This is a genomic window from Blastococcus sp. SYSU D01042, from assembly GCF_054050515.1.
In genome coordinates this window covers 337337-446948 of sequence record NZ_JBJGZM010000001.1, presented here as the reverse complement: position 1 = coordinate 446948, position 109612 = coordinate 337337, and the positions used below count along the sequence as shown (strand labels likewise).

117 protein-coding genes, 2 tRNA genes, 3 pseudogenes and 1 riboswitch (1 of these 123 only partly in view) are annotated in these 109612 nt (G+C 75.2%); of the genes and pseudogenes, 70 read left to right on the top strand and 52 right to left on the bottom strand.

The annotated features are described in order from the left end of the window. Window positions 1–151: 151 nt before the first annotated feature. The 7 genes from ACI79H_RS02275 (at window position 152) to ACI79H_RS02245 (ending at window position 5044) form a co-directional block, all read left to right on the top strand. Window positions 152–634: a CarD family transcriptional regulator gene (locus tag ACI79H_RS02275; protein ID WP_091767428.1), complete on the top strand. Its 483-nt coding sequence runs from the start codon at window positions 152–154 to the stop codon at window positions 632–634. A 50-nt stretch (window positions 635–684) separates the two neighbouring features. Beyond that, window positions 685–1374: a 2-C-methyl-D-erythritol 4-phosphate cytidylyltransferase gene (ispD, locus tag ACI79H_RS02270; RefSeq protein ID WP_456552745.1), complete on the top strand. Its 690-nt coding sequence runs from the start codon at window positions 685–687 to the stop codon at window positions 1372–1374. Next, window positions 1371–1892: a 2-C-methyl-D-erythritol 2,4-cyclodiphosphate synthase gene (gene ispF / locus ACI79H_RS02265; protein WP_456552744.1), complete on the top strand. Its 522-nt coding sequence runs from the start codon at window positions 1371–1373 to the stop codon at window positions 1890–1892. The genes ispD and ispF overlap by 4 nt, the downstream gene beginning before the upstream one ends. 10 nt (window positions 1893–1902) lie before the next feature. Continuing rightward, complete coding sequence (gene cysS, locus ACI79H_RS02260) at window positions 1903–3303, top strand: cysteine--tRNA ligase (protein ID WP_456552743.1); 1401 nt, start codon at window positions 1903–1905, stop codon at window positions 3301–3303. Further along, window positions 3285–4271, top strand: a complete 987-nt coding sequence (gene rlmB, locus ACI79H_RS02255) for a 23S rRNA (guanosine(2251)-2'-O)-methyltransferase RlmB (RefSeq protein WP_456552742.1) — start codon at window positions 3285–3287, stop codon at window positions 4269–4271. Before cysS ends, rlmB begins: the two co-directional genes overlap by 19 nt. Window positions 4272–4330: 59 nt before the next feature. Then, window positions 4331–4540, top strand: coding sequence for a dodecin (locus ACI79H_RS02250; RefSeq protein WP_456552741.1), 210 nt, complete (start codon window positions 4331–4333; stop codon window positions 4538–4540). Between the two features lie 75 nt (window positions 4541–4615). Next, complete coding sequence (locus ACI79H_RS02245; protein WP_456552740.1) at window positions 4616–5044, top strand: CBS domain-containing protein; 429 nt, start codon at window positions 4616–4618, stop codon at window positions 5042–5044. Window positions 5045–5056: 12 nt separating this feature from the next. Here ACI79H_RS02245 and ACI79H_RS02240 read toward each other — a convergent pair whose 3' ends face one another. From ACI79H_RS02240 to ACI79H_RS02230, 3 genes are all read right to left on the bottom strand, one after another. Next, window positions 5057–6337, bottom strand: a complete 1281-nt coding sequence (locus ACI79H_RS02240; RefSeq protein WP_456552739.1) for a DUF445 domain-containing protein — start codon at window positions 6335–6337, stop codon at window positions 5057–5059. A 44-nt stretch (window positions 6338–6381) separates the two neighbouring features. Continuing rightward, window positions 6382–7848: a trypsin-like peptidase domain-containing protein gene (locus ACI79H_RS02235; RefSeq protein ID WP_456552738.1), complete on the bottom strand. Its 1467-nt coding sequence runs from the start codon at window positions 7846–7848 to the stop codon at window positions 6382–6384. Between the two features lie 106 nt (window positions 7849–7954). After that, window positions 7955–8731, bottom strand: a complete 777-nt coding sequence (locus tag ACI79H_RS02230; protein ID WP_456552737.1) for an ABC transporter permease — start codon at window positions 8729–8731, stop codon at window positions 7955–7957. Between the two features lie 79 nt (window positions 8732–8810). Between ACI79H_RS02230 and ACI79H_RS02225 the strand changes: the two genes are divergently transcribed. Further along, the gene (locus ACI79H_RS02225) at window positions 8811–9488 is read left to right on the top strand and encodes a hypothetical protein (RefSeq protein WP_456552736.1); all 678 of its coding nucleotides are present in this window, start codon (window positions 8811–8813) and stop codon (window positions 9486–9488) included. 40 nt (window positions 9489–9528) lie between these two features. Beyond that, window positions 9529–10008 (top strand): N-acetyltransferase family protein, encoded by a 480-nt coding sequence (locus ACI79H_RS02220; RefSeq protein ID WP_456552735.1) that lies wholly within the window; start codon window positions 9529–9531, stop codon window positions 10006–10008. A gap of 3 nt (window positions 10009–10011) precedes the next feature. On the opposite strand, the gene ACI79H_RS02215 is transcribed toward ACI79H_RS02220, so the two are convergent. Next, window positions 10012–10644, bottom strand: a complete 633-nt coding sequence (locus ACI79H_RS02215; RefSeq protein WP_456552734.1) for a LysE/ArgO family amino acid transporter — start codon at window positions 10642–10644, stop codon at window positions 10012–10014. Between the two features lie 71 nt (window positions 10645–10715). Here ACI79H_RS02215 and ACI79H_RS02210 point away from each other — a divergent pair, with 71 nt between their 5' ends. Together ACI79H_RS02210 and ACI79H_RS02205 are read left to right on the top strand one after the other, a co-directional pair. Next, window positions 10716–11606 carry a LysR family transcriptional regulator ArgP gene (locus tag ACI79H_RS02210; RefSeq protein ID WP_456552733.1) on the top strand — a complete coding sequence of 297 codons (891 nt, stop codon included), beginning with the start codon at window positions 10716–10718 and terminating at the stop codon, window positions 11604–11606. Window positions 11607–11655: 49 nt separating this feature from the next. Continuing rightward, window positions 11656–11731, top strand: a tRNA-Thr gene (locus tag ACI79H_RS02205). Between the two features lie 12 nt (window positions 11732–11743). Here ACI79H_RS02205 and ACI79H_RS02200 read toward each other — a convergent pair. Further along, complete coding sequence (locus ACI79H_RS02200; protein ID WP_456552732.1) at window positions 11744–12142, bottom strand: DUF5313 family protein; 399 nt, start codon at window positions 12140–12142, stop codon at window positions 11744–11746. A gap of 42 nt (window positions 12143–12184) precedes the next feature. On the opposite strand from ACI79H_RS02200, the gene rarD reads away from it, so the two are divergent. The 6 genes from rarD to ACI79H_RS02170 all read left to right on the top strand — a co-directional run bounded on the left by rarD (window position 12185) and on the right by ACI79H_RS02170 (window position 18832). Next, window positions 12185–13102 (top strand): EamA family transporter RarD, encoded by a 918-nt coding sequence (rarD, locus tag ACI79H_RS02195; protein WP_456552731.1) that lies wholly within the window; start codon window positions 12185–12187, stop codon window positions 13100–13102. A gap of 112 nt (window positions 13103–13214) precedes the next feature. Continuing rightward, a complete protein-coding gene (locus tag ACI79H_RS02190; RefSeq protein ID WP_456552730.1) occupies window positions 13215–13547 on the top strand; it encodes a DUF3263 domain-containing protein in 333 nt (110 codons plus the stop codon). Window positions 13548–13658: 111 nt separating this feature from the next. After that, window positions 13659–14876: a LytR C-terminal domain-containing protein gene (locus ACI79H_RS02185; protein WP_456552729.1), complete on the top strand. Its 1218-nt coding sequence runs from the start codon at window positions 13659–13661 to the stop codon at window positions 14874–14876. Window positions 14877–14953: 77 nt separating this feature from the next. After that, the gene (locus ACI79H_RS02180) at window positions 14954–17764 is read left to right on the top strand and encodes an alpha/beta fold hydrolase (RefSeq protein ID WP_456552728.1); all 2811 of its coding nucleotides are present in this window, start codon (window positions 14954–14956) and stop codon (window positions 17762–17764) included. Next, the gene (locus tag ACI79H_RS02175) at window positions 17761–18624 is read left to right on the top strand and encodes an ABC transporter permease (RefSeq protein ID WP_456552727.1); all 864 of its coding nucleotides are present in this window, start codon (window positions 17761–17763) and stop codon (window positions 18622–18624) included. The genes ACI79H_RS02180 and ACI79H_RS02175 overlap by 4 nt, the downstream gene beginning before the upstream one ends. A 70-nt stretch (window positions 18625–18694) precedes the next feature. After that, on the top strand, window positions 18695–18832 hold the full coding sequence (locus tag ACI79H_RS02170) for a hypothetical protein (RefSeq protein ID WP_456552726.1): 138 nt from the start codon (window positions 18695–18697) through the stop codon (window positions 18830–18832). 4 nt (window positions 18833–18836) lie between these two features. Here ACI79H_RS02170 and ACI79H_RS02165 read toward each other — a convergent pair whose 3' ends face one another. Then, window positions 18837–19667 (bottom strand): HAD family hydrolase, encoded by an 831-nt coding sequence (locus tag ACI79H_RS02165; RefSeq protein WP_456552725.1) that lies wholly within the window; start codon window positions 19665–19667, stop codon window positions 18837–18839. Between the two features lie 49 nt (window positions 19668–19716). Beyond that, window positions 19717–19843: riboswitch (SAM riboswitch) on the top strand. A gap of 12 nt (window positions 19844–19855) precedes the next feature. Here ACI79H_RS02165 and thrC point away from each other — a divergent pair. From thrC to groL, 3 genes are all read left to right on the top strand, one after another. Further along, the gene (gene thrC / locus ACI79H_RS02160) at window positions 19856–21157 is read left to right on the top strand and encodes a threonine synthase (RefSeq protein ID WP_456552724.1); all 1302 of its coding nucleotides are present in this window, start codon (window positions 19856–19858) and stop codon (window positions 21155–21157) included. A gap of 189 nt (window positions 21158–21346) precedes the next feature. Continuing rightward, window positions 21347–21547 carry a cold-shock protein gene (locus tag ACI79H_RS02155; RefSeq protein WP_040337424.1) on the top strand — a complete coding sequence of 67 codons (201 nt, stop codon included), beginning with the start codon at window positions 21347–21349 and terminating at the stop codon, window positions 21545–21547. A 249-nt stretch (window positions 21548–21796) separates the two neighbouring features. After that, entirely contained in the window at window positions 21797–23425 is a 1629-nt protein-coding gene (groL, locus tag ACI79H_RS02150; RefSeq protein ID WP_456552723.1) for a chaperonin GroEL, read from the top strand. 184 nt (window positions 23426–23609) lie between these two features. On the opposite strand, the gene ACI79H_RS02145 is transcribed toward groL, so the two are convergent. Then, complete coding sequence (locus ACI79H_RS02145; RefSeq protein ID WP_456552722.1) at window positions 23610–23996, bottom strand: VOC family protein; 387 nt, start codon at window positions 23994–23996, stop codon at window positions 23610–23612. Here ACI79H_RS02145 and ACI79H_RS02140 point away from each other — a divergent pair. Further along, window positions 23995–24816, top strand: coding sequence for a DUF72 domain-containing protein (locus ACI79H_RS02140; protein ID WP_456552721.1), 822 nt, complete (start codon window positions 23995–23997; stop codon window positions 24814–24816). The genes ACI79H_RS02145 and ACI79H_RS02140 overlap by 2 nt on opposite strands. Before the next feature lie 4 nt (window positions 24817–24820). Here the strand turns inward: ACI79H_RS02140 and ACI79H_RS02135 are convergent, their stop codons facing one another. After that, the gene (locus ACI79H_RS02135; protein WP_456552720.1) at window positions 24821–25366 is read right to left on the bottom strand and encodes a hypothetical protein; all 546 of its coding nucleotides are present in this window, start codon (window positions 25364–25366) and stop codon (window positions 24821–24823) included. Window positions 25367–25468: 102 nt separating this feature from the next. Further along, window positions 25469–26464, bottom strand: coding sequence for a Gfo/Idh/MocA family protein (locus ACI79H_RS02130; RefSeq protein WP_456552719.1), 996 nt, complete (start codon window positions 26462–26464; stop codon window positions 25469–25471). Between the two features lie 36 nt (window positions 26465–26500). Here ACI79H_RS02130 and ACI79H_RS02125 point away from each other — a divergent pair, with 36 nt between their 5' ends. Next, window positions 26501–26800 carry a DUF4031 domain-containing protein gene (locus tag ACI79H_RS02125; RefSeq protein WP_456552718.1) on the top strand — a complete coding sequence of 100 codons (300 nt, stop codon included), beginning with the start codon at window positions 26501–26503 and terminating at the stop codon, window positions 26798–26800. On the opposite strand, the gene ACI79H_RS02120 is transcribed toward ACI79H_RS02125, so the two are convergent. Then, window positions 26718–27395, bottom strand: a complete 678-nt coding sequence (locus ACI79H_RS02120) for an HD domain-containing protein (RefSeq protein WP_456552717.1) — start codon at window positions 27393–27395, stop codon at window positions 26718–26720. The genes ACI79H_RS02125 and ACI79H_RS02120 overlap by 83 nt on opposite strands. After that, entirely contained in the window at window positions 27392–28663 is a 1272-nt protein-coding gene (locus tag ACI79H_RS02115) for an ArgE/DapE family deacylase (RefSeq protein WP_456552716.1), read from the bottom strand. The genes ACI79H_RS02120 and ACI79H_RS02115 overlap by 4 nt, the downstream gene beginning before the upstream one ends. Window positions 28664–28714: 51 nt before the next feature. Between ACI79H_RS02115 and ACI79H_RS02110 the strand changes: the two genes are divergently transcribed. Beyond that, complete coding sequence (locus ACI79H_RS02110; RefSeq protein ID WP_456552715.1) at window positions 28715–29470, top strand: phospholipid scramblase-related protein; 756 nt, start codon at window positions 28715–28717, stop codon at window positions 29468–29470. Window positions 29471–29724: 254 nt separating this feature from the next. On the opposite strand, the gene ACI79H_RS02105 is transcribed toward ACI79H_RS02110, so the two are convergent. After that, entirely contained in the window at window positions 29725–29970 is a 246-nt protein-coding gene (locus ACI79H_RS02105) for a DUF6458 family protein (RefSeq protein ID WP_456552714.1), read from the bottom strand. A gap of 237 nt (window positions 29971–30207) precedes the next feature. On the opposite strand from ACI79H_RS02105, the gene ACI79H_RS02100 reads away from it, so the two are divergent. After that, window positions 30208–30336: a hypothetical protein gene (locus ACI79H_RS02100; RefSeq protein WP_456552713.1), complete on the top strand. Its 129-nt coding sequence runs from the start codon at window positions 30208–30210 to the stop codon at window positions 30334–30336. A 56-nt stretch (window positions 30337–30392) separates the two neighbouring features. After that, window positions 30393–33401: a helix-turn-helix transcriptional regulator gene (locus ACI79H_RS02095; RefSeq protein WP_456552712.1), complete on the top strand. Its 3009-nt coding sequence runs from the start codon at window positions 30393–30395 to the stop codon at window positions 33399–33401. A gap of 6 nt (window positions 33402–33407) precedes the next feature. On the opposite strand, the gene ACI79H_RS02090 is transcribed toward ACI79H_RS02095, so the two are convergent. Continuing rightward, on the bottom strand, window positions 33408–35195 hold the full coding sequence (locus ACI79H_RS02090; protein ID WP_456552711.1) for a DEAD/DEAH box helicase: 1788 nt from the start codon (window positions 35193–35195) through the stop codon (window positions 33408–33410). 246 nt (window positions 35196–35441) lie between these two features. Between ACI79H_RS02090 and ACI79H_RS02085 the strand changes: the two genes are divergently transcribed. Continuing rightward, on the top strand, window positions 35442–37310 hold the full coding sequence (locus ACI79H_RS02085) for a DUF222 domain-containing protein (protein WP_456552710.1): 1869 nt from the start codon (window positions 35442–35444) through the stop codon (window positions 37308–37310). Window positions 37311–37341: 31 nt separating this feature from the next. Here ACI79H_RS02085 and ACI79H_RS02080 read toward each other — a convergent pair whose 3' ends face one another. From ACI79H_RS02080 to ACI79H_RS02070, 3 genes are all read right to left on the bottom strand, one after another. Next, entirely contained in the window at window positions 37342–37746 is a 405-nt protein-coding gene (locus ACI79H_RS02080; protein ID WP_456552709.1) for a nuclear transport factor 2 family protein, read from the bottom strand. A 75-nt stretch (window positions 37747–37821) separates the two neighbouring features. Beyond that, the gene (locus ACI79H_RS02075) at window positions 37822–38952 is read right to left on the bottom strand and encodes a DUF3592 domain-containing protein (RefSeq protein ID WP_456552708.1); all 1131 of its coding nucleotides are present in this window, start codon (window positions 38950–38952) and stop codon (window positions 37822–37824) included. Between the two features lie 177 nt (window positions 38953–39129). Next, on the bottom strand, window positions 39130–40815 hold the full coding sequence (locus ACI79H_RS02070; protein ID WP_456552707.1) for a DNA repair helicase XPB: 1686 nt from the start codon (window positions 40813–40815) through the stop codon (window positions 39130–39132). A 118-nt stretch (window positions 40816–40933) separates the two neighbouring features. Here ACI79H_RS02070 and ACI79H_RS02065 point away from each other — a divergent pair, with 118 nt between their 5' ends. Beyond that, the gene (locus ACI79H_RS02065) at window positions 40934–41680 is read left to right on the top strand and encodes a class I SAM-dependent methyltransferase (RefSeq protein ID WP_456552706.1); all 747 of its coding nucleotides are present in this window, start codon (window positions 40934–40936) and stop codon (window positions 41678–41680) included. Here the strand turns inward: ACI79H_RS02065 and ACI79H_RS02060 are convergent. The 3 genes from ACI79H_RS02060 to ACI79H_RS02050 are packed head-to-tail and all read right to left on the bottom strand — an operon-like array spanning window position 41677 to window position 44422. Next, complete coding sequence (locus ACI79H_RS02060; protein WP_456552705.1) at window positions 41677–42150, bottom strand: PaaI family thioesterase; 474 nt, start codon at window positions 42148–42150, stop codon at window positions 41677–41679. The genes ACI79H_RS02065 and ACI79H_RS02060 overlap by 4 nt on opposite strands. Window positions 42151–42162: 12 nt before the next feature. Next, entirely contained in the window at window positions 42163–43179 is a 1017-nt protein-coding gene (locus ACI79H_RS02055) for a helicase C-terminal domain-containing protein (protein WP_456552704.1), read from the bottom strand. Next, on the bottom strand, window positions 43097–44422 hold the full coding sequence (locus ACI79H_RS02050; protein ID WP_456552703.1) for a hypothetical protein: 1326 nt from the start codon (window positions 44420–44422) through the stop codon (window positions 43097–43099). Before ACI79H_RS02050 ends, ACI79H_RS02055 begins: the two co-directional genes overlap by 83 nt. Window positions 44423–44519: 97 nt before the next feature. Here ACI79H_RS02050 and ACI79H_RS02045 point away from each other — a divergent pair, with 97 nt between their 5' ends. Next, complete coding sequence (locus ACI79H_RS02045) at window positions 44520–44741, top strand: hypothetical protein (RefSeq protein ID WP_456552702.1); 222 nt, start codon at window positions 44520–44522, stop codon at window positions 44739–44741. Window positions 44742–44758: 17 nt separating this feature from the next. Here the strand turns inward: ACI79H_RS02045 and ACI79H_RS02040 are convergent, their stop codons facing one another. Beyond that, on the bottom strand, window positions 44759–45079 hold the full coding sequence (locus tag ACI79H_RS02040; RefSeq protein WP_456552701.1) for a hypothetical protein: 321 nt from the start codon (window positions 45077–45079) through the stop codon (window positions 44759–44761). Window positions 45080–45089: 10 nt separating this feature from the next. Beyond that, on the bottom strand, window positions 45090–45866 hold the full coding sequence (locus tag ACI79H_RS02035; protein ID WP_456552700.1) for an endonuclease/exonuclease/phosphatase family protein: 777 nt from the start codon (window positions 45864–45866) through the stop codon (window positions 45090–45092). A 71-nt stretch (window positions 45867–45937) separates the two neighbouring features. Here ACI79H_RS02035 and ACI79H_RS02030 point away from each other — a divergent pair, with 71 nt between their 5' ends. Beyond that, window positions 45938–46501, top strand: coding sequence for a nucleotidyltransferase family protein (locus tag ACI79H_RS02030; protein WP_456552699.1), 564 nt, complete (start codon window positions 45938–45940; stop codon window positions 46499–46501). A 51-nt stretch (window positions 46502–46552) separates the two neighbouring features. Beyond that, window positions 46553–46948: a cold-shock protein gene (locus ACI79H_RS02025; protein ID WP_456552698.1), complete on the top strand. Its 396-nt coding sequence runs from the start codon at window positions 46553–46555 to the stop codon at window positions 46946–46948. Here ACI79H_RS02025 and ACI79H_RS02020 read toward each other — a convergent pair. Together ACI79H_RS02020 and ACI79H_RS02015 are read right to left on the bottom strand one after the other, a co-directional pair. Continuing rightward, window positions 46945–47430, bottom strand: a complete 486-nt coding sequence (locus ACI79H_RS02020) for a DUF2771 family protein (RefSeq protein WP_456552697.1) — start codon at window positions 47428–47430, stop codon at window positions 46945–46947. The two genes, ACI79H_RS02025 and ACI79H_RS02020, sit on opposite strands and share 4 nt — an antisense overlap. Continuing rightward, window positions 47427–48875, bottom strand: a complete 1449-nt coding sequence (locus tag ACI79H_RS02015; RefSeq protein ID WP_456552696.1) for an MFS transporter — start codon at window positions 48873–48875, stop codon at window positions 47427–47429. The genes ACI79H_RS02020 and ACI79H_RS02015 overlap by 4 nt, the downstream gene beginning before the upstream one ends. A gap of 87 nt (window positions 48876–48962) precedes the next feature. On the opposite strand from ACI79H_RS02015, the gene ACI79H_RS02010 reads away from it, so the two are divergent. Next, window positions 48963–49799, top strand: coding sequence for a DUF3027 domain-containing protein (locus ACI79H_RS02010; protein WP_456552695.1), 837 nt, complete (start codon window positions 48963–48965; stop codon window positions 49797–49799). Here ACI79H_RS02010 and ACI79H_RS02005 read toward each other — a convergent pair. Further along, window positions 49796–50017 (bottom strand): DUF2530 domain-containing protein, encoded by a 222-nt coding sequence (locus tag ACI79H_RS02005; protein WP_456552694.1) that lies wholly within the window; start codon window positions 50015–50017, stop codon window positions 49796–49798. The genes ACI79H_RS02010 and ACI79H_RS02005 overlap by 4 nt on opposite strands. Before the next feature lie 70 nt (window positions 50018–50087). Here ACI79H_RS02005 and ACI79H_RS02000 point away from each other — a divergent pair, with 70 nt between their 5' ends. The 5 genes from ACI79H_RS02000 (at window position 50088) to thpR (ending at window position 54445) form a co-directional block, all read left to right on the top strand. After that, the gene (locus ACI79H_RS02000) at window positions 50088–51596 is read left to right on the top strand and encodes an NCS2 family permease (RefSeq protein ID WP_456552693.1); all 1509 of its coding nucleotides are present in this window, start codon (window positions 50088–50090) and stop codon (window positions 51594–51596) included. Between the two features lie 92 nt (window positions 51597–51688). Beyond that, complete coding sequence (locus ACI79H_RS01995; RefSeq protein WP_456552692.1) at window positions 51689–52123, top strand: MarR family winged helix-turn-helix transcriptional regulator; 435 nt, start codon at window positions 51689–51691, stop codon at window positions 52121–52123. After that, window positions 52116–53441: an MFS transporter gene (locus tag ACI79H_RS01990; RefSeq protein ID WP_456552691.1), complete on the top strand. Its 1326-nt coding sequence runs from the start codon at window positions 52116–52118 to the stop codon at window positions 53439–53441. The genes ACI79H_RS01995 and ACI79H_RS01990 overlap by 8 nt, the downstream gene beginning before the upstream one ends. Before the next feature lie 45 nt (window positions 53442–53486). Beyond that, complete coding sequence (locus ACI79H_RS01985) at window positions 53487–53873, top strand: hypothetical protein (protein WP_456553112.1); 387 nt, start codon at window positions 53487–53489, stop codon at window positions 53871–53873. Further along, window positions 53870–54445: an RNA 2',3'-cyclic phosphodiesterase gene (gene thpR / locus ACI79H_RS01980; protein WP_456553103.1), complete on the top strand. Its 576-nt coding sequence runs from the start codon at window positions 53870–53872 to the stop codon at window positions 54443–54445. The genes ACI79H_RS01985 and thpR overlap by 4 nt, the downstream gene beginning before the upstream one ends. On the opposite strand, the gene ACI79H_RS01975 is transcribed toward thpR, so the two are convergent. Then, on the bottom strand, window positions 54412–55380 hold the full coding sequence (locus ACI79H_RS01975) for an aldo/keto reductase (protein WP_456552690.1): 969 nt from the start codon (window positions 55378–55380) through the stop codon (window positions 54412–54414). The genes thpR and ACI79H_RS01975 overlap by 34 nt on opposite strands. Window positions 55381–55407: 27 nt before the next feature. On the opposite strand from ACI79H_RS01975, the gene ACI79H_RS01970 reads away from it, so the two are divergent. Beyond that, window positions 55408–56244, top strand: coding sequence for a thioesterase family protein (locus ACI79H_RS01970; RefSeq protein WP_456552689.1), 837 nt, complete (start codon window positions 55408–55410; stop codon window positions 56242–56244). 3 nt (window positions 56245–56247) lie between these two features. Here ACI79H_RS01970 and ACI79H_RS01965 read toward each other — a convergent pair whose 3' ends face one another. From ACI79H_RS01965 to ACI79H_RS01950, 4 genes are all read right to left on the bottom strand, one after another. After that, window positions 56248–56799 carry a TetR/AcrR family transcriptional regulator gene (locus ACI79H_RS01965; RefSeq protein ID WP_456552688.1) on the bottom strand — a complete coding sequence of 184 codons (552 nt, stop codon included), beginning with the start codon at window positions 56797–56799 and terminating at the stop codon, window positions 56248–56250. A 56-nt stretch (window positions 56800–56855) separates the two neighbouring features. Beyond that, window positions 56856–57605 (bottom strand): ABC transporter permease, encoded by a 750-nt coding sequence (locus ACI79H_RS01960; RefSeq protein WP_456552687.1) that lies wholly within the window; start codon window positions 57603–57605, stop codon window positions 56856–56858. Further along, a complete protein-coding gene (locus tag ACI79H_RS01955; RefSeq protein WP_456552686.1) occupies window positions 57602–58321 on the bottom strand; it encodes an ABC transporter ATP-binding protein in 720 nt (239 codons plus the stop codon). Before ACI79H_RS01955 ends, ACI79H_RS01960 begins: the two co-directional genes overlap by 4 nt. A gap of 61 nt (window positions 58322–58382) precedes the next feature. Next, the gene (locus ACI79H_RS01950) at window positions 58383–59339 is read right to left on the bottom strand and encodes an NAD(P)/FAD-dependent oxidoreductase (protein WP_456552685.1); all 957 of its coding nucleotides are present in this window, start codon (window positions 59337–59339) and stop codon (window positions 58383–58385) included. A 53-nt stretch (window positions 59340–59392) separates the two neighbouring features. Here ACI79H_RS01950 and ACI79H_RS01945 point away from each other — a divergent pair, with 53 nt between their 5' ends. Beyond that, complete coding sequence (locus tag ACI79H_RS01945; RefSeq protein WP_456552684.1) at window positions 59393–60202, top strand: TrmH family RNA methyltransferase; 810 nt, start codon at window positions 59393–59395, stop codon at window positions 60200–60202. Here ACI79H_RS01945 and ACI79H_RS01940 read toward each other — a convergent pair. Beyond that, the gene (locus tag ACI79H_RS01940) at window positions 60199–60672 is read right to left on the bottom strand and encodes a general stress protein (protein WP_456552683.1); all 474 of its coding nucleotides are present in this window, start codon (window positions 60670–60672) and stop codon (window positions 60199–60201) included. The two genes, ACI79H_RS01945 and ACI79H_RS01940, sit on opposite strands and share 4 nt — an antisense overlap. 77 nt (window positions 60673–60749) lie before the next feature. Here ACI79H_RS01940 and ACI79H_RS01935 point away from each other — a divergent pair, with 77 nt between their 5' ends. After that, window positions 60750–61433 carry a haloacid dehalogenase-like hydrolase gene (locus ACI79H_RS01935; protein ID WP_456552682.1) on the top strand — a complete coding sequence of 228 codons (684 nt, stop codon included), beginning with the start codon at window positions 60750–60752 and terminating at the stop codon, window positions 61431–61433. A 7-nt stretch (window positions 61434–61440) separates the two neighbouring features. Here ACI79H_RS01935 and ACI79H_RS01930 read toward each other — a convergent pair whose 3' ends face one another. Genes ACI79H_RS01930 through sepH form a run of 3 tightly spaced genes read right to left on the bottom strand, consistent with a single transcriptional unit; the run spans window position 61441 to window position 65963 of the window. Next, entirely contained in the window at window positions 61441–63252 is a 1812-nt protein-coding gene (locus ACI79H_RS01930) for an ABC transporter ATP-binding protein (RefSeq protein ID WP_456552681.1), read from the bottom strand. After that, entirely contained in the window at window positions 63249–65024 is a 1776-nt protein-coding gene (locus tag ACI79H_RS01925; RefSeq protein WP_456552680.1) for an ABC transporter ATP-binding protein, read from the bottom strand. Before ACI79H_RS01925 ends, ACI79H_RS01930 begins: the two co-directional genes overlap by 4 nt. 54 nt (window positions 65025–65078) lie before the next feature. Beyond that, the gene (gene sepH, locus ACI79H_RS01920) at window positions 65079–65963 is read right to left on the bottom strand and encodes a septation protein SepH (RefSeq protein WP_456552679.1); all 885 of its coding nucleotides are present in this window, start codon (window positions 65961–65963) and stop codon (window positions 65079–65081) included. 311 nt (window positions 65964–66274) lie between these two features. Between sepH and ACI79H_RS01915 the strand changes: the two genes are divergently transcribed. Continuing rightward, entirely contained in the window at window positions 66275–68134 is a 1860-nt protein-coding gene (locus ACI79H_RS01915) for a S9 family peptidase (RefSeq protein WP_456552678.1), read from the top strand. Next, entirely contained in the window at window positions 68131–69582 is a 1452-nt protein-coding gene (locus tag ACI79H_RS01910) for a circularly permuted type 2 ATP-grasp protein (protein ID WP_456552677.1), read from the top strand. Before ACI79H_RS01915 ends, ACI79H_RS01910 begins: the two co-directional genes overlap by 4 nt. Window positions 69583–69594: 12 nt before the next feature. On the opposite strand, the pseudogene ACI79H_RS01905 reads toward ACI79H_RS01910, so the two are convergent. The 5 genes and pseudogenes from ACI79H_RS01905 to ACI79H_RS01885 form a co-directional block, all read right to left on the bottom strand. Next, window positions 69595–69933 (bottom strand): annotated as a pseudogene (locus tag ACI79H_RS01905) (ATP-binding protein); the annotation flags it as partial. Between the two features lie 174 nt (window positions 69934–70107). Continuing rightward, window positions 70108–70446 (bottom strand): annotated as a pseudogene (locus ACI79H_RS01900) (response regulator transcription factor); the annotation flags it as partial. Between the two features lie 162 nt (window positions 70447–70608). After that, window positions 70609–71682: pseudogene (locus ACI79H_RS01895) on the bottom strand (sensor histidine kinase); the annotation flags it as partial. A gap of 575 nt (window positions 71683–72257) precedes the next feature. Further along, window positions 72258–73370, bottom strand: coding sequence for a phosphoserine transaminase (gene serC / locus ACI79H_RS01890; protein ID WP_456552676.1), 1113 nt, complete (start codon window positions 73368–73370; stop codon window positions 72258–72260). 76 nt (window positions 73371–73446) lie between these two features. Next, entirely contained in the window at window positions 73447–74577 is a 1131-nt protein-coding gene (locus tag ACI79H_RS01885) for a citrate synthase 2 (RefSeq protein WP_456552675.1), read from the bottom strand. Between the two features lie 112 nt (window positions 74578–74689). On the opposite strand from ACI79H_RS01885, the gene pdxH reads away from it, so the two are divergent. Both pdxH and ACI79H_RS01875 read left to right on the top strand, forming a co-directional pair. Next, window positions 74690–75337, top strand: coding sequence for a pyridoxamine 5'-phosphate oxidase (gene pdxH, locus ACI79H_RS01880; protein ID WP_456552674.1), 648 nt, complete (start codon window positions 74690–74692; stop codon window positions 75335–75337). Continuing rightward, the gene (locus tag ACI79H_RS01875; protein ID WP_456552673.1) at window positions 75334–76659 is read left to right on the top strand and encodes an MFS transporter; all 1326 of its coding nucleotides are present in this window, start codon (window positions 75334–75336) and stop codon (window positions 76657–76659) included. The genes pdxH and ACI79H_RS01875 overlap by 4 nt, the downstream gene beginning before the upstream one ends. Window positions 76660–76666: 7 nt before the next feature. On the opposite strand, the gene ACI79H_RS01870 is transcribed toward ACI79H_RS01875, so the two are convergent. Next, window positions 76667–77089, bottom strand: coding sequence for a uracil-DNA glycosylase family protein (locus ACI79H_RS01870; protein ID WP_456553102.1), 423 nt, complete (start codon window positions 77087–77089; stop codon window positions 76667–76669). 69 nt (window positions 77090–77158) lie between these two features. Between ACI79H_RS01870 and ACI79H_RS01865 the strand changes: the two genes are divergently transcribed. Beyond that, complete coding sequence (locus ACI79H_RS01865; RefSeq protein ID WP_456552672.1) at window positions 77159–78151, top strand: RelA/SpoT domain-containing protein; 993 nt, start codon at window positions 77159–77161, stop codon at window positions 78149–78151. A gap of 7 nt (window positions 78152–78158) precedes the next feature. On the opposite strand, the gene ACI79H_RS01860 is transcribed toward ACI79H_RS01865, so the two are convergent. Next, on the bottom strand, window positions 78159–78851 hold the full coding sequence (locus ACI79H_RS01860; RefSeq protein ID WP_456552671.1) for a UdgX family uracil-DNA binding protein: 693 nt from the start codon (window positions 78849–78851) through the stop codon (window positions 78159–78161). Window positions 78852–78959: 108 nt separating this feature from the next. Here ACI79H_RS01860 and ACI79H_RS01855 point away from each other — a divergent pair, with 108 nt between their 5' ends. The 7 genes from ACI79H_RS01855 (at window position 78960) to ppc (ending at window position 88320) form a co-directional block, all read left to right on the top strand. Further along, entirely contained in the window at window positions 78960–79562 is a 603-nt protein-coding gene (locus ACI79H_RS01855) for an LmrA/YxaF family transcription factor (RefSeq protein WP_456552670.1), read from the top strand. Further along, entirely contained in the window at window positions 79559–81340 is a 1782-nt protein-coding gene (locus tag ACI79H_RS01850; protein WP_456552669.1) for an alpha/beta fold hydrolase, read from the top strand. The genes ACI79H_RS01855 and ACI79H_RS01850 overlap by 4 nt, the downstream gene beginning before the upstream one ends. 47 nt (window positions 81341–81387) lie before the next feature. Next, complete coding sequence (locus ACI79H_RS01845) at window positions 81388–82302, top strand: ABC transporter ATP-binding protein (protein WP_456552668.1); 915 nt, start codon at window positions 81388–81390, stop codon at window positions 82300–82302. Further along, complete coding sequence (locus ACI79H_RS01840) at window positions 82299–83489, top strand: ABC transporter permease (RefSeq protein WP_456552667.1); 1191 nt, start codon at window positions 82299–82301, stop codon at window positions 83487–83489. The genes ACI79H_RS01845 and ACI79H_RS01840 overlap by 4 nt, the downstream gene beginning before the upstream one ends. A 52-nt stretch (window positions 83490–83541) precedes the next feature. After that, on the top strand, window positions 83542–84522 hold the full coding sequence (locus ACI79H_RS01835; protein WP_456552666.1) for a TIGR03557 family F420-dependent LLM class oxidoreductase: 981 nt from the start codon (window positions 83542–83544) through the stop codon (window positions 84520–84522). 80 nt (window positions 84523–84602) lie between these two features. Further along, entirely contained in the window at window positions 84603–85463 is an 861-nt protein-coding gene (locus tag ACI79H_RS01830) for a tetratricopeptide repeat protein (protein ID WP_456552665.1), read from the top strand. 43 nt (window positions 85464–85506) lie between these two features. Continuing rightward, window positions 85507–88320 (top strand): phosphoenolpyruvate carboxylase, encoded by a 2814-nt coding sequence (ppc, locus tag ACI79H_RS01825; RefSeq protein WP_456552664.1) that lies wholly within the window; start codon window positions 85507–85509, stop codon window positions 88318–88320. Here the strand turns inward: ppc and ACI79H_RS01820 are convergent. Next, entirely contained in the window at window positions 88317–89720 is a 1404-nt protein-coding gene (locus ACI79H_RS01820) for an FAD-dependent oxidoreductase (protein ID WP_456552663.1), read from the bottom strand. The genes ppc and ACI79H_RS01820 overlap by 4 nt on opposite strands. A gap of 84 nt (window positions 89721–89804) precedes the next feature. Between ACI79H_RS01820 and ACI79H_RS01815 the strand changes: the two genes are divergently transcribed. Further along, the gene (locus tag ACI79H_RS01815; RefSeq protein WP_456552662.1) at window positions 89805–90113 is read left to right on the top strand and encodes a putative quinol monooxygenase; all 309 of its coding nucleotides are present in this window, start codon (window positions 89805–89807) and stop codon (window positions 90111–90113) included. 24 nt (window positions 90114–90137) lie between these two features. Here the strand turns inward: ACI79H_RS01815 and ACI79H_RS01810 are convergent, their stop codons facing one another. Genes ACI79H_RS01810 through ACI79H_RS01800 form a run of 3 tightly spaced genes read right to left on the bottom strand, consistent with a single transcriptional unit; the run spans window position 90138 to window position 92201 of the window. Beyond that, window positions 90138–90989 (bottom strand): hypothetical protein, encoded by an 852-nt coding sequence (locus tag ACI79H_RS01810; protein ID WP_456552661.1) that lies wholly within the window; start codon window positions 90987–90989, stop codon window positions 90138–90140. Window positions 90990–91037: 48 nt separating this feature from the next. After that, complete coding sequence (locus ACI79H_RS01805; RefSeq protein WP_456552660.1) at window positions 91038–91847, bottom strand: Fpg/Nei family DNA glycosylase; 810 nt, start codon at window positions 91845–91847, stop codon at window positions 91038–91040. Between the two features lie 33 nt (window positions 91848–91880). Continuing rightward, window positions 91881–92201 carry a GNAT family N-acetyltransferase gene (locus ACI79H_RS01800; RefSeq protein ID WP_456552659.1) on the bottom strand — a complete coding sequence of 107 codons (321 nt, stop codon included), beginning with the start codon at window positions 92199–92201 and terminating at the stop codon, window positions 91881–91883. 178 nt (window positions 92202–92379) lie between these two features. On the opposite strand from ACI79H_RS01800, the gene ACI79H_RS01795 reads away from it, so the two are divergent. The 4 genes from ACI79H_RS01795 to ACI79H_RS01780 all read left to right on the top strand — a co-directional run bounded on the left by ACI79H_RS01795 (window position 92380) and on the right by ACI79H_RS01780 (window position 95133). Further along, window positions 92380–92455 (top strand) — tRNA-Arg (locus ACI79H_RS01795). Window positions 92456–92679: 224 nt separating this feature from the next. Beyond that, the gene (locus ACI79H_RS01790; RefSeq protein WP_456552658.1) at window positions 92680–93414 is read left to right on the top strand and encodes a DUF4386 domain-containing protein; all 735 of its coding nucleotides are present in this window, start codon (window positions 92680–92682) and stop codon (window positions 93412–93414) included. A gap of 68 nt (window positions 93415–93482) precedes the next feature. Further along, a complete protein-coding gene (locus ACI79H_RS01785; protein WP_456552657.1) occupies window positions 93483–93848 on the top strand; it encodes a YciI family protein in 366 nt (121 codons plus the stop codon). An 82-nt stretch (window positions 93849–93930) separates the two neighbouring features. After that, entirely contained in the window at window positions 93931–95133 is a 1203-nt protein-coding gene (locus ACI79H_RS01780) for a serine hydrolase domain-containing protein (RefSeq protein WP_456552656.1), read from the top strand. A 7-nt stretch (window positions 95134–95140) separates the two neighbouring features. Here the strand turns inward: ACI79H_RS01780 and ACI79H_RS01775 are convergent, their stop codons facing one another. Beyond that, on the bottom strand, window positions 95141–96112 hold the full coding sequence (locus ACI79H_RS01775) for a helix-turn-helix transcriptional regulator (protein ID WP_456552655.1): 972 nt from the start codon (window positions 96110–96112) through the stop codon (window positions 95141–95143). 163 nt (window positions 96113–96275) lie between these two features. Between ACI79H_RS01775 and ACI79H_RS01770 the strand changes: the two genes are divergently transcribed. The 8 genes from ACI79H_RS01770 to ACI79H_RS01735 all read left to right on the top strand — a co-directional run bounded on the left by ACI79H_RS01770 (window position 96276) and on the right by ACI79H_RS01735 (window position 102252). Continuing rightward, window positions 96276–96560 carry a hypothetical protein gene (locus ACI79H_RS01770; RefSeq protein ID WP_456552654.1) on the top strand — a complete coding sequence of 95 codons (285 nt, stop codon included), beginning with the start codon at window positions 96276–96278 and terminating at the stop codon, window positions 96558–96560. A gap of 45 nt (window positions 96561–96605) precedes the next feature. Then, entirely contained in the window at window positions 96606–97097 is a 492-nt protein-coding gene (locus ACI79H_RS01765) for a DUF4396 domain-containing protein (protein ID WP_456552653.1), read from the top strand. 149 nt (window positions 97098–97246) lie between these two features. Next, entirely contained in the window at window positions 97247–98626 is a 1380-nt protein-coding gene (locus tag ACI79H_RS01760) for a hemolysin family protein (protein WP_456553101.1), read from the top strand. Further along, on the top strand, window positions 98623–99642 hold the full coding sequence (locus tag ACI79H_RS01755; RefSeq protein WP_456552652.1) for a hemolysin family protein: 1020 nt from the start codon (window positions 98623–98625) through the stop codon (window positions 99640–99642). The genes ACI79H_RS01760 and ACI79H_RS01755 overlap by 4 nt, the downstream gene beginning before the upstream one ends. 34 nt (window positions 99643–99676) lie before the next feature. Further along, window positions 99677–100123 carry an SRPBCC family protein gene (locus ACI79H_RS01750; protein WP_456552651.1) on the top strand — a complete coding sequence of 149 codons (447 nt, stop codon included), beginning with the start codon at window positions 99677–99679 and terminating at the stop codon, window positions 100121–100123. Between the two features lie 38 nt (window positions 100124–100161). Continuing rightward, a complete protein-coding gene (locus tag ACI79H_RS01745; protein WP_456552650.1) occupies window positions 100162–101016 on the top strand; it encodes an NAD-dependent protein deacetylase in 855 nt (284 codons plus the stop codon). Next, window positions 101013–101318 carry a biopolymer transporter Tol gene (locus tag ACI79H_RS01740; RefSeq protein ID WP_456552649.1) on the top strand — a complete coding sequence of 102 codons (306 nt, stop codon included), beginning with the start codon at window positions 101013–101015 and terminating at the stop codon, window positions 101316–101318. The genes ACI79H_RS01745 and ACI79H_RS01740 overlap by 4 nt, the downstream gene beginning before the upstream one ends. A gap of 31 nt (window positions 101319–101349) precedes the next feature. Beyond that, the gene (locus ACI79H_RS01735) at window positions 101350–102252 is read left to right on the top strand and encodes an MSMEG_6728 family protein (RefSeq protein ID WP_456552648.1); all 903 of its coding nucleotides are present in this window, start codon (window positions 101350–101352) and stop codon (window positions 102250–102252) included. On the opposite strand, the gene ACI79H_RS01730 is transcribed toward ACI79H_RS01735, so the two are convergent. Both ACI79H_RS01730 and ACI79H_RS01725 read right to left on the bottom strand, forming a co-directional pair. Continuing rightward, entirely contained in the window at window positions 102249–102656 is a 408-nt protein-coding gene (locus ACI79H_RS01730) for a PaaI family thioesterase (RefSeq protein WP_456552647.1), read from the bottom strand. The genes ACI79H_RS01735 and ACI79H_RS01730 overlap by 4 nt on opposite strands. Next, window positions 102653–103009, bottom strand: coding sequence for a VOC family protein (locus ACI79H_RS01725; protein WP_456552646.1), 357 nt, complete (start codon window positions 103007–103009; stop codon window positions 102653–102655). The genes ACI79H_RS01730 and ACI79H_RS01725 overlap by 4 nt, the downstream gene beginning before the upstream one ends. A gap of 119 nt (window positions 103010–103128) precedes the next feature. Here ACI79H_RS01725 and ACI79H_RS01720 point away from each other — a divergent pair, with 119 nt between their 5' ends. Beyond that, on the top strand, window positions 103129–103827 hold the full coding sequence (locus ACI79H_RS01720; protein ID WP_456552645.1) for a YbaK/EbsC family protein: 699 nt from the start codon (window positions 103129–103131) through the stop codon (window positions 103825–103827). Here the strand turns inward: ACI79H_RS01720 and ACI79H_RS01715 are convergent. From ACI79H_RS01715 to ACI79H_RS01700, 4 genes are all read right to left on the bottom strand, one after another. Continuing rightward, complete coding sequence (locus ACI79H_RS01715; protein ID WP_456552644.1) at window positions 103824–104447, bottom strand: maleylpyruvate isomerase family mycothiol-dependent enzyme; 624 nt, start codon at window positions 104445–104447, stop codon at window positions 103824–103826. The two genes, ACI79H_RS01720 and ACI79H_RS01715, sit on opposite strands and share 4 nt — an antisense overlap. A 74-nt stretch (window positions 104448–104521) precedes the next feature. Beyond that, a complete protein-coding gene (gene mscL / locus ACI79H_RS01710; RefSeq protein ID WP_456552643.1) occupies window positions 104522–104959 on the bottom strand; it encodes a large conductance mechanosensitive channel protein MscL in 438 nt (145 codons plus the stop codon). A gap of 40 nt (window positions 104960–104999) precedes the next feature. Further along, entirely contained in the window at window positions 105000–105614 is a 615-nt protein-coding gene (cpaB, locus tag ACI79H_RS01705) for a Flp pilus assembly protein CpaB (protein ID WP_456552642.1), read from the bottom strand. An 85-nt stretch (window positions 105615–105699) separates the two neighbouring features. Next, window positions 105700–106017 (bottom strand): FmdB family zinc ribbon protein, encoded by a 318-nt coding sequence (locus ACI79H_RS01700; protein WP_456552641.1) that lies wholly within the window; start codon window positions 106015–106017, stop codon window positions 105700–105702. A gap of 154 nt (window positions 106018–106171) precedes the next feature. Here ACI79H_RS01700 and ACI79H_RS01695 point away from each other — a divergent pair, with 154 nt between their 5' ends. Genes ACI79H_RS01695 through ACI79H_RS01675 form a run of 5 tightly spaced genes read left to right on the top strand, consistent with a single transcriptional unit; the run spans window position 106172 to window position 109391 of the window. Next, a complete protein-coding gene (locus tag ACI79H_RS01695; RefSeq protein ID WP_456552640.1) occupies window positions 106172–106669 on the top strand; it encodes a Chromate resistance protein ChrB in 498 nt (165 codons plus the stop codon). Further along, a complete protein-coding gene (locus tag ACI79H_RS01690) occupies window positions 106666–107097 on the top strand; it encodes a chromate resistance protein ChrB domain-containing protein (protein WP_456552639.1) in 432 nt (143 codons plus the stop codon). The genes ACI79H_RS01695 and ACI79H_RS01690 overlap by 4 nt, the downstream gene beginning before the upstream one ends. A gap of 52 nt (window positions 107098–107149) precedes the next feature. Further along, complete coding sequence (gene chrA, locus ACI79H_RS01685) at window positions 107150–108538, top strand: chromate efflux transporter (protein ID WP_456552638.1); 1389 nt, start codon at window positions 107150–107152, stop codon at window positions 108536–108538. Window positions 108539–108569: 31 nt separating this feature from the next. Continuing rightward, window positions 108570–108866: a hypothetical protein gene (locus ACI79H_RS01680; RefSeq protein WP_456552637.1), complete on the top strand. Its 297-nt coding sequence runs from the start codon at window positions 108570–108572 to the stop codon at window positions 108864–108866. A gap of 36 nt (window positions 108867–108902) precedes the next feature. After that, the gene (locus tag ACI79H_RS01675) at window positions 108903–109391 is read left to right on the top strand and encodes a MarR family winged helix-turn-helix transcriptional regulator (protein WP_456552636.1); all 489 of its coding nucleotides are present in this window, start codon (window positions 108903–108905) and stop codon (window positions 109389–109391) included. A 13-nt stretch (window positions 109392–109404) separates the two neighbouring features. Here ACI79H_RS01675 and ACI79H_RS01670 read toward each other — a convergent pair whose 3' ends face one another. After that, window positions 109405–109612, bottom strand: partial view of a carboxyl transferase domain-containing protein gene (locus tag ACI79H_RS01670; protein WP_456552635.1) — the 3' end only. Its footprint extends 1331 nt past the window's final position; 208 of the gene's 1539 nt are visible here — the last part of the coding sequence; its start codon lies beyond the right edge, outside the window — the gene reads right to left on this strand; its stop codon occupies window positions 109405–109407.

The window sequence follows — 109612 nt, the reverse complement described above, 5'->3', positions numbered from 1 at the left end:
GCGAGCCCGGTGCACGCACATCAGCCATGCCTCTGTCAACCCCTCGCCCGAGGCGGACCAGCCCTCTGACCTGCACCTTTGCAACATGACTCGGGTCCGTCGGGTCAGTCTGCCGTGGTAGCCTTGGGACAGCGAAAGGGGTCACATTCACATGGGCTTCACTGTCGGCGAGACCGTCGTCTATCCGCATCACGGTGCCGCACTGATCGAGGCGATCGAGCAGCGGACCATCAAGGGCGTCGAGAAGGCATACCTCGTGCTGAAGGTCGCCCAGGGCGACCTGACCGTGCGCGTCCCGGCTGACAACGCTGAGATCGTCGGTGTCCGCGACGTCGTGGGCCAGGAAGGCCTCAACAAGGTGTTCGAGGTGCTCCGCGCCCCGCACACCGAGGAGCCGACCAACTGGTCGCGCCGGTACAAGGCCAACCTCGAGAAGCTGGCCTCCGGTGACGTGAACAAGGTCGCCGAGGTCGTCCGCGACCTGTGGCGTCGCGACAAGGACCGCGGCCTGTCGGCCGGGGAGAAGCGCATGCTCTCCAAGGCCCGCCAGATCCTGGTCAGCGAGCTCGCGCTCGCCGAGGGCACCAACGAGGACAAGGCCGAGATCCTGCTCGACGAGGTCCTCGCCAGCTGAGCTCGGCCCACCCGAGCACCCAGCTCCAGAACGACGTCCGGACCACTCCCGTGCACGCTGTCGCGATCGTGGCAGCGGCCGGGAGTGGTTCGCGTCTGGGGGCCGGTACGCCGAAGGCGCTGGTCCCGCTCGCCGGCCGTCCGCTGGTCCGCCACGCGGTCGACGGCCTGCGCGCCGGCGGCGTCGCCGAGGTGGTGGTCGTCGTCCCCGCCGCGCAGCGCGCGCAGTTCGAGGCCGTGCTGCCGCCCGGGGTCGCCGTCGTCGCCGGGGGCGCCTCCCGCACCGCGTCGGTCCGGGCCGGGCTGGCCGCCGCAGGGTCGGCCGCCACGGCGGTGCTGGTGCACGACGCCGCCCGCCCGCTCACCCCGCCGGCGGTGATCGCCCGCGTCCTCGAGGCACTGGCCGCGGGGACGCCGGCCGTCGTGCCGGTGCTCCCCGTCGTGGACACGACCGTCCTGGTCGACGACGCCGGCCGGGTCGCCGACGCCCCGCCGCGCGCGCTCCTGCGCCGGGTGCAGACGCCGCAGGGCTTCGACCGCGCCGTCCTCGAGGCCGCCTACGCCGCGCTCGAGGCCGACGCCGACCTCACCGACGACGCCGCCGTCGTCCGCCGGGCCGGGACCGCGGTGGCGACCGTGGCCGGCGATGAACGGTCCGCCAAGATCACCGTCGCGCACGACCTGGCGCTCGCCGAGCTCGCGCTGGCCGCCGGACCGACCCCGCAGGAGACCGCCCCGTGACCGCACTGCCCCGGGTCGGCATCGGCACCGACGTGCACCCGATCGAGGCCGGCCGCGCGTGCTGGCTCGCCGGCCTGGAGTGGCCCGGCGTCGACGGCTGCGCCGGGCACTCCGACGGCGACGTCGTGGCCCACGCGCTGACCGACGCCGTCCTCTCCGCGGCCGGGCTGGGCGACATCGGCGGGCTGCTGGGCACCGACGACCCGCGCTGGGCCGGTGCCCGCGGCGCCGACGTCCTGGCCCACGTGCGCGAGGTGCTCGCCGCGGCCGGCTGGCAGGTGGGCAACGCCTCGGTGCAGCTCGTCGGCGGCAGCCCCAAGGTGGGGCCGCGCCGGGCCGAGGCCGAGGCGGTGCTGTCGGCCGCGCTCGGCGCCCCGGTGAGCGTCGCCGCGACCACCACCGACGGGCTGGGCCTGACCGGCCGGGGGGAGGGGCGGGCCGCGGTGGCCACCGCGCTGGTGGTCCGCACGGGGGAGGCGGCCTCTCCGCAGGCAGAGGGCACCGCGGCGACTCCGTAGACTCGGCGCAGTGAGCCTCCGCCTGTACGACACGGCCGCCCGCGCGGTCCGCGACTTCACGCCCCTGCGTGCCGGTCGGGCGTCGCTCTACGTCTGCGGACTGACCGTGCAGGGCCCCCCGCACGTCGGGCACATCCGCGCCGCCGTCTCCTTCGACGTGCTGCGCCGCTGGCTCGAGGCGAGCGGCCTGGAGGTCACCTACGTCCGCAACGTCACCGACATCGACGACAAGATCCTCGCGAAGGCCGCCGAGCGGGACATCGCCTGGTGGGCCTGGGCGTACCTGAACGAGCGCGCCTGCACCCGCGCCTACGACGTCCTCGGGGTGCTGCCGCCGACCTACGAGCCGCGCGCCACCGGGCACATCCCCGAGATGGTCGAGCTGATGCAGCGGCTGATCGACCGCGGGCACGCCTACGCCGTCGACGGCGACGTGTACTTCGACGTCCGGTCGTTCCCCTCCTACGGGTCGCTCACCGGCCAGAAGCTGGAGAACCTCGAGCCCGCCGCGGACACCGACACCGACGAGCGCAAGCGCGACCCCCGCGACTTCGCGCTGTGGAAGGGCACCAAGCCCGGCGAGCCGGCGACCGCGTCCTGGGACACCCCCTGGGGCCGCGGCCGGCCCGGCTGGCACCTGGAGTGCTCGGCGATGGCCGGCAAGTACCTGGGCGAGGCTTTCGACATCCACGGTGGCGGGCTGGACCTGCGGTTCCCGCACCACGAGAACGAGCTGGCGCAGTCCTGCGCGGCCGGTGAGCGGTTCGCCCAGTACTGGATGCACAACGGCTGGGTCACCCTCGGCGGCGAGAAGATGAGCAAGTCGCTGGGCAACACCGCGCAGGTCGACGAGGTCGTCCGGCGGGTCCGCCCCGTGGAGCTGCGGTACTACCTGGTCGCGCCGCACTACCGGTCGACGATCGAGTTCACCGACGCCGCCCTCGACGAGGCGGCCGCCGGCTACCGGCGGATCGAGTCGTTCGTGAAGCGCGCCGCGGAGCGGGTGGGGGCCGCCGTGCCCGACGCGGAGCTGCCCGAGGCGTTCCGCGCCGCCCTGGACGACGACCTGGGCACCCCCGCCGCGGTCGCCGTCGTCCACGAGACCGTCCGCGAGGGCAACACCGCCCTGGCCGACGGGGACGACGCGGCGACCCGAGCCGCCCTCGGCAGCGTGCGGGCGATGCTCGGCGTCCTCGGCCTGGACCCCCTCGACGAGCAGTGGGCGGCCGGCTCCGACGACCGCCTCGCGCAGGCCACCGACGGCCTCGTGGCGCTCGCGCTCGAGCAGCGCCAGGCCGCGCGTGCCCGCAAGGACTTCACCGCCGCAGACGCGATCCGCGACCAGCTCACCGCCCTCGGCGTCTCCGTCGAGGACACCCCGCACGGACCCCGATGGGAGCTGACCCGCTGATGGCCGGCAACAGCCAGCGACGCGGCCGCACGACAGGCGCAGGCAAGAAGACCGCCACCGCCGGCACCGGCGGCAAGAACCGCCGCGCTCTCGCCGGGCGCGGGGCGACCCCACCCGCCGCCGAGCGCTACGGCCACCCCGCGCAGCGCAGGGCGCAGGCCGCGGAGCGGCAGCGGGCCGAGCGCACCCGGGCGCGGCAGCGGGCCGAGGAGGCGCCCGAGCTGCTGCTCGGCCGCAACCCGGTGGTGGAGGCGCTGCGTGCCCGCATCCCGGCGACCGCGCTGTACGTCGTCACCGGCGACACCGCCCGCGCCACCGACGAGCGCATCACCGAGGCCCTGGCGCTGGCCGCCGACCGCGGGCTGCCGCTGCTCGAGGTGGGCAAGGCCGAGTTCGACCGGATGTCCCAGGGCGCGCTGCACCAGGGCATCGGCCTGCAGGTGCCGCCCTACGACTACGTGCACCCCGACGACCTGCTCGACGTGGCGCGGGACTCCGGCCGCCCGCCGCTGCTCGTCGCGCTCGACGGCGTCACCGACCCGCGCAACCTCGGCGCGGTCGTGCGTTCCGCCGCCGCCTTCGACGCGCACGGCGTCGTCGTCCCGCAGCGCCGCGCCGTCGGCATGACGGCGTCGGCGTGGCGGACCAGCGCCGGCGCGGCCGCCCGCATCCCCGTCGCCCGCGCGGTCAACCTGGCCCGCACCCTGGGGGCGTACCAGGACGCCGGCCTGCAGACCGTGGGCCTGGCCGGTGACGGCGACGTCGACCTGCACGAGTACGACGGGTTCGCCGACCCGGTGGCCCTCGTCGTCGGCGCCGAGGGGACCGGCCTGTCCCGGCTCGTGCGGGAGAAGTGCGACGTCGTCGTCCGCATCCCGATCGACCGCGACACCGAGTCGCTGAACGTCAGCGTGGCCGCGGGGATCGCGTTGTTCGCCGCGGCGGCGGCACGCCGCTCCGCGGACTAGCGGCCCGAGGGCCGCCCTGCCACAGTCGGGTTCCCGTCCGACGACGTCAGGAGCCCACGGTGAGCGACCACGTGTACCGGCTGAGCGAGATCGTGGGCAGCAGCCCGGTCAGCGTCGACGAGGCGGTCCGCAACGCCATCGCCAAGGCCGGGCAGACGGTCCGCAACATCGAGTGGTTCGAGGTCCAGGAGATCCGCGGCCAGGTCGTGGACAACGGGGTCGCGTACTTCCAGGTCAGCGTGAAGATCGGCTTCCGCGTCGAGGACTGAGCGGCCGCACCCGGCACCGTTGCCCACGGGCTCCGCACAGGTGCACACTCCCGGCACCGCTCCCGAGGAGGCACCGTGCAGATCAGCCAGTTGCTCCGCCACAAGGGCCGCGAGGTCACGACCGTCGACGGGTCCGAGAGCGTCCGGACCGCGCTGGCGCTGCTGGCCGACAAGGGCATCGGCGCGCTCGTCGTCTCCTCCGACGGCCGCCGGGTCGAGGGCATCGTCTCCGAGCGGGACGTCGCCCGGGGGCTGCACGACCGGGGCGCCGGCCTGCTCGCCGACCCGGTGTCCAGCGTGATGACCACCGAGGTGCACGTCTGCCCGCCCGACGCCAGCGTCGACGGCCTCGCCCGGACGATGACCGACCACCGCGTCCGGCACGTCCCCGTCGTCGCCGACGGCGAGCTGGTCGGCATCGTCTCGATCGGCGACGTCGTCAAGGCGCGGCTGGACGAGCTCGAGGAGGAGCGCCGGCAGCTCGTGGACTACATCCAGACCTGACCCCGCCCGGGCTCAGCCGATGAGCTGGGCGACGGTGTAGATCACCAGCCCGGCGAGTCCTCCGACGACGGTGCCGTTGACGCGGATCCACTGCAGGTCGCGGCCCACCTGCAGCTCGATCCGCCGGCTGGTCTCGTCGGTGTCCCAGCGGGCCACGGTGCTGCTCACCAGGTCGGCCAGGTCGCCGGAGAACCGCTCGACCAGGTACCCGGCGACGCTGCCCGCGTGCCGCTGGACCAGCTCGCGCACGGTGGGGTCGGTCCGCAGCAGCCCGGCGCCGTGCAGCACCAGCCCGGTGACCCGCGCCCGCAGCTCGGAATCCGGGTCGGCCGCCGCCGCCAGCACGGAGGTCTTCGCGTTGGTCCACAGCGACCCCGACCAGGTCCGCACCGCCGGGTGCTCGAGCAGCTCCTTCTTGAGCGCCTCGACGCGGGCCGCCGTCACCGGGTCGGTGCGCAGCGCCTCCACGTAGGCCCGCAGCCGGACGTCGTAGGAGTGGCGCAGCGGGTGCCGCGGGTCGGCGCCGACCTCGTCGAAGAAGCCCTGCAGGCCCGCGAAGATGCGGTCGAACACCCGGTCGTCCACCCAGTCGGGGACCCAGGCGGGGGAGGCGTCGCCGAGCTGGGCGCGGAAGACCAGCCGGTTGTCCTCCAGGAAGCGGGACAGCAGTCGCAGCGCCGCGGACAGCACCTCCTGGTGGCGGTCGCCGTCGACCACCAGCTCCAGCACCCGGGCCAGCGCGGGGGCGGCCGGCGTCTCGTGCAGCTTGCGCTCCACCAGCGCGGCGACGGCGGGCTCGAGGTCCTCGTCGCGGAGCAGCTCGGTCAGCGCGCTGAGCGCGGCGGCGGCGTCGCCGGAGAGGCGTTCGGCCCGGCCGGGGGAGGCCAGGAAGGCACCGAGCCGGCCGGGGACGTCGATGGTGCCGAGCTTCTCCTCGACCACGGCGCGGGTCAGAAAGTTCTCCTGCACGAAGGTGCCCAGGCTCTCGCCGATCTGGTCCTTCTTGCGCGGGATGATCGCGGTGTGCGGGATCGGCAGCCGCAGCGGGTGCCGGAACAGCGCGGTGACGGCGAACCAGTCGGCGAGCGCGCCGACCATGGAGGCCTCGGCGGTGGCGCGCACGTAGCCGACCCAGGCGCCGTGCTCCTCGCCGAGCAGGACGCAGCCGAGGAAGACGGCGGCGGCCAGCACGAACAGGCCCGTGGCCAGCCGCTTCATGCGGGCCAGGTCGCGGGCCCGCTCCGGGTCGTCGAGGGAGCCGGCCAGGGCGAGGGGCGGTCGGGGTTCCGGCACGAGCCGAGCCTAGGGACCCCGACCGCCCACCCGCTCCCGAGACGTCAGCCGGTGGTGCCGAGGGTGACCTCGACGGTGCGCTCGCTGCTGCCGCGGCGGACGGTGAGCTCCACCGTGGCGCCCGGCGCCTCGCTGCGGACCGCCGCGGTCAGCTCGGTGGAGCTGGTGATCGGGCGGTCGCCGATGGCCGTGATGACGTCGCCGACCTCGATGCCGGCGTCGCCCGCGGCGCTGTCGGGCTCCAGGCTGACCACCTCGGCGCCGGTGCCCACCTCGGTGTTCCGCCCGGCGGCGGCGGTGGTGGCGCTCACCCCGAGGAAGGCCCGGGTGGCCTTGCCGGTCTCGCGGATCTCGTCGGCGATCCGCTTCGCGGCGTTGCTCGGGATGGCGAAGCCGACGCCGATGTTGCCGCTCTGCGCGTCGCCGCCGACCCCACCGGAGGCGACGGTGGCGATCGCGGTGTTGATGCCGATCACCTCACCGGCGCCGTTGACCAGGGCCCCACCGGAGTTGCCCGGGTTGATCGCCGCGTCGGTCTGGATGGCGTCGATGACCGTGGCCTCGCTCGGGGTGGACCCGGTCTGCACCGCGCGGTCGGTCGCGCTGATGATGCCGTCGGTCACCGTGTTGGACAGGCCCAGCGGCGCGCCGATGGCCACCGCCACGTCGCCCACCTGGACGTCGTCGGAGTCGGCGAAGGTGGCGGGGGTGAGCCCCTCGGCGCCCTCGAGCCGGAGGACGGCGATGTCCGCGGACGGGTCGGTGCCCACCACCTCCGCGTCGTAGAGCGTGCCGTCGGAGGTGCGCACCTGCACGGTGCCGCCCTCGCTCTCGACCACGTGGTTGTTGGTGAGCACGTAGCCGTCATCGGTGAGGACGACGCCCGAGCCGCTGCCCGCGCTGGACCGGCTGGTCACGTAGACGGTGACCACGCTGGGCGCGGCCTTGGCGGCTGCGGCGGTGGCGGTGGTCGCCGACTCCGGGTTCTCGATGACGACGTTCTGCGCCGCGGCCGTCGACCCGCCCGCACGGCCGTCGTCGTCCCCGAGCGTGACGACGCCGGCGCCGGCGGCGCCACCGATGAGCGCGCCGGCCAACAGTCCGGCCAGGCCCATCCGCATCCGGCCGGGGCGGGGGGCGGGCGGGACCGGCTGGGCGGTGGCGCCCGGCTCGGCGGGGCCGGAGCCCGGGGGGACGCTGCCGAAGGCGGCCGGGACGGGGGTCGTCGGCATGCGCGGCGGACCCCAGTAGGAAGGGTTCGTCGCCGGCGGCCGGGCACCCCCGGGCGGCGGGTAGGCGCCGTACGACGGCTGCCCGTAAGACGGCTGCCCGTACGGCTGACCGTAGGGCGGCGAGCCGTACTGCCCGCCGTAGGGCTGCTGCGCGGAGCCGGCCTGGCCCAGCTGCGGCTGCGGAGCGGTCGGCTGGCGGTCCGGTCCCTGCGGCTGCGCGCCGGTGCCGTCGCCGGGCCCGGCCGGGCCGGTGGAGCCCGTCGATCCGTGTTCGCTCACTGGTCGTCTCCTCCCTCCGCGCGGCCATCCGGCCGGCGCGACGGTCCCACTGTCCGGCTCCGCACTGTCGCGGGGCTGGAGGCTGCCTGTGAGCTGCCTGGACGACTCAACGCGGCACGTCGTCCAGCAATGCCCCGCGCCCGACCAGTTCAGTGACGGCCCAGACGGCCAGCACCTCGGCGGCGAGCAGGCCGACGAGCACGAGCAGCTGGGCGGCGCCCGCCTCGAGCGGGGTGCCCCCGCCGAGCAGCACGCCGACGAAGGCGCCGGGCAGGGTCACCAGTCCGACGGTGCGGGTCTGGTCCAGCGGCGGGATCAGGGCCGAGGCCGCGGCGGGCCGGATCACGAACAGCACGGCGTCGCGGCTGAGCAGCCCCAGCGAGAGGGCCGCCTCCACCTCGCCGCGCCGCTGCACCAGCTCCTCGCGCAGCCGGCGGCCGGCCAGGGAGGTCGCCGTCATGGCGCCGCCGATCAGGATGCCGGCGATCGGGATGACCGACTCGCCGCGGAAGGGCACCGTGCCGCTGGCCAGCACCAGCAGCACGACCGGCGCGGCGCCGCCCACGATCGGCAGCGCGGTGGCGAGCAGCCTGCGGCGCACGCCCGGGGGGCGCAGCGGCAGGCCAGTCACCCGTCCCGCGGCGGTGGTGGTCGCGATGACCGCCATGAGGACGACGAAGGCGGCCGACAGCGCCAAGGACCGGACCACCGCGAGCAGCGCGGCGGAGACGACCGCCAGCTGGACCGTGGCGCGGACGACGGCGACCAGGACCGGCCGCTGCTCGCCCAGGCCGGAGAACCGGCCGGCCGCCGCGGCGAGGGCGGTGAGGGCGACGAGGACGACGGCCAGGCGGAGATCCGGGTCGACGACGGAGGAGCCCACGGGCGTGGATACTGCCGGGTGGAGCGGGTGGCCAGGCGGCCGGCCGTCGACGTCGCACGACCCGAGCAGGAGGACGCCCGTGCACGGTCTCCCCGGACGGCCCGCGCTGGTCCTCGCTGCACCGTTCGCGGCCGCCCTGGCGGTCGCCGGCGCGCTCGTGCTGGACGGCTCGGCGGTCCTGGGCCTGGCGGTCCTGACCGCCCTCGTGGGCGCCGGCTGGGCGGGCGCGGCGTGGGAGGAGTTCCGGGAGCGCGAGGCGGCCCTGGCCGCGGGGGCGCGGGCGGCGGCACGGACCGCCGGCGGGCTGCTGGTGCTGTGCGGGGCCGCCCTGCTCGTCGGGACGGCGGTGACCCTGGTTGCCGCTGCGCTGCTCGCCGTCGCCGCGTTCGTGCTGCGCCGGCCCGACCCGGGCCGTGCCGCAGCGGCCGGAGCGCCGCTCCCGGCCGAGCCGGAGGGGCCGGTCGTCCTGTCCCCGCTGCACCCACCGGCGCCGAGCTTCCGCATCGGCTCGGCCGGCAGCGCGCGGGCGGTCCTCCCGCCGGTCCGCAGCCTCAGCGCCGAGGCGCTGGGGGAGGAGTGGCAGCGCACGACGGCGGTGCTGGACGCGGTGCCGGACCCCGGCACCCGCGAGGCGGTCGCGGCGCGGCGGCAGGCGGTGCTCGACGAGCTGGAGCGGCGCGATCCCGCGGGGTTCGCGCGCTGGCTGGCGCCCGGGACCGACCGGGCCAGCAACCCGGCGGAGTTCGTGCGCGAATAACGGGTCGAGCGGCGGGTCCAGGGGCTGGCAGCCTGACCGCGTGACGCCCGAGCCCGTGGTGCTGCGTTCGTTCGTGCTGCGCCCCGCCCAGCCCGACGACGGTCCGGCGGTCGCCGACGTCTGGCTGCGCTCCTTCGACGCCGCCCTGCCGACGGTGCGCCGGGTGCATCCCGACGACGAGGTCCGCCGGTGGATCCAGGACGTCGTCGTCCCCTCGGAGGGCACCTGGGTGGCGGAGACGGTGGATGCGCTGGTCGGCGTGTGCGCGCTGTCCCCGGGCTGGATCGACCAGCTCTACCTCGCCCCGGAGTTCCGCGGGCGGGGGATCGGCGAGCGGTTCCTCGCCCTGGCCCGGCGGCGCTCGCCCGGCGGTCTGCAGCTGTGGACCTTCCAGGTCAACCGGCCGGCGCAGCGCTTCTACGAGCGGCACGGGTTCGTGGCGGTGGAGCGGACCGACGGTTCGGGCAACGAGGAGCGGGAGCCCGACGTGCGCTACCGCTGGGAGCCGGCGTCCCGCTGACGCTCAGAGCTCGTGCACCCCGCGGAGCACCAGGGAGACGGCCAGCCCGGTCATCACGGCGGCGATGGCGCCGTCCAGGACCCGCCAGGCCGCGGGCCGGGCGAACACCGGCCGCAGCAGGCGGGCGCCGTACCCCAGCGCGGTGAACCAGACGACGCTGCCGATCCCGGCGCCGAGGGCGAAGGGCCACCGGTGCTCGCCGTAGGTCGCGGCGGTCGAGCCGAGCAGCACCACGGTGTCCAGGTACACGTGCGGGTTGAGCCAGGTGAGCGCCAGGCACGTGCCGACGGCCGCCGCGAGCCCGGTGCGGACGCCGCCCGTCTCGGTCAGCAGCACGCCGGGGCGGAGGGCCCGGCGGCCGGCCAGGACGGCGTAGCCGAGGAGGAAGGCCGCGCCGGCGAAGCAGACCGCCGGGACGAGGGCGGGCGCCCGGGAGATCGCCGCGCCGGCGCCGAGGACGCCCGCGGCGATCAGGGCGACGTCGGACAGCGCGCACACCGCGACGACTGCGGCGACGTGCTCGAGCCGCAGGCCCTGGCGCAGCACGAAGGCGTTCTGGGCCCCGATGGCCACGATGAGCCCCAGGCCCAGCACCAGCCCGGACCCGAGGGCGACGAGGGCCGGGGTCGTGGACACGGAGGCCGACGGTAGGAACCACGAGCCGCCCGGTCCAGCTCATCATTTCTCACCGCCGTTAGCGTTGCTTCATGGACCTCGACCCCGGTCAGCTGCGCGCTCTCGACGTGACGGTGCGCGAGGGGACGCTCGAGGCCGCGGCCAGGGCGCTGCACGTGACCCCGTCGGCCGTCAGCCAGCGGCTGCGGGCCCTGGAGGTGGCGACCGGCCGGATCCTGCTCGTGCGCAGCAAGCCGGTGCAGGTGACCGACTCGGGACGGGCGGTGCTGCGGCTGGCGCGGCAGGTCGACCTGCTCGCCGCCGACCTGGCCCGCGAGCTGGGCGGGGACGTCGCGCCGGACGGGGTCCCCGCGCTCCCCATCGCCGTGAACGCCGACTCGATGGCCACCTGGGTGCTGCCCGCCCTGGCGCCGCTGGCGGGCGAGGTCTGCGTCGACCTGCACCGCGAGGACCAGGAGCACACCAGCGCCCTGCTGCGCTCGGGCACGGTGATGGCGGCGGTGACCGCGGAGGCCGACCCGGTGCCGGGCTGCACGGCGACGCTGCTCGGCGCCATGCGCTACCGGCCGATGGCCGCCCCCGGCTTCGTGCGGCGCTGGCTCCCCGACGGCCCGACCGCCGAGGCGCTGGGTCGCGCCCCGGTGGTCGTCTTCGACCGCAAGGACGAGCTCCAGCACCGCTACCTGCACGCCCGGGCGGGGGAGGGCGTCGCCCCGCCGGCCCACCACGTACCGGCGTCGGCGGACTTCGTGCACGCCGTCGCCCTGGGCCTGGGCTGGGGGATGGTGCCGGACCTGCAGGTGCGGCCGGGCCTGGTCGAGCTCGACCCGCGGGGCGCGGTGGACGTCGTCCTGCACTGGCAGCAGTGGCGGCTGCGCTCCGCGACGCTCGACCGGGTGCGGGAAGCGGTGCTCGCCGCTGCGGGCCGGGAGCTGCGCCGGGTGGGGCCGGCCCACCGCTGAGGCGGCGCCGCTGTCCCTATCCTGGGCCCGCGGGATCCGTCCCGCGCCCGCCGACGTGGCGCAACTGGTAGCGCACCCGACTTGTAATCGGGCGGTTAGGGGTTCAAGTCCCCTCGTCGGCTCCACTCCCGACCGGCTCAGTCGAAGCTGCCCGCGCCGTCCCGGCGGTAGGGCGCCCGCCGCTCGACGCGCTCGCGCTCGGCGCGCTCCTCGCGGAGCCGCGCCGCCGTCCCGGGCGGGAAGCCCGCCTTGACCACCCGGTGCTCGGTCGTCTCGGTCATGAACGCCATCGAGAACAGCAGCCCGATCAGCAGGCCGCCGAACGCGGCGGAGAGCCGGTAGGAGAACGCCACCGGCGGCACGGCCAGGCACAGCACGACCAGCGGCAGCATCTGCACCAGCGCCCGGGCGAAGTGCCGCCAGATCCACGTGCGGCCGGTCGTGTCGGCCAGCACCCACGGGGACAGCCGCCGGGGGAGCCCGCCGCCGAGCGCGTACCAGACCCACTGCACCGGGTTCGGTCGGTCCTCGTGCACGCCACCGAAGGTAGGCCGCGCACGGGCGTACGGTGGCGCCCCGTGGACGAGCGTCGCCTGGGGGTCGCCTCCGGGCTGGCCGCCTACAGCATGTGGGGGCTGTTCCCCCTGTACTTCCCGCTCCTGGAGCCCGCCGGCGGCCTGGAGATCGTGGCCCACCGCGTCGTCTGGTCGGTCGTCTTCGTCGCCCTGCTGCTGACCGTCGTCCGCCGGTGGGGGCACGTGCGGGCGGCCCTCACCGACCGGCGCACCCTGCTCGTCCTGACCGGCGCCGCGCTGCTGATCGCCGCGAACTGGCTGATCTTCGTGTACGGCGTGAACTCCGGGCACGTGGTGGAGACCTCGCTCGGGTACTTCGTGAACCCGCTGGTCAGCGTGCTGCTGGGCGTCGTCGTGTTCGGCGAGCGGCTGCGCCGGCTGCAGTGGGTCGCCGTCGGCATCGCGGCGGTCGCGGTGGCCGTGCTGACCGTCGACTACGGCCGCCCGCCGTGGATCGCGCTGAGCCTGGCGGTCTCCTTCGGGCTGTACGGCCTGATGAAGAAGCTGGTCCGCGTCGAGGCCGCGCCCGGGCTGTTCGTCGAGACGCTGCTGGTGACGGTCCCGGCGATCGCCGTGCTGGCCGTCCTGCACGCCGACGGGAGCGGCACGTTCGGCAACGCCGGCGCCGGCCACGCGGTGCTGCTCGCGGTCTCCGGCGTCGCCACCGCGGTCCCGCTGCTGCTCTTCGCCGCGGCGGCCCGCCGCATCCCGCTGTCCACCATCGGGCTGCTGCAGTACGTGACCCCGCTGATGCAGCTGTCGGTCGGCGTCTTCGTCTACGACGAGCCGATGCCGCCGGCCCGGCTGGCCGGTTTCGCCATCGTCTGGCTCGCCCTCGCCGTGTTCACCGCGGACACCCTGCGACACGCCAGAGCAGGGACACGCCGGTCGCTTCCGGAGGTCGTGCCGGCCGGATTGTGACGTCCGCCGCGGTCCCGGGCGGCCGTCCGGAACTGTCGGAGGTGCGGTCTAGCGTCCCTCCCGAGCCGCCCGGACCACGGGCCGGCCGGACGGACCGCAGGGGGACCCGAGCATGAGCACCGACCTGTCGGCGGCGGTCGCACCGGTGGAGGGCGACGGGGTCGCCGTCCCCTCACCGGGGGCATCCGTGCAGGTCGCGCCGCTGGGGTTGTCCGACCGCGACCTGGCGATGCTCGCCTTCGAGCGGCAGTGGTGGCGCGCGGCCGGCGCCAAGGAGACGGCGATCCGCGACCGCTTCGCGCTCAGCCCGACCCGCTACTACCAGGTGCTCAACGCCCTGGTCGACCAGCCGGCCGCGCTGGCCGCCGACCCGTTGCTCGTCGGGCGGCTGCGCCGCGTGCGGGCACGGCGGCGGACGCGTCCGTCTCGGGGTCCTGGGCAATGAGAGTTACACCGGTTAGATTTCGTGACCGTGGGCAGGCACGCGGGATCAGGCAGTGACGGACCGAGCTCTCCCGTCGTCGGCGGCCGCCGACGGACGGACGCTCCGGACGCCTTGTGGCGCGGGGTCCCCGACGCCGGCCTGAGCGACCACCCGACCGCTCCCGGGCGCGAGCGCGCCCGCCTGGAGGCCGCCCCGTCGCGCCGTCCCACCGCCGCCGCCGTGGCCAACCGCCCAGCCGAGCCCGCCGCCCAGCGGTCGCGGCTCCCGCTGCCCCCCGTCCCGGCCCCGAGCCGGTCGGCCGCCCCGGCGCCCGCCACCCCGGCACCGGCCGCGCCCTCGCTGCCCACCGCCGGCGCGCTCGCCGAGAGCCTCCGCGCCGCCGAGGCGGCCGCCGCCCGCCGCAAGCGCGCCTGGCCCGGGAACGACGCCGACCTGCTGGGCACCGGCCCGACCGGGATCCGCACCGACGAGCCCGCTCCGCGCCTGCCGCGCCAGTCCGCCGGTGCCTCCGACGCGCGCTACGGCGACTGGACCAAGCCCTCGCGCTCCGAGCTGCCCTCGGAAGAGGAGATGCGCGCGGCGCTCGCGCCCGCGTCACCGTCCACCACGCTCATCCCCGAGCGGACCGTCACCCGCCGCGGCGAGGACCTCCCCGACATCGAGGAGCTCGTCGACGACGTCGCCGAGCCGCGCCCCGCGCGCTCCACCGGCCCGGTGGGTGGCCGCGCCGCGATGCGCGCCGAGCGGCAGGCGGCCGACCAGGCCCGCCGCAAGGCGGCCAAGGACAGCGGCGTCGCGCTGCTGGACGAGGAGCCCCGCCGGGCCCCGCGCCGCGTCGCCACCGGCCTGGTGGCCATGGCCGTCGTGGCCGCCGGCGTCCTCGGCGTCTACCAGTTCACCTCGCCGAAGACCGACGAGGCCGCGGCGACCACGCAGACCGCCCCCACCACGGCTCCCGTCGTCCCCGTCGCACCGCTGCCGGAGCTCGCGCCCGAGACCATCCCGATCGAGCCGGTCGTGACCGCCCCCGTCCGCGTGCCCGTGGTCGTGCTCAACGCCACCAGCACCACCGGCCTGGCCGCCAAGATCTCCGGCGCCGTCGTCAGCGGCGGCTGGGAGTCCCCCGGCGTGGGTGCCTACGAGGGCGACGACGTCCCGGCCACCACCGTCTTCTTCACCGAGGGCGACGAGACGCAGCGCCAGGCCGCCGTGCAGCTCGTGGACCAGTTCCCGCAGCTGCAGGGCCCGGCGCCGCGCTTCTTCGAGCTGCCCGCCGAGATCACGACCCCGAGCCTGGTCATCGTGGCCGCGGGGGACTGGACGCCCTGATCCGCATCCGCTGACGGCGGGCGGAACACCCGCTGCGCGCCGTCCGTTGGCGCTGCGTGCGTCGCTCCCGCGGGCCCGTGCGTCCGCGCTCCGGCGCCCGGCGCGCGCTCGCCGTCCTGCTGCCCCTGCTCGTCTCCGGCACCGTCCTCGCGCCGGCCCCCGCGGCCGCGGCCGAGGGCGTCCGGACCGAGGAGGCGCGCGTCCCCGCCGGCTCCGGCACGGACGCCGTCGAGCTCGACACGACGCTGTACCTGCCGGACGGCGACGGCCCGGCGCCCGCCGTCGTCCTCGCGCACGGGTTCGGCGGCAGCAAGGAGTCGGTGGACGGCGACGCCCGCGCCCTGGCCGACCGCGGCTACGTCGTGCTCGCCTTCTCCGCCCGCGGGTTCGGCGCCAGCACCGGGCAGATCGGGCTGGACGACCCAGAGCGCGAGGTCGCCGACCTCTCCGCGCTGGTCGACGTGCTGGCCGACCGGGACGACGTCGTCCAGGACGGCGACGGGGATCCCCGGGTCGGCGTGGCCGGGGCCTCCTACGGCGGCGCGCTGGCGCTCCTGGGCGCGGCCTACGACGACCGCATCGACGCCATCGCCCCGCAGATCACCTGGCACTCGCTGACCTCCGCGCTGTTCCCCTCGCAGACCGGTGAGCCGCCCGCCGGCACGCCGGCCGCGACCGCCCGGACCGAGGGGGACGGCGTCTACAAGCGGCTGTGGTCCGGGATCTTCTTCGGCCTGGGCGCCGCGCCCTCGGGGGACCTGCGGGACCTCCTCGGCGGGAACAGCCCGGGGGACGACGCCCGGCCGGCGGACGTCGACGTCGACGGGATCACGCAGGCGCTCACCTGCGGACGGTTCAGCCCCGACGTCTGCGCCGCCTACGAGGCCGCCGCCTCGACCGGCGAGCTGACCCCGGAGATCGCCGCCGTCCTCGACCGGGCCAGCCCGGCCGGCGTGCTGGACCGGATCACGGCACCCACGCTGCTGGTCCAGGGCACGCAGGACTCGCTGTTCGGACTGGGCGAGGCCGACGCGAACGCCCGCGGCATCGCGGCCAACGGCACCGAGGTCTCGGTGCTCTGGTACGCGGGCGGCCACGACGCCCCGGCGTCGGACCGGGTCACCGGCGAGCTGAGGCAGCGGGTCGGCGACTGGTTCGACCGGCACCTGCGGGAGGACGGCGACGTCGCGGTGCCGGGCTTCCAGTTCCCCGCCCCGACCGGGCTGGGCACCGCCGGCACGGTCGGCCGCGTCCAGGGCGGCAGCCGGACGGTGACCGCCGAGCGCTATCCCGGCCTGGACGACGGCCCCGCGGTCGAGCGGACGGAGCTCGGGCTCGACGGTCCCGTGCAGCCGGTCGTCAACCCCGCCGGCGGCACGCCCGCGGCGCTCACCACGGTGCCGGGCCTGGGCGCGCTCACCGCCGCGCTGGGCGGCTCGACCCTGGAGATCCCCGGCCAGTCCGCGCGCTTCGACAGCGCACCGCTGGACGAGGCCGTGGAGGCGGTGGGCGCCTCGACCGTGGAGCTCGACGTCTCCGCGGCCGGCGGCTCGGCCACCCTCTTCGCCAAGTTGTACGACGTCGCCCCCGGCGGTGCCACGACGCTGCCCGGCGGCTTGGTCGCACCCCTGGCCCTCACCGGCCTGTCGGCCGACCCGGCCGCGCCGACCCGGGTGAGCGTGACGCTGCCCGCGATCGTGCACCGCTTCGAGGCCGGTCACACCGTGCGGCTGGTGGTCTCCTCCACCGACCAGGGGTTCGCCCTGCCGGTCGAGCCGGCCGTCTACTCGGTGGCCCTCGCCGGCGACGGGGCGGGCGTCCTGGTGCCGTCGGTCGAGGGCACGGCGGAGGCGGCCGGCGGCTCGTCCCGCTGGTGGCTGCTGCTGGCCGGCCTGGCCGCCCTCGGGCTGCTCGGCTGGGCCGCCGCCCGGGTGGTGGGCCGGCGCCGCGACCGACAGGTCAGCGCCGTGGAGCCCGACGGCGAGGACGTGCCGCTGCGCTTCGAGGGCGTGACCAAGGCCTACAAGGACGGGTTCGTCGCCGTCCGCGACCTGTCCTTCGAGGTGCGTCGCGGGCAGGTGCTGGGCCTGCTCGGGCCGAACGGCGCGGGCAAGACGACGTCGCTGCGCATGCTCATGGGGCTGATCCGGCCCACCGAGGGGCGGATCAGCATCTTCGGCCACGCCGCGCGCCCGGGCGCCCCGGTGCTCTCGCGGCTCGGCTCGTTCGTCGAGGGCACCGGCCTGCTGCCGCACCTGTCCGGCCGGGAGAACCTGCGGCTGTACTGGGCCGCGACCGGCCGCCCGGCGGAGGACGCGCACCTGGACGAGGCGATCGAGGTCGCCGGCCTCGGGGCCGCCCTGGACCGGCCGGTGCGCCGCTACAGCCAGGGCATGCGGCAGCGCGTCGCGATCGCGCAGGCGATGCTCGGTCTGCCCGACCTGCTGGTGCTCGACGAGCCGACCAACGGGCTGGACCCGCCGCAGATCCACGCGATGCGCGAGGTGCTGCGCTCCTACGCCGCGACCGGCCGCACCGTGGTCGTGTCCAGCCACCTGCTCAGCGAGATCGAGCAGACCTGCAGCCACGTCGTCGTGATGGCCAAGGGCCAGAAGATCGCGCAGGGCACGGTCGAGGAGATCGTCGGCGCCGGCGGTGCCGTCACGCTGGGGGTGGCCGAGGCCGACGAGGGCCGCGCGATCGCGGTCCTGGAGGAGCTGCCGGGCGTGCGCGCGCAGCGCACGGACGACGGGGTGGTCGCCGAGCTCGGCGGCGTGCCGAGGGCCGAGGCGCTGCGCGCGCTGGTCGAGGCCGGGATCGACGTGGACCGGTTCACGCCGCGGCGCCGGCTCGAGGACGCGTTCCTGGCGCTGGTGGGGGAGTCGTGAGCGGGGTGCAGGCGAGCGGTGCGGCGGCGGGCTACCGGCCGGAGCGGACGCTGCGGCTGGCGGTGGAGCTGCGCCGGCAGTTCGCCCGGCGCCGGACGCTCGGCGTCCTCGCGCTCATGGTGGCGCTGCCGCTGGTGCTCATCGCCGCCCTCCAGCTGGGGGCCGGCGAGGACGCGGGGGAGAACGACCGGATCAACCTCGTCGACGTCGCCACCGCCAGCGGGCTGAACTTCACCCTCTTCGTGCTCTTCGCGACCACCGGGTTCTTCCTGGTGGTCGTGTACGCGCTGTTCTTCGGCGACACCGTGGCCAGCGAGGCGCAGTGGGGAGCGCTGCGCTACACCCTGGCCACCCCCGTGCCGCGGATGCGGCTGCTCCGCCAGAAATGGCTGGCGGCCCTGGTGCTCTCGGTGGGTGCGCTGCTGACGCTGGCCGCCGTCTCGGTGGTGGCCGGCTCGATCGCCTTCGGCGCCGGACCCGTGGAGACCCCGGTCGGCGTGACGCTGGCGCAGGGGGAGGGGTTCGTGCGGCTGGCCGGGATGCTCGGCTACCTCGCCGTCCACCTGCTGGTCGTGGGCACGCTGGCCTTCTGGTTCTCGACCGCGACCGACGCGCCCCTGGCCGCCGTCGGCGGCGCGGTGTTCACCATGTTCGTCTTCGCGATACTCGACCAGGTCGAGCAGCTCGGCTCGCTGCGCGACTGGTTCCCGACCGCCGGCGAGTTCGCCTGGGTGGACCTGCTGCAGACCCCGGTCGAGGACGGCGACCTGTTCCGCGGCGTCGTCCAGTCGCTGGTCTACGCCGCCGTCTTCACCGCGCTGGGCTTCCGGCACTTCGCCCGCCGGGACGTGACCAGCTAGCCCTCCCGCTCGACGCGCACGGGCGGTCCGTTGCCACACTGTTCGCCCGACGCCCGAGGGAGGCACGCGGATGAGCTCGCCCGACGCCGTGCTCGCGCGCCTGACCTGCTGGTGGCGCGGGCACCGCTTCGGCCCGCTGCGCCCCGACGGGACCGCGGCCTGCCGCCGGTGCCGCCGCGTCGTGCGGCCGGTCGACCGGCGGAACTGAGCGGTCAGAGCCCGGCGCGGACCGCCTGCGCCCATCCCTGGCCCATGGCCGCGGCGGTCACCGCCGCGTTCGGGACGGCGGCGATGCGGTCGGCCATCCCGTCGACGGCGGCCCCGTTCGCGGTGATCCACAGCCGGCCGACCGCGGGCGCCATCTCCAGGTCGCTGGTGCTGTCGCCGATCGCGACGGCGTCGGCGGGGTCGATGCCGCGGCGCTCGAGGTCCCAGGCGATCGCCGCGCCCTTGGAGATCCCGCGCGGCATGAGGTGGTAGACCCGCGGCGGCGCGGGATCGCCGTCCAGCGTCATCCGCGACGTCGGCTGGATCGCGCCGTTGTCGTTCAGCGTCAGCCAGCCGGCGCCCCGGTCGGCGAGCCAGGCGTCCACCGCGACCGGGTCCACCCGGCCGCGCAGCAGGGCGTCGGTGTCGTGGGTGGCGTGCCAGGGCGCGTGCCACTCCAGCCGGCCGGGGTGCTCGGCGATGAGCTCCTCCACGATGCCGAGCGCGGCCATGACCTCCATCGGCGTCCGCCCGGCGTGCTCGGCGGGCAGCTCGCCGGTGAGCTCCCGGCGCTCGCGGCCGCCGTCCCAGCTGACCACCGCACCCAGCTCGGCGATCGCGCCGTCGGCGGCGAAGATGCGGGCCGCCTCCACCACCTGGCCCAGCGTCCGGCCGCTGACCAGCACCAACGGGATGCCGGCCCGGTGCAGCTCCAGCAGCGCGGTGGCCGGCTCGGCGGTCAGGTCGCGGTCGGCCGTGTGCCAGAACGACCCCCGCGGGCCCACCATCGTGCCGTCGAGGTCGGTGTAGACGATCCGCGCTGCCACGCGCTCCATCCTGTCCGCCGCCCGGCCGGCCGCGGCGGGTGGGTAGAGTGCGGACGTTCACTCATCCAGAGGGGCAGAGGGACACGGCCCGATGAAGCCCCGGCAACCGCCGACTGCGCTCGCGCAGCGGGAGGTGCCAATTCCGTCCTGCGCGGCTCGACGGCCCGGTGCAGGGAAGATGAGGAGGTAGTCGTCGCATGACCCTGACCGCTCCCGGATCGCTCCAGGCCGACTCGAGCGCCGGCGGCCCCGTGCCGCCGTGCCCCGCTCGCGGGCTGGTCTGCCGCAACTGCGGCGCGACGTTCGGCCTGATAGCCGAGCACGCCTGCGCCGAGTGCTTCGGCCCGCTGGAGGTCGACTACGACCCCGAGCTGATGAAGGCCGTCACCCGCGAGCAGATCGAGGCCGGCCCCCAGAACATCTGGCGCTACGTCGCGCTGCTGCCGGTGGGGCAGGACCCCGCCTCCCGCGTCTCGCTCGACCCGGGCATGACGCCGCTGGTCCGCGCCGACCGCCTCGCCGAGGAGCTGGGCCTGACCGGCGGGCTGTGGGTGAAGGACGACTCGGCCAACCCGACGCACTCGTTCAAGGACCGCGTGGTCAGCCTGGCCGCCACCGCCGCCAAGGGCCTGGGTTACACCAAGATCGCCGCCGCCTCTACCGGGAACCTGGCCAACTCGGTGGCCGCGCACGCCGCCCGGGTGGGCCTGCCCTCGTTCGTCTTCGTCCCCTCCGACCTGGAGCCGGGCAAGATCGTGCAGTCGGCGGTGTACGGGCAGACGCTGGTCGCCGTCGACGGCTCGTACGACGACGTCAACCGGCTGACCAGCGAGCTGGCCGAGACCGACGAGTTCGAGGACACCGCCTTCGTCAACCAGAACGTGCGGCCGTACTACGCCGAGGGTTCCAAGACGATGGGCTACGAGCTCGCCGAGCAGCTGGGCTGGCGGATCCCGGCGCAGGTCGTCATCCCCATGGCCTCGGGCTCGCTGCTTACCAAGGTGGACAAGGCGTTCCGCGAGCTGACCGCTGCGGGCATCGTCGAGGCCACGGGGTGGACGATCTTCGGCGCGCAGTCGGCCGGCTGCGACCCGATCGCCACCGCCTTCGACAACGGCTGGGACGTCGTCAAGCCGGTCAAGCCGACCGGGATCGCCAAGTCGCTGAACATCGGCAACCCGGCCGACGGCCCCTACGCGCTCGACGCGATCCGCCGCACCGGTGGCGCCGTCGGCCGCGTGGGGGACGACGAGATCGTGCAGGGCATCCGCGACCTCGCCCGCACCACCGGCGTCTTCGCGGAGACCGCCGGCGGGGTGACCGTCGCCGTGCTGCGGCAGCTGGTGGAGAACGGGCGGCTGGACCCCACCAAGGAGACCGTCGTCCTCAACACCGGCGAGGGGCTCAAGACCCTCGACCCGCTGGAGCCGGTCGTCGGCCCGACCCACCGCGTCGACCCGTCGGTGAAGTCGGCGCGGCAGGCGGGCCTCATCGCCTGAGCGCCCCGCGTTCACCGGATCGGGTGACCATTCGGTAACGAGTCGTGCCGGGGACGTGTGTAACCAAGGTCACCTTGTTGTACGTTTCCGCGCGGTTCGACTCCATGCCCGTGTCCGCGAGCGGAAGAGCGACACCTCGTCCCCTCACCAACGAGGGGCCGACCGCACGCACGAAACGTGGGAGCACACGTGGCACAGGGCACCGTGAAGTGGTTCAACGCCGAGAAGGGCTTCGGCTTCATCGCCGTCGACGGCGGCCAGGACGTCTTCGTCCACTACTCGGCCATCCAGATGGACGGGTACAAGTCCCTCGACGAGGGCCAGCGCGTCGAGTTCGAGGTCGTCCAGGGCGCCAAGGGCCCCCAGGCCGACGCCGTGCGCAGCGCCTGATCCGCCCCGTCGGACGAGGCCCGGTCCCCTTCGGGGGGCCGGGCCTCCGTCGCGTCCGGGCCCCCGTTCTTGCACTCGCCAAGGTCGAGTGCCAGACTCGTTTCTGGCACTCGGGGCTCCCGAGTGCCAATCAGGTCGGAACGGTGAGGCACCGGTCCGTGGGCCGACGGAGCGCCCACGTCGCTGGTGTCGTCCGTCGCGGGCACCAACCCGGCCGTGCAGCGATCAATGCATGGAGGACATCACCACATGGCCAAGATGATCGCCTTCGAGGAAGAGGCGCGCCGCGGCCTCGAGCGGGGCATGAACACCCTCGCCGACGCCGTCAAGGTGACCCTCGGTCCCAAGGGCCGGAACGTCGTGCTGGAGAAGAAGTGGGGCGCCCCCACGATCACCAACGACGGTGTGAGCATCGCCAAGGAGATCGAGCTCGAGGACCCGTGGGAGAAGATCGGGGCCGAGCTGGTCAAGGAGGTCGCGAAGAAGACCGACGACGTCGCGGGTGACGGCACCACCACCGCCACCGTGCTGGCCCAGGCGCTCGTGCGCGAGGGTCTGCGCAACGTCGCCGCCGGCGCGAACCCGATGGCCCTGAAGAAGGGCATCGAGAAGGCCGTCGCCTCCGTCTCGGAGTACCTGCTCTCGACCGCCAAGGACGTCGAGACCAAGGAGCAGATCGCGGCCACCGCCTCGATCTCCGCCGCTGACCCCGCCATCGGCGAGCTCATCGCCGAGGCGATGGACAAGGTCGGCAAGGAAGGTGTCATCACCGTCGAGGAGAGCAACACCTTCGGCCTCGAGCTCGAGCTCACCGAGGGCATGCGCTTCGACAAGGGCTACATCTCGCCCTACTTCGTGACCGACACCGAGCGCATGGAGGCCGTCCTCGACGACCCGTACGTGCTCGTCGTCAACTCGAAGATCAGCACCGTCAAGGACCTGCTCCCGCTGCTGGAGAAGGTCATGCAGTCGGGCAAGCCCCTGGCCATCATCGCCGAGGACGTCGAGGGCGAGGCCCTCGCGACCCTGGTCGTGAACAAGATCCGCGGCACCTTCAAGTCCGTCGCCGTCAAGGCCCCGGGCTTCGGTGACCGCCGCAAGGCCATGCTGACCGACATCGCCATCCTCACCGGCGGCCAGGTCATCAGCGAGGAGGTCGGCCTCAAGCTCGACAACGCCGACCTCGAGCTGCTCGGCCGCGCCCGCAAGGTCGTCGTCACCAAGGACGAGACGACCATCGTCGAGGGCTCGGGCGACACCGACCAGATCGCCGGCCGGGTGAACCAGATCCGCGCCGAGATCGACAAGTCGGACAGCGACTACGACCGCGAGAAGCTGCAGGAGCGCCTGGCCAAGCTGGCCGGTGGCGTCGCCGTCATCAAGGCCGGCGCCGCGACCGAGGTCGAGCTCAAGGAGCGCAAGCACCGCATCGAGGACGCGGTGCGCAACGCCAAGGCCGCCGTCGAGGAGGGCATCGTCGCCGGTGGTGGCGTCGCTCTCGCGCAGGCGACGACCGTCGCGTTCGAGAAGCTCGAGCTCGAGGGTGACGAGGCGACCGGTGCCAACATCGTGCGCGTCGCGCTCGAGGCGCCGCTGAAGCAGATCGCCGTCAACGCCGGCCTCGAGGGCGGCGTCGTGGCGGAGAAGGTCCGCAACTCCGACACCGGCTGGGGCCTCAACGCCGCCACCGGCGAGTACGTGGACCTGGTCGCCAGCGGGATCATCGACCCCGCCAAGGTGACCCGCTCGGCGCTGCAGAACGCCGCCTCCATCGCGGCGCTCTTCCTCACCACCGAGGCCGTCATCGCCGACAAGCCGGAGAAGAACGCCCCGGCCATGCCGGGCGCCGACGGCGGCATGGGCGGCATGGACTTCTGAGTCCCGCCCACCCGTAGCACCAGCACTGCCCGGCAGGGGCGGTCCGCTCAGGCGGGCCGCCCCTGTCGGCGTTCTGCGGGTCAGGGGCATGCCGTCACGGGTTGATCACCGCCCGTCCAGCGCCCTCTCGGAGGTGCCGAGAGGGCGCCGGGCGGGCTCTCGCGCGCGCCCGGGCCCCGGTGTCTCAGTCCTCGGGGGCGAAGACGCAGAACTCGTTGCCCTCGGGGTCGGCGAGGACGCTCCACTCGATCTCGTCGTCCTGTTCGCGGACCATCGTGGCGCCCGCGCCCAGCAGGGGCCCGGTCTCGCCGACGACGTCGAAGTGCATGCGGTTCTTGACCGTCTTCGGCTCGGGCACGGGGACGATCCACATGAGCGGTCCCTGGCCGGCCGGGTCGACGATCGGGACGGGCCACTCGTGCGGGCGCGGCTCGTCGTCCCCAGGCGTCGCGGCGTCCTCCAGCGAGTCGCGCCGCACGTAGCCGATGGCGGCGCACCACCAGTCGGCGAGGGCGTGGTGGTCCCGCGCGTCGAGGCAGAGGTCCTTGAATCGCGCCGGTGCGTCAGCCATGGACGTGCAGGGTAGGCGGCTGCGCGTGACGGTGATCATCGGGACGTCGGGGTGGCAGTACCGCGACTGGCGCGGCGCCTTCTACCCGCCGAAGCTCGCCCAGCGGCTGTGGCTCGAGCACTACGTCGAGCACTTCGCCACCGTCGAGAGCAACAACGCCTTCTACCGGCTGCCCGAGCGCGAGACGTTCGAGAAGTGGCGGGCGCGCACCCCGCCGGACTTCCGCTGGGCGGTCAAGGCCAGCCGGTTCCTCACCCACATCAAGCGGCTGCGCGAGCCCGAGGAGCCGGTGGGCCGGCTGGTGGAGCGGGCCGCCGGCCTGGGCCCGAAGCTCGACACGATCCTGCTGCAGCTGCCGCCCACGCTGCGGGCCGACGCCGAGCTGCTGCGCGAGTGCCTCGCGCAGTTCCCCGCGGGCACCCGCGTGGCCGTCGAGCCGCGGCACGAGTCGTGGTGGACCGACGAGATCCGTGCGCTGCTCGAACGCTACGGCGCCGCGCTGTGCTGGGCCGACCGGGACGAGCAGCCGGTCGCCCCGCTGTGGCGCACGGCCGACTGGGGTTACCTGCGCTTCCACCACGGGTTCGAGGGGTGGGGCTACCGCGCGCAGACCCTGGAGCTGTGGGCTGAGCGCGTCGTCGCCACCTACGGCGATGCCGACGTGCTCGTGTACTTCAACAACGACCCGGGCTGCAACGCCGTCATCGACGCGGTGCGCTTCGCGGACGCCGTCCGCCGGGCCGGGGGGACGACGACCCGCGTGCCCACCGCCGACCAGGCGGTGGGCGCGGCGTGGGCGTCCGCGGAGCCGGCCGGCTGAGCCGTCAGTCGCCCCGGCCGTGGGCCTGCCCCTTGCCGGAGCCCTCCCGAGCGGCCTTCTCCTCCGCACGCTGCTCGTGGCGGGCCAGGTTCTCCTGCAGCGCCGGCTGCGCGTGCTCGTCCGCGTGCTCGATGGCGTTCGCGAGCCCGCGCGGGCGGTCCTCCTGCGGAGCAGCCTCCGGCGCCGGCGGCACCTCGACCTCGGGTGCCTCGGCCTCGGGGACGTCGACCTCGGGCACCTCGACGTCGGGGACGTCGACCTCGGGGACGTCGACGTCGGGGACGTCGGCCTCGGGCACCTCCGCCTCGGGGAGCGGTGCCTCCGGGACCTCGACCGACGGGCCGTCGTCCCCGGAGGTGGGCAGCTCGAACGGGGTGACCGTCCCGACCGCCGACGCCACGGTGTCCTGCACCGGGGTCGGCAGCACGCCGGCCGTTCCCGCACCGGTCACCGCCGCGGCGGCGATGCCCAGGCCGGCGGCCGCCTTCGCCGTGGTGCCGGCCGCGGTCAGGTGGGCGATGGCGGTGGCGAGTCCTCCGAGCAGTGCCATGGACGGGTACCTCCTGCTGCACGGCCGCCCGGTGCGGCTCTCCCTCCTCTCATCGGCCGCAAGGCTCCGGGGCTGGAGCGGATGCACCCGGACGGGCGAACGTCAGACCGCGGCGGGGTCCTCGACGTGCCGCACGCCGAGCTGGTCGGCGGCCTGCCCGAGCACGTCCTGCACGGCGAGGGTGTCGGCCAGCGGCATGACCGCGCTCTCGGTCCGCCCTGCGCGCAGGCACTCGGTGACCTCGACCAGCTCGTGCGCGTACCCGCTGCCGGTGTGCTCCCGGGTGATGGTCTCCGGCTCGGCGCCGGCGCGGTGCAGGACGATGGTGTCCGGGTGGTGGAAGCGGGGGAGGACGTCGATCCAGCCCTCCGTGCCGAAGACGCGCGCCTGGCCCGGCAGCGAGTTGCGCAGCGAGGTGAGCAGCGTGGCCGACCGGCCGTCGTCGTAGCCGAGCAGGACCGCGGCCTCGGCGTCGACACCGCTCGGGAACCGCGAGCCGGCGGCCGTCACGGTGTCGGGCGCGCCCAGCAGCATCTGCGCGAAGGAGATCACGTAGACGCCGAGGTCGAGCAGCGCGCCGCCGCCGAGCTCGAGGGCGAAGAGCCGGTCGGTGGGCTCGTACGTGCGGGCGACGCCCAGGTCCGCCTGGACCGATCGCACCTCGCCGATGGCACCGTCGGCCACGAGCTCGCGCAGCGCGACCACCGCCGGCTGGAAGCGCGTCCACATCGCCTCCATGGTGAAGACGCCGGTCTGCCGGGCCAGCGCGACGACCTCGGCCGCGCCGGCCGTCGTGGCGGTGAACGACTTCTCCACCAGCAGCGCCTTCCCGGCGCGCAGGGCAGCCAGCGCGAAAGCGGCGTGCTGCGCGTGCGGGGTCGCGACGTAGAGGACGTCGACGTCCGGGTCCTCGAGGATCGCTGCGTAGGAGCCGTGCGCCCGGTCGAGGCCGTGCCGGGCGGCGAAGGCGTCGGCACGGTCCTGCGACCGCGACGCCACCGCCACCGGACGGGCGTGCGGCACGTGTGCGAAGTCCGGCAGCACGCTCTCGGCGATGCGGCCCGGCCCGACGATGCCCCAGCGGATGTCTTCGTTCACCCGTCGCACGCTAGTCCGGCCGGGCAGACTGCTCGCGTGGCCGTGCTGATCGACACCCCCGTCTGGCCGTGGCGGGGACGCAGGTGGTCGCACCTGGTCAGCGACGTCTCCTACGACGAGCTGCACGCCTTCGTGGCCGACGAGCTGGGCATCCCGCGGCGGGCGTTCCAGGGCGACCACTACGACGTCCCGGAGGACCTCTACGACGTCGCGGTGGCGGCCGGGGCGCAGCCGGTCGGTGCGCGGGAGCTGCTCAGCCGGCTGCTGGCGGCGGGGCTCCGCTCTCGGAAGCCCCGCCACCCGGAGCCCCGCCCGCCCGGTCGCGCAGCAGGCTGAGCTCGGCGGCCACGTTCGCCCGGGCGCGCGGCTCCCAGGTGCCGGCCACCGCGGGCAGCCGGTAGAGCCGGGGGAGCGCCAGCAGCTGCTCCAGGACGGCGATCCGGCCCGCGGTGAACAGCTCGTCGGGCACGTGGGCGTACTCCTCGCGGACCGCCGACGCGTAGGCGGCGTACGCCTCCGGCGGCGAGGCCAGGACGGCGAGGTCGGCGTCGCAGAGGACCGCGCCGTTCGCGTCACCGGGCTCGACCGCGTGGCCGGCGGTGAGCAGCACCAGCCGCTCGACCTCCGCGATCCGCTCGTCGGGGACCAGCCCGCGCAGCCCCGCCTTCGCGCGGCCGGCGCTCACCGCCTCGTTGTCGCTGCGCCGCGGGTCGTAGACGACGTCGTGGTACCAGGCGGCCAGCCGCACGGCGTCGGGATCGGCGGCGTCGTCGGCGAGCCGGTCGACGATGCCGAGCACCGCCGCCAGGTGCGCGAGGTCGTGGTACCGGCGGTGCGGCTCGCCCCACGCGCGGACGACCGCGGCCCACTCGGTGCGGGAGGTGGGGGAGCCGCCGGCCAGCGCTGCCCAGGCCTCGAAGGCGACGCTCACCGGGACCCGCAGGTGCGCAGGGCCAGCAGGGCAAAGGCGCGCGCGGCGGTGACGACCTCGGCCACGGGGACCCGCTCCTCCGGGCCGTGGGCGAGGTTCAGGTCGCCCGGGCCGAAGTGCAGCGTCGGGATGCCCGCGGCGGCGTACAGCCGCAGGTCGGTGCCGGCGGCCAGCGCCCGCTCGGGCGGCACCCCGCCCCCGGCGTCCTCGACCGCCGCGCGGACCGCGGGCAGCAGCGGCGAGCCCGGGGGCAGCGCGCCGCTGGCGAACTCGCCGCCGGTCCAGCTCAGCCGCACCGGGTGGTCGGCCAGCCACGGGTCGGCGGCGCACAGCTCGGTCAGGCGCTCGGCGAGCGCGGCCCGGGCCACCTCGACCGGCTCGCCGATGCGGACGCCGTAGCGGCCCTCGGCGACCAGCCGGTCGGGCACCGAGCTGGCCCAGTCCCCGGCCTGCACCCGGCCGATGGACAGGCCGTAGGGGAAGCGGGCGTCGCCGAAGCGGGGGTCGGCGCCGCGCTGCCGCTCGGCCTCGAAGGCGCGCAGCCCGGCGTGCACGGTGGCGAAGAGCTCGACCGCGCTCACGCCCCGGTCCCGCATCGCCGCGTGCGCCGCTCGGCCGGTGACCTCGAGCCGGAAGGTCAGCGCGCCGGCATGAGCGGTGACGACCGCCCCGGCCGTCGGTTCCGGGATGACGCACAGGTCCCCGCCGTGCCCCCGGCGCAGCGCGGCCCAGGCGCCGAGGCCGCCGTCCTCCTCGCCCACGACGCCGTGCAGCGCGAGCGGCCGGCGCAGCCGCACCCCCGCCGTCCGCAGGGCGGCCACCGCCGCGAGCGAGGCGACCACGCCGCCCTTCATGTCGCAGGCGCCGCGGCCGTGCAGCTCACCGCCGGCCAGCCGGGGCGTGAACGGGTCGCCCGGCCAGCGGGCGAGGTCGCCGGGCGGGACGACGTCGGTGTGCCCGGCGAGCACCAGCGCCGGCGTGCCGTCCTCCGCGCCGGGCACGGTACCGACGACGCCCCACGCCTCGGTGCGCTCGACCTCTTGGCCCGGTGCGCCGGGCGCCGTCGCGGCCTCGGCGAGGTCGATCGGCCACAGGTCGACGGCGCAGTCCAGCTCGGTCAGCCACCCGGCGAGCAGGTGCTGCACGTCGCTCTCGGCGGGCGTGCCGCCGACCGACGGGACGGCGACCAGGGCCGCCAGCCGCTCGACCACCCACCGCTCGTCCACGGCCGCCAGCACGCGCTCCTCGACGGCGGTGAGCGGCGGCACGCGGCGAGTCTGGCACGCGGGTCGGACGGCGCCGGCCGATACGGTGCGGCCGTGACGCAGCCGCCGCCCCCTCCGGGCTGGTACCCCGACCCCGCCGGCACGCCCGGCACCCGCTGGTGGGACGGCCAGGGCTGGACCGAGCACGTCCAGCAGCCGACCGCCCCGCCCCCGCCGCCGGTGCAGCCCCCGCCCGTGCCGCAGGGCGGGGGGCCGTCGCTCTACGAGCAGCCGGTCCTGCTGGTGAACCAGAAGACCAAGCTGATCGAGCTGACCAACGAGTACGCGGTGCTCGACGGCCAGGGGCAGCAGATCGGCGCCGTCGTGCAGGTCGGGCAGAGCGCGGTGAAGAAGGCGGTCCGGCTGTTCAGCCAGCTCGACCAGTTCCTCACCCACACCCTCGAGGTGCGCGACTCCCGGGGGCCGGTGCTCGTGCTCACCCGGCCGGCGAAGGTCGTGCGGTCGCGGGTCCTCGTGGCGCGGCCCGACGGCACCCCGGTCGGGGAGATCGTGCAGGCCAACGTGTTCGGGCGGATCCGCTTCGACCTGGTCGCGGGTGGCCAGGTGGTCGGGGCGATCCAGGCGGAGAACTGGCGGGCCTGGGACTTCGCCATCACCGACGCCGCCGGCACCGAGGTCGCCCGCATCACGAAGAAGTGGGAGGGGCTGGCGCGGACGATGTTCACCACGGCCGACCGCTACGTCGTCCTGGTGCACGTCCGGCTGCCGGAGCCGCTGGCCAGCCTGGTGATCGCCTCCGCGCTCACCGTCGACACGGCGCTCAAGCAGGACGACCGGGGCTTCAACTAGCGACGCACGGCACCCCGCCCGCCCCGGCGCCGTCGCCGTTCCGGGGGTAGCGTCGGAGGCGTCCGGGCCGGGTGCCACGTGCCCCCGGGTGCCATTTGGTTACGCCTTCACGGACTACCGCCCCGACCTCGGTCGGGGGCCTGGAGCCGTGTTGTGCATCTCGCCGCGAGGCGGCCGTCACCCGGTCCGGACCTCGTCGCACGAGAGGCCCCGTCCTTCCGGACGGGGCCTCTCGCGTGGGTGGGCGGGATCGCTCAGTAGGTCTCCTCGGTGGTGCTGCGGCGGACCGGCGCACCGGGTGCCGGCGGCGCCTCGCCGGTGTGCGTCACCCGGCGCTGGCGGGGACCCCAGACGGCGAGCTCCAGGACGATGCCCAGGGCACCGGCCGCCATGAGGATCCAGCCGACCACCTGGAGGTCGACGCCGCTGACGTCCACCTCGAGGGCGAACGTGAGGATCGCGCCGAGCGCGAGCAGCACGATGGCAGTACCGAGCCGCATGCCGAACTCCCTTCTCGCTGTCCCGTCACGGGACCGGCGGCGGGTGCCGCGGGCCAGCGGGTTCCCGTCGGCCGCCGGCCGAACCGCCTCAGGACGCCGGATCCCCCGATCGGGGTGGTCTGAGGCCCACCTCAGACCGTGTGCGGCCGCAGGAGTGCGCGACCTCCCCATGCCCGGGGCCGGGCCTCAGCACGAACGTCGTCGTCATCCGAACCAGGGACGACGGAAGGCACGACGATGACGCTCCACTACAGCAGCCCGGCGCTGGAGGCCGAGCTCGCGTACCGCCGCGAGGTCCTGACGGCGGCCGGCCACGGCACCCGGACCCGGCCCAACCCGTGGTTCCGCCGCCGGCGTCGGCGCTGACCACCATCCGGGGAACCGGCTCGGCTCTGTCGGAGGCCCGTGCCACCATCGACGCCGTGCCACGCTGGGACGACGCGCCGCTGGTGGGACGGGCCGCCGAGCTGGGCTCGCTGCTGGCGGGCGTCGACCGCGCCGCCGGTGGCCGGGCCACCACCGTGCTGCTGTCCGGCGACGCCGGCGTGGGCAAGACCCGGTTGCTCGACGAGCTGACCGCCCGGGCCGCAGCCCGTGGGGTCCGGGTCCTCACCGGGCACTGCGTCGACCTCGGCGACGTCGGTCTGCCCTACCTGCCCTTCGTCGACCTGCTGCGCCCCGTGGCCTCCGACCCCGCGCTCGCGCCGGCGTCGTCGGCGGACCGGGTGCTCGCCCCGCTGCTCGCCGGCCGGCCCGCGCCGTCGCCGGGTGAGCTGTCGCCGCCGACCGAGCCGGTGCCGCCGACCGAGGGCCGCGATCTCGCCCGTCCGCTGCCGCACCGCGCCGCACCACCGCCGGTGGACGACGGCCGGCTGCGGTTGTTCGAGTCGGTGGCCGGGCTGATCTGCGAGCTGGCGAGCGCCGGGCCGCTGCTCCTCGTGCTGGAGGACGTGCACTGGGCCGACCGGTCCAGCCGCGACCTGCTGCGCTACCTGCTCGCCCGGCTCTCCGACGAGCCGGTGGCCGTGGTGGCCTCCTACCGGGCCGACGACCTGCACCGCCGCCACCCGCTGCGTCCCCTGCTGGCCGAGCTGGTGCGGCTGCCGGGCGTCGAGCGCCTCGAGCTCGGCCCGCTGCCGGACGCGGAGGTCGGCGACCTCGTGCGCCGGCTCACGGCCGGGTCGGGTCCGCTGCCCGAGTCGGTCGTCGACGACGTCGTCACCCGGGCCGAGGGCAACGCGTTCTACGCCGAGGAGCTGCTCGCCGCCGGGCTGCACGGGGAGGCGCTGCCGCTGGCGCTGACCGACGTGCTGCTCGCCCGCGTCGAGCAGCGGTCGCCGGCGGCGCAGCAGGTGCTGCGCGTGGCCGCCGTCGCCGGGCGCCGGGTGCGGCACGAGCTGGTGGCCGCGGTCAGCGGGCTGGCCGACGGCGACCTGGAGGCGGCGCTCGCCGAGACGGTGCACCACTACCTGCTGGTGGTCTCCGGCGACGGGCGCTTCCGGTTCCGGCACGCGCTGCTGCGCGAGGCGGTCCTGGCCGACCTGCTGCCCGGCGAGCGGGTGCGGCTGCACGCGGCGATCGCGGCCCACCTGGCGCAGGTCCCGGGCGCCGGGACCGCGGCCGAGCAGGCCCACCACGCCCGCGAGAGCAACGACCTGCCCGGAGCCTTCACCGCCTCGCTGGCCGCGGCGGCCGCGGCCGGTGGCGTCGGCGCCCCGGCGGAGCAGCTGCAGCACCTGGAGACGGCGCTCGCGCTGTGGTCGGCGGTGCCGGACGCCGCGGAGCGGGCCGGTCGCGACCAGGCGGCGCTGCTGCTGGAGACCGCCGCCGCGGCCCGCACGGTGGGGGAGCCCGCCCGGGCGGTGGCCCTGCTGCGCTCCGCCCTGGAGGTGCTGCCGCCCGACGCCGGGCCGGAGGTCCGCGCGCGGGTGCACTACACGCTGGCCCAGGCGATGGTGCGGGTCGAGGACGACGCCGGCGCCTACCGCGAGAGCGCCGCGGCGATGGAGCTCGTGCCCGCCGAACCGCCGTCCAAGGTGCGTACCTGGGCGGCCGCGACGCACGCGCGGATGAGCTACTCGATGGGCCGGATCGAGGAGGCGGAGGCAGCGGCCGAGGAGGCGCTGGCCGCCGCGGACGCGCTCGGCTACGACGGCGCCTGGGCCGACATCGCCGTCACCCAGGTGCGCGCGCGGCCGGGGACCGAGCTCCCGGTGGTGCTCGCCCGGCTCGACGAGGCCCTCGCGCGCGCCCGCCGATCGGGCAACGTCGAGGTCGAGATGCGGGTGCTGTTCAACCTGGCGACGGTGACCTTCGAGGACGGTCGCATCGCCGAGGCGCTGGAGTGGACGCGGCACGGCACTCGGCGGGCCCGCGAGCTCGGCATCGAGTGGTCGCACTACCCCGCGGAGCTGCGGCACCTGCACGTCACGGCGCTGTACATGGCCGGCGACTGGGACGGCAGCCTGGCCGAGGCGGACGCGCTGGGCCGGGTCCCGGAGATGTCGGCGCACGTGCGGGCCGACGGGCTGCTCGTGCTGGTAGGCCGCGGCGACCCCTCCGCGCGTGCGCGGGTCGACTGGGCGCGGGGGCTGGTACCGCGGCTGAGCGCGCACGTCCTGCTGGCCCTCGTCACCGCTGCCTCGCAGATCGACCTCGCCGCCTGGGAGGGCCGGCCGCAGGAGGCGGTGGACGTGGCGCTGGCGACCTACGCGCGGCTGCGGCAGGAGTGGGACGACGACCACCTCGGCGTGCTGCGGCTGGCCGGGACGGCGCTGGCGCCCGTGGCGGACGCGGCGGCCATGGCCCGCCGGGACGGCGACGCCGAGGAGGAGGCGCGCTGGCTGCAGGCGGTCGAGCAGCTCGTCGCGGCGGCGCAGGCGGCGGTGGACACCTACCGGGCGACCTACGGCGACACGATGGGCGTCGAGGCGGAAGCGTGGCTCGCGCGGATCGAGGCGGAGGCGGCCCGGGGCCGCGGCGGAGCGGTGCCGGAGCCGTGGCGTGCCGCCGTCGACGCGTTCGGGTTCGGGCACGTGTACGAGGAGGCGCGGTCCCGGTGGCGGCTGGCCGAGGCGCTGCTCGCCGCCGGGGACCGGGCGGCCGCGGCCGAGCAGGTCGCGCTCGCGCACGGGGTCGCGGTGCGGCTCGGGGCGGCTCCGCTGCGGGACGCGCTCGAGGCGCTGGCCCGCCGCGGCCGGCTCGACGTGGCCGGCGTGCGTCCGGTGGAGGTCTCCGACGTCCTCACGCCGCGGGAGGCGGAGGTGCTGCGGCTGCTGGCCCAGGGCCGCACCAACCGGCAGATCGGCGCCGAGCTCTACATCAGCGAGAAGACCGCGAGCGTGCACGTCAGCAACATCCTGGCCAAGTTCGGCGCCGGCGGCCGCACGGAGGCCGTCGCGATCGCCGCCGCGCGGGGGCTGCTGTCCTAGCCCGGCTCAGAGCATCGTGCGCAGGCGCTCCCGCCGGGCGCGCAGCACGTCGACCGACGCCGACGCCGACGGCGGGCCGGGCACCGACTGACGCAGCTGCGTGTGCACCACGGCCTGGGGCTGGGCGGTGCGGGCCGCGACCCGGTTGACCAGCTTGTTGATCTCGCGGCGCAGCTCGGCGGCGTCCCGCCACGACCGGCCGGCGTCGTCCTCGTCGGGGTGGTCCTCGACGAGCATGAAGTCCTCGGCGTGCTCCCGGTGGCTCTGCGCGATGCGCAGCCGCAGCTCGTCGTCCCGCTTCGACAGCAGCTCCGCCGTCTGCGCGGGGGTGAGCAGCCCGGGGATGCCGAGGAACTCCTCGTCCTCCTCGCCGACCACCACCGTCGCACCGGATCCCTCGCCGGTGTGCGCCGTCCCGCTGTGCAGCACGTGGGCGAAGCGCGCGTCGGCCTCCAGCGCCTCCCACTGCTTCATCTCGCCCTCGCGCGGCTCGCGGGGCGGCAGGTCCAGCGCCTCGAGCTCCTCGTCGGGCTGGGTGCGGGGCGGCGGCATGACGTGGTTGCGCTGCTCCTCCATCGCCGCGGCCAGCGACAGCAGCGGACGCACGGCGGGGAGGAAGACCGTCGCCGACTCGTGCGGCGCCCGGGAGCGGACGACGCGGCCGACGGCCTGCGCGAAGAACAGCGGCGTCCGGTACGAGGTCATCCACGCCAGGACGGCGGCGCGAGGGACGTCGACGCCCTCGGAGATCATCCGCACGCAGACGGCGATGCGTGCCGACCCGGTCGCGAAGCGCTCGATCTTCTTCGACGCCTTGGGGTCGTCGGAGAGGATGAGCTCGGCGGCCTTGCCGGTCACCCGCCGCACGATCTTGGCGTAGGCGCGGGCATCGTCCTGGTCGCTGGCGAGGATCAGCCCCGCGGCGTCGGGCATGCCGCTCTCGCGCAGGTGGGTGATCCGGTCGTCCATCGCCGCGATGACGTGCGGCACCCACTGGCCCTTGGGGTCCAGCGCGGTGCGCCAGGCCTGCATCTCCACCGACCGGGTGCCGGCCTCCGAGAGCGAGGCGGCGACCACCTCACCGGCGGAGTTCCGCCAACGCGAGGTGCCCGTGTAGGCCGCGAAGACGACCGGGCGGACGACGTTGTCGGCCAGCGCCTCCTTGTACCCGTAGGTGTAGTCGGCGCGGCTGACCAGGCCGATGCCTCCCTCGCCGTCGTCGCCCTCGAAGCTGTCCTCCTCGTAGCGGACGAAGGGGATGCGCTCGTCGGGCTTGGTGCGGAACGGCGTCCCGGTCAGGCACAGCCGGCGCGCGGCCATGCCGAACGCCTCCTCGGACGCCTCGCCCCAGGAGAGCCCGTCGCCGGCGTGGTGCACCTCGTCGAGGATGACCAGCGTCTTGACCGAGGTGCAGCGGGCGGCGTGCAGCATCGGCTTGCCCGCCACCTGGGCGTAGGTGGTCACGTAGCCCTGGGTGCCGGCGCGGACCGGGCCGACGGCGTTGGTCAGGCCGGGGTCGAGCACGATGCCCATCGCGTCGGCGGCGTCGGCCCACTGCATGCGCAGGTGGTCGGTGGGGCAGACGACGACGACCCGGGCGACCTCGCGTCGGCTCAGCAGCCGCGAGGCCAGCGTCAGCGCGAAGGTGGTCTTCCCGGCGCCGGGCGTCGCGGTGACGAGGAAGTCCTTCGGCGAGGCCTCCTCGTACTGCTGCAGGGCGGCCTGCTGCCACGCCCGGAGCGGCCGGCGGTTCGTCTGCGGGATCGACGTCTCCGCGCGTGCTGCACTCCCCATGTCGGGGTCCATCTTGGCGGTCGCGGCGGCAACACGCCCAACCCGGGGCCTGCCGCGTGCCCTGCCCCCGGCGACGTATAGGGCCGGGCTGCAGGCCTCTGACCTGGGGGATGCGATCCGGGCGGCGGGTCGTGTGGTGATCGCCATGCTGTGAGGGACGGATACGTCACGCCCCGCCGGTCACGGCGTCCCCAGACGTCCGCGCGAGCCCCAGAACTGTCAGTGGTCGAACATACGATCGATCACATGGCGGACGGCGCAGCGGAGGGCGGGCCCACGGCGGGGTGGGCCTCCGGCGCGCTCCGGGCGGTCCAGGAAGCCGAGCGCGAGATCGCCCGGCAGACCGCGGTGCGGGCCCGTGCGGTCGCCGCCTTCGCCGTGACGCGTCCTGCCTCCGCGGACCGTCCGGCCGGCACGCCCGGTGCCATGGGCGAGGGGCGGCGGGCGGCGCGACCGGCGGTGCTGGCGGAGGTGAGCGAATGGGCGGGCCAGGAGCTGGCGCTCGCGCTGGAGATCAGCAGCGAGGCCGCGCACACGCTGCTCGAGCGCTCGCTCGTGCTCGTGCACCGGCTTCCCCGCACGCTCGCGGCGCTGGAGTCCGGCGCGCTGCACGTCGGGCACCTGTTCCCGATGCTCGAGCGGGTCGGCCCCATCGCCGAAGACGTGAAGCGGGCCGAGGTCGAGGCGGGTCTGCTGCGCTGGGCGGCCGGCCGGGTGACGACGCCGGCGCAGCTCGCGGCCAGGGCCCGTCGGCTGGGGCTGCTCGTCGACGCGCGCGACTCCGCGCGGCGGCTGGCCGAGGCGGTGCGCCGGCGGGGCGTGTTCGCCCGGCCCGACCAGGAGGACGGCATGGCGCAGCTGGTCGCGCTGCTGACCGTGCCCGAGGCGGCCGCGCTGGTCGACGCCCTCGGCCGGTACGCGGACGCCCTCGACGAGCCCGGTGACCAGCGCACCCGAGGCGAGAAGATGGCCGACTGCCTGGTGGACCTGGTGCTGCGACCGGGGGAGAACGGCCTGGCGCCGGTGCAGGCGCACCTCACCGTGGTCGCAGCGGTGTCGACGCTGCTGGGCGGGGACCAGCCCGGGGAGATCGCCGGGCACGTCGTCCCCGCCGAGCTGGTGCGCGCGCTGGCGCGGGCACTCGGCTTGCTGCCCGACGACGACGCCTCTCCCGGTGCCGATCCGGCCGAGGACCATCCATCGGGCGTGCCCCTGTCGAACCTCGACACCCGACGCCGGACCCTCGCCGGCCTCGACGTCGGCGACCCGGGTGTCTCGCCCCTGGAACGCGAGCTGGGGACGTGGTGGCGGGAGGTCGAGGGCCGCGTCGTGCGCGAGCAGCAGGCCGACGCCGAGGGGCCGGTGTGGGAGTACGTGCCGAGGCACCACCCCGGCCGGGGTCAGCGGCACGAGCCATCGATGACGGCCGCTCCTCCTGCGCCGCAGCCCGACTCGCCGAGCACAGCAGCGGACGAGGCGGTCGCCGCCGCGGGCAGGGCGCTGCTCGAGTTCGACCGAGCCGTCGGCCGGGCTCGGGGCGCGGTGCGCCGCGCGCAGGTCGCCGCGGCCGCGGACGAGGCGGCGTGGCGGGACTCGACCAACGGTCGGGTGTCGGCAGCCGCCGACTCCCTCGAGGCGCTGGCAGAGGCCGGTGGCGGGCAGCGTGCCGCGCTGGCCCGTCTCCTCGACGCCACGGCCGGCGGCGCGCTGGCCGAGCGGCCGCGCGTCGCGGTGGTCGATGCGCTGACTGGCGCCCTGCTGGCGCTGACCGACAGCCGGGAGCTGCGCCGCACCGCGGGTCGCGGGCTGGGGTCGCCGTCCGCGTCACCCGGCTACCGCCCGGGCGCCGCGCTCGACCGCTTCCTCCGCGCGCGGGACCGCCGCTGCCGCTTCCCCGGCTGCCGGCGGCCGGTGCCGCGGGGTGGGCAGCTCGACCACGACCGGCCCTGGCCGGACGGGCCGACCAGCGCGACCAACCTCGTCGGCTACTGCACCCCGCACCACCGGGGCAAGCACCAGGCACCCGGGTGGCGGCACGAGCTCGCCGCCGACGCCACGCTGACCGTGACCACGCCGTCGGGGCTGCGGGCCGTCAGCACCCCGCCGCCGTTCTGACCGCCGTGGTCGGCCGGCGGCGGGGACCGGATCAGGCCTTCGCGGGACGGTCCTCGAGGATCCGCTCGGCGAAGCGCCAGCCGGCGTCGGTCTTCACGTAGCGGTCCACGTAGCGCGGGGCCCCGGCGATGACCCACGATCCCTCGACCGCGGCGAGCAGGACCATGTCCGCGGCGCCGTGCGCCTCGGTCGCCGAGTCGAGGGTGACGGTGACGCCGCCCATGATGTGCCGCAGCTTCAGGCTGGAGGTCACGCCGGTGATCCACTCGGTCAGCGCGGCCCTGCCCTCCAGGGGCTGGCCGCCGGCCTCCATGCGCGCGTCCTCGACGAAGAGGGCCGTCCACTCCTCGAGGCGGGTGTCGTCGGTGTGCTGCGCGTACTGCGCCACCAGGTTGCGGATCTCGTTCTCGGCGACCAACTGCTGGATCTCGTCCACGGTTTCTGCCTCTCGGGGGATCGGACCGTTGTCGATCAAGCTACGGTCCACCCTTCCGAACGAGTGACGCGGGTCTCACCAGTCCAGAAGCCCCGTCGTCCAGTCCGCGCCGGAGTCCTTCCGCCTCGGCACCGTGCCGGTCCGCGCGAACTGGCGACGCGCGCGGCCGACCCGGACCAGGCGAGAGATCCCGAACGGCGTCATCAGCGCCAGCAGCAGCGCGGGGAGCAGCGCCCATCCGGTCCAGTCCGGCCCGTACAACGCGTCGTCGATGATGAAGCGCTCTGGTGCGGCCGGGTCGTACACGACGTCGACCACGTCGCCCGCGGCGTAGTCGTCCGCGTAGCCGCCGAGGATCACCTCACGTGCCCGGGTCACCCCGTCGGCGCTGAACCGGACCGAGGCCGCCCCGGCATCCCACCATTCATCCGGCTTCACTGCCATGACCGTGCCCACCGTCGTGATGCCGACCGCGCGCAGTTCCTCGTCGGCCGTGATCTCGATGGCGGCAACCGCCAGGACGAGGACGATCCCGACGGCTCCCAGGCCCACGAGCAGCCAGGCCCAGCGTCGTTCCCTGGTCATCGCCCGGAACGTCTCCGGAGCGGCCGGCACGACGGAGTGTCCATCCGACGCGGGCACGGCCTCCCTTGCCATGCGGTGGAGTGCGGCGTTGGTCCGGCGCCTGCGCGCCACCACGAGCAGCCGGATCGCGCCGACCGCGAGGAGCGGTGCAGCTCCGACCGCTCCGACGAGCAGCGTGGTGGAACGGGTCGTCACCAGCCCTTGGAAGTCGCCGTACGGCACCAGGATGTCGATGGAACTGCCGACCGGTTCGCCGAAGCAGTCGGAGTCGTCCTGCTGCCTCACGCCGTTCAGGTCCCGCCACGTGACGGTGCAGGTCCACCCGCCGTCGCTCCGCAGGACGTCCGCGGTGGCGGTGTAGCCGTCGAGAGCGATGGCCGTCCAGAGGCCCACCCAGAGCGTCGCCACGACCAGGCAGGCGGCCGCCCACCAGACCCGCCCGGGATCGCGGGCGCGCCACGGATCCAGGCCGGGCGCGTCTCGGCCGGTCAACGCCCTTGCCGTCGCAGCTCCTTCGGCCTCGGCGGCCCTCAGCCGGACCGCTGTCCCGTCGTCCGACCGGAGCAGCAGCTCCGCGTCGCCCTGCTCCCTGCGGTGCTGCAGCAGTACGGCGGAGAGCACCGCGGCTCCGGTGAGGTCGAGACGGCGGCCGCCCCAGCTGGACCTCCACGTGACCCGGCCGCCCGACACCCGCACTCGGCCACGGCGCGATCGCCCCTCCGCGATCGTGAGCCGTGCCGGGAACGTCACCACCCCGGAGGGATCGGCAACCGCTCAGCCCGCCGACACCCGAAAGCGTCAGTCGGCGGACTCGTCCACCCAGTCCGGGCCGTTGACCTCGCCCGGGCCGGCCAGGTCGGCGGCGTCGACGATCGTGTACGCGTACCCCTGCTCGGCGAGGAAGCGCTGCCGGTGCGCGGCGTACTCGCTGTCCAGGGTGTCCCGGCTGACGACGCTGTAGAAGTGGGCCTGCCGGCCGTCGGCCTTGGGCCGCAGCAGCCGGCCCAGCCGCTGCGCCTCCTCCTGGCGCGACCCGAACGTCCCCGACACCTGCACCGCGACCGCGGCCTCGGGCAGGTCGATGGAGAAGTTCGCGACCTTCGAGACCACCAGCGTGCGGATCTCGCCGGCGCGGAAGGCGTCGAAGAGCTTCTCTCGCTCCCGGTTGGTCGTCGACCCCTGGATCACCGGCGCATCGAGCGCCGCACCGAGCTCCTCGAGCTGGTCGAGGTAGGCCCCGATGACCAGCGACGGCTCGTCGGGGTGCCGCTCGAGCACCCGCCGGATCACCGGCAGCTTCGACTGCGCCGTCGCCGCGATCCGGTACCGCTCCTCGGGCTCGGCGACGGCGTAGGTCATCCGCTCCTCGTCGTCGAGCGCGACCCGCACCTCGATGCACTCGGCCGGCGCGATGTAGCCCTGCGCCTCGATGTCGCGCCACGGGGCGTCGTACCGCTTCGGCCCGATGAGGGAGAACACGTCGTCCTCCCGGCCGTCCTCGCGCACCAGCGTCGCGGTCAGCCCGAGCCGCCGGCGGGACTGCAGGTCGGCGGTCAGCCGGAAGATCGGCGCGGGCAGCAGGTGCACCTCGTCGTAGACGATCAGGCCCCAGTCCTGCGCGTCGAACAGGTCCAGGTGCCGGTACTCGCCCTTCCGGCGCGTGGTGATCACCTGGTACGTCGCGATCGTGACCGGCCGGATCTCCTTGCGCTCGCCGGAGTACTCGCCGATCTCGTCCTCGGTCAGCGACGTGCGGGCGATCAGCTCGCGCTTCCACTGCCGCCCCGCGACGGTGTTGGTCACCAGGATCAGCGTCGTCGCCTTCGCCTCGGCCATCGCCGCCGCGCCGACCAGCGTCTTGCCCGCACCGCACGGCAGGACGACGACGCCCGAGCCGCCCGCCCAGAACCCGTCGACGGCGTCCTGCTGGTAGTCGCGCAGGTGCCAGCCGGACTGGTCGAGCTCGATCGGGTGCGCCGCGCCGTCGACGTAGCCGGCCAGGTCCTCGGCCGGCCAGCCCACCTTGAGCAGCGCCTGCTTCAGCCGCCCGCGCTCGGCGGCGTGCACGACGACGGTGTCCTCGTCGATGCGGGCGCCCAGCATCGGGGCGACCTTCTTCGACCGGATGACCTCCTCGAGAACCGCCCGGTCGGTCGAGGTGAGAACCAGCCCGTGCACCGGGTTGTTGGCCAGGGTGAGCCGGCCGAAGCGGTCCATCGTGTCGGCGACGTCGACCAGCAGCGCGTGCGGCACCGGGTAGCGCGAGTACCGCACCAGCGCGTCGACGACCTGCTCGGCGTCGTGGCCGGCGGCGCGCGCATTCCACAGCGCCAGCGGCGTGACCCGGTAGGTGTGCACGTGCTCGGGGGAGCGCTCCAGCTCCGCGAACGGCGCGATGGCCGCGCGGCACTCCTTGGACAACGGGTGGTCGACCTCGAGCAGCAGCGTCTTGTCGGACTGGACGATCAGGGGGCCGTCGGACACGCGTCAACGTCCTTCGTTCGGGGGTTGCGGCGCGGACCAGCGCGCCGGACTGCCCAAGATAACGCCGGGAGGGTTCACTCCCTTCCGCCCGCGACGCTCCAGGGAGCAGCCTGCACCGGTGCACCCCGCGGACTTCTACACCGGCATCGTCGCCGAGCTCTACGCGCCGCTGAGGTCGACCCCGACCGCCCCTGCGCTGTGGGCCGCGGTCGTCCGGCGGTACGGCGAGCCGGCGCTGGAGCTGGGCTGCGGCGACGGCGACCCGCTGCTGGCGCTGCGCCGGGAGGGCCTGGACGTCGAGGGCGTCGACTCCTCCGCGGACATGCTCGCCCGCTGCCGCGCCGCCGCGGCCCGCACGGGGGTCGAGGTCACCCTGCACCACCAGCGCATGGAGGCCCTCGACCTCCCGGGCCGCTACCGCACGGTCTTCCTGGCCGGTCCCACCTGGAACCTGCTGCCCGACGACGCGACCGCGTCCGCCGCGCTGCGCGCCGTCCGCCGGCACCTGACCGACGACGGCACCGCCGTCGTCCCGCTGTTCGTCCCGGCACCTGCTACCGACGCCGAGCTCGGGCGCACCCGCGAGGCACAGGGCCTCGACGGCGCCCTGCTGCGGTTCTCCGTCCGCTCGCAGGAGCACGACGAGCGGACCCGCACGCAGCGCTCCGTGCTGCGCTACGAGCGGCACGAGGACGGCGGCAGCACGGTGGAGGACCGCACCTGGACGCTGCACTGGTACACCCGGGCCGGCTTCCGCGCGCTCGCGGACGCGGCCGGCCTGCGGACCGCGGCCGTGCTGGACCCTGCAGGGAGGCCCGCCGCGGCCGACTCCACGGCGGCGACCTTCGTGCTGCGGCCCGGCTAGGCCCGCGGCCGCCAGCGCTTCCACAGCGCGACCGCGGTGGCCCGCGGCTTGCCGTCCCACACCAGCTGCACGTCGACGCTCATCTGCGCCTCGTCGGCCGCGGTCACCACCGCGAGCAACCGCACGGGCTCGGTGAGCGGCGCCGGCCGCAGGTAGCGGACGTCCAGCCCGGCGGTCACGTAGGGCAGCGCCGCTCCCGGCAGGGCACCCCATCCCCGGACGTCGGCCTCGTGCAGCACCGCCGCCGCGCTGTGGCAGTCGAGCAGCGTCGAGATGATGCCGCCGTTGAGGTGACCGAGCCCGTTGTCGTGCTCCGGCCACGGCTCGAACGCCGCCTCGACGCCCTCGGCGCCGGGGAAGCTGCGCAGCCGCAGCCCGCGCGCGTTGGCCGGGCCGCAGCCGAAGCAGGTCAGCTCCGGGACGAGGCGCTCCTGGATGCTGGTCGTCCGGGTGCTGGGCGAGGCGTCCACCTCCGCAGCATGTCAGCCCGGGACGGGGGCGTCGTCCTCCTCGACCAGCGCGACCGAGGTGATCCGGTGCACGGCGAACGTCCGGCTCTCGCCCCGCCGCTCGTCGAAGCCCTGCAGGAACCCTCCGACCAGCGACACCGGCTGCACCACCCGCTGGCTGCCGCTGCCCTGGGCGTCCACGTACCCGAGCCACACCGGCGTCCCCTCGCGGACCGCCCGGCTCAGCAGCTCCAGCGTCGACGCCGTCGTCACCCCGGGCACCTGGCGCACCGCCTCGCCGCGGCGGGCCGCGACCGCGGCGTCCCCGGCTCGGATCTCCCGCACCGTGGCGGCGAGCTCGTCGGGGGTCAGCGGCCGGGGTGTGGTCGGTCCCTCCGTGCCGGTCCGGCGGCCCGCCGCCCGGGGCCGGCCCGGCGGCCGGGTGAGGACGGCGCCACCCGGGTTCTCCCCGGCCGGCGCGTACCCCGCCTCGCGCAGCACGCCCAGCACCTCGTCGGCGCCCAGACCGCTGACCAGCACGCCGGGCGCCAGCCGACGCAGCTCCGCCGCCGCGGTCCGCCGGTCGCCGAGCACCTGGGAGAGCAGCCCGTGGTCGTCGGAGCGCACGTAGCTCTCGATCGCCCCGACGCGCAGCCGGCCGTGCTGCCGGGCGACGTCGTCGACCAGGTAGTCCAGCGCCTGCGGCACCGGCGTCCGCGAGGCGCGGGTGAAGAAGTCGTGCAGGTCCGACGCCGACCACCCGGCGTCCAGCGCCCGGCGCACGCTGGACTCCGAGACCCGGAACACCGTCGCGCCACCGGAGGACTCCACGTCGGCGACCACCGCGAGGGTGTCGGCCAGCTCGGCGACCAGCGGCCCCGGCGCGATCAGCGAGAGGTCGGGCTGGGCGAGCACGTGGTCGACCGGGTCGGGCAGCAGGCCGCGCATCCCGTCGGCGGCGCCGTCCTCACCACCGGCGAGCAGGCCGCGGCCACCCGAGGACAGCGCCCCGCCGACGACGACGCCCAGCCGGGCGGCCTCGGTGAGCATCCCGGGCACCGGCGCCAGCCGGTCGGCGCGCCGCGGGGTGCGCCAGCGCAGCAGCGCCACCAGGTCGTCGGTCGGCAGCCCGGCGCCCGGGGGGTAGCCGGCCAGCGCACCGAGCGCCGACCGGCGGATGGCCGGCGCGGTTGTGCCGCACCAGGTCGGGGGAGAGCGCGTTGGCGGCCTTGCCCGCGACGTCGCGCTGGCCCACGAGGGCGGGCAGCCGGATGCCGGACAGCCAGCCCGAGGCGAGCACCGCCCACCGGTCGGCCAGGTCCTGCTCCCGCCACACGTCGTACATCCGCGTGGGCAGCCACTCGTCGCGGTGCGGGCCGCCGACGTCCAGCAGCCCGGCGGCCAGCGCCAGCTCCAGGAGCCAGGCCGCCTCGAGCTCGGGCACGTGCAGCTCCCGCGCCAGCCGCTTCTGGTCCCGCACGGCGACCCCGCCGCTGCGCAGCAGGCCGGCCGGCTCCTCCTCGAGCAGCGCGAGCAGCTCCCCGATGCGACCCACCTGCTCCAGCGCGGCGCCGGCCGCCTGCCGGTCGACCGTCGCGGGATCGCGGTGGACGACCTCCGGCTCGGGGCGCAGCCGCGGCGGGCCGTAGGGCCGGTCACCGCGCAGCAGCAGGCCGATCTCCCGCGGCAGCTCCACGTTGAGCGCGTCGATCCGCGCCAGCAGCCCGCGCTGCAGCAGCCTGCGGGCGGGGGAGTCCGCGCCCCCGGAGCTCTCCGGCAGGTGGCCCACCGGCCGGTCGCCGGCCAGCCGTTCCAGCACCCCGCGCTCCTCGTCGGACAGCGCGCCCAGCGCCGCCGGCAGGTCGGCGGGCAGCTGCACCCGCAGGTCGGCCGCCCGCCGGCCCAGTCCGGCGGGGTGCCGCACCGCGCGCCGGACCGGATCGGGCGCGCGCAGGACGTCGTCGCCCCACAGCAGCGCGCGCTCGGTCAGCGCCGTCAGCCGCGCCTCCAGCACCTCGTCGGGGACCTCCGGCAGCGCGGCGATCAGCTCGTCGGGCGGCAGGCCGTCGCCGGGCGCGAGCAGCACCACGTCCAGCACCTGCAGCGTCCCGGCGTCGAGCTCGTCGAGGGCGCGGTCCACCGACACCGGCACCGCCAGCCGGCTCGCGAGCGCCACGACGTCCGACGGCGCCGGGCGGGCGACGTCGGGGCGGGCGGCCAGCAGGTCGCCCAGCTGGTCGTCGTCGCGCGTGCGCAGCCAGGCGGACAGCGTCGGCGGGGGGTCGGCGGGCATCCGGTCCACGTTACGTCGTGGCCGGTGGGGCGTGCCCGGCACGCCACCGGGGGACGGTGCCGTGCGGACCGGGCGCCCGGTCGGCGAAGATGGACCCATGTCGAAGCGCAGCACCAAGAACGCCCACCTGGTGGAGCCCACGTGGGGCGAGTCCGAGGACGGCGGCCCGCCGCTGACCGAGCTCTCGGCGTCCGTGGCCGGCGGTCTGTCGCCCTTCGGCCAGGACCACGGCTTCCCGATCCCGGCCGACCTGGTCCGCTACGCGCACCCCACGGACAAGCCCAACCGCGCCGGCGTGCAGCTCCCCGAGAACCGCTGAGCCGCCTGGCGCCCGCCTCAGGCCCTCGCGCCGGCGGTGGGCGCCAGCCGGACGACCAGCTTCGAGACCAGGTTGCCGGCGACCACCCAGATGAGCGCGGCCAGCGCGTCGTTGATCGTCTCGCCGACCTTCGGGTCCGAGGGCTGGAACAGGTCCTTCGTGAACCAGCCGAACGTGTCGCGGATGCCGGCGGTGAACTCGACCAGCGGGTTGGTGGGGTTGGCCTCGAAGAACACGAACACCGCGTGGGCCACGATCAGCGCGCCGATCACCGACGCCACGACGCGGACGACGGTGGCCAGCAGGCTGATGATGCGCGTCGCGCCGGTGCGTGCCATGGCGACATGATCACCCAGGTCGGTCCTGCGCGCACGGGACGACCAGGGCCCGGTGGTCCGACAGCGGCAGCCGCACCGCCTCCGCCGGCCCGGTCGCGCGCAGGGGTCCGCGCACCAGCACGTGGTCCAGCTGCCGCGTCGGCCGCCCCGCCGGGAACGTGGCCGCCGCGGCGAGCGGCGTCATCCCGGTGTTCCGGGCCGCCGGTCCGCGCTGCATGTTCAGGTCACCCATGAGGACCAGGGGCTCCGGCGTCCCCTCGAGCGAGCGCACCAGCCGGCGCAGCTGCACCCCGTTCCAGCCCGGGATGAACGACAGGTGGGTGTTGCAGACGGTGAACTGCCCGGACGGCCCGTCGAGGACGGCGGCCACCGCCACGCGGGGCTCGTCGCGCGCCAGGAACGGGCGGTTGGTCTGCTCGGACCACAGCGGCACGCTGGCCCGCAGCGGCGGCAGTCGCACCACCCGCCAGGAGACCACCGGGTAGCGCGACAGCAGCGCGATCCCGTAGCTGGCCGAGCCGGGCTGTTCCTCGCCGGTCGCGGCCATCCAGGTGCCGCCCGGTGTCCCCGACAGCGCCGCCACGAACTGCGAGTCGACCGCCCCCATCGCGTCGGCGGCCACCGCGGTGAGGTCGGCGCCCAGCGAGCGTGGCTGGTCGCGGTCGACCTCCTGGAGGCCGAGCACGTCGGCGTCCAGGCTCTTCACCGCCGCGGCCAGCCGGTCGACGTCGACCCGCCCGTCGTCGAGGGAGCGGCCGTGCAGGAGGTTGAAGGTGGCGATGCGCACGGGGGTGCAGTGCCCCGGCCCCGGTGCGATCTACCGTGCGTATCCCGGCGGGAGCGGGTAGCAGCAGCTCCGTGCCGAGCCTCCAGGTCGATGACCTCCGCGAGAACCTCCGCGACCTCCTCAAGCGCACCGCGGTGGCGCTGAAGGAGGGCGGGGTGCCCTTCGCCCTGTGCGGCGGCTACGCCGCCTACGTGCGCGGCGCTCCCGAGCCCGACCACGACGCCGACTTCCTCGTGCCCGCGGCCGAGGCCGAGCGCGCGGCCAAGGTGCTCGCCGACGCCGGCCTGCAGGTCGTCGACCCGGCGGAGGACTGGCTGCTGAAGGTGGTGCGCGACGAGGTCTTCGTCGACGTGCTGTGGCGGACCTGCGGCGCCCCCGTCGAGACCGACCTCATCGACCGCGCCGACGAGCTGCCCGTGCTGTCGGTGCACATGCCGGTGCTCGCGGCCACCGACATCGTCGTCACCAAGCTGATGGCCCTCGACGAGCACTACTGCGACTTCACGAAGATGCTGCCGGTGGCCCGGGCGCTGCGCGAGCAGGTGGACTGGGAGCACGTCGCGCGGGCGGTGGACGGCAACGACTTCGCGGTGGTCTTCCTGCAGCTGCTCGGGCGGCTCGGCGTGGTGCCCTAGCCTGGGAGGCGCGCACCGCGCACCTGACGGCGACGAACTGAGGGATCTGACGTGCCCACCGGGAAAGTGAAGTGGTTCAACGCGGAGAAAGGCTTCGGCTTCCTCGCCCGCGAGGACGGACCGGACGTCTTCGTGCACAAGGACGCCCTCCCCGCCGGCACGTCGGAGCTCAAGCCGGGTCAGCGGGTGGAGTTCGGCATCGTCGCCGGCCGGCGCGGTGACCAGGCGCTGCAGGTGCGCATCCTCGACCCCCTCCCGTCGGTCGCCGCCACCGCCGCCGCGAAGAGCCGCAAGAAGCCCGACGAGCTGGTGCCGATCATCGAGGACCTGATCAAGCTGCTCGACGACGTCGGCGAGGGGCTCCGGCACGGCCGGCACCCCGACCGCGCCGAGTCGCGCAAGGTCGGGTCGGTGCTGCGCGCGGTGGCCGCGGACCTCGAGGCCTAGGGGGCCCAGGGGGCCTCGGGCGCCTCGAGGTCCCCGCCGGCGCGGATGAACCCGACCGGCCACGCCCGGGACCAGACGCCGCAGTCGCCGCCCTTGTCCTCCACGACGAGCAGGTAGAAGGCCGGGGGGACGACGTCGGAGCTGTTGATGCCGGCGAACCGGTCCTCCCCGGCGGGGACGTCGACGGTGCCGATCACGTTCTCGAGCCGCTCGTCGAACACCTGCACGCCCCAGCCGCGCTCGGCCACCGAGGCGGGCACGGTGAGGGTGATGTCGGCGTCCGGCGAGACCTCGACGACCGGCGGCGTGGTGTCGTACCGGACCTCCTCGCCGTCGTCGCAGCCCTGCACGGCCTGGGCGGTCACGTCCTGCGCGCCGACCTCCACGCGCACCGTGCCCGGCCCCTGCTCCTCGCCCGCGCAGCCGGTGAGCAGCAGCACCGCGGGCAGCACGACGCCGGCGGTGGCCCGTCCCGGCCTCACGGGGTGCGCACCGGCCTCGTCGGGGCGTCGGGGGAGACCGGCGCCGGGGCGGGGCGGCTGCCCACCAGGCTCCACACGACCAGCCCCACGGCGACCGCGAGCAGCGCCGCGGCGACGGTGAAGCCGATCCAGCCCGTCGGTGGCAGCACGATCGCCAGCCCGCCGCCGGCCACCCAGGCCAGCTGCAGCACCGTCTCCGACCGGGCGAAGGCCGACGCGCGCAGGTTCTCGGGCACCTCCCGCTGGATGATCGCGTCCAGGGACACCTTGCCGATCGCGTTGGTGACCCCGGCGACGCCGGCCACCAGCACCGCCATGCCGAAGCCGTAGAAGACCGCGGCCAGCACGGTCACCGCCGTCGCGGTGAGCGCCGCGACCAGCACCACCCGGTCGGGGGCGGCGGCGCCCAGGCGCGACCCGCCGGCGGTGCCGAGGAAGCTCCCGGCGCCGGCGGCGACGGCGACCCCGCCCAGGGCCATCGTGGCCGTCCACCCGTCGGCGAACTCGGCCTGGACCAGGAACGCCAGGAAGATGGTCAGGAAGCCGGTCAGCCCGCGCAGCGCGGCCGTCGCACGCAGCGCCAGCACCACGTGCGGGCTCACCCGCCGGCGGCGCCGCCCGGGCACGGGGATCTCCGTGGTGCTCAGCACGTCGGCCGGCAGCTCGCCCGCGGGGACGTCGACGTGGCGCGGCAGCCGCGCGGCCAGCACGCCCGCGGCGGCGAAGACGGCAGCGGTGAGCCACAGCTCGGGGGCGAAGCCGACCGCCCACGCGACGCCGGCGCCGATCGCGCCCGCCACGCCGGAGGTCGCCAGGCCGAAGACCGACAGCCGCGCGTTGGCCGAGGTGAGCGACAGCGCGGACGGCAGCACCCGCGGGACGACGGCGGCGCGCAGCACGTTGTGCGCCTTCGACAGCACCAGGACGCCGAGGGCCGCCGGGTAGAGCAGCAGGTCGTCGAAGTGGGCGGCCATGAACAGCGCCAGCGCCGCCCGGCCGAACGAGCAGGCGGCCAGCGCCCAGCGGCGCCCGCGCTGCAGCTTGTCCAGCAGCGGGCCGATGACCGGCGCGAGCACCGCGAACGGCGCCATCGTCACCAGCAGGTACAGCGCCACGTTCCCGCGCTGCGCGTCGCCCGCGGCGGCGAAGAACAGCGTGCCGGCCAGCGAGACGGCGATCAGCGCGTCCCCGCCCATGTGCAGCGCGTTGACCCACAGCAACCGGGCCAGGCCGCTGGCCTCCGCGCCGTCGGCCCGGCTGGCGGCCTGCACCCGGCGGGCGGCGGCGCGGGAGAGCTCGCGGCCGCGGGAGATCGCGACGCGGGTGACGGTGACGCGCGCCGATCCGGAGCCCGCCGCGGGCAGCGGCGTCGTCGACGGCCGGTGCAGCGGCGTGGTGTCGGCCCGGTCCGGCGGCGGGGGCACCGGACGGCGGGGAGCAGGCACCCCTCCATGGTGCCGCACCGGAGGTCGCCGGCGGCCCGCTGCCTCGCGGAGGGTCCGGGCACCACGCGACCGCCGTCCTCTGGGACGATGGCCGACGTGTCCGATCCCTCTGCCTCCCCGCGGTCCGCGACGTCCCTGCCCGGTTCCCTGACCGAGGCCGACGCGGTCGCGCTGGCCCGTGCCGCGGCGGCGGAGACGGCCGGTGACCCGGAGCTCGTGGGCGACCACCTCGGGGTCGAACCGGAGGTCGCCGTCCCGGACACCGACGAGGTCGCCCCGGAGGCGCTCGGCGCCACCGCGACGCACACCTTCGCCAGCCGCCAGCCCGGCTACGTCGGCTGGCACTGGGCCGTGACGCTGGCGGCGGTGCCCGGCGAGGACACCGTGACCGTCGACGAGGTCGTGCTGCTGCCGGGTGAGCAGGCGCTGCTCGCGCCGGCGTGGGTGCCGTGGCACGAGCGGCTGCGCCCCGGCGACCTCTCCGTCGGCGACGTGCTGCCCTCGACCGAGGACGACCCGCGCCTGGTGCCCTCCTACAGCGCCGACGACGACTCCGCCGAGGACCCCGAGGGTCGCGTCGTCGCCTCCGAGCTCGGGCTGGGTCGCGAGCGGGTGATGTCCGCCGAGGGGCGCGCCGAGGCGGTCACCCGCTGGGGCGACGGCGACTTCGGCCCGGCTTCCGCGATGGCGCGCTCGGCCCCCGGTCCGTGCGCCACCTGCGGGTTCTGGCTGCCGCTGGCCGGTTCGCTCCGGCAGCGGGTCGGTGCGTGCGGGAACGCCTACGCGCCGGCCGACGGCCGGGTCGTCACCGCCGACTACGGCTGCGGTGCGCACAGCCAGGCGACGCTCGTCCCCGCGGACCGGACCGAGGTGGTCAACACCGCCCGCTACGACACGGGCACGTACGACGTGCTGTCCGACTAGTCCTTGCGGCCGTACTGGCCCTGCCAGCGCATGACGCCCAGGCCCAGGACGGCCAGCCCGATGGCGGCCAGGCAGGTCCAGGTCCACATCCGGTCCAGCCGGTCGCCCAGCAGCAGGACCACGACCAGGGCCACCGCCCAGACGCCGATGCCGGCGATGACCACCCGCGCGGTGTCCACCTGCAGCGGGGGAGGGGCCTGCTTCGTCGGCGTCGGCACGCCCCGACTCTAGGGCGGTGTGGCACTCTGTCGCCGCTCGCCAGCCGCCGCACGTCCCGGGAGTACCGCCATGGCCGACCTGCCCCGCACCACCGCGGGCGACACACCCGCCGACGTCGCCGCCGACGCGCCGGCCGCCCCGCACCGCAGCGAGGGCCCGCGCATCCGGCCGAAGAACGGGCTGGACCGCTACTTCGAGATCACCGCCCGGCGCTCCACGGTGTCGCGCGAGGTCCGCGGCGGGCTCACCACGTTCTTCACGATGGCCTACATCGTGGTGCTCAACCCGATCATCCTGTCCGGCGTCGACGTCGACGGGAACTCGCTGCCCTTCGCCTCGGTCGCGGCGGTCACCGCGCTGATCGCCGGCGTCATGACGATCCTCATGGGCGTCGTCGGCCGGTACCCGTTCGCGCTGGCCACGGGCCTGGGGATCAACGCGATCGTCGCGGTCTACGCGACCACGCAGCTGTCCTGGCCCGAGATCATGGGCCTGGTCGTGCTCGAGGGCCTGCTGATCACGCTGCTGGTGCTCACCGGCTTCCGGCGGGCGGTCTTCGAGGCCATCCCGGCGCAGCTCAAGACGGCGATCGCGGTCGGCATCGGCTTCTTCCTCACCATCATCGGCCTGGCCGACGCCGGCGTGATCCGCCCGGGCAACCCGCTGATCAGCTTCGGCGTGAACGGTCAGCTCGCGGGCTGGCCGCTGCTGGTGTTCGTCATCGGCCTGCTCCTGAGCGCCGTGCTCGTCGTCCGCAAGGTCAAGGGCGCGCTGCTGCTGGGCATCGTGGCGACGACGGTGGTCGCGATCGTCGTGGAGGCGATCGCCGACGTCGGCCCGAAGTTCCTCGACGACGGATCGGTCAACGACCGCGGCTGGGCGCTGCAGGTGCCCGAGCTGCCCGACGACGTCGTGAGCAGCCCCGACCTCTCGCTGATCGGCAACTTCTCGCTGTTCGGCGGCTTCGAGCGGATCGGCATCATCGCCGCGCTGCTGATCGTGTTCTCGATCATGATCGCGGACTTCTTCGACACCGTGGGCACGGTGACCGCCGTCGGCGCCGAGGGCGACATGCTCGACGAGAAGCGGAACCTGCCGAAGTCCCAGCCCGTGCTGCTGGTCGACTCGCTCGCCGCCGCGGCCGGTGGTGCGGGCAGCGTCTCGTCCAACACCACGTACATCGAGAGCACGGCCGGTGTCGCCGACGGCGCCCGCACCGGCCTGGCCAGCATCGTCACCGGCGTGCTGTTCCTCGTGGCCATGCTGTTCACGCCGCTGGTCGAGATGGTGCCCTCGGAGGCCGCCGCGCCCGCGCTGGTCATCGTCGGCGCGCTGATGATCACCCAGATCCGGCACCTCGCCTGGGACGACATGTCCCTGGTGATCCCCGCCTTCCTCACCATCGCGCTGATGCCGTTCACCTACTCGATCACCAACGGCATCGGGGCGGGTGTCGTCTCCTACGTGCTGCTGCGCGTGGCGGTCGGCCGGCGCCGGGAGATCCACCCGCTGATGTGGGTCATCACGGCGCTGTTCGTCGTGTACTTCGCCCTGGAGCCGATCCAGCAGGTGATCTGAGCCCTGCTCCTCCAGGGGCCCGTCACCGGTACGCCGGTGGCGGGTCCCTGCGCGTCCGGAGCGGCAGGTGGTTAGTGAGGTAAGCTAACCAAGTGCCCCGGACGACGCTCGACACCGCCGCCTTGGCGCACGACCTCCGGCTCGCCGTCACCCGCTTCTCCCGGCGGCTGCGCACCCAGCGCGTCGACACCTCCGTGACGCTCACCCACCTCTCGGCGCTGTCCACGCTCAAGCGGCACGGGCCGATGAGCGCCGGCGAGCTCGCGGCGCACGAGCGCGTGCAGCCGCCGTCGATGACCAAGGTCGTCGTCCGGCTGGAGGAGCGGGGCCTGGTCACCCGCACCGCGCACCCCACCGACGGCCGGCAGGTCGTGATCGGGCTGACCTCGACGGCGGAGGAGATGCTCGCCGCCGAGGGCCGCGCCCGCGAGGCGTGGCTGACCGGGCGGCTGCAGGACCTGACCGCCGAGGAGCGCGCGGTGCTGCGGGACGCGGCCGCGATCATGGACCGGCTCGCCGGTGGCTGAAGCGACGCTCACCGAGGAGGCGCCGGCGGGGAACGGCATGTTCCGGGCGCTGCGGGTGCACAACTACCGCCGCTACGCCTCGGCCAACCTGGTCAGCCAGACCGGCACGTGGATGCAGCGCATCGGTCAGGACTGGCTGGTGCTGCAGCTGACCGACGACAGCGGCGTGGCGCTCGGGCTCGTCACCGCCCTGCAGTTCGCCCCCACCGTGCTGCTCAGCCCCTACGGCGGGGTGCTCGCCGACCGCTACCCCAAGCGCCGGCTGCTCCAGCTCTCGCAGGCGTGCATGGGCCTGCTCGCCCTGACCCTCGCCGTCCTGGTGGCCACCGGCGCCGTCGAGCTCTGGCACGTCTTCGTGCTGGCCGGCGGGCTCGGGGCGGCCGCGGCCATCGACGCCCCGGTGCGGCAGTCGTTCGTGTCGGAGATGGTCGGGCCCGAGCTGCTGACCAACGCCGTCAGCCTGAACTCGACGATCTTCAACGGCGCCCGGCTGGTCGGCCCGTCGGTGGCCGGGCTGCTCATCGGCGTGGCCTCCGGCAACACCGCGCCCGCCTTCTTCATCAACGCCGCCAGCTTCGGGTTCACCATCCTGGCGCTGGCCTCCATGCGCGCCGACGAGCTGCACCCCAGCGCCCCCGTCGCCCGGGGGAAGGGGCAGCTGCGCGCCGGGGTGGCCTACGCCTGGGCGCACTCCGATCTCCTGCTGGCGATGGCGCTGGCCTTCGTCGTCGGCACCTTCGGCTTCAACTACCAGATCACCATCGCGCTCATGGCCCGCGCCGAGTTCGGCCTGGGCTCGGAGGCCTTCGGGCTGCTGGCCACGGTGTTCGCCGTCGGCTCGCTCAGCGGGGCGCTGCTGTCCACCCGGCGCAGCCGGCGGCCCCGGCAGCGCTTCCTGGTCGGCTCGGCGACGGTGTTCGGCGTGCTCACGGTGATCACCGGGCTGATGCCCGGCGCGATCGCCTTCGGCGTGCTGCTGGTGCCCACCGGCGCGGCCGCGCTCGTGTTCAGCGTCGCGAACAACAGCTTCGTGCAGCTCGGCGTGGACCCGCAGATGCGCGGCCGGGTCATGGCCCTGTACTTCATGTGCTTCATGGGCGGGACGCCGCTCGGGGCGCCGCTGGTGGGCGTGGTCGCCGAGCACCTCGGCCCGCGCTGGGGGCTGCTGCTCGGCGGCGGGATCGTCGTGGTCGCGGCCGCCGTGGCCGGCGCCGTCCTGGCGCGGGGGAGGGGGGTCCGGCTGGAACCGCAGCGCGGCCGGCCCTGGGTGCGCCTGCGCGTCGGGGAGCGGGCGCTGCTCCCGCCGTCCGGCGGCTGAACCGGGGGTACGGTCGGGGTGTCCGTCCGACGGTCCGGAGATGCCATGACCGGTTCGCTGCTCCTGCTCGGGCTCCCGTTCGCCGCGCTCTGCGCCGTCGTCGTCGGGTACCTGCCCGTCGAGCGGTGGCTCGCCGAGCGCTCCGCGCAGCGCCGCGCCCGGCGGACCGGACCGCTGGACCGGCGCCCCCTGCAGCTCGTGGCCGCCGACGTCCGCCGGCTGCGCCGCCAGCTCACCATGGTGCCCGCGGGCGCACCGATGGCCAGGCGTCGCGCGCTGCAGGCCGCCTTCGACGACGTGCTCACCGAGGCGGCGGCCATGCTCGCGGTGGAGCACGCGCTGGCCACCGAGCCGGCGGGGCGCGCCCGCGACGCCGAGCGGCTGCGCCTGCTCGCCGCCCTCGAGGCGGCCGGGCTGGCGGTGGAGGGCTGACCGGGCCGCGCCCGGCGCGGCTGTTCTTCTCGGTCGACCCGCCGGCGGAGGCCCGTGCCCACCTCCACCGGGCCGTCGAGCCGCTGCGCGCGCTGCCCGGCGCCCCGCGCTGGACCGACCCGGAGCGCTGGCACCTCACCCTGCTGTTCCTGGGCGCGGTGCCCCGCGCGCTGCTGCCCGAGCTGGCAGCGCACGCCGGCGACGCGGTGGCCGGGGCCCCGCCGATGCGCCTGCGGATCGCCGGAGCCGGGCGGTTCGGCTCCGTGCGCCGGCCATCGGTCGCCTGGGCCGGGGTGGAGGGCGACGTCGTCCCGTTGACCGGGCTCGCCGAGCGGCTCGCCGGGGTCGCGCGGTCGCTCGGCCTGCCGGTGGAGGACCGGCCGTTCCGGCCGCACCTCACCCTCGGGCGCTGGCGGCCCCGCACGGCCGCGGACGGCACCCTGACCGACCGGCTGGCGGGCTACCGGGGGCCTTCCTGGACGGTCGGCGAGGTGCTGCTGCTCGAGAGCCGGCCGGGCTCAGAACCGGCCTACGTCCCTCACCAGGCGTACTCCATCGGCGCCGCCTCGTAGCCCGGGAAGATCTCGTCGAGGCGGGCCAGCTGGTCGGCGTCGAGGGTCAGCTCCAGCGCCCGGAGCGCGCCCTCGAACTGCCCCATGGTGCGGGGGCCGATGATCGGCGCGGTCACCGCCGGCTGCTGCAGCAGCCAGGCGACGCCGACGTCGGCCGGCGCAGCCTCGATCTCCCGGCAGAACTCCTCGTACCGCTCCAGCTGCGGGCGCAGCTTCTCGACCCGCTTCTGCGTGCGCTCGTCGCTGCGCCGGCCCTCCTCGGCCTTCTCCAGGACGCCGGCCAGCAGCCCGCCGGCGAGCGGGCTCCACGGGATGATGCCGACGCCGTAGTGCCCGGCCGCCGGCAGCACCTCGAGCTCGACGTGGCGGGTCAGCAGGTTGTAGTGCGACTGCTCGCTGACCAGGCCCTGGAAGTGCCGCCGGGCCGCGGCCTCGTTGGCCGCCGCGATCTGCCAGGCGGCGTGGTTGGACGAGCCCACGTAGAGGACCTTGCCCTGCGCGACGAGCGTCTCGCACGCCTGCCAGATCTCCTCCCACGGCGAGCGGAGGTCGACGTGGTGGAACTGGTAGAGGTCGATCCAGTCGGTCCGCAGCCGGCGCAGCGAGGCCTCGCACGCCCGCACGATGTTGCGGGCCGAGAGGAAGGTGTCGTTGGGCCAGCTGCTCATGTTGCCGTAGACCTTGGTGGCCAGCACCGTCTTCTCGCGGCGCTCGCCGCCCTGGGCGAACCAGCTGCCGAGAACCTCCTCGGTGCGACCCTTGCCGGCCTCGCCGCCGTAGACGTTGGCGGTGTCGAAGAAGTTGACGCCCTCGGCCAGGGCGCGGTCCATGATCTCGTGCGAGGCGGACTCCTCGGTCCGCGAACCGAAGTTCATCGTGCCCAGGCACAGGCGGGACACGGTCAGGCCGCTGCGGCCGAGGTGCGTGTACTCCATGTCGACCACCCTGGCACTCTGTGATGCGTGCCGCAGACTGACGACGCCTCGCCGACCTACGACTTCGACACCGCCACCGCCGTGCGACGCGGGGACGGGGGCGCCCTCCTCGCCGACCTCGACCAGACCTGGCAGGTCGGCGGCGGCATCCTCAACGGCGGCTACCTGCTGTCGGTCGCGGCCCGCGCGGCGATCGACGAGAGCCCGCACCCGCACCCGGTGGCGGTGGCCGCGAGCTACATCCGCCCGACGCCCGCCGGTACGGCGACCCTGGAGGTCACCCCGGGAGCGGCCGGACGCACACTGGCGCACTCGGTGGTCACCCTCTCGGGGTCGGGGGCCGGCCCCTCGATCGTCGTCCAGGCGACCACGGCCACGCTGACCGACGACGCCCCCGAGTACTTCTCCGCCCCGGCGCCGTCCATCCCGCCGCCGGACGAGTGCGTGGACCTCTCCGCCCGGCTCCAGCCCGACCGGAGCAAGCGACCCGGTCTGAGCCGGCACATCGACACCCGGCTCGACCCGGCCACCGCCGGCTGGACGGTGGGCGAGCCCGGCGACGAGCCGCTGCTGCGCGCCTGGATCCGCTTCGTCGACGAGCGCCCCGCCGACCCGGTGGCGCTGCTGACCTTCGCCGACGTCCTCCCGCCGCTGGGCTTCTCGATCGGCCAGCGCGGCTGGGCGCCGACGGTGCAGCTGCAGGTGCTGGTCCGCGGCGTGCCGGCTCCGGGCTGGTGCCTGGCCGAGACGCGGGCCGTGCAGATCGCCGGCGGCTGGATCGACGAGGACTGCACGATCTGGGACTCCGAGGGCAAGCTGGTCGCCCAGGCCCGGCAGCTCGCCCGGCTGGCCCGCGGCCGCTGACGCTCAGGAGGGCAGCGGGACCTCGCCGGTGAGGTAGCGCTGCACGGTCGGGCCGATCGCCGCGACCAGCCACTCGGGCGTCGCCGAGGCCAGCGGCTCCAGCCGCAGCACGTACCGGGCGACCACCAGCCCCGCGAGCTGCGAGGCGGCCAGCGCCGCGCGCAGCTCCGCCTCGGCCGGCGGGTGGTCCAGCGAGGAGAGCACGCGGCGCAGCACCTGGGTCACCAGGAACTCGCGCAGCAGCCGCGCCGTCCACTCGCTGCCGACGGCGGAGCGCACCAGGGCCAGGCCCGCCGCCTGCGCCGGGCCGTCCCAGACGCCGAGCAGCGTGCGGACGACGCGGGCCCCCAGCTCGTCCGGCCCGCCGGCCAGCACGGCGGGCAGCAGCTCGCCGGGGTCGGCAGGCGCCTCGACGGCAGCCAGGAAGAGCTGGTCCTTGCTGCCGAAGTAGTGGTGCACGAGCGCGGGATCCACGCCGGCGGCGGTGGCGATGCCCCGGATGGTCGCCCCGTCGAAACCGCGCTCGGCGAACGCCGCACGAGCCGCGTCGAGCACCGCCTCGCGGGTGCCGGGGTTGCCCGGCCGGCGGCCCGGTCGGCGCGGTCGGCCGCTCAGCTGGTCCTCCTCCTCAGGGTGCCGGCGGCCAGGGTGAGCGCGAGCAGGGCGGCTCCGGCCACGACGGCGACGTCGAGCCACATCCTCCCCGTCGCCTCGGCCGAGCGCCCGACCTCCTGCAGCGCGTCGACGGCGTAGGTCAGCGGCAGCACGTCGCTGACCGCCTGCAGCCAACCCGCCATCTGCTCGCGGGGCACGAGCAGGCCGCAGAGGAAGAACTGGGGCAGCACGATCACCGGCATGAACTGCACCGCCTGGAACTCGCTGCGGGCGAAGGCGCTGGCCAGCAGGCCCAGGGCCACCCCGAGGACGGCGCCGACGACCGCGACCAGCACGACCAGCGCGAGCGACCCGGCGACCTCCAGGTCGTAGAGCGTGGTCGCCACGGCGACGGTCACCAGCGCCTGCACCGCGGCGGCCAGGCCGAACGCGCTGCCGTAGCCGAGCAGCAGGTCCAGCCGGGTCAGCGGCGTGGTGAGCAGCCGCTCGAGGGTGCCCGAGGTGCGCTCGCGGAGCATCGCGATGCTGGTCACCAGGAACATCACGACGAACGGGAAGATCCCCAGCATCGTCAGGCCGACCCGGTCGAAGGTGCTCACCTGGCCGGGCGGCGTCGGCAGGTCCGCCCACAGCAGGTACAGCAGGCCCAGCAGCAGGCTCGGGACGAGCAGCATCAGCGCGATGGTGCGCGGGTCGTGCCGCAGCTGGCGCAGCACCCGGCCGGTGGTGGCGGTCGCGGCGGTCACGACGCCACCGCCGCGGACGCCTGGACGAGGGTTAGGAAGGCCCGCTCGAGGTCGTCGGAACCGCCGTCGGCGCGGAGCCGGGCCGGCGTGGTGTCGGCGAGGAGGGCGCCCTCGCGGAGCAGCAGCAGCCGGTCGCAGCGGCCGGCCTCGTCCATCACGTGGCTGGAGACGACCAGCGTGGCGCCGGCCGCGGCCAGGGCGGCGAACCGCGCCCACAGCTCCACGCGGAGGACCGGGTCCAGCCCCACGGTCGGCTCGTCGAGCACGAGCAGCTCCGGTTCGCCGACCAGCGCGCAGGCCAGCGAGGCCCGGCCGCGCTGGCCGCCCGACAGGTCGGCGACGAGCTGGTGCGCGGCGTCGGCCAGGCCGACGTCGGCGACCGCGGCGTCGGCGTCGCGGGGGCTGCGACCGTAGAGGGCGGCGAAGTAGCGGGCGTTCTCCCGCACCGACAGGTCGGCGTAGACGCTGGGCGCCTGGGTCACGTACCCCACCCGCGACCGCAGCCCGGGCGAGCCGGCCGGCTCGCCGAGCACGGTCACCTCGCCGGAGCGGACGACCTGCACGCCGACGAGTGCGCGCATGAGCGTGCTCTTGCCGCTCCCGCTCGGACCGAGCAGGCCGGTCACCTGACCGGGCGGGACGCGGAACCCCACGCCGTGCAGCACGCGGCGCCGGCCGCGCTCCACCACGAGGTCCCGGACGACGACGGCGTCCATGACAGCTCCCTGGATCTCAACGGCTGTTGAACTCAACGCTAGGTGAGTTCACCTCGGGCCGTCAAGAGCCGGCGAGGGCCCGGCCGAGCGCCGTACCCGACCGCCAGGCGCTCTCCACCTTCGCCGGGGCGTGCCACCCGTCCCCGCACAGCCCGACGCCGTCGACCAGGCCGAACGGTTCCTCCCGCGGCGCGTCCGGCCGGGCGTAGGTCCAGCGGTGCACCTCGGTCCACGCGGGGTCGGCGTCGATGCCCAGCGCGCCGCGCACCGCCGCCACCACCGCCGGCACGGCGGCGGCCGGGTCCTCGAGGTGGTCGGCGGCCAGGCCGGCCGTCGTGTGCGCGACCAGCACCGGAGCGGCGTCCCCGCGCCGGTCGCCGTCGTCGGCGATCCACTCCACCGCGGGGTCGTCGTGCACGAAGGCGCCGTGCAGGTCGGCCGGCCACCGCCGCTCCTCCCAGCCGAGGACCACCGCCAGCGCCGGGAGCCACCTCTCGGCGGCGGCCAGGCCGCCCGACAGGGAGGCGGGGTCGAGCAGCCGCGCCGCCTGCGGCCCGGGCATGGCCAGGGCGACGGCCGGGACGGGCCGGCCGTCCACGGCGGGCCCGGGGGCCACCGTGCGGACGGTGGTGCCCGGCCGCACGGTCAGGCCGGTTGCGAGATCGGCCGCCAGGCTGCGCGTCCCGCCGGCGGTGCCGTAGCGCAGCGGCCCGGTCGTGCGCCGGCGGAAGCCCTCCGGCCCGACCACCGAGAAGGTGTCCGTCCACGGGTGCGCCAGCCCGCGCGCGACCCAGCCGGCCACGACGTCGGCGAACGGGGAGCCCTCCCCGGCCGTCAGGTACGACGCGCCGAGGTCGACCGGGCGTCCGCGCACGGTGCGCGAGGCCAGCCGACCCCCCGACGCGCGCCCGCGGTCCAGCACCTCCACGTCGCGTCCCGCGTCCTGGAGGGCGCGGGCACAGGCCAGCCCGGCGATGCCGGCGCCGACGACGGTCAGGGGTGCGTGCTCGCGGTCCACGGGCCGATCCTGGGGGCTGCGGGTCCTCGGCGCCCGCCCGGCACAATCGCGCCGTGCCCGAGCCCGTCGTCATCACCGATCCCGGAGACCCGCGGGTGGCCGACTTCCGCGACCTCAAGGCCGGTGACCGGCCCGCCGGGTCGCCTCGTGGCGAGCTGGGCCCGGTGATCGTCGAGGGGGTGCCGGCCGTCGAGCGGCTGCTCGCCTCGCCCTACCCGGTGCGGGCGGTCTTCGGCGTGCCGGGGCGGGTGGCAGCGCTCGACCTGCCCGAGGGGGTGGCGGCGTTCGAGGCCGACAAGTGGGTGCTGTCGGAGGTCATCGGCTTCCGGCTCACCCGCGGCGTCCTGGCCTCGGCCGATCGGCGGCCGCCGGCGGACCCCGACGAGCTGATCGCCGGCCCGGATCCGGCCGCGCCCCGGCGGCTGGCGGTCCTGGAGGCGCTCAACGACGCGGAGAACCTCGGCTCGATCGCCCGGTCCGCGGTCGCGCTCGGTGTGGACGGCCTGCTGTTGGACCCGCGCTGCGCCGATCCGCTCTACCGGCGCTCGGTCCGGGTCTCGATGGGGCACGTGCTGACGCTGCCGTTCGCCGTCCTGCCCGACTGGCCCGGCGGCCTGGAGCGGCTGCACGAGGCCGGGTACCTCACGGTCGCGCTCACCCCGGCCGCTGACGCCGTCGATCTCGACGAGGTGGACCCGCGGGCCCACCCGCGCACCGCGGTGCTGCTGGGCGCGGAGGGGCCCGGGCTCACCCCGGAGGCGCAGCGGGCGGCGCGGGTGCGCGCCCGCATCCCGATGCGCTCCGGGGTCGACTCCCTCGGCGTCGCCGCCGCGGCGGCGGTCGCCTTCGCGACCATCCGCTAGTAGCGGAGGGCGAACTTCGCGAGGATCTCGCGGGCCTGCTCGGCGTGCGCCGGGGCGCACATGACGTCGTAGCGGGCGGCGATGATCCGGCTGGTGCTGGTGAAGTCGCGCCGCCCCTGGGTGGCCGCGTAGCCCATCCAGCCGAACAGCGCGCCGAACACCAGACCGACGAGCAGGCCGGTCAGGACCGAGCCGATCCACCCGGCGCCGTCGGCGGCGAAGATGCCCAGCAGCAGGCCGACGAACAGACCCCACCAGGCGCCGCCGGCCGCACCGGCCGCGATCGCCCGGCCGGTCGTCATCCGGCCCAGCACCTGCTCGACCTGGCGCAGGTCGGAGCCGATGATCGTCACGTTCTCGACGGGGAACTTCTCGTCCGAGAGGTGATCGACGGCAGCCTGCGCGCGCTCGTAGCTGTCGTAGGAACCCACCTGGACGCCGCCCAGCGGCATCGACACCGAAGCACTCATGCCCGGTCAACTACCCGGCGGCCGGTGCTGTTCCACGCCGACCGCCCGATCGTGGACCTGCCTGGCAGCATTCCGCCGTGCGCGCCGGACGGGACACCGTGGTCTTCGACCTCGACGGCACCCTGGTGGCCGGAGACGCCTTCGGGCTCTTCCTGCGCCGGCTGCTGACCCGCTCCCCGCTGCGCCTGGCGGCCGCCCTGGTGTCCGCGCCGCTGTGGGTGCCCGCCATGGCGTTCCGCACCGCCCGCGTCGTGGGGGAGCGGTACCTGGTCTGGCTCGCTCTCGTGGGCGCCGACGAGCGGGCCTTCACGGCGGCCGTCCGCGACTTCGCCGAGGAGCACGCCGGCCCCGGGGGCGGCCGTGCCGCGGTGGCCGGGGTGCAGCAGCTGCGGGAGCACCTCGAGCGCGGCGACCGGGTGGTCGTGGCGACCGGCTGTGCCGCCCCGCTGGCGGAGGAGGTCTGCGCCGTCCTGCGACTGCCGGAGGTGGAGGTCGTCGGGACGCGGCTGGTGCGCGGGCGCTGGGGCCTCCCGGAGCGGACCGTGCCCGCGCGCGGGGAGGGCAAGCTGCGCGCGCTGGAGGCGGCCGGTGTCTGCTTCCCGGTCGCCCACGCCTACTCGGACTCCCCGTCGGACCTGCCGCTGCTCCGCAACGCTCTCGTCCCGCACGTCGTCGACCCCGCACCCCGCGACCTGGTTCGGCTGCGCCGCGCCCTCGGGGACGACGTCGACGTCCTGCGGTGGGCCGGTCGCGGCGGGTGAGCCGGGCTCACACGAGGCTGTCGGCCCACGCCCGGTGCAGCGCGGCGAACCGGCCCCTGCCGGCGACGAGCTCGGCGGGGGAGCCGTCCTCGACGATCCGTCCGCCCTCCATGACCAGCACCCGGTCGGCGATCTCCACCGTCGACAGCCGGTGGGCGATGATCAGCGCCGTCCGGTCGGCGAGCAGCGTGCGCAGCGCGTGCTGCACCAGCCGCTCGCTGGGGACGTCCAGCGAGCTGGTGGCCTCGTCGAGGACGAGGACGGCGGGGTCGGCCAGGAACGCCCGGGCGAAGCTGACCAGCTGCCGCTGCCCGGCCGACAGCCGGCCGCCGCGCTTGTCCACCTCGGTGTCGTAGCCGTCGGGCAGCTCGGTGATGAACGGGTGCGCGCCGATGGCCCGGGCTGCGGCCTCGATCTCCGCGCGGCTCGCACCGGGCCGGCCGAAGGCGATGTTGTCGGCGACGGAGCCGGAGAACAGGAAGCTCTCCTGGGTCACCATCACGACGGCCCGCCGCAGGTCGGCGTCGGACAGCCGGTGCAGCGGCACGCCGTCCAGCCGGATCTCGCCGTCGGCCGGGTCGTAGAAGCGGGCCGCCAGCCGGGCCAGCGTCGACTTCCCCGCCCCCGTGGCGCCGACCAGCGCGACGGTCTGCCCCGGCGGCAGGACGAGCTCGAGCCCCGGCAGCACGGTGGTGTCGCCGTAGCCGAAGCGGACGCCGTCGAACACCAGCTCGCCGGTGGCCGCGGGCAGGGGCACCGGGTCGGCGGGCTCGGGCACGGTCGGCGTCTCCTCGAGGACGCCGGAGAGCTTCTCCAGCGCGGCGGTCGCCGACTGGTAGCTGTTGTAGAACATCGCGATGTCCTGCAGCGGGTCGAAGAAGCGCCGCAGATAGAGCAGGAAGGACACCAGCGTCCCGACCGCCATCGCGCCGTCCATCACCCGCAGCGCCCCGTAGCCGAGGACGGCGACGGTGACCAGGTTGCCGATCAGCGTCACCGCCGGCACGAACACGGCGATCAGCCAGAACGCCCGGTGGTGGGCCCGCCGGTTGTCGTCGTTGAGCGCGGCGTAGATCTCGTCGTTGCGCTCCTCGCGACGGAACGCCTGCACCGCCCGGATCCCGCCGAAGGTCTCGGTGAACTGCACGATCAGCGCGGCGATGGTCTCGCGGGTGCGCCGGTAGGCCGCGGTGGAGTTGCGCTGGAACCAGCGGAACACCCAGACCAGCGCCGGGAACCCCAGGAGCGCGGTGAGGCCCAGGGGTGGGTCGAGGACCACGAGCACGATCCCGATGCCCAGCACGCTGAACAGGGCGGTGACCAGCCCGTCGAGGCCCTCGTCGAGCAGCTCGGCCAGCGCCTCGACGTCGCTGGTCAGCCGGCTGATGGTGCGGCCGGAGGTGTACCGCTCGTGGAAGGACAGCGGCAGCACCTGGACGTGGGTGAACACCCGCCGGCGCAGCGTCAGCAGCACCGCCTGGCCGACCCGGCCCGACCCGGTGAGGAAGGCGAAGCGGAGCACCGCGTCCAGCGCCGCGGCGGCGAGCATCGCGGCGGTGATCCAGACCAGCGGCCAGGCGTCGCCGTCGACCAGCGCCGGGACGGCGACGTCGATACCCACGCCGATGAGCAGCGGACCGGCCAGCCAGGCGGCGTTCTGGCACACGACGGTGACCAGCAGCCACCACAGCGCGCGGTGGTGCGGCCGCATCAGTTCCCCCAGCAGGCGCCGGGAACGGGCGCGCAGGAAGCCGCCGGCACCCGCGGGGAGGTCGTCGGCGTCCTCGGTGGCGACGCCGCGCCAGTCGGCGGCGCTCACGGGCGCGCCTCGGCCAGGTCGCTCTCCTGCGCGAGCAGGTCGCGGTAGGCGGGTTCTGCGGCCAGCAGCTCGGAGTGCGTGCCGACCGCCGCGATCCGCCCACCGGCCAGCAGCGCCACCCGGTCGGCGAGCAGCACGGTGGAGGCCCGGTGCGCCACGACCAGGGCGGTCGTCCCGGCCAGCACGTCGCGCAGCGCGCGCTCCACGAGGGCCTCGGTGTGCACGTCCAGGGCGGACAGCGGGTCGTCGAGGACGAGCACCGGCGGGCGGCCCAGCACGGCGCGGGCCAGCGCGAGCCGCTGCCGCTGACCGCCGGACAGCGACAGGCCCTGCTCGCCGATGCGGGTCTCCAGGCCCCAGGGCAGGTCGTGGACGAAGCCGGCCTGCGCGACCTCGAGGGCCTCGGCGATCTCGGCCCCGGTCGCGCTGCCCCGGCCGAGCACCAGGTTCTCCCGGACGCTCATCGAGAACAGCGTCGCCTCCTCGAACGCGGTGGCGACCACCCCGCGCAGCTGGGACAGCGGCAGGTCGCGCACGTCGACCCCGTCGAGCGAGACCCGGCCCGCGGTGACGTCCTGCAGCCGCCCGACCAGCGCGGTGAGCGTGGTCTTGCCCGACCCCGTGGCACCGACGAGCGCGACGGTCTCACCCGGCTCGACCGCGAGGTCCACGCCCGCGAGGACCGGAGTCGCGGAGCCGGGATGGGTGAAGCCCACGCCCTCGAACGCCAGCCGCGGCGGGGTGCGCAGCGGCTGCGGCACGACCCCGGGGCGGTCGGTGACGGTGATCGGCTCGTCGAGCAGCTCGCCGATGCGGTCGCAGGCGCTGGCGGTCTCCTGGGCGAAGGCGAACAGGAAGCCCAGCGACAGGATCGGCCACAGCAGCACCGTGAACAGGGCCACGAACGCGACCAGCCCGCCGACGGTCAGGGCTCCGCTGCTCACCGCGAACGCCCCGCCGACCAGGATGAGCGCGAGGTTCAGCTGCGGGTGCAGCTCGAAGACGCACCACAGCAGCGCGAGGGTGCGGACCTTGTCCAGCTCCATGCCGCGCAGCCGGCGGGCCTTGGCGTCGTAGCGGTCGAACACCAGCCCCCGGCGGCCCAGGGACTTCACCACCCGTATGCCCTGCACGGCCTCCTCGACGTCGGTGGCCAGCTCGCCCTGCTCGTCCTGCACCCGGCGGGACTCCACGTTGTAGCGCCGCTCCCAGCGCAGGCCCAGCACGGTGAGGGGCACGGTGGTGAGCAGCACCGCCAGCGCCAGGGGCCAGTAGGTGACCAGCAGCAGGACGGCGACCACGGCGCAGGTGAGCAGGTTGACCGCGAGGAACGCCGCGGCGAAGCCCACGAACCGGCGCACCGTGGACATGTCGCTGCTCGCGCGGGACAGCAGCTGCCCCGAGGCCCACCGGTCGTGGAAGGCCACCGGCAGCCGCTGGAGCCGCTCGTACAGCGCGCCGCGGAGGTCCCGCTCGATCTGCAGGCAGCTGTTGTTCATCGCCCACCGGCGCAGGAAGAACAGGGCGGCCTCGGCCACCCCGAACACCAGGGCCAGCCCCAGCAGCGGCACCAGGCCGGCGCGGTCGCCCTCGGCGATCGGGCCGTCCACGATCGCGGCGGTGATCAGCGGCACCGCGAGCTGGGCCAGCGTGGCCAGCAGGGCCGCGGTGAACAGCAGCGCGATCAGCCCGCGGTAGGGGCGGGCGTAGGGCAGCAGCCGCAGGAGGGCCGAGAGGCGGCCGCGGTCGTCGGGTGCGGCGGCGGCGTCCATGGGGGATCGAGGCTAGGCCCGACCACCGACAGGGTCGAACGGATTGTCGCCGGCTCAGCGGTTGCGGCGGACCCCGAAGACGATGTCCTCCCACGCCGGGATGCGGGCGCGCGGGTCGTCGGAGTCGAGGTCCTCGCCGGGGCGGCCGAGCACGACGGTGTCGTGGTCGGCGATCTCGTCGAGGAAGGAGTCCAGGGCGCGGTCGTCCTCGGGGGAGCCGCTGGCCGGGTGGACGTCGCGCACGGGCAGGTCCTCCGCCGCAGGCGCGGGCTTCTCGTCGCGCAGCACGGCGACCGGGCGGGCGGGAGCGACCGCGGCCGGCGGCGGGCCGGTCGGGACGTCGGGGACGACGCGCACCAGGCGGGTGCCCTCGGCGAAGTCGGTGGTCGCGGCGTCGAACGGGGAGACGGTGCGCGAGGGCAGGTCGAACGTCCAGCGCGCGGTGCCCGACTTCTCGCCGGCCCGCCACTCACCGGTGACCACCCAGGCGCCGGTGTCGCTGCGGTAGGCGTCCCACGCGACCGCGTCGACGTCGGTGTCGATGAGCCGCAGCCGCCCGGTCATGAACTGCTGCAGCGTGCTGCCCGGCGTGCTCTCGCTGAGCCGCACGCGGGCCTCGCGGGCCTGCTCGGCCACGCGCTCGCGCTCCTGCAGGACCGGGCGGGCGAAGCGCATGATCCGCTCGACGCGCGTGCCGGAACCTGCGGCGACCTGCTCGGGCGTCTCGCCGGCGCGGATCCGCGCCTGGATCTCCCGGGGCGCGAGCTCGGTGCCCTGGTCGACGTCGATCTGGGTCAGCCGGCGGGAGTCCCCCCGCGCGGCGGCGCGCAGCCGGTCGTCGACGGGGATCGAGAACTTCTCCTCGCCGTGCTCGGTGTCGGCGACCAGGAGCAGGCTCGAGCCGTCGTCGGAGAGGCCCACGAGGCGCAGCGTGCGCACGGGCGACCTCCTGCAGGGCGAGAGCGGACGGCTCCGGGGGAGAGACCGGCCCCGAGGCTATCGGCGTGCGCACCCCGCGCGCCGCAGGCGCGCCCGGCCGGGCGCGTCGGTGATCCCTGACGCCGACGACATCTCCCGGAAACGCGCGGGCGGCACAGTGGGCCGCGCGCTGTGACGGGAGGTGCTGGTGGGGAGGGGGTGCGCGGCGCGCGAGCCCCCGCCCGCAGCCGCGGCGGGAGCGGCCCGGCGGCGTGGAATCCTGCCGCTCGCGTTCCGCTCGGGGACGCACGGACGAGAGCCGAGGAGGTGCGATGGCAGGACCGCTGACCGACCTGGTCCCCGCCACGCCCGCGAGGCTCCCCGGCGACGTCGTCGCCGGCATCGCGAGCATCGCCGGGGCCGTCGGCGCCTGGTGCCCGGCGCTGTCGCCCGACGGGCGGCACGTGGCCTACGTGACCGACCGCTCGGGCATCCCGCGGCTTGAGGTGGCCGCGCTGGCGGGCGACGAGCCGCCGGCCGTGCTGTCCGCGCCGGACCAGGAGGTCGTCTCGGTCGCGTGGTCGCCGGACGGCGGGTGGCTGGCCTACCTGGTGAGCCCGGGCGGCTCGATCTGCGCCGAGCTGCACGTCGTGCGCCCCGACGGGTCCGGTGCCCGCCTCGTGGCGGGGGAGGACCCGCGCGCGACCGTCTTCGCCGGCTTCTGGGCCGACCCCGGCCGCTACGTCTGCTCGATCGCCCCGGGCACCGGGCCCGACGCCGACGTCGTGGCCGTCGACGTCGCGTCCGGCGGGATCCGGACGCTGGCACGCGGCGGCTTCCTGTCCGCCTGCGCGCTCTCGGCCGACGGCCGCACCCTGCTGGCCCGGCGCGGCCCGCGCGGCTACCGGCACGTCGTGGCCGTCGACGTCGCCACCGGGGTGCAGCGGCCCGTCCTGCGGCCCGGGGCCCCGGGTGGGACCGCGTCCGAGGACGGCCGCTTCGGCGACGGCGTCGTCTACGTCCGCGCCTCCCTGCCCGGGCCGCTGCTGGCCGACCGGGCGGGGCTGGTCGAGGTGCCGATGGGCCCCGACGGCCCGGCCGGCGAGGGGCGGGTCGTGCTCGCCCGCCCGGACGCCGACCTGGACGGCTACGCGCTGCGCGCCGACGGCACCGTGCTGGCGGTGTGGAACGCCGGGGGCGTCACCGAGCTCGCGGTGCACGCCCTCGCCGACGGTGCGCTGGTGCGCACCGTCCCGCTGCCCGACGTCGTGCTGCCCGGCTGGTCGCTCACCGCCGACGGCGGCACCGTGGTCGCCGAGCTGACCGGGCCGACGACGCCGCGCGCGCTGTGGCGGGTGGACGTCGACGGAGGACCGGCCCCGACCCGGCTGACCGGCTCGGCGCCCCGCCTGCGCGCCGCCTCGCTGGTCGTCCCGGAGCGCTTCGACTACCGGGCGCCGGACGGCATGCCGCTGCAGGGCTGGCTCTACACGCCCCGGGGCGCCTCCGCGCCCAACCGCACGGTGGTGAGCTTCCACGGCGGCCCGGAGGGCCAGGAGCGGCCCGCGTTCAACCCGCTGGTGCAGTGCCTGGTCGCCGCCGGGCTCACCGTCTTCGCGCCGAACGTGCGCGGATCCGGTGGCTTCGGCCGGGCGTTCATGACCGCCGACGACGGCGCGGCACGCGAGGCGTCCTTCGAGGACGTGCGGACGACGGTGGACGAGCTGGTCACCGCGGGCATCGCCGTACCGGGCCGGATCGGCGCCCACGGCTGGTCCTACGGCGGCTACCTGACCCTCGTCGCGCTGACCCGGTGGCCCGAGCTGTTCGCCGCCGGTGCCACGCTGGCGGGCATGAGCGACCTGCGGACCTTCTTCGCCGGCACCGAACCGTGGATGGCCGCGGCCTCGGTCACCGAGTACGGCGACCCCGTCGCCGACCGCGAGGTGCTGGCGGCGATCGCCCCCATGGCGCTGCTGGACCGCGTGACCGCCCCGCTGCTGCTGGCCCACGGCGACCGCGACACCAACGTGCCGGTCGCGGAGTCGGTCCAGGCCCACCAGGAGCTGGCCGCCCGGGGTGCGCCCTGCGAGCTGCTGCTGCTGCCGGGCGAGGGGCACACCGTGGTCGGCCGCGAGCACCTCGTCGAGCTGAGCGGTGCCGTCACCGCCTGGTTCGACCGCTGGCTGTGAGCGGCGGCCTGCTCGCCGGCTACCCCGCTCCGACCGCCGACGAGGCGGTGACCGCCGCGGGCCGGCTGCGGCCGGCCTACGCCGGCCTGGAGCCGGTGCTGGACGGGCTGGGTGGGGCCGGCCTCACCGGCGCGGCGCAGGCGCTGGCCGAGCTGCGGGCTGCCCGCGGGGTGGCGCTGGGCAGCTGGCGCGACGGCCGGCACGAGCGGCACGCGGTGCCGCTCGACCCGGTCCCCCGGGTGATCGGGGCCGACGAGTGGCGGGAGCTCGCGGCCGGCGTGGAGCAGCGGCACCGCGCCCTGGGCGCCTTCCTCGCCGACGCCTACCGGGCGGCCGGCCGGCGGCGCGGCGACGTCGACCGCGCGCCGGAGATCGTCCGCGCGGGCGTGCTCCCCGAGTGGGCGGTGGTGCACAACCCGGCCCGCGACCCCGCAGCCGTCGCCCAGGCCTGGGCGGGGCAGCCGCGCGCGACCGTGGCCGCCGCCGACCTCGTCCGCACCGCCGATGGCGGCTGGGCGGTCACCGCCGACGATCTGTGCGCTCCCGCCGGTCTGGGCTTCGCCCTCGAGGACCGGCTCGCCCTGCGCGCCGCCGTACCCGCGCTGTTCGCGGGCGGCGCGCCCGGTGACCCGGCGGCCGCGATCAGCCTGCTCCGCGAGGCGCTGGACGCGGCGGCGCCGCCGGCCTGCGCGGGCGTCCCGCAGGTCGCCGTCCTCAGCGGCGGGGAGACCGAGAGCTCCTGGTTCGAGCACGCCGCGCTGGCCTCCGCCCTCGGCGTCCCGCTGGTGCACGCTGGCGACCTCTGGCCGCGCGCCGACGGCGGCCTGGCGGTCGCGGTGGACGGCGAGCGCCGGCCGGTCGACGTCCTCTACCGGCGGTTCGACGAGGGCGGGCTGGGCGCCTACCGCACGTCGGTCGGGCAGCCGCTGGACGCCCAGCTGACCGAGGCGGTCCGCGCCGGGCGGCTGGGCTTGGCCAACGTGCCGGGCAACGGCGTGGCCGACGACGCCGCCACCTTCGCCTGGGTGCCGGCGATGATCGGCTTCTACCTCGGCGAGGAGCCGCTGCTGCCCGCGCCGCGCACCTGGGTGCTGGCCGATCCGGGCGCCCTGGCCGAGGTCCGCGGTCGGCTGGACGAGCTGACGCTCGAGGAGGTCGCCGGCTACGGCGGCCGTGCGGCCGTGGACGGCAGGACCTGCAGCGCCGACGAGCTCGTCGAGCTACGGGCGGCCGTCGACGCCGCGCCGCACCGGTTCGTCGCCCGCGAGCCCCTGGCGGAGGCCACGCTTCCGGCGTTCGTCGACGGTGGGCTGCGGCCGCGGACGGCACGGCTGCGGGTCTTCTCGGTCGTGTCCGGCTCGGGGACCCGCGTGCTCCCGGCGCCGTGGACGCGGATCGCCCTCGGCGGACCGGTGCCCGGCAGCAAGGACACCTGGCTGCTGCCCTGAGGCCGCCCCTGGTCAGGCCAGCGGGCTGCTGATCACCACGGTCGTCCCCGTGGGGCTGGGCGTCGCGGTGACGTCGGCGAAGGCGCTCATCAGCGTCGAGCCGCGCCCGCGGTCCATGCTCGGCACCCGCTCGCGCCACTGCCCGAAGTCCCGCACCGTGATCTCCAGCCGGTCCCCGCGCACGGCGACACCGACGTGGACGAACGGCTCCGTCGGGTCCTGCGCGTGCTCGATGGCGTTGGTGACGGCCTCCCCGGCGGCGAGCAGGAGGTCGTAGGCGCGGTCGGAATCCACGCCCGCCCCGTCGAGCACCGTGCGCAGCCGGCGTCGCAGGACGGGCACGGACGCCGCGTCCGAGGGCAGCCGCCAGCTGCCCAGGAGCTGCTCCTCCGCCGGGCTCCCCGTCCTGGGGACCGGCGGCGCGGGGGTGACCGTGATCGGCGCGGTCACGAGCGTCGCCGGCACCGGGGCGGCCGGGGCGGACGGGGCGCCCGGCGCCGGGAGGGGCCCGGTGCGCCCGGTGCGGCGCTCCAGGATCGCGCGGACCCGGGCGAGGAGCTCGTCGGCCCGGAACGGCTTGGCCAGGTAGTCGTCGGCGCCGGCCTCCAGGCCCTCGACCGCGGCCTCCTGCCCGGCGCGCGCGGTGAGCATGACCACCGGGATGTGCCGGGTGGCCGGGTCGGCGCGCAGGGCGTGCAGCAGCTCGAACCCGTCCACCCGCGGCATCATCACGTCGGTCAGCACCACGTCGGGCTGCCGCTCGGCCACCGCCTGGAGCGCCTCCTCGCCGTTGGCCGTCGTGCGCACCGCCCACAACCTGCCCAGCACCCGGGCCAGGTAGCTCCGCATGTCGGCGTTGTCGTCCACCACGAGGATGCTCGCGGCACCGGCGTCGCCGGTTCCCGGCTCCACGGGCCGGGAGGTGTCCTGCTCCCAGCTGGCCGCCTCGCCCCGCGCGGCCTCGGACGGCCGGACCGCGGCGTGGTGCTCGTCCGCCCCGGCGTCGGGGGTGCCGTAGGGCAGCGCCACGGTGAACGCACTGCCGCGGCCGGGCTCGCTGGTCACCTCCACCGTGCCGCCGTGCAGCGCGGTCAGCTCCTGCACCAGGGCCAGTCCGATGCCGGTGCCCTCGCGGGTCCGGGCGGTCGCGCCCGGCACCCGGTGGAAGCGCTCGAACAGGTGGTCCAGCTCCTCGGCGACGATGCCCACGCCGGTGTCGGCGACGGTGAGCCGGAAGCCGTCGTCGTCCCCGCGCAGCGTGACGTCGATGCCGCCGACGAAGGTGTACTTCACCGCGTTGGCCAGCAGGTTGACCACGACCTTCTCCCACATCCGCGGGTCGACCGACGCCGGCCGGGGCAGCGGCGGGCAGTCGACGGTCAGCCGCAGACCGGCCCGCTCGGTCGCGGCGCGGAAGATGCCGGCCAGCTCGGCGGTGAAGGTCGCCACGTCGGTCTCGACGCGCACGGGGGAGGCCCGGCCCGCCTCGATGCTGGCGAAGTCGAGCAGGTCGTTGACCAGCCGCTGCAGCCGGCGGCCGTTGCGCAGCGCGAGCTGGAGCTGCTCGCGCGCGGGGGCGGGCAGCGGGTCACCCGGGTCGGTCAGGACGTCGCCGATCGGCCCCAGCAGCAGCGCCAGCGGGGTGCGCAGCTCGTGGCTGACGTCGGAGAAGAAGGTCGTCTTCGCGCGGTCGAGCTCGGCGAGGGACTCCGCGCGCAGCCGCTCGGCCTCGAACGCGCGGGTGTTCACGACGGCGCCGGCGAACTGCGCGGCCACCAGCTCGTGGAAGGAGCGGTACTCGGCGTCCAGGGCGAGGTTCGGGCTGCAGCCGGCGAGCAGCAGGCCCAGCGGTGCGCCTTCCCGGCTGGCGGTGAGGGGCAGCACGACGGCCTCGGTGACGGTGTCGCCGAACGGGCCGCCGGTGACCGCCAGTCCCCGCGCGATCCCGTCCAGCTCCTCGCTTGCGGTGACCGACACCGGCAGCAGCCCGGCGTCGCAGCCGACCGCCGCGACCCGCCGGAAGCCCTCCTCGCCCGGCACGGAGAGGTAGACCCCGGCGAACGGGACGTCGAGCGCGTCCCCGGCCAGCGCCGCGCACATCGCCCGCACCGTCTCGTGCTCGGCCCCGAGCTGACCGCCGACGGCGGCCAGCTCGTGCAGCAGGGCCTGCCGCCGGCTGCTCACGACCTCCCCGGTGACCTCGGTGCAGACGCCGTGCATGCCCGCGACCCGCCCCTCGTCGTCGAACGCCGGGGCGTGGGAGACGGTGAAGTAGGTCTCCTCGACGTACCCGGAACGCTCCAGGCGGAGCAGGAGGCCGGGCAGCCACGAGGCCTCGAGCGTCTCCATGGCGTGCGCGATGGGCGGGCCCAGCGCGTCCCAGCCCTCCGCCAGGGTGTCCCGGATGTCCTCGCCGATGGCGGGGTGCTTGGAGCCGATGAAGGGCGCGTAGCCGTCGTTGTAGAACTGCGTGAACTCCGGCCCCCAGGTGAGCACCATGGGGAACTTCGACACGAGCACCGTGCGGACGGCGAACCGCAGGCTGGCCGGCCAGCTCTCCACGGGTCCGACGGGGGTCGCCGCCCAGTCGACGGCCGCCATGATGCGCGCGGCCTCGCCGCCGAAGGCGAACAGGTCGCCGGCGGTGCTGCCGGGGGAGGGGTCGGGGTGCACCGCTAGAGGCGCTCGACGACGTGGTCGATGCAGGCGGTGAGCGCGGAGACGTCGTCGGGGTCGACGGCCGGGAACATGCCGACGCGGAGCTGGTTGCGGCCCAGTTTGCGGTAGGGCTCGACGTCGACCACGCCGTTGGCGCGCAGCGTCGTCGCCAGCGCGGCGGCGTCCACCGAGTCGGCGAAGTCGACGGTGCCGACGACGAAGGACCGCTCGTCGGGGTTGCTGACGAACGGCGTCGCGTACGGCGACTTCTCCGCCCACGAGTAGAGCCGGCTCGACGACTCGCGGGTGCGGGCGACGGCGCCGGACAGGCCGCCGAGCGAGAGCAGCCACTGGACCTGGTCGTCGAGCAGGAAGAGCGTGGCGACCGCGGGGGTGTTGTAGGTCTGGTCCTTGGTGGAGTTGTCGACGGCGATCGACAGGTCCAGGAAGCCGGGGATCCAGCGGCCCGAGGCCTTGATCTCGGCGATCCGCTCCAGGGCGTCGGCGGACATGAGGGCGACCCACAGCCCGCCGTCGGCGGCGAAGGACTTCTGCGGGGCGAAGTAGTAGACGTCGGTCTGCGACACGTCCACCGGCAGCCCGCCCGCGCCCGAGGTGGCGTCGACCAGCACCAGGGCGTCGTCGGTGCCGGCGGGCCGCTCGACCGGGGCCATGACCCCGGTGGAGGTCTCGTTGTGCGCCCACCCGTAGGTGTCGACGCCGTCCTGCGCGGTCGGCAGCACCAGGGTGCCCGGCTCCGCCTTCGCGATCACCGGGTCGCCGAGGAACGGCGCCTCCGCAGCTCCCGAGGCGAACTTCGCGGAGAACTCGCCGTAGGTGCCGAACGCGGCGCGGTCCCGGATGAGACCGAACAGGGCGGCGTCCCAGAACGCCGTCGTCCCGCCGTTGCCGAGCACGACCTCGTAGCCGTCGGGCACGTCGAACAGCTCGCGCAGCCCCTCGCGCACCCGCCGGACCAGGCTCTTCACCGGGGCCTGGCGGTGCGAGGTGCCCATGACCGCGGCGCCCTCGGTGGCCAGGGCCCGCAGGGCCTCCGGCCGCACCTTGGAGGGGCCGCAGCCGAACCGCCCGTCGGCGGGCAGCAGCTCGGCGGGGATCTGGAGGGTCATCCGGGGCGGGCCTCTCGGTGGTGCGGTGGGACGCCCCCGCCCCGGCGGACCGGGGCGGGGGCGGGAGTTGCGTCGATCAGGCGGGCGCGACCTGCGTGGTCGTCTTGGTCTGGACGGTGTCCCAGCCCTCGACCTCCTCGGGCTTGCGCGGGTCGGGGCCGATGTAGCGGGCCGACGGGCGCACGAGGCGGCCGGTGTTCTTCTGCTCGAGGATGTGCGCGCACCAGCCGGCGGTGCGGGCGCAGGTGAACATCGAGGTGAACATGTGGCTGGGCACCTCGGCGAAGTCGAGGACGATGGCCGCCCAGAACTCCACGTTGGTCTCGACCGGCCGGTCGGGGCGGCGCTCGCGCAGCTCCTTGAGCGCGGCCTTCTCCAGGGCCAGGGCGGCCTCGAAGCGGGGGGCGCCCAGCTCCTCGGAGGCCCGGCGCAGCACGCGGGCGCGCGGGTCCTCGGCCCGGTAGACGCGGTGGCCGAAGCCCATGAGCCGGTCGCCCTTGTCGAGCAGGTCCTTGACGTACTTCTCGGCGTTCCCGGTCTTCTCGACCTCGTCGAGCATGTGCAGCACGCGCGAGGGGGCGCCGCCGTGCAGCGGGCCGGACATGGCGCCGATCGCGCCGGAGAGCGAGGCGGCGACGTCGGCTCCGGTGGAGGCGATGACGCGGGCGGTGAACGTCGAGGCGTTCATGCCGTGCTCGGCGGCGGAGGTCCAGTAGGCGTCGACGGCGGCGACGTGGCGGGGGTCGGGCTCGCCCCGCCAGCGGATCATGAAGCGCTCGACGATCGTCGAGGCCTCGTCCACGCGCTTCTGCGGCACGGCGGGCGTGCCGATGCCGCGAGCGGACTGGGCGACGTAGGACAGCGCCATGACCGCGGCCCGGGCGAGCTCCTCGCGGGCCTCCTCGTGGCTGATGTCCAGCAGCGGGCGGTAACCCCAGATCGGCGTCAGCATCGCCAGCGCGGCCTGGACGTCGACGCGGACGTCACCGGTGTGCACCGGGATCGGGAACGGCTCGGCCGGCGGGAGGCCGGGGCCGAACTTGCCGTCGACCAGCAGCGCCCAGACGTTGCCGAACGTCACCTTCCCGACGAGGTCCTCGATGTCGACACCGCGGTAGCGCAGGGCGCCGCCGTCCTTGTCCGGTTCAGCGATCTCCGTCTCGAAGGCGATGACGCCTTCCAGGCCGGGTACGAAGTCGTCGGCCATCTCGCATGCTCCTCTGCGCGCGGAACCCGTGCGCGCACGGGACATGGCGCACGATGTCTTCCGACCCTAGGCCGTGGGGACACGCCCGGCACAAGTGGGGCAGCATGGCGTCGTGCCCGACCTCTCCCGCATGCGCAACGACTACACGCTCGGGCGGCTGCGCGAGGAGGACCTCGCCCCCACGTGGGTGGAGCAGTTCGACCGCTGGTTCGCCGACGCGGTGGCCGCTGAGATCCCCGAGCCCAACGCCGTCCTCGTCGCGACGGCCGACGCCGACGGCGCCCCGGACGCGCGCATCGTGCTCATGAAGGGCTACGACGAGGCCGGCGTCGTCTTCGGCACCAGCTACGCCTCGGCGAAGGGCGCCCAGCTCGCGGTGAACCCGCGCGCGGCCCTGGTCTTCCCGTGGCACGCGCTGCAGCGCCAGGTGCGGATCACCGGCGCGGTGGAGCGGATCGGCGGCAGCGCCTCCGACGCGCTGTGGGACCCGCGCCCCCGCGGCTCCCAGCTGGCGGCGGCCGCCTCGGTGCAGTCGACGGTCGTCGACTCCCGGGAGGAGCTGGAGGAGCGGGTCCGCCGCCTCGACGAGGTGACGCCGGAGGGCGGGGTCCCGCGGCCGGCGTCCTGGGGCGGCTACCGGGTCGTGCCCGAGCGGGTGGAGTTCTGGCAGGGCGGCGCCGACCGGCTGCACGACCGCATCCGGTTCGTGCGCGACGACAGCGAGGGCGGGGGCTGGATCGTCCAGCGGCTCGCCCCGTGACCACCCCACCACCCGAGGGGCCGGTCGACCCGGTCGAGGGCGGCAAGGCGGTCGAGGAGCCCGTCCCGCTGGTGCGCCGGCGGTCCTGGGCGATCGACACGACGCCGCTGCGCAACCCCGCGTACCGCCGGCTGTTCTGGGGCGTCGCCGCGACGATGCTCGGCCAGCAGATGACGCTGGTCGCCGTCCCGTTCCAGGTCTACGCGCTGACCGGCGACTCGCTCATGGTCGGCGTGACCTCGATCGTCGCGCTGGTCCCGCTGATCGTCTTCGGCCTGCTCGGGGGCGCCATCGCCGACTCGATGGACCGCCGCAGGCTCATGCTCATCACCTCGGTGGGGGCCGCGGTGACCAGCGCGCTGCTCGCGCTGCAGGCGCTCCTGCCCGGCGACGGGAACCTCGCGGTGCTGTGGGTGCTCACCGCCTGCGTCTCGGCCTTCGCCGCGGTCAACCAGCCCACCCGCAGCGCGGCCATCCCGGCGATCGTCGGCGCCGCGGGGGTGCCGGCGGCCAACGCGCTGTCGATGACCGTGCGCCAGGCGGGCGTGATCGTCGGGCCGCTGCTGGCCGGCGTGCTCATCGGGGCGGGGGAGCTCTTCCTCGCCTACGCCATCGACGCGCTCGGCTTCCTCGCCGCCGCCGTCCTGCTGCGGGGGCTGCCGTCGCTGCCGCCGGGCCGGGACGCCGGACCCCTCCGGCTCGGCGCGGCGATCCGCGGGGTGGGGGAGGGCTTCGTCTTCCTCCGCACCCAGCCGGTGCTGCTCATGACCTTCGTCGTCGACATCGTCGCGATGTGCTTCGCCTGGCCGCAGGCGGTGTTCCCGGAGCTGTCGGAGAACCGGTTCGCGGACTCCCCGAACGCGCTGGGCTGGCTGTTCGCCGGCGTCTCGATCGGCGCGCTGCTCATGGGGCTGACCTCGGGCTGGGTGTCCCGCGTCGACCGGCAGGGCGCGGTGGTGCTCGGCGCGATCGCGGTGTGGGGCGTGGCGATCGTCGGGTTCGGGTGGGCGCCCTCGCTGTGGCTGGCCGTGCTCTGCCTCGCGGTCGCGGGCGCCGGCGACATGGTGAGCGCCGTGCTCCGCTCCTCGATGCTCCAGCTGGCCGCGCCGGAGGAGATGCGCGGCCGGATGCAGGGGGTGTTCATCGTCGTCGTCGCCGGGGGGCCGCGGCTCGGCGACCTGCGCGCCGGGGCCCTGGCCAGCGCGGCGTCGGTGAGCGTGGCGATGGTGAGCGGCGGCGTCGTCGTCGTGGTCGCCATGGCGCTGGTCGCCCTGCTGGTTCCGTCGTTCTGGCTCTTCCGAGCGTCCCGGGCCGCCGTCTAGCTCCCGCTCACGCCAGCGCGGCGGCGACCACCCTCAGGTCGGCGACGAGGGCGTCGAAGGCGGCGGGACGGGCCTCGTCGGGGGTCCGCAGCACGGCCGAGGGGTGCGTGGTCGCGAGGATCCAGGTCTGCGCCGGGGCCGCCTCGTCGGGCTCGTCGTCGTCGGCCTCCTGGGCCGGAGGGGGCGGCGGGAGGCCGGGCAGCGCCCAGGGCAGCAGCCGGCCGCGGTCGGCGGTGATGCGGAAGGACGGCGCGATGAGCGACTTGGCCGCCGTCGCACCGAGCGCGACCACCACCTCGGGCCGGAGGACGGCGAGCTCGGACCGCAGCCACGGCGCGCACGCCCGCAGGTGCTCCGCGCCCGGCGTCTGGTGGATCCGCCGCTTGCCCTTGGGCGTGAAGCGGAAGTGCTTGACCGTGCAAGTCGCAATAAGTGGGCGTACGGCACCGCCTAGTCTCGTGCCGTGGGATGGACCGAACCGCTGTACTCCCGTAGTCGGGTGGACAAGGCCGCGGCTGAATACATCAGCCCCGCCACGGCTCCTGAGGACCGTGAACTGGCGCTCGCTGTGATCAACAATTGGCGCTCATCTCACGGGTTCCCCTTGAACACCATGCAGGTAAGCCTTCGAACTCGTGCACGTCAGCATGATCCCGACGCTCTCGTCGCTCAGCGGATCAAGCGCCTGCCTTCCATCCGGTCGAAGATCGAGCGCTTCCCCAACATGAGCCTGTCGCGTATGCAGGACATCGGGGGCTGCCGCGCGGTGCTTCAGTCCGTGGACGAGGTACAGGCGCTCTTCCAGCAGTATCAGAAGGGCAATGGGCGTCACACCTTGCTGCGTTGCGATGACTATCTGTTTCAGCAGCCGAAGGACTCCGGCTACCGCGGAATCCACCTGGTTTACAGCTACAGGAGCGACAGGAAGGCCACCTACAACGGACTGCGGATCGAACTGCAGTTGCGCTCGCGCCTGCAGCACGCCTGGGCAACCGCAGTCGAGACCGTGGGCACCTTCACGCAGCAGGCGTTGAAGTCGAGTCAGGGGGCAGATGACTGGCTCCGCTTCTTCGCCCTCATGAGCTCGGAGTTGGCCTTCAGGGAGGGCACTCCGCTCGTGCCGGGGACCGGGCCGGACCGCCCCGCCGTGATCAAGGAGCTCAAGCGGACTGCGAAGCGTCTTGACGTCGTCCGAAGGCTCAACGCCTATGGCGCGACCCTGCGGTTCGTCGAGCGGCAGACCGGCCAGTCATCTCGGTACTTCGTTCTGGAACTCAACGGTGAGACCGGCGAGCTGAGGTTGTGGGCCTACAGCGACCTGGCACAGGCAACCGAGGCGTACGGGGCAATCGAGCGTTCCAGCGAGAGCGACCCCAACCTGGACGTCGTGCTGGTGTCCGTCGAGTCGCTCGCTCTGCTCCGGCGGGCGTACCCCAACTACTTCCTGGACACGACCGTCTTCCTCGAAGCCTTGGAGGAGGCGCTCGTCTGATCGAGGGTCAGGCGAGCGCTTTCGACACAACCTTGAGGTCGGCCACCAGCGCGTCGTAGGCGGCGGCACGGCCGTCTTCGGGTGTCCGGAGGATCGCCGAGGGGTGGGTCGTCGCAAGAATCCATGTCTGGGCGGGTGCGCCCTCGTCCGGTTCGCCGTCGTCCGCTTCGTCGCCGTCGCTGTCCAACTCCGTTGAGCCGGGCGGGATCCAAGGAAGTAGCTGGCCGCGCCCCTTCGTGACCCTGAAGGACGGCGAGATCAGTGCCTTGGCCGCCGTCGCGCCGAGGCATACGACGATCTCCGGCTTGAGCACCTCAAACTCGGCGTCCAGCCAGGGCCGGCAGGCGCGGAGGTGCTCCGGCCGTGGGGTTTGATGGATCCGACGCTTGCCACGCGTACCGAAGAAGAAGTGCTTGACCGCGTTGGTGATGTAGGCGTCGCGGCGGTCGATGCCGGCGCCGGTCAGCGCGTCGTCCAGCAGCCGGCCGGCCGGGCCGACGAAGGGCTCGCCCTTCCGGTCCTCCTGGTCCCCGGGCTGCTCGCCGACGAGGACGATCCGCGCGGTGGGCGGGCCCTCGCCGAACACCGTCTGCGTCGCCGGCTCCCACAGCTCGCAGGCCCGGCAGCCGGCCGCGGCGTCCGCCAGGCCCTCGATACCCACTCCGGACGGCGGCTGCGCCACCCCGTTGCCCGACGTCATGCCCCGATGGAACCGCAGCGCGCCGCACCTGGCAGGCGGAGGGGGCTGCGGCGGGACCGAGGGAGGCGACCTCTTGCCAGAATATGCAGACCGGTCTACTTTCTGCCCATGGCACCGGCGAAGGGGCAGGCGACGACGGCGCGGATGGTCGAGGCGATGCTCGAGCTCATCCAGTCACGGGGCTACGCCGGCACGGGGATCGCCACCGTGCTCGACCGGGCCGCGGCGCCCCGGGGATCGATGTACTTCCACTTCCCCGACGGCAAGGAGCAACTGGCCGAGCAGGCGATCGAACGGGCGACCGAGCAGTTCCGGTCCCTGATCGACGAGGCCGCCGGGCACGAGCGACGTCCCTCGCGCGTGGTGGCCGGGGTCCTCGACGTCCTCGCCGGGCTGATCGAGGGCAGCGACTTCGAGCTCGGGTGCTCCGTCTCCGTGGTCACGCTCGAGATGGGTGCGCACAGCGAGCGCCTCCGGGCGGCCTGCGCGACCGCCTACGCGACGTGGACCTCCTCCGTCGCGGACCAGCTGCTCGCCGCGGGCCTCCCGGGCGACGAAGCGCGCGAGGTCGCCGCGACGGTGGTCAGCACCGTCGAAGGAGCCATGATCATGAGCCGCGCCCTCAGGGACACCGCGCCTCTGGTGAGCGCCGGACGCGTGCTCGTCCGCCTGCTCGACGGGCTCACCGACCCGATGGCCGCGACCCGGTGACGCCGGCCGCCCGTCGGGCGCTCGTGTTCGGCGCGAGCGGCTTCCTCGGCCGACACCTGATCCTGGCCCTGGTCGCCGACGGCGTGGAGGTCACCGCCGCCTGCCGCTCGGAGGGCTCCGCCCGTGAGCTGCGGTCGTGGCTCGCGCGCCACGGCACCCCGGCTCCGCCGGCGACGGTCCTGGTGGACTTCGACGACCCGCACCTGGGTCTCACATCGACGGACCTCGCCGGTGTCACGGAGATCCACAACTGCGCCGGGGCCTACCGGTTCGGGATGACCCTCCGTGAGGCCCGGGCCGCCAACGTCGACACCGTCCGCGCCGTCGTCGCCGTCGCCGCCCGGATCTCCGGCCTCCACCGCCTCGTGCACGTCTCCGGCTACCGGGTGGGCGGCCAGGACCCCGGCACGGTGCCGTGGGACGCCGCCCGGCTGCGCCGCGTCCGTCGGGCGTCCGGACCGTACGAGGCGTCGAAGGCCGAGGCCGATGCCGTCCTCCAGGCCGAGGCGGAGCGCCGCGACCTGCCGTGGACCATCGTCAACCCGGCGACCGTGAGCGGGGTCGGGGCGACGGGTGAGACCGAGCAGTTCCTCGGTCTGGCCGCAGCCTTCCGGGAGCTCTGGAACGGCACGATGGTCGCCCGGCCCGGAGGTGCGACGACGTCCGTCCCCGTCGTCCCCGTCGACCACCTGGCCCGCTTCATGGCGCGGCTGCCGGCCGACCACCGCACGGTCGGGAGGAGCTACTGGGTCCTGGACGAGCGGACGCCGGCGCTGCCGGAGCTCCTGCGCCTGGTGGGGGAGCACTACCGCGTGCCGGTCCCGCGTGCCCGGATCCCCGTCGGCCTCGTGAAGCGGTTGCCCAGCGCCCTGACCAAGGCGGACCCGGAGACGCTGAGCTTCCTGGCGAGCGACCGGTACCCCGTCACCGACGCCGAGGAGTTCGCCCGGGGACAGGGCCTGCACCTCCCCGACACGATCCCCGCGATCCGGCGCTGGGCGGACCACGCCGCCGCGCACCGTTTCGGCCTGGTGCCACCCGGGGAGCCGGGCCGGCGCTTCACCGAAGCAGCCGGGATCCGCACCTTCACCCTCGGGCCGCCGGGTGCCGGGACGCTGGTGCTGCCCGGCCTGCCGGTGAACGCCGACACCTGGGCGGGCGTTGCGCACGGGCTGGGTGACGCCGCCGTGGTCGACCTGCCCGGACTCGGGATGAGCAGCGGTTCGGCGGCCGACTGGCCCGCCTGGCTGGACGCACTGCTCGCCGGTGGCTCGGTGCGGCACCTGGTCGGGCACTCGATCGGGGCCGCGGCCGCCGTGGACGCGGTCAGCAGGAACCGGGGAGGCGTGCGGCAGCTGACCCTGGTGTCCCCCTTCTTCCTCCAGGCGCAGGCGAGCCGTCCCACGCCGGCGCTGCTCACCCGTCTCTACCTGCGCACGGCCGGCGCCCCGGCCCTGTCCGAGCGGCTGACCGGCAGCCGTGCCCACGGGGAGGCTCTCGCGAGCAGCCTCGCCGACCTGCGCCGCGAGCGGACCGCCCGGCGCGTCGAGCACCTCCTCCGCAGCACCGGCGACGTCGGTCGGCGAGCGGATCTGGTGCGTCGGCTCGCGGACTACGAGGGCGACGTCCACGTCGTCGTGGGTGCGGAGGACCCCCCGGTGGCTACCGACGTGATGGAGCGGCTCGGCCCCCGGGTGCGGGTGACCACCGTCGCCGGTGGACGGCACCACCTCCAGCTCACCCATCCCGCGGAACTCGTGGCGGCGATCGGCTCGTGACCCCGGCCGATACGGTTCCGACCAGGTCCACGACGACAGGAGGACAGGTGCTCGAGTTCGACGGGCTCCACAAGAGCTTCGGCGACGTACGGGTGCTGGAGGGCGTCGGGTTCGCCGTCGCCCCCGGCTCGATGTTCGGCTTCTGCGGATCCAACGGCGCGGGCAAGACGACGACGATGCGCATCGCGATGGGCCTGGTCCGCCCCGACGCCGGTGAGGTGCGCTGGCAGGGCCGGCCGCTGGACCAGGCCGCCCGCCGCCGGGTCGGCTACATGCCGGAGGAGCGCGGGCTGTACCCGAAGATGAAGGTCGGGGAGCAGGTCGCCTACTTCGCGCGGCTGCACGGGCTGGACCGGGGCGCGGCCGACCGAGCCTCCGAGGAGTGGGTGGGGCTGCTCGGTCTCGGCCCGCGCCGCGACGAGCAGGTGGAGAAGCTGTCGCTGGGCAACCAGCAGCGCGTGCAGCTCGCCGCCGCGCTGGTCAGCCGCCCCGAGGTGCTCATCCTCGACGAGCCGTTCTCCGGGCTGGACCCGGTCGGCGTCGACTCGCTCGCGGACGCGCTGCTCGGCCAGGTGCGCCAGGGCGTACCGGTGGTCTTCTCCAGCCACCAGCTGGACCTCGTCGAGCGGCTGTGCGACTCCGTCGGCATCCTCGCGCGCGGCCGGATGGTCGCCACCGGCACCGTCGAGGAGCTGCGCCGGCGGGAGGCGGGCCGGCTGCTCCGGGTGGTGGCGCCCGATGCCGCGCCGCGGTGGGCCGACGGGCTCCCCGGGATCCGCGTGGTGTCCGACCAGGCGGGTGACACGCTGCTGGAGCTCGACCACGGCACCGACGACCAGGCCGTGCTCGCCGCCGCGCTGCGCACCGGCCGGGTCACGCACTTCGCCTGGCAGGAGCCCACGCTGGTCGAGCTGTTCCGCGGGGCCGTCGCCGCCCCCGCGCCCGAGGAGGTGGCCGCGTGAGCGCGCCGACCGGCACCGAGCCCTCCAGCAGCTCGCTGGTCCGGCTGGTCGCCGCCCGCGAGATCTCCACCCGCATCCGCGACAAGGGCTTCATCATCAGCTCGGTCGTGATCCTGCTGGTGATCGTCGGCGCCATGGTCTTCCAGGTGCTGGCCGGCTCCGGCGACGAGGAGCGCCGGATCGGCGTCGTCGGTGGCGACGCCTCGGTGGTCGCCGCGCTCGAGGCGCAGGGCGAGGCCCTGGACGTCGAGGTGGAGGTCGCCGAGCTCGAGGACGCGGCCGCCGCCCGCGCCGCCGTGGACGACGAGGACGTCGACGGCGCCCTGCTGGCCGGCGCGGAGCCCGAGCTGCTCGTCCGCGAGTCCGGCGAGAGCACGCTGGAGTCGATCGTGCAGGGCGCTGTCGGTCAGGTCGCGATCGCCGAGCAGCTCGCCGACGCCGGGATCGACGGGCTCGACGTCCCCGAGGTCGCGGTGACCGCCGTCGACGCCGACGCCGCGGCCGACCAGCAGCGGGTCGTGACCGCGATCTTCGGCGTGGTCATCCTCTACAGCCTGCTGATCCTCTTCGGGCAGTTCATCGCCCAGGGCGTGGTCGAGGAGAAGTCCAGCCGCGTGGTCGAGCTGCTGCTGGCCACCATGCGCCCCTGGCAGCTGCTGGCCGGCAAGATCCTCGGCCTCGGCGTGCTGGCGCTGGCCCAGATCGTGCTCATCGGCGTGGTCGCGGTCGTCTCCGCGCTGGCCTTCGACGTCGTCGACGTCCCGGGCGACCTGGTCAGCACGGTCGGCGTCGTCATCGCGTGGTTCGTGCTGGGCTACGCCTGGTACGCAGCCGTCTTCGCGGTCGCCGCCTCGCTGGTGAGCCGGCAGGAGGACCTCGCGACGGTGCTCATGCCGACCTCCATGGTGCTCATCGTCGCGTTCTTCGTCGGCATCCAGGCCGCCTCCGACCCGGGCGGGCTGCTGGCCCGCACCACCTCCTACGTGCCGGGGCTCTCACCGCTGGTCATGCCGGTGCGGCAGGCCGCGGGGGAGGTGGCGCTCTGGGAGATCGCGCTGGCCGTCGTCCTCATGGTGCTGGCGATCGGGCTGGTCGTGCGGCTGGGCGGCCGGGTCTACGCGGGGGCGCTGCTGCGCACCGGCGGGAAGCTGAAGATGCGCGAGGCGCTGGCCGCCGAGCGGTCCTGATCAGCCCGGCGCCGGTCGGTTGGGCACGACCGGCGCCGGGTAGCCGCGCCGCATGGGCATGCAGCTGGGCTACACGATGATGACCGAGCAGGCCGGGCCGAAGGACCTGGTCCGCCACGTGGTGGGCGCCGAGGAGGTCGGCTTCGACTTCGCGGTGAGCAGCGACCACTACTTCCCGTGGCTGGACGAGATGGGCCACTCGCCGAACGCGTGGGTGTCCCTCGGGGCAGTGGCGCAGGCGACCAGCCGGATCCCGCTGATGACCTACGTGACCTGCCCGATCTTCCGGTACCACCCGGCGGTGGTCGCGCAGCAGGCCGCGACGCTGCAGATCCTGTCCGACGGCCGGTTCACCCTCGGCCTGGGCGCCGGCGAGAACCTCAACGAGCACGTCGTCGGCGCCGGCTGGCCGCCGGCCGACGTCCGCCACGAGATGATCATGGAGGCGCTGCAGATCATCCGGGACCTCTTCGACGGCGAGGGCTACACGAACTTCCGCGGCGAGCACTTCGACGTCGAGTCGGCCAAGCTGTGGGACCTCCCGGAGAAGCGGGTGCCGATCGGCTTCGCGGCCGGCGGGAAGCAGGCCGCCACGATCGCCGGCGAGCTGGCCGACGTGCTGGTCGCGACCGACCCGCTGGCCGAGCTGGTCGAGGCGTTCGAGGCCGCGGGCGGCGAGGGCAAGCCCAAGGTCGCGCAGATGCCGATCAGCTTCGGCACGGACAAGGCCGCGGCGGTGACCCGGGCGCACACCCTGTTCCGCTGGTTCGGCCTGGGCTGGAAGGTCAACGCCGAGCTGCCCGGGACGGCGGCCTTCGACGCCGCCAGCCAGTTCGTGCGCGAGGAGGACGTCGAGAGCAGCATCCCGTGCGGCGACGACGTCGAGGCGGTCATCGAGGCGGCCAAGGAGTACGCCGAGGCCGGCTTCAGCCACCTCGCCCTGGTGCAGATCGGCGGCGACCAGCAGGAGCCCTACCTGGAGTGGACCCGGAGCTCGCTGCTGCCGGCCTGGCGGGAGGCGTTCGGGAGCTGACCGCGCCGCACCTCCCGTTGGGGTGAGGTCACCCCTGCGGGCGGCGCGGGGGAGGCGGGGTGCCCGCGATCATCGCTGGCATGACCGAGGACCTCGACAGGCGCCTCCGGCGGCTGCGGGCCTCCGGGGACGCCGACGCGCTGATCGACCTCGGCTGCGACCTGGCCGACGCCGGCCGGCACGCCGACGCCGAGGCCTGCTTCCGCCGCGCCGCCGAGGCCGGTGACACCGTCGCGTCGTTCAACCTCGGCAACGCGCTGGCCGCCCAGGGCCGCTGGCCGGAGGCCGTGGACGCCTACGAGGCGGCGCTGGCCGGCGGCGAGGCCGACGCCTGGCGCAACCTGGGGCTGGTGCTCGAGGACCTCGGCGACCTCGCCGGGGCCATGCGCGCCTACCGCGGCGCCGTGGACGCCGGGGACCTCGAGGGCGGGCTGCAGCTGGCCTTCCTCCTGCGCGAGCAGGGCGAGCGCGACGAGGCGCTGGCCGTGGCCCAGGAGATCGCCGACGCCGGGGACGCCGAGGCCGCGGGCGTCGTCGCCTGCTGGCGGTTCTGCGCCACGCTGGACCCCGCGCTCGAGGACGCCCTGCGGGCCGGGGCCGACCACTTCCCGGCCGCCCGCACCGACCTGGCGCACCTGCTGCGGGAGAGCGGCCGGGGTGCCGAGGCGCGCTCGGTGCTCGAGCGCGGCGCCAAGCTCGGCGAGCAGGTGGCCTGGCTCCCGCTGGGCAACCTCTACCGCGAGGACCTCGGCGACGACGAGGCGGCCGAGGAGGCCTTCCGCGCCGGCATCTCCGCGGGCGACGTCTACTGCCACCAGAACCTCGCCGTCCTGCTGGCCGACCGCGGCGACCTCGACGGCGCCGTGGAGCAGTTCCGGCTCGGTGCCGAAGCCGGTGACCAGCTCGCCGCCCAGACGCTGCGGGGCCTCGAACTGGGCTGACGGGCATTACCCGTTCGTCACATCCCGGCCTGATACTGGCCGCGTGTCGGAAGCCACGGTCGACGTCGCAGACCTCCGCCCCCACGGTTCCGCCGGCGGCTCGGACGAGCGCGCCGGCGACGCACCGCTGCGCGAGGACATCCGGCTGCTGGGCCGCGTCCTCGGCGAGGTCATCGGTGAGCAGGCCGGGGACGACGTCCTGGACCTCGTCGAGTCCACGCGCGTCCAGGCCTTCCAGCTGCGTCGCTCCGAGGTCGGCCGCGAGGAGCTGGCCGCCCAGCTGGCCGCCCTCGACGTCCGCTCGGCCAACCACGTCATCCGGGCGTTCAGCCACTTCTCGCTGCTGGCCAACCTCGCCGAGGACATCCACCACGAGCGCCGCCGGCGGTACCACCGGCGCGAGGGCTCACCCGCGCAGCGCGGGAGCCTGGCCGCGACCTTCGCGCTGCTCGACCAGGCGGGGCTCGACCCGGACGTCGTCGCCCGGGAGCTGACCGGCGCGCTGGTCTGCCCGGTGGTCACCGCGCACCCGACCGAGGTTCGCCGCAAGACGATCTCGCAGGTGCAGCGCCAGGTCAGCGACCTGATCCTGCAGCGCGACCGCGCCGCGCACGGCGAGGTCGACGACAGGTGGGCGGTCGACCTGCGGCGCGCGGTGCTCACGCTCTGGCAGACGGCGCTGCTGCGGCTGTCCCGGCTGCGGCTGCAGGACGAGATCGACGAGGCGCTGCGCTACTACGAGCTCTCCCTGTTCGACGTCGTCCCCGCGCTCAACGCCGAGGTGCGGCAGGCGCTGGCGCAGCGGTGGCCCGACGCCGGCCTGCTGCCGCGGCCGGTGCTGCTGCCGGGCTCCTGGATCGGCGGGGACCGGGACGGCAACCCGTTCGTGGACGCCGAGGCCCTGCGCCGCGCGACGACGCGGCAGGCGGAGACGGCGCTCGGCCACCACCTCGCCGAGCTCGCGGAGCTGTACCGGGAGCTGTCGATGTCCGACCGGCTCGTCACCCCGAGCGAGGAGCTCCACGCGCTGGCCGAGGCCGCCCGCGACGACTCCCCGTTCCGGGCCGACGAGCCCTACCGCCGGGCGCTCCTCGGCATCTCCGCCCGGCTCTCGGCCACCGCGCTGACCGTGCTCGGCCGGGTGCCGGGGGGCGAGCCGCACGCCCAGCTGCCGGCCTACGGGTCGCCGGACGAGCTGCGTGCCGACCTCGACGTCGTGGACGCCTCGCTGCGCGGCCACGGTGCCGGGGCGCTGGCCGACGACCGGCTGCTGCGGCTGCGCGGATCGGTCGAGGTGTTCGGGTTCCACCTGTGCGGGCTGGACCTCCGGCAGAACTCGGCCGTCCACGAGGCCGTCGTCGGCGAGCTGCTGGCCTGGGCCGGCGTGTGCGAGGACTACGCCGCCCTCGACGAGGCGGCCCGCGTCGAGCTGCTGTCCGGTGAGCTCGCGCTGCGCCGGCCGCTGGTGCGGCCGGGCGCCGAGCTCTCGGCGGAGGCGCGCAAGGAGCTCGACGTGCTGCTCGCCGCGGCCGAGCAGGTGCGCCTGCTCGGCCCGCGCACCATCCCGAACTACGTGATCAGCATGTGCGAGTCGGTGAGCGACGTGCTCGAGGTCGCCGTCCTGCTCAAGGAGGTCGGCCTGCTCGACCCCGGCGCCGAGGGGGGCCCGGCCTGCCCGGTGGGCATCTCGCCCCTGTTCGAGACGATCGACGACCTGCAGGCCGCGGGCACGACGCTGACGGCGGTGCTCGACCAGCCGCTGTACCGGGCGCTGCTGGCCACGCGCGGCGACGTGCAGGAGGTCATGCTCGGCTACTCCGACAGCAACAAGGACGGCGGCTACCTGGCCGCCAACTGGGCGCTGTACCGGGCCGAGCTGGACCTGGTCGAGGTGGCCCGGCGGAAGGGCGTGCGGCTGCGGCTGTTCCACGGCCGCGGCGGCACGGTCGGCCGTGGCGGCGGGCCGAGCTACGAGGCGATCCGGGCCCAGCCGCCCGGCGCGGTGGCCGGAGCCCTGCGGATCACCGAGCAGGGCGAGGTGATCGCGGCCAAGTACGCCGACCCCGGCCTCGCCCGGCGCAACCTCGAGGCGCTGCTGGCGGCCACGCTGGAGTCGACGCTGCTGGACGTGGAGGGCCTGGGCGAGGACGCGGACGCCGCCTACGCGCTCCTGGACGATCTCGCCGCCCGGGCGCGGCGGGCCTACTCGGCGCTGGTCCACGAGACGCCGGGCTTCGTCGAGTGGTTCCGGGCCGCGACCCCGGTCAACGAGCTGGGCGAGCTCAACATCGGGAGCCGGCCGCCGTCCCGGAAGGCCGGGAACTCGATCGGTGACCTGCGGGCGATCCCGTGGGTGTTCAGCTGGTCGCAGACGCGGATCATGCTGCCCGGCTGGTTCGGCACCGGGGCGGCCCTGGAGGGCTGGGTGGCCGACGGCGAGGACCCCGCCGCCCGGCTGGAGCAGCTGCGCGAGCTGCACCGGCGCTGGCCGTTCCTCCGGACGACGCTGTCCAACATGGGCATGGTGCTGGCGAAGACCGACCTGGGCGTGGCCGCGCGCTACGCGGGGCTGGTGCCCGACGAGGAGCTGCGGGCCCGGGTCTTCGACCGGATCACCCTCGAGCACGAGCGCACCAGCCGGATGCTGCTGGCCATCACCGGGGACGAGCACCTGCTGGCCGACAACCCGTCCCTGGCCCGGTCGATCCGCAACCGGTTCCCCTACCTGGAGCCGCTGCACCACCTGCAGGTCGAGATGCTGCGTCGTCGTCGCGAGGGCGACGACGACGAGCTGACCCGGCGCAACATCCAGCTGACCATCAACGGGATCGCGACCGCCCTGCGCAACAGCGGCTAACCGGCGGTCGCCGCTCGGACGGCGGCGAGCAGGGTCTCCCGCTCGTGCAGGGTGGTGCGCGCCCGGCCGTAGCTGGCGCCCAGCGCCACCTCGGCGGCGTCGATCGCCCGCCAGTCCTCGAGCAGCACCGGCTCGGCGCCGCGGGCCTGCAGCGTCCTCACCAGGTCGTCGACCGGCCCGCCGACGGTGAGGGTGCCGTCCGCGGCGTCGGCCAGCAGGGCGTCGACGGTCTCCCGGGCGTCGTGCTTGTTCGTGCCGACGACGCCGCTGGGACCGCGCTTGATCCAGCCGGCGACGTACTCGCCGGGCGACGTCCGCCCGTCGCGCAGCACGCGGCCGGCCCCGTCGTGCAGCACCGTCCCGCTGCCCTCGTCGAGCGGCAGGCCCGGCAGCGCCGTGCCGCGGTACCCGACCGAGCGGACGACGAGGTCGGCCGGCAGCACCTCCAGCTCACCGGTGCCCATGGCGCGCCCGTCGCCGTCGACCGCGGTGCGCTCCACCTCGAGGCCGGTCACCCGGTCCTCGCCGACCAGGCGCACCGGCCGCCGGAAGAAGCGCAGTCGCAGCGGGATCCGGCCGGCGGCGGGGACGTGCTCCGCCCAGCCGCGCAGCACCCCGAGGTTGCGGCTGACCACGCGGTCACCGGCGGCCCGCTCCTCGCTGGCCGGGTCGAGCTCGAGGTCGGCGGGATCGACCAGCACGTTCGCGGCGGTCATCTCGTCGAGCTCGCGCAGCTCCTGGGTGGTGAAGCTGGCCTGCGCGGGGCCGCGGCGGCCCAGGATCGTCACCTGCTCGACCGGGGAGGCGGCCAGCGCGTCGAGCACGTGCTGCGGCATGTCGGTGGGCTCGAGCTCCTCGGGCGCGCGGGCCAGCACCCGGGCCACGTCGAGGGCGACGTTGCCGACCCCGACGACCACGACCGAGCGCGCCCCGGCCAGCGCGGACTCGATGCGCTTGCGGTCGGCGTCGGGGTGCCCGCAGTACCAGGCGACGACGTCGGTGGCGGCCAGGCTGCCCGGGAGGTCCTCGCCGGGGATGCCGAGCCGGCGGTCGATCGCGGCGCCGTAGGTGTAGACGACGGCGTCGACGTGCGCGCGCAGCTCGTCCAGCGACAGGTCGACGCCGATGTCGACGTTGCCGACGAAGCGGACCAGCGGCTGGTCCAGGCTGCGGTGCAACGTCTCGCGGATCGCGCGCATCTTCGGGTGGTCCGGCGCGATGCCGTGCCGCACCAGGCCGAACGGCGTGGGCAGGCGGTCGATGAGGTCGACCGACACCGGGACGTCGTCCTGCCTGGTCAGCGCGTCGGCGGCGTAGATGCCCGCCGGCCCGGCGCCGATGATCGCGACGCGGAGCGGGCGGCGCTCGGACGGGGGAGCGGCGGAACCCTCGGCGACCATGACTGGCATCCTGACCCGGCCGGGCCGTCTCCACCAGAGCGCGCGCCCGGCTTCCCGACCACCGTCGCTCGAGGAGGCCCCTCCATGTCCATCGTCGTCGTCGCCACCATCACCCCCAGGCCCGAGGCCGTCGACGCCGTCCGCGAGGCGTTGCAGGCCGCCGTCCCGGCGGTGCACGAGGAGCCCGGCTGCGAGCTCTACGCCCTGCACGAGGCCGACGGCAGCTTCGTGATGGTCGAGAAGTGGGCGGATGCCGACGCGATGAAGGCGCACGGCAAGGCCGAGCCGCTGGCCACCCTGGGGGCCGCGCTGGCGGGCAAGCTCGCCGCCGCGCCCGACGTCCGCCGGCTCACCGCTCTCCCGGCCGGCGACGCCGGCAAGGGCGCCGTCTGACCTCTCCGGGCGGGCCCGGCGGCCTCAGCTGCAGGAGTGGTTGAGGTCGAGGTCGTCGGGCACGTACTGGGTCAGCGCGACCTGGCCGCCCGGTACCAGCGGGGGCTGCTGGCAGGACGCGACGGCCTGCGCCAGGTCGGCCGACCCGGCCAGCCAGGTGGGCAGGCCCGTCAGGGGGCTGTCGACGGCGGGCGTGCCGGCGATCTCCGCCCACTGCTGGTGCGTGGAGTAGATGCCGACCTGGGCGCCGCGGAACTCCAGGTAGGCGGCCATGCCCTCGAGCGTCGCCCGGTTGCGCGCCCGGGCGTCGTCGGACCCCTGCTGCCAGGTGTTCATGGTCTCCACGTCGAGCCACCACCGGTAGCTGGAGGCCAGGCTGTCGACGCCGGCGTCGCGCGCCGCGGGGACGAAGTGCTCGGTGACGCTGTCGCGGGCCCGCTCCCAGCCGTACCGCCAGGAGCACGCGGGGGTGTTCCCGCCCTCGCAGTCGCCGTAGGGCGACTCCCCGTCCGACGGCCAGGTGCTCACCAGGCCCATCACCTGCCCGGGGTTGGCGGTGTTCAGGTAGAGCTGCGCGACCGGCTGGCCGGGCACCGACCCGTTGGACCCCCACGCCCACTCGAGCTGCTCGGCCAGGCAGGGGTTGGCCCGGGTGGCGACCCCGCCGTTGACGCCGACGACCGCGAAGGCCCGGGCGTCGGGCAGGTCGGTGCCGCACTGCGGGTGCGACACGTCCACGCCCACCGGGCTGATCGGGGCGTCGAACTCCGAGGGCGCGGCGCCCGCCGGCCCGGCCCCGGTGAGCACGGCGGCGGCGGCCAGCGCGCCGACGGCGGCGGCGCGCAGCGCTCCGCGACGCGTGCCCCCGATGCCCACGTCCGCGAACGTACCGGGGCGGGTCAACCCCCGGCCGGGACGAGCGCGTCAGACCGCCTGGCAGGTCGGGCACCAGTAGAGGTTGCGGCCGACCATGACCTCGGTGCGCACCTCGGTGCCGCAGATGCGGCAGGGCAGGCCGGTGCGCCGGTAGACGTAGTGGGCGTCCTCCCGGCGCACGGCGCCGCTGCGCCGGGACCGGTCCTGGGGCCGGGTGGTCACGATGCGGCCCATCCGGACGCCGGCCTTCATCAGCGTCACGAGGTCGGCCCACATCCGCGCCCAGAGCGCGTCGTCGACGGCGCGGCCGGGCCGGAACGGCGACACCCGGTGCCGGAACAGCAGCTCGGCCCGGTACACGTTGCCGACGCCGGCGAGCACCGACTGGTCCATGAGCAGCGCGCCGATCGGCGTCCGGCTGCCGGCGATGCGGCGGTGCGCGCGGCCGCCGTCGGCGCGCGGCCGGAGCGGGTCGGGCCCGAGCCGGTCGAGGATGGTCGCCACCTCGGGTGCGGGCAGCACCTCGCAGGCGGTCGGGCCGCGGAGATCGGTCCACACACCGGCGCCGTCGGGGCCGTCGGCCTCCCAGCGCATGCGCAGCGCGCCCTTCGCCGGGGGCGGTGATCCCGTGCCGGTCAGGTAGGTGCCGTACAGCCCGAGGTGGACGTGCAGGTGGTCGCCGCCGAAGCGGGCGAACAGGTGCTTGCCGTAGGAGAAGACCTCGTCGAGGACCCGGCCGTCGAGCAGCGCGGCACCGGCCTCGAACCGGCCCTGCGGACTGGTGACGTGCACCGGACGGCCGGCGAACAGCGCGGACTGCTCCCGTGCCAGGCGGTGCAGGGTGTGACCCTCGGGCATCCGCGCAGCGTAGGTGGCGCGGCGGGACCCGGCTCAGCGGTCGGCGGTCTCCAGCCCGAAGTGCGGGCGGTCGTCGTCGGCGACGAGGTCGAGGTACCCGGGGTGCTGCAGGATGTGGCGCCGCACGAAGGAGCAGTAGGGCAGCACCGTCAGGCCGCGCTCGCGGGCGGCCCGGAGGACGCCGTCGACGAGCTTCGTGCCGATGCCCTGCCCGCCGACGGAGGGGTCGACCTCGGTGTGCGGCAACGTCATCTGGCCGTTCTCGACGTGGTAGCTGGCCAGCCCGACGACGCGGTCGCCCTGCCGGATCTCGAACCGCCCCCGCTCGGGGACGTCGACCACCGTGGTCTCCATCGTGCTCCACCTCCCGTCATCCCCGGCGCCGTTGCCGGAGTGCGACGTGCCCCAGCACGGTAACGCCTGGGAACCGTTCCGTCTCTCTTCGATACGACGAGTCGGGTCGGGCGGGGGTTCCCGCGCGGTCACCGGATAGCCTCTGCGCCGTCGGTCCGTGCGCGCGCGTCGCGCCGAGGCCCCCGTAGCTCAGGGGATAGAGCATCGGTTTCCTAAACCGTGTGTCGCAGGTTCGAATCCTGCCGGGGGCACCAGCCAGCAGCTGACCGTCGACCCCCGATCGGTCCGACGGCGCCCGGCGACATGCGCAGGGTGACCGGCCACCCACCCGAGGCGCGCGGCGTGCGGTTCCCTCCCGGGAATCGGAACCGTCGGGTCGGAGTCCCTGGCGACGGGGGCGGTGCAGGGCCAGCGTGATGCGGACCTCGCACATCCCCTGACGACTGCAGGTGCAGTCGCAACCGGAGGAGGGTCGACCATGGACCTGCACCGAACGGGCCGGATCTTCGGGTGGCTGTTCATCGGGACGTTCCTGACGAGCATCCCGGCGCGGTTCCTGTTCGTGGACGGGGCCGGCGCGACATGGACGGACATGCGGTTCGTCCCTGGAGACGCCTCGTCGGCGAGCCTGAAGTGGGGCGCGCTGCTCGAGTTCGGCCTGATCGTCACCCAGCTCGGAACCGCTGTCGTGCTGTATCCGATCGCTCGCAGGTGGAGCCACGCGGTCGCGCTCGGCTACGTGAGCGCCCGGACCATCGAGTCCGTCTTCGCCGCCATCGGCCTCATCAGCATGCTGTCGCTGGTGTCGGTCATCGGCGCGCTGGACGGAGCGAACGGCGGCGAGGCGGTCGCACTCCAGGTCCAGGGGGACAGCTGGGCGCACGCCTACCAGTGGGCGTTCGAGTGGGGCCCGGGACTCGTGGCCGGCATCGGCAACGGGTTGCTGCTCGGCTACCTCATGTACGTGTCAGGCCTCGTGCCTCGGGGGCTGGCGCTGCTGGGTCTGGTCGGCGGATCCCTCCTGATCCTCTCGGCCATGCTGATCCTGGCCGGGGTGTACGAGAACGGCGAAGGGCTCGGGGCCGTCCTGTTCCTCCCGGAGGCCGTGTGGGAGCTTTCGCTGGGCGTCTACTGCGCAGCGAAGGGCTTCCGACCCTCCAGCCCGCCGGTCACCCAGGCCCGCCACCAGGAGCCGGTGCCCACCGGCCGATGAGTTGCCGCGGCGTCGAGGGTCCTCAGCCGTGACGGCGGCCGCCGTGGCCGCGCCGACGAGGAGGACCCGTGACGCAGTACCTGCTGTCGATGCCGCACGACTCGGCCGAGGAGCCGACGATGGCGACGATGGACCCGGCAGAGCTGGCGGCCGCCATGGCCGCGGCCGGCGCGTTCATGGAGGAGCTGACCGCCTCCGGAGCGCTGGTCTTCGCCGGCGGGCTCCACCCGCCGTCGACCGCGGTGACCGTCGACAACACCGGGGAAGAGCTCGTCCTCGCCGACGAGCCGTTCACCCGGGCGCCGGAGTACCTCGGCGGGTTCTGGGTCGTGGAGGCGCCGGACCGCGAGGCCGCCGTCGCCTGGGCCGCGAAGGCGTCGAAGGCGCTCGGCGGGCGGATCGAGGTGCGGGCCTTCCAGGAGGTGCCGGGCTGACGCCGCGCCGTGAGGCACCCCGGATCGTCGGCGTGACGCCTATGTTGCGCACAGCAACCGTCACTCCGGCGAAAGAGGAACCGTGCCCTCCACGCGCATCCGGCCCGTCTGCCGACCGCGGGGCGCTCGGCGCACCGTCGCGGCGCTCGCCGTGCTCGGCACCGTCGTGGCCACGGGCTGCTCGGCCGGGGAGGCCGCCGAGGGCCCGGACACCGACGCTGCGCCGTCCTCGACGGCCGAGGCCCGCGAGTACGACTTCTCGGCGGTCGCGCCGATCATCGAGGCGTTCATCGCGCAGCACGGGCTGAACGGCGCAGGCCTCGTCGTCGTGGAGGAGGACGAGGGGATCATCGACGAGCAGTACTTCGGCGAGTTCGGCGCCGACCGCTCCTCGCTGGTCGCCTCGGCGTCGAAGATGGTGACCGCCGGGGTGCTCGTCCGCCTCGCCGACCAGGGCCTGCTCGACCTCGACGAGCCGATCGCCGACTACGTCGACTGGGCGGAGGGGCACAACCCCGAGATCACCGTCGCCCAGCTCCTCTCGAGCAGCTCGGGCCTCGTGGGCCTCGGGCCCAACCCGGCCTACGGCCCCTACGTCTGCCAGTTCCTGCCCTCGGCGGAGATGGAGGAATGCGCCGCCGCCGCGTGGAAGACACCCGGCGACGACGCCGACATCGTGCCGCCGGACACCCAGTTCCGCTACGGCGGGGTTCAGTGGCAGATCGCCGGAGCCGTGGCCGAGACCGTCTCCGGCAAGAGCTGGTCGGAGCTCCTGGAGGAGACCTACGTCGAGCCGTGCGGCGTCGGGTCGCTCGGCTACAGCAACCACTGGACCGCGCTCGGGGGTGGTGGGTTCCGGTACCCGGCCGACTTCGACGGTGACGTGAGCCTCCTGCCGGAGACCGAGAACCCGCACATGGAGGGCGGGCTCCACATCGAGCCGGGCGACTACGCCGAGCTGCTCCTCATGCACCTGCGGGGCGGTCGCTGCGGGGACGCGCAGGTCCTGGAGCCGGAGTCGGTCGAGCTGATGCACGCCGACCGGATCGGCGAGGCCTACAGCGGAGCGGCCATGCCCGGCTCCGGGTACGGCCTCGGCTGGTGGGTGCCGCGGGACGGCAGCGGCCGGATCAACGACCCGGGTGCCTACGGGGCGGTTCCGTGGCTCGACCTCGACGGCGGTTTCGGCGCCTACCTGGTGCTCGAGGCGGACGCGGGGCTCGGGGTCTCGCTGGCGGGTCAGCTGTACGAGCCGGTCGAGGCCGCGGTGACCGCCGCCCGGTAGCGAGCGGTCAGGACATCAGCGTCTGCTGCGGGTAGCGGCCGTAGGCCTGCTGGTAGGCGTCGGCGAACCGGCCGCGGTGCAGGAATCCCCAGCGCGCCGCGACCTCGGCCACCGTGGCGCCGCGCGCGGGATCGGCCGCCTGGAGCTCCCGGTGGGCCCGTTCCAGGCGGGTCTCCCGCAGGTAGGCCATCGGGGTGGTCCCGCGGTGCCGACGGAAGGCCTCCTGCAGCGCGCGGGCCCCGACACCGGCGCCCCGGGCGATGTCGTCCAGCGTGAGCGGCTCGTGCGCGTGGACGTCGATGAACTCCACGGCGCGCCGCACGGTCGCAGGCAGGCCCCGCCCGGCCGGCCCGACGGGCCCGTCACCCGTGGCGGTGTTCGGGAAGGCGGCGAGCACGGCGGCCACGACGGAGTCGATCGCCGCGGCCCGCACGAGGGGCTCGGCGATCGGGGCGTCCGGGCCGAAGAGCGAGTGGACGTACCCGATCGTGCTCGCGCAGTAGCGGCCCAGCGCGGGCGTCGACGCCGAGAGGCCCAGGAAGCGGAAGTCCGCCGGGTCGCCCCCGGCGAGCGCGGCCGCCCGCCGGGCGACCTCTCGGGTGGGCAGCCGGACGACCCGCAGGTCCATCAGCGGCCACTCGCAGGTGAAGGCGACGCCCTGGGGGAACAGCACCACCTCGCCGGACGTGCCGCTGGCGGTCTCGCCCGCGTGGCCCACCTCGAACCGCCCACCCGCGACCAGCCCCACCCAGGTGGCGTCGATGGGGTCGACCTCCTCGCGCACGCCCATGGTGTGCAGCAGCGAGTCGACGGCGAGGTCGCCGGCGGTCGCCGTCGTCTGCCGGTACCGGAAGCGCTCCTGGCTGCCGCGGATGCGCAGCCGGTGGCCGGCGAAGGTGTCGCGGATGGACTCGTGCGCGCGCAGGACGTCCCGCGTCGCGACCTCGAGCCGCTGGACCGCCGTCGTCGCGCCGTGCATGAACCCCTCCCTGCGTGCCTCTCCGCTCGTGCGACCCGCTCCATGGTGCCCGCCGCTGTCCTGCAGCGCCGGTCCGGGAAGCGCGGCGATGAGCCGCCGAACGCGGCGGCGGGCACCGTTCCTTGCGCCGTGCTCGTCCCGGGTGGGGTCATGGGGTGCGGAGGTGGGGCTGACGACCAGTTGGGACGAGAGCACGCCCGATCGGCACGACGCCGGCCGGCTCGAGTGGACCGTGGGTGCCGACGGCCTGGCGACGCGGCTGTGGTCGGGGGAGCCGGTGCAGATGCCGACCGGCCACCTGCACGCGGTCACCGGCGAGGGCCTCCTCGTCGGCCGGGCCGTCTGCCTGGCGCCGGTCGTGCTGCTCGACCCGGCCGACTGGCGGTGGCCCGACGACGGCAGCGACGAGTGGCCGCTGTGCTGGATCTGCCACGCGCTCACGCGTTGACTCCCGCGCGCCCGGCTCGTTGACTGCTGCTCCGGAGGAGCAGCGATGGACCACCCGACGTCACACGCCCGGCCCGACGGGGCGGCGCTGAACCGGCTGGCCTTCAGCGCCACCGTCCACTGCCTGACCGGGTGCGCGATCGGCGAGGTCCTCGGCATGGTCATCGGCACCGCGCTCGGCTGGTCCGACCTCGCGACGATCGCGCTCGCCGTCGCGCTGGCCTTCTTCTTCGGCTACGCCCTGACCATCGGGCCGGTGCTGCGGTCCGGCCTCGCGCTGCGTGCGGCGGTGCCGGTCGCGCTTGCCGCCGACACCGTCTCGATCACCGTCATGGAGGTCGTCGACAACGCGGTCATGCTGCTCGTGCCGGGCGCGATGGAGGCCGGGCTGCGGAGCTGGCTGTTCTGGGGCTCGCTCGCGGCCGCGCTGGCGGTCGCCTTCGTCGTCACCCTGCCGGTCAACCGCTGGCTCATCGCCCGGGGCAGGGGCCACGCCGTCGTGCACGGGATGCACGGCTCCGGGCGGGAGCCCCGGTGAATCGCGGGATCCCGGAACGCGGCGCGGGGACCCGACGTTGACCCCCCGAGTGCCGCGCGGCGCAGCCCTTCGTCGAAGAGAGCCATGAGTACAAGTCACAGTCCCCGGGCCACGACTCCCTCCACCGGTGAGGGGGTGCGTGGCCGGTGATGGAAGTGCTCTCGCTGCTGCTGGGGGTGCTGGTCGTGCTCGCGATCACCGCCCTGACGGGCTACTTCGTGGCCCAGGAGTTCGCCTACATGGCGGTCGACCGCTCGACGCTGGCCGCCCGCGCCGCGGCGGGCGACGCGGCCGCGGAGCGCGCGCTGACGGTGACCCGCCGCACCTCGTTCATGCTCTCCGGTGCCCAGCTCGGCATCACGGTGACCGGGCTGCTGGTCGGGTACGTCGCCGAGCCGCTGATCGGTGAGTCGATCGGCGTGATGCTCGGCGGGGTGTCCGTGCCGGCCGGGGTGAGCGTCGGCATCGGCGCCGTCCTGGCGCTGCTGTTCTCCACCCTGGTGCAGATGCTCTTCGGCGAGCTGTTCCCGAAGAACCTGGCCATCGCCCGGCCGGAGCCGGTGGCGCGCTGGCTGGCGACCTCCACCGTCGTCTACCTGCGGGTGTTCGGCTGGCTGATCCGGGTCTTCGACGCGGCGTCCAACGTGCTGCTCAGGTGGCTCCGGATCGAGCCGGTGCACGACGTCGAGCACGCCGCCACCGCGCGGGACCTCGAGCACATCCTCGACGAGTCGCGGGAGAGCGGGAACCTGCCGGCGGAGCTGTCGATGATGCTCGACCGGATCCTCGACTTCCCCCACCGCGACGTCGAGCACGCGATGATCCCGCGGCCGCGCGTTGGCACCATCTCCACGAAGGACACCGTCGGCCACCTGCGGGTGCTCATGGCCCAGGGGCACTCCCGGTACCCGGTGCTCGACGGCGGGGGCGACGTCGTCTCGGTCGTGCACCTCGCCGACCTGCTGACGACGACGGCGCCCGACAGCGCGCCGGTCACCGACGTGGCCCGGCCCTGCCTCGTGGTCTCCACGTTCACCTCGCTGCCCGACGCGCTGCGCCAGCTCGCCGACTCGGGCAACCAGATGGCCTGCGTGATCGACGAGTACGGCGGCTTCGCCGGGGTGATCACCCTGGAGGACCTCGCGGAGGAGCTGGTCGGGGAGATCACCGACGAGCACGACGACGAGCACCCCGGGTACGTACCGGTCGAGGGCGACGGCATCTGGGAGATGCCCGGCGACGTGCACGTCGACGAGGTGGAGCGCGCGCTGGCCGTCGACCTGCCGCGCGGGGACTACGAGACGATCGCCGGCCTGGTCATCGCCGCCGCGGGCACGCTGCCCGAGCCGGGCACCCGGCTGACCGTCGAGCTGCCGCCCGACCCGGGCGACCTGGTCCACGACGACGACCCGGAGCCGCGGCTGCTCAGCATCGAGGTGCTCGACGTCGAGCGGCACGTCCCCTCCCGCGTCCGGCTCGAGCTGCCCGACCGCGCCGCCACCGCCGGCACCGAGGAGACGGCCCGATGAGCGACAACCCGTGGGTCGTCGTCGCCGCGACGGTCGTCATCGTCGCACTCAGCGCATTCTTCGTGGCGGTCGAGTTCGCGGCGCTGGCCGCCAAGCGGCACCGCCTCGAGGAGGCCGCGCCGGACAGCCGCGCGGCCCGCGCCGCGCTGCGCAACTCCGCCGAGCTGACGCTGCTGCTGGCCGGCTCGCAGCTGGGCATCACCGCCGCCACGTTGGCGCTGGGCGCGATCAGCAAGCCGGCGGTGCACCACTGGCTCACCCCGGCGTTCGAGGGCTGGGGCCTGCCGCTGGTGGCGGCCGACGTGGTCGGGTTCGTCCTGGCGCTGCTCATCGTCACGTTCATCCACCTCGTGGTGGGCGAGATGGCGCCCAAGTCCTGGGCGATCGCGCACCCCGAGCGCTCGGCCACGCTGCTCGCCGTCCCGATGCGGGCATTCATGGCGGTGTTCCGGCCGCTGCTGCGCGCGCTGAACGCCGCGGCCAACCGGCTGCTGCGCCGGGTCGGCGTCGCGGCGGTGGACGAGCTGGCGGTGGGGCACAGCCCCGACGCGCTGCGGCACCTGGTCGAGCACTCGGCGAACGTCGGTGCGCTGGACGCGAGCTTCTCGGAGCAGATCGCCGGGGTGCTGGAGCTGGAGCAGCTCACCGTGCGCGACCTGGTCGACCCGGACGCGCCGCTCGCCGCGGTGCCCGCCGGCGCGACCGCCGGCGAGGTGCGCTCGGCCACCCGGCGCACCGGTCACCTGCGCATCCTCACCCGCGACGGCGACCGCATCTCCGGCGTCGTCCACGTCCGCGACACCCTGGCCGTGGCCGACGCGGCGCCGGTGGCGGAGTTCGTGCGGCCGGTGTTCAGCCTGGACGCCGGCACGACCGTGCACGCCGCGCTCGAGGCGATGCGCGAGACCCGCAACCACCTCACCGTCGTCGTCGACGACGGCGGCATCGTCGGCGTGGTCACCCTGGCCGACGTGCTGCGGCGGCTGTTCCCGCCGCAGGAGGTGGTGACCGCGTGACCGCGGCCGGGAGCGGACCGGGAGGATGGTCGGCATGAGCCAGGTAGTCGCGACCTCGGAGGCCATCGTCCGCGCACCCGCAGAGCGGGTGATCGCCGCACTCGCCGACTACGAGGCGGTGCGCCCGCGGATCCTGCCCGTGCAGTTCAGCGAGTACCGGGTCGAGGCCGGAGGGCAGGGTGCCGGCACCACCGTGCACTGGAGGTTCGCTGCCACGTCCAAGCGGGTCCGCGACCAGCTGCTCGACGTCACCGAGCCGGCCCCGGGCACGCTGGTGGAGAGCGACCGGAACTCCTCGATGGTCACCACCTGGACGGTGCTCGCCGCGGACGCCGGCGCCTCCACCGTCCGGGTGCGCACCACCTGGGACGGGGCCGGGGGCATCGGCGGGTTCTTCGAGCGGACCTTCGCGCCGAAGGGGCTGGCGCGGGTGTACTCCGACCTGCTGACCCGGCTGGACGCGGAGCTGGCCGCGGGCTGATCGCGGCGCGTGAGCCGATCGGCAGGGACCATGGACCGGTGACCCTCGCCGCCCCCTCCGCCGTGACCGGCGCCTCGCTCGACGCCCTGGCCGACCTGGTGGCCGACGGCGACGTCGTCGTCCTCTCCGGTGCGGGCCTGTCCACCGACTCGGGGATCCCGGACTACCGGGGCGCCACCGGGAGCCTGCGCCGGCACACCCCGATGACGTACCAGACCTTCACCCGTGACCCGCGCGGCCGGCACCGGTACTGGGCGCGCAGCTTCGTGGGGTGGCGGCAGATGCGGGCGGCGCGGCCGAACGACGGGCACCGCGCCGTGGGCGAGCTGCAGGCGGCCGGTCTGCTCGGCGGGCTGATCACCCAGAACGTCGACGGGCTGCACCAGGCCGGTGGCGCGCGGGACGTCGTCGAGCTGCACGGCGGGCTGGACCGCACGGTCTGCCTGGGCTGCGGGGACGTCGCCGACCGCGGGGTGCTGGACGACCGGCTGCGCGCGGCCAACCCCGGCTTCGGGCCGAGGGTCGACGAGATCAACCCCGACGGTGACGCCGAGCTGCCCGACGAGGTGCTGGACGGGTTCGTGATGGTCGGCTGCCTGGCGTGCGGTCAGGACCTGCTCAAGCCCGACGTCGTCTTCTTCGGCGAGACGGTGCCCCGCGAGCGGGTGAACTCCTGCTTCGCGCTGGTGGAGCAGGCCGGGTCGCTGCTCGTGCTGGGCTCCTCGTTGACCGTGATGAGCGGCTACCGATTCGTGCTGCGCGCGGCCGAGCTGGGCGTCCCGGTGGCGATCGTGAACGTCGGCCCCACCCGCGGCGACGCCAAGGCCGACGTGCGGGTGGACGCGCCGCTGGGCGAGGTGCTCCCGGCGCTGGTCGCCCGGCTGACCGCGTGACGCGCGACGTCGAGCGGACCGACGACGGCCGGTGGATCGTCGTCGACGGGCGGCGGTGGCGCACGGCGGACCCGGCGCTGCCCGACGACGTCCGCGAGCGGCTGCTGCACCACCTCGGCGTCGGCCGGTCCGGGGTGCGGACGGCCGAGCTAGCGGGGGACGACGCGGCGGTGGCCGCCGCCCGGGCGCGGGTGCAGCTGGCCAAGACCGGCCTCGGCGAGCGCGGCACCGCCTGGTGGGAGCAGGACGACGAGCAGCGGCGCCACCGCTGGGAAGCCGCGCTGCGCGACCTGGACGGTTGATCCCGCCGCACTGCGGGCAGCAACGCTCCCGATGCAGACCTTCCTGCCGGTCGCCGACTTCACCGAGTCCGCCCGTCTCCTGGACAACCCCCGGCTCGGCAAGCAGCGGGTGGAGTGCCTGCAGGTGCTGAGGGCGCTGGAACTGCCCGACTACGGGTGGGCCAACCACCCGGTGGTCACCATGTGGCGCGGCCGCACCGCGGGCCTGGTCGTCTACTCCCTGGCGATGGTGCGCGTCTGGCGGGAGCGCGGCTTCGCCGACACCACCGAGACGCTCATCTCGGAGTTCGCCCCCGACGCCGCGGCGATGACGCAGCAGGAGGCGGCCGCCGCCGGACTGCTGCCCAGCTGGGTCGGCGACGAGGAGCTGCACCTCTCGCACCGGTCGAACCTGCTGGCCAAGGACCCGGAGTTCTACCGCTCCCGGTTCCCCGGCGACCCCGACGACCTGCCGTACAAGTGGCCCGGCGCCGACGACGTGCCGCCTGCCTCCGCGCCCGAGGGCGTGCCGGTGTGGGTGGTCCGGCCGCGGGCGCACAACGAGCTGGGGGCGTGCCTGGCCGCCGGCGTCGTGGGGCTCGGCACCCAGTCGGGCATCGATGTCGACGCCACCGGGCTCGGCCCGGTCGAGCTGCGCGAGCTGTCCAAGGAGCTCTCCGGCCGGCGCCCGGCCAAGGACCTGCGCCAGCTGTCGGCCTTCCTCGACCGGATGGGCCCCGGCGACCTCGTCGGCCTGCCCATCGAGCACGGCGCGGGGCTGCTGCTGGGCGAGGTCGTCGGTGGCTACCTGTTCCAGGGCCGCGAGCTGCTGCCGCACCGCCGGGCGGCCCGGTGGGACCGGGTGGTCCCGCGCTCGGCCGCCCGGCCGCCCGCCACGCTGCAGGACCCCCGGGCGCTGTTCCAGGTCGTGCTCGACCCGGCGGTGGTCGGCTAGCTCCCGGGCAGCGGCACGTTCTGCAGCCGCACCCGGCCCTGGGCGACCAGCTTGCCGTCCTCCGCGCGGGTGAGCGTCACCTGCCAGAGCTGCTGGGTGCGGCCCTGCTGCACCGGCTCGGCGACGACGTCGACCGTCCCGGCGGTCATCGAGCGGATGAAGTCGGTGCTGTTGTTGACGCCGACGGAGAACTGGCCGTGGCCCTCGACCGCCTTGCTCGCCCCGATGCTGGCCGCGGTCTCGACGATCGCGCAGTAGACGCCGCCGTGCACCACGCCCCAGGGGGTGTGCTGGTCCGGGCCGAGCTCGGCGGTGCCGGTGACCCGGGTGCCACCGGCCTCGCCGGTCCGGAAGCCCATCGCGGCCACGAACGGCGGCGGGGTGGGCGGCTGGTCGGCGCTCATGCGTCCCACACCAGGCAGAAGGGGTGGCCGACCGGGTCGGCGTACACGCGGAAGTCCCCGCCCTCGCCCGGCAGCCGACGGGCGCCCAGCGCCAGCACCTGCGGCTCGGCCTCGTCGATGTCGGCGACGCGGACGTCGAGGTGGAACTGCTGCGGCCGCTCCGGGTCGGGCCAGTCCGGCGGTCGCAGGTCGGGGGCCTGCTGGAAGGCGATGCGGTACCCGGCGCCGGTGACCACGACCCAGTCGTCGCCCGGCGCACCCTTCACCTCCATCCCGAGGAGGTCGGCGTAGAAGCGCGCGAGCGCGTGCGCGTCGGGCGCGTCGATCACGACGGAGTGCAGCTGGCCGATCATGGGCCTCATCCTGGCGTCCGGGTCCGACGGTCTCCACCCGGATCCCGGCCGGGGACCGCACCGATCCGGCCGACGACCCGCGGTGCGGCGCCGGCGGGGCGTGGCGCAGGATCGGCGTCGTGGCCTCCACCCCGCCCGTCCTGGGTTCCCTGACCTGGCTCCCCGCCGCCGAGCACCCCGAGCTGCTCGGTGCGCCGGTGGCCGCGGCGCTCGACGGGCTGACCGGCCCGGCCTGGGTTGCGGCCATCGACGACGACCTGGCCGACACCGCCGCGTTCACCGAGGCGTACGGCGTGCCGGCCGAGGCCTCGGCGAACTGCGTGGTCGTGGCCGCCCGCCGCGCGGGGCAGACCTCGCTCGCCGCCTGCCTGGTGCTGGCCACCACCCGCGCGGACGTCAACGGGCTGGCCCGCAGGCACCTGGGTGCGCGCAAGGCCTCCTTCGCGCCGCAGGACGTCGCCGTCGCCGAGAGCGGCATGGCCTACGGCGGCATCACGCCGGTCGGGCTGCCCGCGACGTGGCCGGTGCTGGTCGACGCGGCCGTCGCGGGGGCCGGCCTCGTCGTCATCGGCTCGGGGACGCGGGGCAGCAAGCTGGCCGTCCCCGGTGCGGTGCTCGCGGCGCTCCCGGCGGCGGAGGTGCTCGACGGGCTGGGGCAGCCGTTGCCGCCGGACGGTCCGGCGGCGCCTGCCGCGGCGCCCGCCGCACGCCGGGCGCCGGACGACAGCGACGTGGGCTGGGGCGAGCGCCCGGCCGAGGACTCCGACAGCGACCGGCGGTACCTGGAGGACCGGCCGCCGCACTGGGGCAGCGACTAGGCCAGGAGCCGCGCCGCGCCGTCGCCGGTCAGCTCGTGCGGTGCGACGGGACGGCCCGACACCGCCAGCAGCAGGGCGAGCGCGGACCCGGTCACCTCGGGCCCCTCGCCGTGGACCAGGTCGACGTCGTCGGCGCGCAGGGTGAGTCCCTCGGCGCGCTCCCTGCCGCCGCCCGTGCCCGTCGAGGTGGCGAGCTGGTGGCGCAGCGCACGGGCGGTCTCCGGCAGCGGGTAGTCGTGCCGCAGCGCCAACGGCCGCCGGATGTCCTCGCCGTGGACGATGACCTCGACCAGGCGGGTCGCAGCCGGTGCCGGGGCGCTCGTGGTCCGGTCGCCGACCTCCCGGAACCGGCGCAGCGTGTCCGCCGGCGTCGCACCCCTCTCCCGCCGGACGCCGTCCGCGTTGAGGCGGTCGAAGTCCAGTCGTGCGCGGAGCAGGCGCACCGCGAAACCCAGCCGGGTCGAGGTGGCGTCGTCGACCAGGTGCGCCAGCACGTCGTGGACGCTCCAGCCGGGGCACAGCGACGGCTGCTCCCAGGCAGCAGGGTCGCTCACCAGGGACAGCTGGTCGGCCAGTGCTCGACGTTCGGCGTGCACCACCGGCCAGTGGTCGGTCCTCATCGGGCATCCATCCCTTCCGGTCGCCCTACCGACCGGGTGGCGGGCCGGATCTCATCGATGCGCCGGCTCCCGCGTCAGAGCTGCCCGGGCAGCACCGTCGTCCCCGGGCCGGACGGGTCGGCACCCGGTCCTCGGCCCTGCTGGGCACGCAGCAGGTCGCGGATCTCGACGAGCAGCTCGACCTGCGTCGGCGCCACCGGCCCGGGCTCCTCCCCGCGCGCCCGCCGCTCCACGAGCTTCTTCATCGGGAGGACCACGACGAAGTAGACGACCGCGGCGGTCAGCACGAAGGTGATCACCTGGTTGACGAAGCTGCCCCAGGTGAAGGTCTGCCCGTCGACGGTGAAGCTGCCGCCGTTCACGCCGCCGCCGCCGACGAGCCCGATCAGCGGCTCGAGGAACGACGAGGTGAAGGAGCTGACGACGGCGGTGAAGGCGGCGCCGATGACGACGGCGACCGCGAGGTCGACGACGTTGCCGCGGAGCAGGAAGTCCTTGAAGCCCTTGATCATGGGCGCCATCCAACCGGCCGGGGGGCCCGCTGGCGAGGACTCACGGTGGCGGCAGGGTCACGGTGAGCGTCGCGCTGGTCGCCGCCGCGGCCAGGCGGGCGGCGGTGCCGGGATCGACCGCCACCAGCAGCAGGCCCGCCGCCGGGTCCTCGCCGGAGCCGGACGCCAGCACCCGGACGCCGGAGGCCAGGGCCTCCGCCTCGTCCGCTCCGTCCTGGGTGGCCAGCACGTCGACCCGGTCCCCGGTGCGCACGAGGGCCGCCACGGCCAGATCGGCCAGGCGCACGGGGGCGGCCACCTGCCCCTGCGGCAGCAGGGCCGTGAGCCCCGGGCCGACCAGGCGGGTGTCGGTCAGCGGCTCGCCGGCACGCACCGCGCCGGCGAGCACCCGGCCGGTCAGGAGCTCCGGGTGCGCGACCACGCCGGCGGGCGCGGTGCCGGCGGGGTAGCGGGCGAGGGCCAGGTCGTCGATGCCGAGCGCCCTCCCGGCGTCCAACGAGCGTGCCGCGACGACGACCGGCACCGCCTCGGGAGCCGCCGCGCCGGCGGGTGGGCCGGGCCGCAGCGCGAGCACGAGCGCGATCCCGGCGAGCAGCACCGCGCCGGCCCGCCGGGCCAGTGCGGCGGGGGAGCGGGGTCGGCGGAAGCGCGGCATGCTCCGAGCGTGCGGCCCGGCGCCGGGCCCGGGTAGAGCAGCCGCGCAGCTGTGGACGGGCGCGCGGGCTGTGGACGGGGCGCCGTCAGTCGGCGGCCTTGGCCCCGCTCCCGGAGGTGGCGGCCGGCGCGCTGGTCGATGCGGCGGGCGCGGCCGGCTTGCTGTCCGAGGAGGTGCCCGACGTGCTGGTCGACGACGCGCTCCCCGACGCCGAGCCGGTCGTGCGGCTGTCGGTCCGGTAGAAGCCCGAGCCCTTGAAGACGACGCCCACGGAGCCGTAGACCTTGCGCACCGGCGCACCGCACTGCGGGCACTCGGTCAGGGCGGCGTCGCTGAACGACTGCACGACCTCGAACTCGTGCTTCCCCTCGGGGTTGGTGCAGGCGTACTGGTAGGTGGGCACGGGCGGTGGCTCCCTGGTCGAGCGGAGGTGGCTGCCGGGTTGGCACTCTCGCCCGGCGACTGCCAATGATGCGCCATCCGGCAGGCACCCGTCCACGACGGGCCGCCGAGGTCAGCCTGTCGACAAGCCGTTGCAACCATGGTTGCATCTCTGCGTGGCCGACACGGCGCCCGGCGAATGGGTCCTCCTCTCCTACCGGCTCCCGCGCGAACCGTCGGGCCCGCGGACGACGCTGTGGCGCCGGCTCCGGCGGCTCGGGGTGGCGCAGCTGTCCGACGGCCTCGTCGCCCTGCCCGCCGACGCCCGCACGCGCGAGGCGCTCGAGTGGCTGGCCGACGACGTCCTCGCCGCGGACGGCACGGCCGGGGTGTGGCTCGCCCGGCCGGCCACGGCGGCGCAGGAGCGCGCGCTGGCCGCGGGGATGCAGGCCGCCCGGGCCGAGGAGTACCGGCAGCTCGCCGCGTCCTGCCGGGAGGCGCTCGGCGCGGACCCGGCCGACCGGGCCCGCGCCCTGCGACGGTTGCGCGGCGAGTGGCGCGCCGTCGACCGCCGGGACTTCTTCCCGCCGGCCGGGCGCGAGGCCGCGGCCGCGGCGCTGCGCGAGCTCGCTGCCGCCGCGGACGTCCCGGCCGCGGCGGAGGTCGCGCCGTGAGGTGGGCGACCCGCGCGGGCGTGCACATCGACCGGGCGGCCTGCGCCTGGCTGGTCCGCCGGTTCCTCGACCCCGACGCCGAGTTCGTCTTCGTGAGCGACCCGGCAGAGGTGCCCGCCGACGCCACCCCCTTCGACATGCGGGGCGTGGAGCTCGGCCACCACGGCGGCGACTGCTCCTTCGAGACGATCCTGCGCCGGTACGAGCTCACCGACCCGGTGCTGTGGCGGATCGCCGAGATCGTGCACGAGGCGGATCTGGACGACGGGCGGTTCGACGCACCCGAGGCACCCGGCCTGGACGTCGTGCTGCGCGGGCTGTCGATGACGGGTGACGACGTCCGGACGCTCGCCGTTTCCGGTCCCGTCTTCGACGCCCTGTACGAGTTCCACCGGCGGCGCCTGCTGCTCGGCCGCGAGCCCGCGTGACCGCCGTGCCCGTGACCCCGGCACACCGCCCACCCGACCGACGAGGACGGCCATGACCCGCGCGACAGGTGAGACCCAGGAGCCCGACCAGCAGGTCGTCCCGTTCCGCAGCGCCGTGCGGACGTGGTTCCTCATCTCGCTCCAGACCTTCGGTGGCCCGGCCGGGCAGATCGCGGTCATGCAGCGCGCCCTGGTCGACGAGAAGCGGTGGATCGGCCAGCGACGCTTCCTGCACGCCCTCAACTACTGCACGCTGCTGCCCGGCCCGGAGGCCCAGCAGCTGGCCACCTACGTCGGCTGGCTGCTGCACGGCACCCGGGGCGGGCTCGTCGCCGGCGGGCTGTTCGTGCTGCCCGGGGTGGTCGCGCTGCTGGCCCTCTCGGCGGTCTACGTGCGGTTCGGCTCGACCACGGTCGTCACCGCCGTCTTCACCGGCCTGGCCGCGGCCGTGCTGGCGATCGTCGTGCAGGCGGTCATCCGGGTGGCGGGGAAGGCGCTGGACAGCCGGGTGCTGGTCGCGCTGGCGGTCGCGTCCTTCGCCGCGCTCGCGGTCTTCGGCGTGCCGTTCCCGGTCGTCGTCGCGCTCGCCGGTCTCGCCGGCTGGGCGCTCGGGCGGTGGCGGCCGGACGCGCTTCCGCAGGGGAAGGCCGCCGACGGCCCCGATGCCGGCCCACCGCCGGTCGTCCCCGACGACGTCCTGCACCACGAGGCGCCCTCGACCCGCCGCACGCTGCGGGTGCTGCTGGTCGGCCTGCTCGTGTGGGGGCTGCCGATCGCGGCCGTCGCGCTGCTGACCGGCACGGGGAGCGTCTTCACCGAGCAGGGGCTGTTCTTCTCCGGTGCCGCGGTGGTCACCTTCGGCGGCGCCTACGCCGTCCTGGCCTACGTCGCCCAGCAGGCGGTCGAGGTCTACGGCTGGCTGGCGCCGCGGGAGATGGTCCGCGGGCTGGCGCTGGCCGAGACGACGCCCGGCCCGCTGATCATGGTGGTCCAGTTCGTCGCCTTCCTCGGCGCCTACCGCGCCCCCGGTGACCTCGACCCGTGGGTGGCCGCGGTGCTGGCCTCGCTGCTGGTCACCTGGGTGACCTTCGTGCCGAGCTTCCTGTTCGTGCTGCTCGGCGCCCCGTACATGGAGCGGCTGCGCGGCAACCGGTCGCTGTCCGCGGCGCTCACCGGCATCACGGCGGCGGTGGTCGGGGTGATCGCCAACCTCGGCGTCTACTTCGCCGTCCACACGCTCTTCGACGAGACCGTGGCCGTCGACGGCGGGCCGCTGGCGCTCGAGCTGCCCGACCTCGGCTCGCTGCGGGTCGTGCCCCTGCTCATCGCGCTCGTGGCGGCGGTGCTGCTGTTCCGCGTGAAGTGGTCGGTGCTGCGCACCCTGGGCGCCTGCGCGCTGCTCGGCCTGGCGGCCGGTCTGGCCGGGCTGCCGCTGACGTGATCCGGCGGGTGCCGGCGGGTAGGGGGGTCGCATGGCCGGACAGGGCGCGGCGGTGGCCGCCTCGGACCGCTGGGTGGACCCCGACGACGGGATCCGGTACCCGGCCGGCGAGGTGCACGGCTGGGAGCGCGGGCGCAACGAGACGGTGTGCGGGCTGTCCCTCCACCGGTCCCGGCTGGCGCGCTTCCCGCACGTCGTCTGGGCCGACGTGCAGCCCGAGAGCGGCCGCCACGCCGAGGAGGTGCAGGTGGTGTGCCGGCGGTGCCGGGCCGCGCTGGGCGGTCGCCGGGACGAGCGCGGCTGGACGCGCGTGAACCCACGGCCGTGACGCCGGGTGGCGCGGCCCGCCCAGTACCGTTCCGCCGTGGCGCAGCGGTGGCTCGACGAGGAGCAGCAGCGGACCTGGCGGGCCTGGCTCTCGGTCTCCGAGCTGCTCCCGCGGGTCCTCGACGCCCAGCTCCAGCGGGACGCCGGCATCAGCCACGCGGCCTACGTCGTGCTGGCGATGCTCTCCGAGGCGCCCGACCGCAGCCGCCGGATGAGCGACCTGGCCCGCCGGTCCAACCAGTCGCAGAGCCGGCTCTCGCACACCGTCGCCCGGCTGGAGGAGCGGGGCTGGGTGCGGCGGCAGCGGGCGGCCGAGGACGGTCGGGGCAATCTCGCCGTCCTCACCGACGCCGGGTGGGACGTCGTCCGCACGCTGGCGCCCGGCCACGTCGACGCCGTCCGCGAGGCGTTGTTCGAACCGCTGACCCCGGAGCAGGCGGCCGCGCTCGGCGAGGCGCTCACCGCGGTGCTCGACCGGCTCGACCCCGACCACAGCCTGCGCGTGCAGGACGGCGACGGGCTGTAGAGCCGGCGCCGCGTCAGCGGCCGAGGTGGCGGTACCGGTGCAGCCGCGTGCGGAAGCGCTCGGTGTCGTCCCGGCCCAGCAGGCCGGCCAGCTCCTCGCCGAGCACCCGGCCCAGCCGCAGGCAGAACCCGGTCGGCTCGTCGGCTGCGTCCGGCCGCTCGGGGACGACGCGGTCCACGATCCCCGCCCGCCAGAGGTCGGTCGCCCGCACGCCCTGCGCC

Coding starts and splice junctions, on each gene's coding strand:
- serC (WP_456552676.1), bottom strand. CDS start 73,370: ATGACCCTCCAGATCCCCGCCGAGCTGCTGCCCGCCGACGGGCGGTTC.
- ACI79H_RS02145 (WP_456552722.1), bottom strand. CDS start 23,996: ATGGCTGACGCACCGGCGCGATTCAAGGACCTCTGCCTCGACGCGCGG.
- groL (WP_456552723.1), top strand. CDS start 21,797: ATGGCCAAGATGATCGCCTTCGAGGAAGAGGCGCGCCGCGGCCTCGAG.
- ACI79H_RS02040 (WP_456552701.1), bottom strand. CDS start 45,079: ATGGCACGCACCGGCGCGACGCGCATCATCAGCCTGCTGGCCACCGTC.
- ACI79H_RS01805 (WP_456552660.1), bottom strand. CDS start 91,847: ATGCCCGAGGGTCACACCCTGCACCGCCTGGCACGGGAGCAGTCCGCG.
- ACI79H_RS01755 (WP_456552652.1), top strand. CDS start 98,623: ATGAGCGACAACCCGTGGGTCGTCGTCGCCGCGACGGTCGTCATCGTC.
- ACI79H_RS01925 (WP_456552680.1), bottom strand. CDS start 65,024: ATGGACGCCGCCGCCGCACCCGACGACCGCGGCCGCCTCTCGGCCCTC.
- thrC (WP_456552724.1), top strand. CDS start 19,856: ATGACCCTGACCGCTCCCGGATCGCTCCAGGCCGACTCGAGCGCCGGC.
- ACI79H_RS01775 (WP_456552655.1), bottom strand. CDS start 96,112: ATGCACGGCGCGACGACGGCGGTCCAGCGGCTCGAGGTCGCGACGCGG.
- ACI79H_RS01790 (WP_456552658.1), top strand. CDS start 92,680: ATGGACCTGCACCGAACGGGCCGGATCTTCGGGTGGCTGTTCATCGGG.
- ACI79H_RS01830 (WP_456552665.1), top strand. CDS start 84,603: ATGACCGAGGACCTCGACAGGCGCCTCCGGCGGCTGCGGGCCTCCGGG.
- ACI79H_RS01715 (WP_456552644.1), bottom strand. CDS start 104,447: ATGAGGACCGACCACTGGCCGGTGGTGCACGCCGAACGTCGAGCACTG.
- ACI79H_RS01730 (WP_456552647.1), bottom strand. CDS start 102,656: ATGAGCGCCGACCAGCCGCCCACCCCGCCGCCGTTCGTGGCCGCGATG.
- ACI79H_RS01915 (WP_456552678.1), top strand. CDS start 66,275: ATGGCAGGACCGCTGACCGACCTGGTCCCCGCCACGCCCGCGAGGCTC.
- mscL (WP_456552643.1), bottom strand. CDS start 104,959: ATGATCAAGGGCTTCAAGGACTTCCTGCTCCGCGGCAACGTCGTCGAC.
- ACI79H_RS02010 (WP_456552695.1), top strand. CDS start 48,963: ATGGCCGACGTGTCCGATCCCTCTGCCTCCCCGCGGTCCGCGACGTCC.
- ACI79H_RS01760 (WP_456553101.1), top strand. CDS start 97,247: ATGGAAGTGCTCTCGCTGCTGCTGGGGGTGCTGGTCGTGCTCGCGATC.
- ACI79H_RS02140 (WP_456552721.1), top strand. CDS start 23,995: ATGGACGTGCAGGGTAGGCGGCTGCGCGTGACGGTGATCATCGGGACG.
- ACI79H_RS02090 (WP_456552711.1), bottom strand. CDS start 35,195: ATGGGGAGTGCAGCACGCGCGGAGACGTCGATCCCGCAGACGAACCGC.
- ACI79H_RS01815 (WP_456552662.1), top strand. CDS start 89,805: ATGTCCATCGTCGTCGTCGCCACCATCACCCCCAGGCCCGAGGCCGTC.
- ACI79H_RS01885 (WP_456552675.1), bottom strand. CDS start 74,577: ATGGCCGACGACTTCGTACCCGGCCTGGAAGGCGTCATCGCCTTCGAG.
- ACI79H_RS02050 (WP_456552703.1), bottom strand. CDS start 44,422: ATGCCCGCCGACCCCCCGCCGACGCTGTCCGCCTGGCTGCGCACGCGC.
- ACI79H_RS02170 (WP_456552726.1), top strand. CDS start 18,695: ATGAGCTCGCCCGACGCCGTGCTCGCGCGCCTGACCTGCTGGTGGCGC.
- ACI79H_RS01835 (WP_456552666.1), top strand. CDS start 83,542: ATGGGCATGCAGCTGGGCTACACGATGATGACCGAGCAGGCCGGGCCG.
- ACI79H_RS02135 (WP_456552720.1), bottom strand. CDS start 25,366: ATGGCACTGCTCGGAGGACTCGCCACCGCCATCGCCCACCTGACCGCG.
- ACI79H_RS01975 (WP_456552690.1), bottom strand. CDS start 55,380: ATGGAGTACACGCACCTCGGCCGCAGCGGCCTGACCGTGTCCCGCCTG.
- ACI79H_RS02275 (WP_091767428.1), top strand. CDS start 152: ATGGGCTTCACTGTCGGCGAGACCGTCGTCTATCCGCATCACGGTGCC.
- ACI79H_RS02105 (WP_456552714.1), bottom strand. CDS start 29,970: ATGCGGCTCGGTACTGCCATCGTGCTGCTCGCGCTCGGCGCGATCCTC.
- ACI79H_RS02085 (WP_456552710.1), top strand. CDS start 35,442: ATGGCGGACGGCGCAGCGGAGGGCGGGCCCACGGCGGGGTGGGCCTCC.
- ACI79H_RS01985 (WP_456553112.1), top strand. CDS start 53,487: ATGACCGGTTCGCTGCTCCTGCTCGGGCTCCCGTTCGCCGCGCTCTGC.
- chrA (WP_456552638.1), top strand. CDS start 107,150: ATGACCCGCGCGACAGGTGAGACCCAGGAGCCCGACCAGCAGGTCGTC.
- ACI79H_RS02210 (WP_456552733.1), top strand. CDS start 10,716: ATGGACCTCGACCCCGGTCAGCTGCGCGCTCTCGACGTGACGGTGCGC.
- ACI79H_RS01955 (WP_456552686.1), bottom strand. CDS start 58,321: ATGGACGCCGTCGTCGTCCGGGACCTCGTGGTGGAGCGCGGCCGGCGC.
- ACI79H_RS02190 (WP_456552730.1), top strand. CDS start 13,215: ATGAGCACCGACCTGTCGGCGGCGGTCGCACCGGTGGAGGGCGACGGG.
- ACI79H_RS02000 (WP_456552693.1), top strand. CDS start 50,088: ATGGCCGACCTGCCCCGCACCACCGCGGGCGACACACCCGCCGACGTC.
- ACI79H_RS02055 (WP_456552704.1), bottom strand. CDS start 43,179: ATGCTCACCGAGGCCGCCCGGCTGGGCGTCGTCGTCGGCGGGGCGCTG.
- ACI79H_RS01765 (WP_456552653.1), top strand. CDS start 96,606: ATGGACCACCCGACGTCACACGCCCGGCCCGACGGGGCGGCGCTGAAC.
- cpaB (WP_456552642.1), bottom strand. CDS start 105,614: ATGCCGCGCTTCCGCCGACCCCGCTCCCCCGCCGCACTGGCCCGGCGG.
- rlmB (WP_456552742.1), top strand. CDS start 3,285: ATGGGAGCTGACCCGCTGATGGCCGGCAACAGCCAGCGACGCGGCCGC.
- ACI79H_RS01940 (WP_456552683.1), bottom strand. CDS start 60,672: ATGAGTGCTTCGGTGTCGATGCCGCTGGGCGGCGTCCAGGTGGGTTCC.
- ACI79H_RS01860 (WP_456552671.1), bottom strand. CDS start 78,851: ATGACGTCGGGCAACGGGGTGGCGCAGCCGCCGTCCGGAGTGGGTATC.
- ACI79H_RS01800 (WP_456552659.1), bottom strand. CDS start 92,201: ATGGAGACCACGGTGGTCGACGTCCCCGAGCGGGGGCGGTTCGAGATC.
- ACI79H_RS01820 (WP_456552663.1), bottom strand. CDS start 89,720: ATGGTCGCCGAGGGTTCCGCCGCTCCCCCGTCCGAGCGCCGCCCGCTC.
- ACI79H_RS02165 (WP_456552725.1), bottom strand. CDS start 19,667: ATGGAGCGCGTGGCAGCGCGGATCGTCTACACCGACCTCGACGGCACG.
- ACI79H_RS01735 (WP_456552648.1), top strand. CDS start 101,350: ATGCAGACCTTCCTGCCGGTCGCCGACTTCACCGAGTCCGCCCGTCTC.
- ACI79H_RS01855 (WP_456552670.1), top strand. CDS start 78,960: ATGGCACCGGCGAAGGGGCAGGCGACGACGGCGCGGATGGTCGAGGCG.
- ACI79H_RS02045 (WP_456552702.1), top strand. CDS start 44,520: ATGTCGAAGCGCAGCACCAAGAACGCCCACCTGGTGGAGCCCACGTGG.
- ACI79H_RS01725 (WP_456552646.1), bottom strand. CDS start 103,009: ATGATCGGCCAGCTGCACTCCGTCGTGATCGACGCGCCCGACGCGCAC.
- ACI79H_RS01750 (WP_456552651.1), top strand. CDS start 99,677: ATGAGCCAGGTAGTCGCGACCTCGGAGGCCATCGTCCGCGCACCCGCA.
- ACI79H_RS01680 (WP_456552637.1), top strand. CDS start 108,570: ATGGCCGGACAGGGCGCGGCGGTGGCCGCCTCGGACCGCTGGGTGGAC.
- ACI79H_RS02100 (WP_456552713.1), top strand. CDS start 30,208: ATGACGCTCCACTACAGCAGCCCGGCGCTGGAGGCCGAGCTCGCGTAC.